The following is a 115,343-nucleotide window of genomic DNA, read 5'->3' on the forward strand; positions in this document are numbered from 1 at the left end:
CTATGCGTTTATTTATACGAGCGGGACCACCGGCAGACCAAAAGGCGTGATGCATAGTCATCGAAATATGGTGGACCAAAGTGTTCTCTGTATTGCCTCCCAAAAGCTAGAAGCAGAAGATGTAGGTCTTGTGACCGCACCAATGTTTCATTGTGCGGAACTGCATTGCGCCTTTTTGCCGAGGATTCATGTGGGGGCCAGAAACGTCATTCTCCACCAGTTCAATCCAAAACTTATTCTTCAGTTAATAGGGCAAGAGAAGATTACGAAATTCTTTGCAGCGCCAACCATGTGGAACATGCTGCTGCAAGAAGATTTAAGTCAGTATAATACTGAAAGTCTTAAACTTGGATTGTACGGCGCCGCACCTATGGCACCTTCGCTCGTTCATGCGCTCCATGATCGTTTTGGAATTGGGTTGGTTCAAGCTTATGGAATGACCGAAATGGGACCAGCGATTACCTTCCTTTCGGAGAAAGATCAGCTAAGAAAAGCAGGATCAGCAGGGCAGGCTGCGATTAACCACGATATTCGTGTCGTTCGTACGAGAGAGGATGGCTCGTCTGATCCGGATGATATCGTTCCTGTAGGAGAAACAGGGGAAATTATTGTCAAAGGTCCTTGCATGATGATTGGTTACTTTAATCGAGAAGAAGCAACAGAAAAGTCGATGTATAAAGGCTGGTATCATTCAGGCGACATCGGTTATCTAGACGAAGAGGGCTTCCTCTATGTCAATGACCGGGTTGATGACATGATCATCAGCGGCGGGGAAAATATTTATCCACGTGAGGTAGAGGATATTTTACATGCACATGAGGGTGTATTAGATGTCGCAATTGTCGGCCAGCCGGATGACCGCTGGGGTGAAACAGTTACTGCTTTTGTAGTAAAAAAGGACCCTCAGCTAACTGAGCAGGCTCTAGAAGACTATTGTAAAAACAGTGATAGTCTCGCGAACTACAAACGCCCGCGTAAATATGTATTTTGTGAAGCGCTGCCGCGAAACGCGAGTGGGAAGATCCAAAAATTTGTATTGCGGAAGCAGTTAGAAGAGCTGTTTACACAGGGGTGATGAAGGGAAGGTCGTTGAGCATGGCTCAGCGGCCAGTTTCTTAATGTTTTACTGGCGGATGGCGAAAAACACTGGCGCATAGCAAGAAAATACTGGCGGATAGCCGAAATACCTCTCGGACACACATAAAAAGAGGTATAATAATAGAAGACTAAATAGTAGAAGGGGGAGACGTTTTGTTATTTGAAAAAGCTCAACGATTATTAGAATCTCATTTTGGATATTCATCCTTTCGAAATGGGCAGGAGCGTGCGATCCAATCCGTTTTAGCCGGTGAAAATACGATTTGTGTTATGCCAACTGGCGGTGGAAAATCGATTTGTTATCAAATCCCTGCACTTGTTTTACCAGGTACCACGATTGTAATATCCCCGTTAATCTCACTTATGAAGGATCAAGTCGATGCCCTCGTACAGGTAGGAATTCCTGCAGCTTTTATCAATAGTTCACTAAGTTACAACGAAGCAAATGAACGAATATGGGAAGCCAAACAAGGAATGTACAAGCTCCTTTATATAGCCCCCGAGAGATTAGAATCACGTGAATTTATTGAAGATCTTAAACAAATGGATATTCCATTGGTAGCAGTCGATGAAGCCCATTGTATCTCCCAATGGGGACATGATTTTCGCCCCAGCTACCGCCATATCCAGCAAATGGTCGATAGTCTTCCACAAAAGCCAAATGTATTGGCGCTGACTGCAACCGCAACACCAAGGGTCCGAGAAGATATCTGTGAAACACTCGATATTGATGAAGAAAATTCTATCATTACTGGATTCGAACGAGAGAATCTTACGTTTGCTGTGATTAAAGGTCAAGACAGGCTTCGCTATATAAAAGATTACTTAAAAAAGAATGAAAAAGAAGCCGGCATCATTTATGCGGCCACCCGGAAAAACGTTGACCAGCTTTATGAAAGACTCAAAAAAGAAAATATCAATGTCGCCCGGTATCATGCAGGAATGGGGGACGCCGAGCGCATACGTGAGCAGGACAGATTTTTGAAAGATGAAGCCTCTGTTATGGTTGCAACATCAGCTTTTGGGATGGGAATTGATAAGTCCAATATTCGCTATGTCCTCCATTTCCAACTTCCGAAAAATATGGAGAGCTACTATCAGGAAGCGGGCCGTGCGGGAAGAGATGGACTAGATAGTGAATGTATACTTTTATACTCCTCCCAGGATGTGCAGGTTCAGCGTTTCTTAATTGATCAATCCAGCGACCGCTCTCGCATTCATGCGGAACTAGAAAAGCTGCAGCAGATGGTTGATTATTGTCATACAGAAAACTGTTTACAAGAGTTTATTTTAAAATATTTTGGTGAAACAGAAACAGAGTCATGCGGGCGATGCGGCAATTGCCTTGATTCCCGCTCAAGTATTGACGTAACGAAGGAAGCACAAATGGTCATGTCTTGTCTCATCCGGATGGGGCAGCGATTTGGCAAAACACTTATAGCTCAAGTATTAACCGGTTCAAAAAATAAAAAAGTTACCGAAATGGGCTTTGATAAGCTAACCACTTATGGAATCATGAAGGAAAAAAATTCGAAAGAAGTCAGTGATTTTATTGAGTTCTTAATCTCACAAGAATTAATTGCGATTGAACAAGGACAATTCCCAACCTTATATGTGTCTCCTAAAGGGAAAGAAGTCTTGCTTGGAAATGTACAAGTTCAACGTAGAGAAACAGTTAAAGTTAGAGAAATTTCAAAAGATGACCCATTATTCGAGGCGTTACGCGAGGTAAGGAGAGCAATAGCTGAAGCTGAAAATGTGCCGCCTTTTGTGATATTTTCAGATGCTGCGCTTAAAGACATGTGTGCCAAACTGCCAACAACAAACGAAGAATTTCTAACTGTAAGCGGTGTTGGGGAACACAAGTTAAAAAAATATGGACTTGATTTTATCCAAGCCATTCGCGTATTTTGCGAAGCAAACCCTGATCGAAAGCCAGAGAGAAATGTAGCAGCTGCTCCCAAAAAGCCGTCAAAAAAGGCAGTTGGTGATTCTCACTTAGAGACGTTTCAGTTGCACCAGCAAAACTTATCCTTAGAGGAGATTGCGGCAAAACGTGAACTCGCACTGAGCACAGTTGAAAACCATTTAATTCAGTGCGCCCAACAAGGAATGGAAGTAGATTTCAACCTGCTCATTCCCGCGAAATACATTCATCTATTAGAAAATGCGGTAGAAGAAGCAGGCAGAGATCGCTTAAAGCCAATTAAAGAACAGTTGCCGGAAGAGGTAAGTTATTTTATGATTAAAAGCTATCTTTATTTTTTAAGTAAAAGAAAATAGATAGATATATTTTTAGAATATTCACATTTTATTTGTCGTCTGCCGTGTTAATTTGTTGATATTTCCCGGGAATTTGTCGATACAGAAACGGCCGTATGCAAAGCATACGGCTGTTATTATTCTTGGTAATCGTCCAAAAATGGCTTATTCACAAAATGATACATCCAAGCCATCAAAATACCGCCGCCAATCAGGTTGCCAATGGTTACTGGTATTAGATTATGGATAACCCCATCCCATGAGATCGTTCCAGGATGGTTGAGAACTAGAGCAATGGCAAATGTACACATATTGGCAATGCTGTGCTCATAGCCGGAAATAAAAAAGCAGAACACAAAAAGGATCATTGAAAACATTTTTGGTCCGTCGCCTTTTAGACCCATTGGTATAAAGAAGGCAAGACAAACGAGCCAGTTACAAAGAATAGCTCGAAAGAACAATTCCATCGTTGGTACGTGCATTTTCTTTTCCACAACACTCAATAAAAAGCCATTAACCGATGATTCTTCATAAAGGCCCGTTGTAAAAATTAATAGTGCGAAAACTGCAGCTCCTAAAATATTTCCAATATAGCTGCTAACCCAGAGTTGAGTTACTTCTAACCAAGCCATTTTCTTTCTTAGTGCTGCATAGGTGTAATAAAAAGTATTACCAGTAAACAAATCTCCTCCGCCATAGGCAATTAAAATAATCGCTGAACCGAAAGTTAGAGCGGCCATTGGGTAGGCAAAAGGGGAATGTTCTAAATAAAAGTAGTTACCAGTCTTAAAAGCAACAATTACACCAAAACCGATAAACATACTTGCAAGCATAGCTCTTAAAATATACCGTAACAGGCTTTGTCTAAAGATTTTTACCTTCTTTAAAGCCAGTTTTTCGACTTCGCTTAAGAGTGGCATTTCCATTTTGTAATCACCATCCATAGATAACAAATTCTATCTTTTTAGTCTCAATCATAGTACATTGATTTATGCATGTATAGAATAATAGAACATTTAAAAACATAAATTTTAAAAAAAGCCATAAATTAGCCATAAACACCATATATCAGCTATAATGAAGTGGTTTTTCTAATATTGATTTTAAGGAGTTTGCTATGTCCTATTTGAAAAAGATAACCCCTGAATATGATCCGTGGGAAGCCTATAATGATATAAAGCGATACGGTAAACCGCAGCTGACCAATATTGAATTCACAACGACAAACTTATGCAATATGCGCTGTGAGCATTGTGCAGTAGGGTACACCCTTCAAACAAAAGATCCTGAAGCAATTCCACTGGAATTGCTTTTGAATAGGTTAAATGAAATTCCAACTCTTCAATCATTAAGTATTACAGGCGGCGAGCCGATGCTTTCGCTGTCTTCTATAAAAAATTACGTGGTGCCAATTTTAAAATATGCTCATGAACACGGTGTACGGACTCAGATTAATTCCAATTTAACACTCGATTTAGCGCGTTACGAATTAATTATTCCTTATTTGGATGTACTACATATCTCGCATAATTGGGGTACAGTGGATGATTTTGTTGAGGGTGGATTTGCTAGGATGGCAAACAAGCCTGATTACAAACAACGTGAAAAGTACTTTACTAGAATGATAGAAAATAGCAGGGAATTAGTGAAGGCAGGTGTAATGGTATCAGCAGAAACAATGCTAAATAAACGAACATTGCCGCATTTGGAAAAAATACATCGCCAAATAGTTGATGAAATGCTCTGCCAGCGTCATGAAGTTCACCCTATGTATCCAAGTGATTTTGCTAGTAATCTAGAGACATTATCGCTCAATGAAATTAGGGAAGCTATTCATCATCTTTTAGATATTCGTGATGAAAACGTATGGATGCTTTTCGGGACACTGCCTTTTTATGCTTGCAGTCATAAAAAAGAGGATTTAGAGCTTTTAACTAGACTCTATAAAAGCCGAAATGTAACGGTCAGAAATGATCCAGATGGCCGTTCCCGTCTCAATGTTAACATCTTTAATGGAGATATTATTGTTACGGATTTTGGTGATACACCTCCATTAGGGAATGTGCTAAATACCAAGCTGACCGACGCGTATGAAAACTGGCAATCCTCTGCAATTTCTAAGGAATTGAGTTGTCATTGTCCCGTTGTATCCTGTCTTGGTCCAAACATTTTAGTTAAAAATAGTTATTATCAGGATTTGGATTTTTCTAAGCTCCAAAGTAATATTAGCAAATAAAAAGCAGGAATTCCTGATTTCTTATTTGCAGTTTTAGTATGACCTGCCGATAAATACAGCAGAAAATCTAATTTTTTACTCTATTAAAAATTTTTAGATAATACTATTGACAAATTGTTAATAGAAGATTAAATTTAGTTTAATACTTTAATCAAGTAAATAATACGTTCTCTTATCAAGAGTGGCAGAGGGACTGGCCCGATGACGCCCAGCAACCGTTCCGTTCGGAATTGGTGCTAAATCCTGCAAAACAAGTAATTGTTTTGAGAGATAAGAGAGGAGTAGTCCTTATTTTGTGATGAAACCTCTCTTTTCTGGAGAGGTTTTTTGTTTTTGTCAAGCTATAGGTAGGCGCCTTTCGCTTTTCTGACAAAACTCTCCAAGGAGCAACGTTGGTAGGAATGCACGTAAAACAAAAAAGGGGAGCTTTTATCATGAAAAAATATTTTTTAAAGAGCACATTTGTATCTGCGATTGCAGCGACATTATTGCTTACGGGCTGTGCTTCTGGAGGAGAAACAAAGCAGGCGACTGGAAATACAAAAATTGAGGGAGTTCCAGAAGTTTTCGCAAAAGGAGATCAGCCAAAAATAAAGGTAATTCGAAAAATTGGCGGTGACGACCATACTGCTCAATTCCTAGCTGGTTCCAAGCAAGAGGGTGAAGCGCTGGGATTTAAGGTAGATGTGTTTACTGCCAATGGAGATACAGCAAAATTTCATGACGCCATTAATCAAGCTTTGAATCAAGATTATGATGGATTTATAATTTCCCATGGTGACGATGACGCCACTATTAATGATGTTAAAAAAATCGTAGATGCAGGAAAAAGTGTTGTTGCATTTGACTCGAATGCCAATCTAACAACAGTGGATGGGGTTACGCTTACATCACAGGATGATGAAGCGCTGGCGACGCTGGCACTGGACCAATTAGTAAAAGAAGCAAATGGTGAAGCGAATATAGCTTATTTATGGGTGGATGGATTCCCGCCAATGGTTCGTAGAAATAAAGTTTACCAGGATGTCTTAGAAAAGAACCCAGGAATCAAGGAAGTGGAGCGTTTTGGTGTAGCTTCTGCCGATACAAGTGTACAAACACAGAATGCAGTTGCGGCGATGTTGAACAAATATCCAAAAGGTGAATTGGATGCGATTTTTGCAACATGGGACGCTTTTGCCATTGGTGCTGCACGTGCACTTAAGGAAGCGGGAAGAGAAGAAGTTAAGCTTTATGGAATCGATGTTTCAAATGCAGATTTACAAGAAATCCAAAGAAAAGGCAGTGCTTGGAAGTATACTGCTGCAGTGGATCCAAAACTAATTGGTGCAGTGAATATGAGACTATTAGCGAAGAAATTAGCAGGTGAAGAAACTCCTCAAACGTTTGATCTTGAAGCGTCATTAATCTCGCAAGAAGACCTTCAAAAATCAACCGAACCGGTTAACATGGTGAACCTTGCTGATATTATTCCTGGCTGGGGTCAATCTACTGCTTTTGAAGAAGAATGGATGAAGAAGTTAAAAGAGCATTATAAGAAATAAATTACTAGGACGCCTTCCAATGTGAAGGCGTTTATCTGTTGATAAAGAGAGTAGTTTTGATTAAACTTAGGAAATCATAGGAAGAAAGAATAGTTGTGGTGAAATTGAGATGGAAAACCAAAAATCACGGACATATGAAATAATGGAGGTCTGTCTGCTTGCGGGAAAAATCATGCTGCAAAGCGGCGGAGAAACCTATCGTGTGGAGGATACGATGATGCGGATTGCTGCAGCCTTTGGCATTAAAAATACTCATAGTTATGTAACGCCAACAGGAATCTTTTTTTCTGCAGAGGGAGAAGAACCTTCTAAAACCAAATTAATTCGAATTATGACCCGCTCTACAGATTTGAAAAAGGTGGCTTTGGTCAATAGTATTTCGCGAAAAATAACCAGCGGTGATGTCAGTCTTAAAGAGGCATATTCCTTATTAAAAGAGCTCGAAGAACTTAATGTAACTTTTCCATTCATGGTTCAGGTTGCAGCAGCCTCCATTGCCAGTGGTTGTTTTATGCTTATGTTTATGGGTGAATGGATAGATTTTATCCCTTCAATGATAACGGGAGGATTAGGTTATTTCGGGTTTTTATATTTTCATCGCTTTATACCTATTAAGTTTTTCTCAGAATTTTTAGCTTCATTTATTATAGGGCTGCTTTCGGTAATCTTTGTAAGTACAGGAATAGGTCAGCAATTAGATAAAATTATCATTGGTTCGGTTATGACATTAGTTCCAGGGCTTTTACTTACAAATGCAGTAAGAGACCTAATGGCAGGGCATTTGGTGTCAGGTTTATCAAAAGGTGCTGAAGCCCTCTTAACAGCCTTTGCTATAGGATCAGGGATTGCCGTTGTTTTATCATTTTTGTAATTGGAGGCATAACGTGGATATTATCGGGCAATTAATTACCAGCTTCGTTGCCACTGCCGCTTTTGGGGTCATTTTTAATGCACCAAAGGAAACATTAGTTAAATGCGGACTTGTTGGGATGGGTGGATGGATTATTTATTATCTTTCAGAAAAATATACGGATGATGCGGTTTTAGCAACACTTGGAGCTACTCTTTTTGTAGGAATCGTCAGTCAAGAGTTAGCTAAATTTTATAAAACACCGGTCATTATTTTTAGTGTTGCAGGTATCATACCATTAGTTCCTGGCGGTTTAGCATATGATACGATGAGGAATTTTGTTGAGGATGATTACTTTGAAGCGCTGACCTTAGGTGCAAAAGTGACGATGCTATCAGGTTCTATTGCCTTCGGTCTTGTTTTTTCTGAAGTTATCAATCAAGTCGTACGGAAAATTAGAGGAAGTAAAATGTTGAAGTTCAAATAACATTAAACTGGAAAAAGGCAGAGGATGGTCTCCTCTGCCTTCTTTTGCTTTGAACCTAGCTGAACCTCTATGTAACTTAGTTGAATATCCTGCCAAGTTAAGATACAAACTAACCTATCATATTCCATAAATAGGTGGGATTATTCTATGGTTTTTTTTCGAAAATATCGTAATAAAAAGGCTCAGCAAAGTTCATTCAAAATACAGCACAATAATCCCGCAAAAGAACGTATAAGTCCACTATTATTAGAGAATGTTGCAGAAATACAGAAGATTTTTAGCGATACTCCAGATTTGGTTGTAAAGAAAATTGTCATAAAACAAACAAAGTGCCCAGCGGTTCTTGTTTATTTAAGCGGTCTTACAGATACAAAGACCATTCATAATCATGTTTTGAGTCCGCTTATATTTGAAGCTAATCAGGAGGATCAAGACTTTGAAGTACAAGTATCACTTGGTCAGGTAAAAGAAAAAGATACTTGGCAGGATATTGAAAATGCAATTTTACAAGGAAATAGTGTTTTGTTTATTGATAAGCGGAATAAGGCATTCATCTATGATACACAGGGATGGCCACAAAGAGGAATCGAAGATACAAACATTGAGTCTTCCTTAAGAGGTGAACATGTAGGGTTCACAGAAACTGGAAGTAGCAATATTGCTATGATCCGCCGGCATATCCAGAACCGAGAATTAAAGATGAAGGAAATGACTGTTGGGGCTAGAGGGAATTTGAAGCTTACGATTATGTATTTAGCCGATGTTGTAAATCCTGAAGTATTGAAGGAACTTTTGGACCGAATAAATAAACTTGAAGTCGAAAGTATTTTAAATGCCGCTTCTTTAGCAGAGTATATTGAGGACAACCCCTATTCTCCGTTTCCACAATTATTTTTAACGGAACGTCCTGATTTCGCTTCTGGAGAAATTTTACAGGGGAGAATTGTAATAGTAGTAGATCGCTCTCCAAATGTCTTAATTGGACCAGCAACATTTGAAATTTTCTTCAAGAGCATGGATGATTATGGAGCAAGGTGGTTGGTTGCCTCCTTTATTAGGCTAATGAGATATTTTGGATTTTTTGTGGCAATATTTTTACCGGCAACCTATATTGCTGTTATTGCCTTTCATTTTGAGATAATCCCGTTAAAGCTGCTTTTATCCATTGGTGCGTCTCGAGAACGGGTTCCATTTCCGCCTTTTATTGAAGCTATTGTTATGGAAATCACTTTAGAAATGTTGCGGGAAGCGGGTATACGTCTACCAGCCAAAATTGGTCAAACCGTTGGGATAGTCGGTGGTATTGTCATTGGTCAAGCCGCTGTAGAGGCAGGGATTGTAAGTAATATCATGGTAATTGTCGTAGCATTGACTGCTATCGCTTCTTTTATTATTCCGAATTATGATATGGGTGCAGCTATTCGTATGCTTCGATTTCCAATGATGGTCGCAGCATCATTATTCGGGTTTGTGGGAATCACAGTTGGATTAATGACATTAATTATTCATTTTATTTCACTCGAGTCTTTAGGTACACCATATGGCAGTCCGATAGCTCCTTTACGCTTCCCGGATTGGAAGGATTTATTTATACGTTTTCCAGCGTGGTCTATTGTAAAGCGTCCTGAAAGTACAAGAGCTATTCAATGGAAAAAAGCAAATTCAAATCGTCCAAAGGGTGACGAACATTGATGAAATATACACAAAATCAAGTTACATTCATGCAATATATCTTTTTAATTCACGGTGTGCAGGTTGGAGTCGGTCTTTTAACATTGCCGCGTGAATTAGCTGAAAAAGCAGGAACAGATGGATGGATCTCCCTCATTATTGGCTGGTTATTTTCAACAATAGCGAGTTTAATCATTATACAGGTGATGAAGCATTACCCTAATGGAACCATTATTGATCTAATAACCCATTATCTTGGAAAATGGTGCGGGAAAATCGCAGCTTTTATCTTTATTTTGTATTTCGCTTTTATAGGCTCTATTGTTTTTGTTAGAGAAGGGTTATTTATCCAATTTTGGGTCTTATCACAAACAAATCTGCTTATCATACTATTGCTCTTATCCATTCCCAGCTACCTAATTATCCGAAATAATATAACGATATTAGGCAGGTATGCTGAATTGGTATTTTTTTTGACGATATGGGTGCTCTTCTTTTATTTAAATCCATTAAAAGAAGCTCACTGGCTGCACCTGTTTCCTATTATGAAAGAGGGATGGCTTCCGATACTAACAGCAGTAAAAACAACGATTTTCTCCTTTATGGGATTTGAGATTGCGTTCTTTCTCTATCCTTTTTTGCAGCAAAAACATAAAGCCTCTATTGGAATATTCATTGCCAATACACTTACACTGGTTGTATTTTTAGTTGTAACGATCGTTGCTTTTACATTTTATAGTCCAGATGAGATTACCCAGTATAATGAACCGACGATTAATTTGTTAAAAATAGTTGAATTCAAATTTTTGGAACGGTTGGAAATTGTCTTTTTATCTTTGTATATATTCGTAATATCTACGACAGTCCTTCCAATGTTTTTTGTGACTGTATTTTCTGCTAGTCGATTATTTGGTAAACAAGATCACAGTAAATATGTAATATGGTTATTACTTTTTAACCTTGTTTATGTTTTTTTTCTACCCCAGTCCTTTGAGAGAAACAGACAGCTTCAAAATCTAGGAGAACCCATTAGTGTATTACTAGAATATGCTTTTCCACTTTGTTTATGGGTATATCTCTTGATATATTCTCGCCTTAAAAGGAGGACGATAAAATGAAACGGTGGTTTTATGCGACTCTTTTGATTTTCGTTATCGTTCTACTTTCTAGCTGCGGCAAGAAAGCGCCTTTAGAGGATTTGACACTTGCCCTAATTCTTGGCATTGATCTTGATGATGAAAATAACCTTGTCTTTTATGAAATAAATCCAGTTTTTAGTGAAGGAGCAAAGAAAGGAACTGAATCGTATGAAGTAAAGGCGAAAACAATACGAGAGTCAAGAAGACTTTTTGACTCTTTGACAACAGGAGAGGTAACGGCTGGGAAGATTCAAGTATTACTAGTAGGAAAACGTGTCCTGCAGCATGGTGATTGGTTTCCAATATTAGATACCGTGTATCGAAATCCTGCATTTTCCATGAGTACAAGAGTAGTGACGGTTGATGGTCCTGTTAAAGAAGTTGTTTTTCATAATCCAGAAGAGAAACCACAATTATCTTTACATTTAAAAGCATTGATTGATAAGAACTATGACCGAACGAGAGCGGTAAAAGGTACACTTCAAGAACTGCATAGGGAGATATACGAGAAGGGTACAACCCCTTTTATTTCGGAAGTGAAAAAAGAAAAAAATATCGAGCTGACAGGAATATCTCTTCTTGATGATAAAGGGAAATATGCTCAATTTCTTAATGTCCCTGAATCTTCTTTATTATTGATGTTACAGAATAAAAAGAGGCATGAAATCACCTTGACAATTCCCGTTCTTCCAAATGAAAAAGAGAAAAACATCTTCCATAAAAATGTGATAAGTTTTGCGGTTAATAAAGTAAAAACGGAGATCAAATCGGGATATAAGCAGAATAAATTTCGTTTTGATATTAAGATTAAAATGACCATTAATATTGTAGAACGTTTATTTCCAGAAGATAAGCTAAATAATGGACAGTTAACTAAGAAGATTGAAAAAGTGGTAAAAAAACAAACCGAGGACCTCATAAAAAAAATCCAAAAAAAGAATATTGACCCTATCGGACTTGGCCTTTACGCCCGTGCGTACCAATATACCCATTATAAAAAGGTAGAAAATAATTGGGGACAAGCATTGGCTGATTCTGATGTTAATGTATCTGTAAAAATAGATATTAATACTAAAGGGGCTGTTGAACAATAAAAAAATGGGGGCTCTTGAAATTGGACGAAGGCAGAGGAATATCCTCTGCCTTCTTTTGCTTAGATCCATATGGGATCACTATAGTAACTTGTGAATGGTTGTTTCAATGTTCAGCCATCGCAAGGTAAAAATTTATATATAATAAATGGTATTAAAAGACCAATTTGCCGCGGTTACTCTTCCACCTGATGGTTTTATACCTAAACGACGTAAGCCCTGCCTCTCTTACATCCTTACGGCTCCGAAGCCGATCCAGTGTGAATAGTTTTACTTTTAAAACATAAGCAGAATGCCAGAATAAAATTCTTACATTGCGTTATCTATTACAAGTTACATAATTTATGAAGCACAATTAATAATATTACACCATGCTGTTGAATAAGTCAATATGAAATGTAAAAAAGGAAATAAGGAATATTTAGTAGAAGTATTGAGTATAAAAAGCAAAGAGTAGAAAGGAGGGAGAAAAATGCTTTTTTTTCGAAAACTATTTCTTACTGCCTCGAGATATCGGTATCGAACAATCATCCTAATTACCTTGCTATTTATTTTATTAAATGCAGAAATTATGAGGGTTATAGAACCGAATACGTTTGAAAACACTTTGCACGCAGTGTGGTGGATACTTACTACGATGACAACAGTAGGCTATGGAGATGTATATCCTGCTACAGAATTAGGAAGAACCTGGGCTATGATGGTCGTCTATACATTAGGCATCGGGCTGTTTGGTACCGTTATTGGGATTATAGTAGAAGGGGTCACACAATATAAAAAGCGGAAGGAGGAGGGGAAATTGTTTTATAAAGGTGAGAATCATTTTGTCATTATTGGCTGGACTGCCAAAAGCAAGAGTACGATTAAGGAATTATTATTAGGTGATGAAAAAACAGATATCATATTAATAGAGGAATTTGAAAAGACTCCGTTCGAGCATGAACGTTTTCACTATATTCAGGGAAGTCCGACGGATGTAGATACATTAAGAAAGGCGAGAATTGAACATTCCAAAGCTGTTTTGCTCTTTGCGGCCGAGGGTATTGCCAATCCGGACTTAGTGGATGGAAAGACTCTTTTGGTGGCATCTTCCATTGAACGTTATGATGAAGGAACAGAAAAAAATATTTATACGATTGCAGAAATCGTAAATGAAAAGCATGTAGATAATTTTAAGCATGTTAAAATCGATGAGTTTATTTTATCAAATGGCTCTGTGTCTAACCTAATGGCGAAGTCTGCCCAAATGAAAGGAGCCAGCCATCTATTTACACAATTGCTTAGCAGACAGGATGGAGATGGGGGAAGTGATCTTTGGGAAGTCAGCCTGCGACCTGAGTGGAGAACCTATGGTGCAGCATATGAAGAACTTAAAGAAAAAGGAGCTCAGCTCATAGCAGACCGGAATGATTTGAATATACTCAACAAATGGAATGAACCTATTCCTAAAGAGGCTAGATTATTTGTCATATGTGATAAGTATACGTACCAAAGGCTATAAAAAAACGCATCTAGGGAGATGCGTTTTTTCAATATGTCAAACAACCAGCAATAACAATCCCGATAGATACAGATAATAGCAGGAGAAACAGACCGACTGCGGTGTTATTTTCTTCAATACTCTGTGATACATTAAAATGTCGAGGTGTGAGCCATTCGGTGAGATAGAACACAATAATCTGTGCTGCAATTCCTACCGCTCCCCAAATCACCATATCTACTAACGAGATGGAGTTTGCAAGAGCCGAATATAAAACAATCGCCAGTCCAAGAAGTCTTCCTCCCAGTACATAGCTTGCAGCTTTATTTCCTTGCGCCATTAAAGAAAATTCTTTAACCTTTGTAGTAATTTCCATTAAAAATAATCCAACAATTAATAATCCTAATGAAACAGCCAAATAAATTAAGAAATTTAACAATTAAATCCCTCCTTTTTAATTCCTACTGGTAAGAAATAAGATTCGTTACCGGTGATTTTTCCGCCAGCACGGATTCCGATACTGCTTGGTTTCCCAGCGATAAGGAAAGAACCAAAAACCATTGATAGTTCTTCGATACCTTTTTCTGTTTCAAGTGAAACAACAGGAAGCTGTACATACGATTGATAGACAGGAAGTTCGTTACGGTAGGTTTGGAAGGAATTGTGCGCGTCTACCTCGCAATGTGCATCCCAAATGGTAATGGTATCTCCTTCCCGCCCAAATGAAGGTTTTTGAACATAAGCAGTGGTACCGGCAAATCCATCTGCTTCAAGATAAGTAGGCAGCATATAAGCTTTTATCCAATTCTGTTCTTCCTTCGTATAAAATCCATCATTTTCTGCCAAGCCCCATATCAGACATTGAATGGACTTAGGCTGCAGCAGAAACGCTGAGACAGGATTCACAATCGACAATTTTTGGTCCTTAACAAGCTGTAATAATTCAATTCCTACAAAATCCCCTGTATTAGGGTCCTGGTCCTCGAGTAAATGTTCTAGAGGGTAGGTCTGACGATATAAAACATCGATTGGTACACCGTTAGCATCTAAAAGTGCGTCCTCTGTAATCCGCAGGTCGGAAATGGGAAGGACTTGATTAGAAACTGCGCATAACTCACTTAAATACACCGTAGTATTCCAATCCTCCATATGGTCTCGATGGGCAGTGAAAACGATATTAGGGGACTCGCATCCCTTTGCGGATTCAAGGACTGCCTTTGTGATACCGGAAGCAAGAAGTCGTTCTTGGTTTACGTTCGGATTATGAAGCCCAAATTCTGAACAAGCTCTCCCATTAATTTGGAAACATTCGACGATAAAGGTAGGAGTATCAGCATTAAACTCAAGCATTTTTACTCCGTTGCTGGTTAAAGCAAAATCAAATCGCGAGATGATGGATTCAGGAAAAAGATTTTTTAACCGAAGAAAGGGAAGACTTGCGGCTGGGAATCCAAGTTCAAGAAGCTGTTCGTCTTCAAGATTGCGCAGGAGACGTGCAGTTTTAAAAAAGACACTGCCCAATCGTTCCGTTGCTTCTTTCAAAAGGATATGTGTCTGTTCTGTGATGCTATAAACATGATAAAGACTGTATTCACTCCCGTATAAGTCCGACCAAAAGTCAGGGAATTTGGAGTAAAACTTTTTTCGTTCCGTCGTGTACGAGGACATGATTAACCTCCAAACCCACCTTTTGAGCTGCTCCCAAATCCGCCCTTGAATGTAGAGGAAGACTTATAAGATTTGTAGGCCGAGGAATTTAATAATGCGGATCTATTATGGAAAAACATCCCCCCGTAAAAGAAGTGGCCATAGTGACTTGAACGAGTGTCATCGCATTGCCAAACTCCTTCATCATCATCCCATTCCCAATCAGAACAGTCTGTGTCTTCCGGTACTGGGGGTAAGTCCTGGGCCTGGGAACAACCGGCCAGGGTGGTTCCAGCCATAAGAGAAGTAAGGACGCCAGTGATTAACCATTGGGTCTTCTTCACCTTCTCACGCTCCTTTGTAAATGTTTAGCGCAAGCGGCAAAGGCGCTTGTGCTTTTCTTCGTTATAATTACATTATAAAAGTAAATTTTAGGAAAACAATGGTAAGATAAAAAGAAAAAGAAAAGAGGGATGGAAAATGAGGTTAGAATATCGACTTGATGATGCGATAAAAAAATATCCCGCCTTGTGGAATTATCAAAACATTACTCCCGTTGAAGCAGTGGCAAGAATGACTTGCGAATTTTTCGTGAAAGAAGGAGAGACATTTGCGGTAAACGCCACTGCGATGGACCCGGATGGAACGGCAGTTTTGTATGTAACAAAAGAAAGCTACACCAATGATTCCTCGGATACAATCTATTCTCACATTGGTTTTGAAGTAAGGGAATTGAAGGACGCATCATCTATACTAGTGGAAGAAAAAAATGTCTGGAACCATGAAGAGATACTGGCAACGCTTCATTCGGACTTTATCTACATTAAAAAGGAAGGTAAGTTTTTAGAGTTTGGACTCGATTCACGAGAGATAGATGAGGATCGAAGATGTTACGTTTTTTATGGCACCTTTACAGGCAAAAGTCTATAAGGTTTTAATTGCAATATATTTTTATTGGTAAGTAAACTAACCTCTTTATAGGATGGTTAGTTTTTTTATTTTTTAGAAAGGCTGGAAATTATTTTACTAATATAATTAGCATTCGATGTCGGGAATAATATATAGAAGTAAATAGCTCGCTGATAATGGTATAATTAGGAAAGTAATTTAATTTTTCAAAATATATTGCTTTATTAATAAATTAATTATATTATACCGATATATATTTTTGAGAGAAACTTTTTCAGAAGATTTCGACTTTAGGTCGTGGAGGTAATAGACATGGATTTATTTAGGAAAAAATCAATTACTGATTTAATTAAGGAGGCTGGACAAAAAGATATAACCTTGAAGAAAGAATTAGGTGCATTCGATTTAACGATGCTGGGGATAGGTGCAATTATTGGGACAGGAATATTTGTCCTAACAGGAGTTGCAGCAGCCGAGCATGCAGGCCCAGCACTTATTATTTCTTTCATTTTGTCAGGACTTGCGTGCGTATTTGCAGCGCTGTGCTATGCGGAATTTGCTTCAGCCGTTCCGGTATCAGGCAGTGCTTATACCTATAGTTACGCAACGTTCGGGGAATTAATTGCTTGGATATTAGGATGGGTTTTAATCCTTGAATATGGGCTGGCTTCCTCAGCAGTTGCCAGCGGCTGGTCAGGTTATTTTCAAGGGCTTCTATCAGGCTTTGGAATACACCTTCCTAAAGCAATATCGAGTGCTTATGACCCGGCAAATGGAACTTTTGTTGACGTACCGGCCATTGCAATTATTTTCTTTATTACATTGCTTTTGACACAAGGAGTTAAAAAGTCGGCACGTCTTAACACGATCATGGTTGTAATTAAAATTGCTGTAGTGCTTCTATTTATTGCTGTTGGTGTTTGGTATGTAGAACCTGCAAATTGGACTCCGTTTATGCCGTTTGGTGTCTCAGGGGTTGTAACAGGTGCAGCAACTGTATTCTTTGCGTATATTGGCTTCGATGCCGTTGCCACAGCTGCAGAAGAAGTAAAAAACCCTCAAAAGAACATGCCAATAGGGATTATTGCGTCATTGGTTGTTTGTACAACTTTGTATATTACTGTCTCTGCTATCTTAACAGGAATTGTTCCTTATACAGAGTTAGCTGTTAAGAATCCAGTGGCATTTGCGCTGAATTATATTAATCAGGATTGGGTGGCAGGTTTTATTTCATTGGGGGCAATCACAGGGATTACTACCGTTTTACTTGTCATGATTTATGGACAATCAAGACTGTTTTATGCGATTGCACGCGATGGTTTGCTGCCGAAGGTATTTTCAAAAGTAGACAAAAAGAAGCAAACACCCATTGTAAATTCATGGATTACCTGTGTATTAGTAGCTTTTTTTGCAGGTGTTTTGCCGTTAAGTAAACTTGCGGAACTTGTTAACATTGGAACACTATTTGCTTTCATGACAGTTTCTATTGGAATTCTATATCTTCGTAAAAATAAGCAAGCGCCGACTACAGGCTTCAGGGTACCATTTGTTCCGTGGATTCCTATATTAGCATTCGTATTCTGTGGATATTTAGCGCTCCAGCTTCCGGCTGCTACATGGAAAAGCTTTGGTGTTTGGCTTGTGATTGGGATACTGGTGTATTTTGGATACGGACGTAAACACTCCAGGTTAAATGAAAAAGGAGAAAGAATGGATAAAGTAAGCTAATTCAATAGGTTTAAATGTATAAAAAGGACTTGGATTCATTCAAGTCCTTTTTTATATTTGAAAAGGATTTTGTCGAATAGCATCGAATTTCCAAAAAAAACTTCAAGATTTTTTTTGGATTGATGATAGAATAGTAGGAGATAATTTGAATCGAATTTTAATGAATACCTAAGGGAGTTCCAGAATGAAAGAAGGCAACCTAGTTCATAAATTACTCTACGAAGAAACTAAAGCAACTAAGCTATTTTTGTGGTTATTTTATATTTTTTTCATAGCTTTTGAATTAATTTATTATTATATTTTTCCGAATTTGTATAGAGATGGGGAGATTAGTAAACATAGAGAGGGATTGGGATTATGGTACTACTTCTTTATTTTTGTTATATTCCCCTTTGTGATTTATTTTAAGAAAAAAGGGAATCCCTATATTATTAAGTATCTCTATTTCTGTACCTATATTGTTATTGATACCGTCCATAACTTAATTATTTATATGGCAACGGACAAACAATTTGCCGCAGGGAGTATTGTCGAGGTAGTTTTTATTCTTTTTTCTCCTATTTTTGTAAACAAAAAATATTTTTGGACAGTTTCTATTGGAATGGTGTTAAAATATGGTCTAATTGGAATTACTATCCATGATGTTCAGGTTGTGGCTCCTATGGTCATATATGTAATCCTTTCAGCAATTGCCTTGATTATTTTAATTCGTTTTGAATCATATTTACATTCCTTAACGAATGCTTATGAGGAACTTCGAAGGAAAGAAAAACTCGCTGTAATAGGTCAAATGGCAGCAGCTATTGGTCATGAAATACGAAATCCGCTTTCTTCCTTAAAAGGGTTTACACAGCTGCAGCAAGAAAGGTATCCAAATACAAATGATTTCTATCCGATTATGATACAAGAAATAGATCGGATTAATTCAATCGTGGAGGATCTTATGACACTTGGAAAACCCAAGGAAATTAAATTTTCAAAAGTTAGTATTGAAGAAATTATTGCCTACACCCTATCAATTACACAACAACAGGCCGAAAAACATGTGGTTTCAGTTGAAACAACGATAGCTGGACCACTTCCTCCAATCGATTGTGACAGCAAACAGTTGAAACAGGTTTTTATTAATTTAATAAAAAATGCAATTGAATCTATGCCTATGGGTGGAAAAATAAAAGTAAATGTAAAGGTTTTAGATGGTACTAAGATGGATATTTCAATTCAAGATGAAGGATGTGGTATAGATGAGGAGAGCATTCCAAATCTTGGTGAACCATTCTTTACCACTAAAACCGATGGTACAGGTCTTGGATTAATGGTCTCAAACCAAATTGTTCAAGACCATCACGGGAATATTTCGATTAAAAGCAGTCCTGGAAAAGGTACAATGGTCAATGTGACACTACCAATTTCACAGATTAATAGAAAAAATTAATTCTATAATAATTCTATAATTATACAAAAACTATCAATTTAATATAGTACAAAGGTATCACTAATGAGATATAATGTAGAGGTAAACAGAATTATATAGTTTTTTGTTAGAAAATGGAAGTAAATATAGGTATAAAAATACTTATATCTTTTCTAATCATAACGAATCATATAATAAACATGTGTGAGAAATACGGAGGAATATATGATACCGCATGAAGAAAAACAAACCGTAAAAGGATATTTATTAATATCTTATATTTTAATAATTGGCTGGGATGTATTTTACTACTACTTTAATCCTAAGTATGTTGGAAAAAATGAAGCCATTGGGCTTCCTAATAATATATGGTACCTTAATTATATCGTGTTATTTGTAGTACTGGCCATTGCATATTATTTAAATAAGGTAAATCTACAAAATCGCATTAAATATATATTTATTATCAGTTATTTAAGCGTATCTTTTCTTGTTGATATAGTTTCCTTTCACGGAAATAATGACGGATATACAAGTGGGAATGTGGTAGAAATATTTCTAATCCTATCATTGCCAATATTCTTAAATACCAGATACTTTTGGTTAGTTACAATTGGATTTACCTTAAAATACATCGCAACGGGAGTTTTATTAAAAACATCCCTAGTAGTCGTACCAATAGTATTAATTGCAATTTTATCTGGACTATCATTCTTTTTATTAGTCCGCTTTCAAGGGTATGTCCGTGCGCTTAGCAGTTCCTATGATAACCAATTGGAGGGAATTGTAAAAGGTGTAATTGCTACTCTCGAATTAAAAGACCCGTATACTAGAGGACATAGTGAGCGTGTTGCGAAATATGCGTTAATGTTTGCGAATGAAATCGGAAAGTTCTCAAAAGAAGAACAAAAATCTTTCTACTATGCTTGTTTACTCCATGATATTGGTAAAGTGAATATTCCTGATCAAATTCTAATGAAACCTGGAAAACTTACAAATGAAGAATTTGAGATCATCAAGTCTCATCCAGTAGTCGGTGCTGAAGCGGTTAAGGATGTGGAAGGAATAAAGAATAGTATTTATGTGATCCGTTCTCATCATGAACGTTGGGATGGTAAAGGGTATCCCGATCAATTAAAGGGGGAAGAAATACCTTTACTAGCTAGAGTTTCTGCAATTGCTGATGCATTTGATGCGATGACTTCATCTAGGTCATATCGGGATGCATTGCCATATGAAGAAGCGTATAACCGAATAATCAAAGGACAGGGTTCACAATTTGATCCTATGCTTGTGGAAAAGTTTAAAAAGATTTTCCCAGCATGGATTAAATTTCATCAAAATTATCCTTGGTCAGAAAAATGGGAATTACATAGGGAGGTGGAGAAATGAAAATCCGGAAACTTAAAAAGGTAAAAACAACTTGCTGGTGGTGTATTTACGTAGGAAAGTAATAAAGCAGGATGCAAGCGAAAGCCTTGCATCCTTTATTTTTCATAATTTAGTGGAGGAGCGGCCTTTTAGATGAACATAACACTCCATTCGCGTATTTCTATTGTTCCTATTGATATTCACAAAGATAAAAAGCATTATATCGTCGAGGACAAACTTACTGGTGAGTTTTATGAAATGCCAGAAATATGTATTGAAGCAATTAATAGGATAAATCAAGGTTTTCGCCTAGGTGAAATTGAAACAACACTTATGGGGAAATTCCCAAAAGAAGAGGTAAATCTAATCGATTTTGCCAATCAGCTTTTTGAGATGGAATTGATTGATCAGATTGATGGTGTAAGGATTGAAAAAAAACAAATTTCAAATGAGCAATCCGAGATGTTATGGGTTTCCCCTAAATTAGGTAAATTCTTTTTTAATAAGTTTACTGTTCAAATATATAGTGTAATATTCGTATTAAATATAGCAATTTTCATTGTTAATCCTTCTTTATTTCCCCGCCGTGATGATATTTTCGTTTTTGATATTATGTTCGTGAATGTAATTGTTTGGATGTCGTTCAGCTTTCTTTTTGTGTTAATTCACGAATTTGGTCATGTACTGGCTATTAGAGCACACAATCTTCCAACTAAAATGGAAATTGGCCACCGAATGTTTTTTGTAGTGTTATTAACAGATATGTCTGCAATCTGGAAATTGCCGCCTAAGGACCGAAACATTCTTTTCTTAGGAGGACTGTATTTTGATTCAGTTCTGCTTTTTATAGCACTAATTGTCCAGTTGTTTTTTTCAAATGGGCCCTTTCTTATCGTTGGCTTAATGCAACTTGCCACTTTTGATATTGTATTGAGAATGATATTTCAATGTTGTATTTATATGAAAACAGATTTGTATTTTTTATTTGAGAACGTTTCTGGCTGTTACAACTTGATGGAAAATGCAAAGCATGCCATTAGAAAACAGCTTTCATTCTTAAAATTAAAGCCAATGGATGAAGAGGATGAGGTTGTTTTTGCTGGTGAAAAAATGGCGGTTAATACTTATACAATTTTCTACTTTTTAGGGTTTATGGTAACGATTGTCTTATATTTTATGTATTTTATTCCACAAATGATTCAAGTAGGAATAAAGCTGCTTCCTGGATTTGTACAACCCCCTACGAGCTTGCTATTCTGGGATGCTCTTGTTTTTTCATTACAAGTGGGCATTTTTATTTCTTTTCTTCTATATTCTTGGCGAAAAAAATATCTTCTTAATAAGATGTGACAGAGATTTGTCTAAAATTGATTTAATAAGGGTTTTTTCCCCGACAGATGGGGGAGTTCCCCTATATAGATAACACTAACGAATTTCTTACAATAAGAGTAAGAAAACTCGTTAGTGTTATTTTTTTAGGAGGAGCTCAAATGCAGACTAATACTTCAAGCAATAAAAAAACAGGACGCTCGTTCGATAATGCGTTTGCGTCCAAATTTGCGAAATCAATGTTTTTATCGGTATCTGCTATTGTTATTCTATCTTTTATTGCGACTAGAATGTTTACACACGTTGATTTAAATCTATATGGATATATGGTGGGAACGATTGTGTTTATCGGAGGATTTTTCTACCGCTTTATCGCGTGGGGCGAAAGACCGCCAACTAAAATCTTCATCAAAAAAGGTTTAAAGCTTCTAAAAAGAAAAAGTACGCCTAAAACAGCTGTTAATCATTTAGCCATCTATGATTTTATTAAAAATCGCGGGCTATATCGCTGGATACAGCATATTTTAATCGGCTGGGGATGTGTCCTTGCATGTTTGGTTACCTTCCCGCTCGTGTTTGGCTGGATGTATTTTACGATGGATGATAATGGCTACTACACGATCGTTTTAATGGGAATGAACTTAATAGAGGTAAAAGCGGATGGAATCATCGCTTGGTTCTCCTATAATGCATTAAATATTGCCGCTATTATGGTAACAGCAGGTGTATGTATGGCATTACGCCGCCGCTTAAAAAACATGCAGGCAAGAGCAGAACAAAAGTTTATCTATGATTTCCTGCCGCTTTATCTATTGTTATTTATTTCGATCACAGGTCTTTTATTAACCGTTCAAAATGTATTCTTACATGGCTGGATGCAGCCGCAAATGTCATTGATTCACCAGTTTTCAGTTATCGTAACGCTAATCTATCTGCCATTTGGAAAGCTCGCACATATTCCATTCCGTCCAGTAAGTGTTTTTGCAAGAAATTATCGCGAACATTACGGCGAACAGGCAATGAAAGAATGTAAAGTGTGCGGCGATCATTTCGTATCAGTGGAACAATCCAATGATGTAATAAATGTACTTGGCGTAAATGCTATGGAATTTAATATGCAGGATGGCTTTAACCTAGCTGAATTGTGCCTTCCATGCCGAAGAAAATACAGAATTTCTAGATTCTCTGGAATCGCAACGCACCAAGTGAAGGTCAAGGAGGCTAACCAGAATGCAAGAGGTTAATTTTAAGAACGAAAGAGATAAATATTTTAAAGAAATAGATAACTTAAACCATCCAAATGAAACTTTAGTTAAAACACACTGCAGCTATTGTGCGATGCAATGTGGAATGAACTTAAGGGTAAATACCAAAACAAACAAAATTATCGGAGTGGAGCCGCGTTATGATTGGCCAGTTACTCTTGGTAAGATGTGTCCTAAAGGTGTTACTGCTTACCAGCAGGTTAATCATAAAGATCGTTTATTAAAACCGTTAATCCGCGATGATAAATCATTAAAGGGAACGAACAAAGGTTTTCGTGAAGCAAGCTGGGATGAGGCATATGACCTGATTGTTAAAAAGTTCAAGGAAATTCAAGCTGCATATGGAAAAGATTCACTCTCAGTATATAGCGGTGTTTCCATGACGAATGAAAAATGTTATTTAACAGGTAAATTTGCTCGTGTAGGACTGCAAACACGCTACATTGATTATAATGGACGTTTCTGTATGGCAAGTGCAGCCGGTGGATTAAATCGTTCTCTAGGTATTGATAGAGGTTCAACAGTTCCTTGGACGGATGTACATGAGACAGATTGTATCTTTCTTGCAGGAAGCAATACCGCTGAATGTCATCCAACATCCATGTTTCGTATCTGGGCAGTTCAAGAAAGAGGCGGCTATGTAATTGTTGCTGATCCTCGGGAAACACCTATCGCTAGAAGAGCCGATCTGCATTTAGATTTAAGGCCGGGAACAGACCTTGCGTTAGCAAACGGGATTGTAAATTTACTGATACAGAATGGCCATGTTGATGAAGAATTTGTCAATAATCACACCAATGGTTTTGAAGAAACAAAGCAGCTTGTTAAAGAATTTACACCAGAATATACAAGCGAACTGACTGGTGTGGCACCAGAAAAAATTATCCGTGCAGCAGAACTTTATGGAAAAGCACCGAATGCCATTGTTATGTTTGCAAGAGGCATTGAGCAGCAAGTTAAAGGGGTAGACAACGTTTCTGCCTATACAAATATGGCTCTAATTACAGGAAAAATTGGCCGTCCTAAATCAGGTGTTGCAACGATCACAGGACAAGGAAACGGTCAAGGCGGCCGTGAGCACGGACAAAAGGCAGATGCACTGCCTGGCTATCGAAAAATTGCTTATCCGGAACATGTGGAGTACATTTCTAAGGTTTGGGGAATTGAACCGGAAGAAATGCCAAAAGAAGGTGTTTCGGCTTATGAAATGTTTGGATTAATGGAACAAAAGACGATTCGTGCCCTTTACCTATTATGTTCCAATCCTGCCGTTTCTGCACCGAATTTAAATTATGTGCGCGAACAGATGAAAAACTTGGACTTTATGGTTTGTGTTGACTTTTACCTTTCTGAATCTGCCGAATTCGCTGACGTCGTACTTCCTACAACAACTTGGGCGGAAGATGAAGGGACCACAACGAATGTAGAAGGCCGAATTATCAAGATTAATAGAGCACAAATGCCGCTGGGAGAAACGAAGCCAGACTGGCAGATTCAAGTAGAAATCGCAGAGCGTATGGGACGCGGTAAATATTTTTCGCACTTGAAAACGTCAAAAGATATCTTCAATGAACTTCGTGTTGCTTCAAAAGGCGGCACAGCTGATTATTATGGAGTAACTTGGGAAAAGATTGACAAACAAGATGGCGTGTTCTGGCCATGTAAAGACGAAAGTGATCCAGGAACACCACATTTGTTCCTAGATAAAAAATTCTATCATCCAGATGGCAAAGCAAAAATCTTTGCCTTGCCTTACAGACCAGCAGCAGAAGAACCGGATCAAGAGTATCCGCTTCGGTTAACTACTGGTAGAGTAGTGTATCACTATCTGTCAGGCAATCAAACTAGAAGAATACAATTCTTGCGTGATATGAGCCCTGAACCTTTTGTAGAAGTACATCCAGAAACAGCAGAAAAATATGGAATTAATCATGAAGAAAGAGTCCGCCTTTTTACAAGAAGGGGAGAGGCTATTTATCAGGTAAAAGTAACCGAGGCCATTCGTAAGGATACCGTGTTTGTTCCTTACCACTGGGGCCATGAAAAATCTATCAATCTTTTGACCATTGGCGCACTTGATCCTATTTCAAGAATGCCAGAATTTAAAGCTTGTGCAGCACAGATAGAAAAACTAGAACTAAAGAAGGTGCAGTAAATGAAGAAGAGGTTATATCTTGAACTTGAAAACTGTATAGGCTGCCGCTCTTGTTTGGCTGCCTGCACACAGTGCGGCGGGCATGAGGAGCGTAACCGTAACTATGTATACGATGTTAACCCGCTGGTTAACCGACAAACTATGCCTCTAATGTGCCTTCACTGTGTGAATCCAGCATGTGCTAGAAGCTGTCCGGCACAGGCAATCCAAATCCATGAAACAGGGGCCGTTCTTTCGGCTCTTGTTGAAAAGTGCATTGGCTGTCAAAACTGTACAATTGCCTGTCCATACGGTATTCCTAAATTTGATACAGAGCAAAATCTCATGTATAAATGTGATCTTTGTATTGACCGCACAAAGGACGGAATCCCTCCAATGTGTGCAAGTGTATGTCCGTCAAATACCTTGCAGTGGTTAACGGATGAGGAAATTGAAGCAAAGCAAAAGCAATTTAATTTAGATAATGGTAAATGGGTAACAAGCATGCCTTATTTAGAAGGCGAAACAAATGTTAGAGTGAATCTCCCTGGTATCTTGCAGGGTGTCACAAAATTGTTTTAGGAGGGATTAACCATGACAGATAAAAATACTAAAATCCCGTTCAATGAAGATAACTATACACATAATATAAACCGCAACAATGAAAGAAAACTGGACCGCCGTGGTTTTATGAAGACCTTGGTTGGTGCTGCCGGAGTGTTCGCTGTTTCCTCCCTTCCATGGGGAGCAGTAGCCGCAAAAGAACTCATTGGTTTAGGAGATAAGAAATATCCGAAGCAAAAGATTGCTGACGTAAGTGCGATTCCTGTCGGGGATGCCGTTGATTTTCATTTCCCTGGTGAGCATGATAGTGCGATTTTAATTAGGCTGTCCGAAAATAAATATGTGGCCTATCAAAATGCCTGTACACATCTACGCTGCCCAGTGTTTTGGCAAAAGGATGAAGGCGATTTGCTCTGCCCTTGCCATCACGGGAAATTTGATGTTGAAACAGGAGCACCGACTGCAGGGCCGCCAAGACGCCCGCTGCCAGAGATCCATGTAAAGGTTGAGAACGGCGCTGTTTATGCCGTGGGGGTGAAACGATATGAAGCGTAGTTACCTTCCTGTTGCCCTTCTTCTTGCTGTATTAATGCTGAATATTATTGTTACACAATATATGGTTCATCAATATTTTTATGAGAATTATGTTAATACCATTGTGGCAGGAGTCATGAATGTCGTATTATTTCCACTCGCGTTTCTCATCTATAAAAAAGGTGTGAATGTAAATGACTAGTGAAACGTATCTTGATTTTTGTTTTGTGCGCAAACAATCAGGCAGCTTTTCTAATGAGATTGAAGAAATATTAAAAGAGACATTTGGAAAGAAACGTTTGAATTGGTTTTTAGAGGAAAAGACCATTGAGGGTGCTGAAATGGTGATTGCCGAGGTAAAAGGGATGAGTGATTGGAATTCAGAAGAAGAAACAATAAATTTCCTTGAACAAAATGCAGGCGATAAGTTTTGGGAGTATCTTCAAGGTTATAAAATGTTCATCTATCCTGTAAAGAGAGGGTGTAATAGCTGTGGAACTCATTAATTTACAGGAACTGCGGCGATTTGCCGGCGCCTCTGTTGAGATCACAGTGCATAATCAACAAGGCGGGGATCAAGCACCAGCTATAAAAAAGAAAATAGAAAAAATAGAGTACTGTCCGGACCGTACGCATGTCCGCTTCTATTTTGATAAATTTAATTTTATAGCGGTTCCCCTTGCCAGTGATATCGCTCAATCCGAAACATTATTCTCCGCATCCGACGCTAATAGCGGGTTAACCTATACAGTTAGCATCATTTAGTTTTAAAAAAAGGGGAAAGGAGGGAAGGTAATGGAATACTCTGCACCAAAAAATCATATTAGTTCCTATATCATTCAAGCACAGGAGGAGGAAATTAAAAGAATTTCCCTAGAGCTTCATGAAGGTGTAGGACAAAATTTATTCAGTATTTTAACTGGTTTAAAATTGGTTGAATCTGGAATAAATGAGGCTTATTATAAAAATTATCTACATGAAATGACTCAGCTGATTGAGAAAACCATGCAGGAAATTCGATTACTTTCCGTCGAACTGTACCCTCCTGCTCTTACTACTCTTGGATTACTTCCGGCCATTAAGAGTTATATTAAGGTTTACACGTCAACTTTCGGAATTTTAGTTGACGTGACCTCCACAGGAGAAGAAAAGCATATTCAAGAACAAAATAGTGTAGCGGTGTTTCGTGTTTGTCAGGAGGCTCTTGCAAACATTGCCAAATATGCTGATACATCAAATGTAAAGATGGATCTAACTTGGGGTAACAGTGAATTAATAATAACTATCTTTGATTTTGGTAAAGGCTTTCAAAAAGAGGACGTAGAAAAGAACCCTTATACACTTGGAATGGCTGCAATGAAGGAGAGAATGCTTCTGACTGGCGGACAGTGTGATATTTCCTCTAAAATAGGAGAAGGTACATCTATTGAAATATCTCTTCCTATTTAGAGAGTAAAGGGGAGTCTCCATTTGATTAAGATCTTATTAGTTGATGACCATGCAGTGGTAAGAAGCGGGTTAAAAATGCTGTTAAATACAAATCCTGAAATTGAAGTAGTCGGAGAAGCTTCTGAAGGAAATGAAGGAATTAAAAAAGCGTTAAAACTTAAACCGGATGTTGTAGTAATGGATTTAAGCATGCCGCATGGTAAAGATGGATTATCGGCGACGGGAGAATTAAAAAAACAGATGCCTGAAGTTAATATCCTGATTTTAACAATGCATGATGATGAGGAATATTTATTCCGGGCTGTTCAGGCTGGTGCATCTGGCTGTATTTTAAAGAGTGCTCCTCATGATGAGTTAATGTCTGCAATTGAATCCGTTGCCAATGGAAACGCCTACCTCCATCCTGCTGCAACAAAGCGATTAATGGAAGAATATCTTGGAAGCCTTAAACATGGCAACAATGATACCTATAGTTTATTATCAGATCGAGAAAAAGAAGTCCTTACCCTGATTGCAAAAGGATATTCCAATAAAGAAATTGCTGAACAGTTAGTGATTAGTGTAAAAACGGTAGAAACACATAAAGGGAATCTAATGGAAAAACTTCAGATGAAAACCAGACCGGAATTGGTGGAATTCGCCGTTAAGAAGGGATTATTAGGTTATGGTATTTAAGGAGTATTTTCTAGGATGACCAAGTTCAAGGGAATGTTACGAATAAACGACGTGTGTGAAGAATTAAAGAAAAGAATTAATTGTGAATTTGTTGCGTTAGCCCTGCAAAATGAGGTAGGTCCTGATGTAAGGTGGCATTACGCTTTAGGTAATTTAAATGAGAAATATAAAAGAATTACCGTCCGGTTTGGAAAAGGAATTGCTGGGAAAATTATTTCGAGCGGCAGTCCAATGATGGTAATTGACTTCCCAAATGATATTTATGGTAAGGTGACAGATCATCCTATTATGCTTGCTGAGAAACTAGTTTCCTGCTATGCAGTGCCTTTATTTTTTAACTCTTTACCAAAGGGTGTTCTGCTAGTTGGAAAAAGGGAAAAATACACATTCTCCGAAGACGACCAAGAAATGGTTCAGGATGCTGCCTTAGAATTAGAGCAGATATTACAAAACCAGATAATAGGCTAGAGGAGGATATGTATGGAGAAGGACCAGCAGCAGCGTGAATTTGCAAACCTTGAATTAGAATTAAAAAAATCAGTCCAGGAATTATTAGATATAAAGTTTGCCCTTGATGAATCTTCAATTGTGGCGATAACGGATTCAAGGGGGACCATTACATATATTAATGATCAATTCAGCCAGATATCCAAATATCCAAGGGAAGAGCTTCTTGGACAGGATCATCGAATATTGAATTCTGGATACCACCCTGACAATTTTTTTAAGGAAATGTGGAGAACAATTGGCTCTGGGAAGGTTTGGAAGGGCGAAATTTGCAACAGGGCAAAAGATGGTACCTTTTACTGGGTGGATACAACCATTGTTCCGTTCATGAATGAAAAGGGAAAACCCTATCAATATTTAGCAATCCGCTATGAAATTACAGAACGGAAGCGGGTTGAGCAAGAATTACAGAAAATGATGACCACAATCATCGATGTTCAGGAAGAAGAACGAAAACGTCTATCACGTAATTTACATGACGGAATCGGGCAGAACTTATATAGCCACCTCATTACCATCAATCGTCTGCTTTCCGAAATGGACCATCCTCTGCTTTTGCAAATGCAGAAAGAAGCCACCCAGCTAATAGAGGAAATTCGAGATATTTCATGGGAATTGCGCCCCTCTGTATTAGATGATCTTGGACTAGTTCCTGCGATACGTTCTTTTCTATCACGTTTTTCGGAAAACTACCATATTGATGTTTTTTTTGAGTGTGTACTAAATCGCCGCTTAGACATCAGCATTGAACTAACGATATACCGTATCATTCAAGAGGCATTAACGAATATTCGCAAGTATGCAGAAGTCTCCGAGGCAGCTGTCACCATTAGAGAAATGGATCAAATGATTAGAGTGATGATTGAGGATAAAGGGTTAGGATTTGATGTGGATTCTCAATCCCGTGGTGTTGGTCTTTTCAGTATGGATGAAAGAGCACGAGCTGTAGGCGGGGAACTTACCATTAACTCTTCACCAGGCAAAGGAACAAGGGTCATTCTAGAAGTTCCATGTACCACGAAAATATAAAAAGAAGAACCAGGCAATTGAGCCTGGTTCTTTTTCATTATGTCTAGCTCCAGCGCCTAGGGGCTCGGGTCATAAGCCAATCCGTCAAGAAGGTAAAAAACAACCTTCTCGCCGGCTCGTCTTATGCCTGTCGCCCCTGTGCAGGCGCTTCCGCATTTCATTCTATATTTTAAATGAACTTTTTAAGGAAACGATTCTGTTGAAGACCAGCTTATCAACGGTAGTATGCTTTGGATCAACATTGAAATATCCGTGTCTAAAGAATTGAAATTTATCGTGCGGCATACTTTCTCTCATATTAGGTTCCACAAATCCCTGTAATACCACAAGTGATTCAGGATTTACATGATCAAGAAAGGTTTTTTCTTCCTCATCACTTTCCTCTTCAGTTTTATCAAGGATCAGCGGTTCGTATAAACGAAACTCTGCTGGAACTGAGTTGGTTGCTTCCACCCAATGAATGGTGCCCTTTACCTTACGGCCGGTAAAGCCAGTGCCGCTTTTGGTTAGAGGGTCATAGGTACAGCGGAGTTCAATGACTTCACCGTTAATATCCTTGATTACTTCTTCACATTTAATGAAATAGGCATGTTTAAGGCGAACTTCATTACCAGGGAAGAGACGGAAATATTTAGCCGGAGGATTTTCCATGAAATCGTCTTTTTCAATGTAAATCTCGCGAGAAAATGGAATTTTCCGCATACCCATTTCTGGAACCTCAGGGTTAATCTCTGCATCCAGTAACTCAATTTGACCTTCTGGGTAGTTGGTGATAACTACTTTTAAAGGATTTAGAATTCCCATAGTTCGTGGTGCCTTTAACTTTAAATCTTCTCTAACAAAATGTTCGAGCATTTGTGAATCAACAGCTCCCGAACCTTTCGATACACCTGTTTCGCGGACAAAATTACGGATGGATTCAGGGGTAAACCCTTTGCGTCTCATTCCAGAAATAGTCGGCATCCGCGGGTCATCCCAGCCATCAACAAACCCTTCATCAACAAGCTGCTTAAGTTTCCTCTTGCTCATTACCGTGTTGGTTACGTTTAAGCGGCCAAATTCAATTTGCTGCGGCGTACTATCCATTTCGCATTGTTCTACTACCCAGTTATAAAGTGGCCGTTGATCTTCAAATTCCACAGTACAAATGGAATGGGTTACGTCTTCAATTGCATCCTCTAAAGGATGAGCGAAAGCGTACATCGGATAAATACACCACTTATCACCAGTGTTATGGTGTGTAGCGTGAGAAATTCGATAAATGACAGGATCACGTAAATTGATATTAGGAGATTTCATATCAATTTTTGCACGAAGAACCTTTTGTCCATTTTCAAATTCTCCGTTGCGCATACGTTCAAATAAATCTAGATTTTCCTCCACCGAACGGTCACGATATGGGCTCTCTTTACCTGGAGATGTTAATGTGCCGCGGTATTCACGGATTTCATCAGCGGACAGGTCATCTACGTATGCCAGTCCTTTTTTAATTAATAGCACAGCACGTTTGTACATTTCTTCAAAATAATCAGAAGCAAAGAATAAGTTATCCCACTCGAATCCAAGCCATTTCACATCTTCTTTAATCGAGTTTACATATTCGACATCTTCCTTTAACGGATTGGTGTCATCAAATCGTAAATTGGTTTTTCCGTTAAATTCATCTGCTAATCCAAAGTTAATAATAATGGATTTAGCATGGCCGATATGTAAATATCCGTTTGGCTCTGGAGGGAAACGAGTGATAATTTTATCGTGCTTACCGGATTCCAAATCCTTAATCATAACATCTTTTATAAAATTAGAACTTAGATTTTCCACTCTATTCGACCTCTTTTCTCAACTATACTACTTATAAATAACATAAATATTGATATTTTTCCATTGTACCCAACAATTCGAAAGAAAAATAGTGAAATTGGTAAAAAGTAAGGAAAAAGGCTACAATAGATGCTTGTAGAAGGAAAGAAAGGGGATTTTATATGATTAAGTTAGGTACAGTAGGAACAGGGTGGATTACAGAAGCCTTTATAGAGGCAGCAAAACTGAGTGGAAAACTAAACTTAACGGCTGTCTATTCCCGGACAGATGAAAAAGCCAAAGAACTTGCCCATAAATATCATGCAGCACACTATTTTTCAAATCTAGAGGAAATGGCAAAAAGCACTGAGATTGAGGCTGTTTATATTGCTTCCCCCAATTCAGTTCATTTCGAACAGACAATTACTTTTCTAAAACATAAAAAGCATGTTATTTGTGAAAAACCAATCTTTTCAAATCCAGCTGAATTGGAAATAGCATATCGAACAGCCGAGGAAAATGGGGTTTATTTATTTGAGGCTATTCGCAATATCCATACCCCTAATTTTCATATCCTAAAGGAAAAAATCGGTCTGGCTGGAAATTTAAGAAGTGCCATGCTCCCATATATTCAATATTCTTCTAGATATGACGCGTTTTTAAGAGGAGAAAACCCAAATATCTTCACTAGTACTTTTTCTGGCGGTGCACTAGTGGATTTAGGTGTATATCCGCTGTATTTAGCCATTGGGCTTTTTGGGGAGCCAAAAAGTATCGCCTACACACCTGTAATCCTATCAAGTGGAGTAGATGGCAGCGGTACACTTCTGTTAGAGTATCAAGACTTTGTCTGTACGATTCTTTGCTCTAAAATATCACATTCAGTTATGCCATGTGAAATCCATGGTGAAAAGGGAACCTTCGTCCTTGAGGATGCCGCGCCGATATCCGAAATAAAATTCATCGACAGCCATACGAAAGAGAGCGAAATTTTAAGCGTTCCCCAAGAGGAACAAAACATGGTCTATGAATGCATAAATATCGCCGAAATCATTGAAACAAGAGACGATAGCCAATATGAAAAGTTAAAGGAAATGAGTAAGATTGTGCTAAGAGTGACCGAAGAAGCGAGGAAACAAAACAACATTGTCTTTGGGGTAGAACGGTAGACTAATTTGTAGCGCAATCTATTGAAAATTACTTGAATGGAGCTTGTATTCCGACAGAATAGAGCAAATTCACTTCGAACTGTCAGAATGAAGTCGCCCCGCGATTTAAGAGGTTTAAAATCCTCCCAAGTTTGTCCATTTTAAGTATACGCTTGTGAATTCTTTATGAAAACGGCATACTAGATGACTTTTATCACATCCCCGCTTTTACTTCCTTCCTTATAGTAAGGGTGTAGAAGAATGGAGGAATCATAATGAAGTCAATGAACTGGTACAAGAAACAGTTGAAAAGAAAGCCGGTTCAAATAACAAGGTACGTCGTTCAAGCAATTTTCCTGTTATTTTTACTATATGTCGGAGTCCGTTTTTATCAATTTTATATGCATTTTGAAACTCTTGGGGAAACACCTTTAGTTGAGCGACCGGCTGCGGTTGAAGGGTTCCTGCCGATTAGTGCCCTAATGGCATTAAAGGTTTGGCTCGCCACTGGAGACTTTGATCTTATACATCCCGCAGGACTAGTATTGTTAAGTTTTTTTGTTGGTGGTGCGATACTTTTCCGGAGATCCTTTTGCAGCTGGATCTGTCCGGTTGGAACAGTGAGTGAATGGATTGCACGATTTGGTAAATTGCTTTTTAAAAGGAATTTTGAAGTGCCAACATGGCTTGTGTGGCTCTTAACCCCCATTAAATACTTATTATTGCTGTTCTTCTTGGGGATGGTTATTGTCATGCCTACTTATGGTGCAATTGCGTTTTTAAATGAACCATATAACAAAATCTCCGATGTTAAAATGCTGACATTTTTCCTAGATATCAGCGGGTTTGGTTTAGGTTTTCTAATAGTAATGTGTATCCTTTCTTTATTCTATAGAAACTTCTGGTGCCGATTCCTTTGTCCATATGGGGCATTCATCGGGCTTGGTTCGATTTTTAGAATTTCAAAGGTTAGTAGAAATGAAGAGACATGTACAAACTGTGAAATGTGTACCATGGTGTGCCCTTCGAGAGTAAATGTGCATAAAGTAGAAAAAGTAAATAACTTGAATTGTACCGCTTGTATGGCCTGTGTAGAAGCTTGCCCAATAAAGGACACACTGAATATGACAGTTGCAAATAAAAAGGTAAGCAAGTGGTTTATTCCGGTATCCTTTTTTGTTGCCTTCTTTCTAATTATCGGGTTCGCGAAACTAACAGGGCACTGGGAAACCATTATTAGTTATGAAGAATGGAAGATTCTCATCCCAGAAGCAAAATATATAGATTAGTAGACAAGAATAACCTGTTCAAACGGACAGGTTATTTTTTTACTCATTTTTCTGATTATTTTAGGAAATGTGGTTGAAAAACCCAAAAATGTCCAATATAATAGGAATATAGATTTCCAAATAAACAATAACATTTCCTATTTGGAAATAAAGGAGGTAAACATCATGAAAAAGGCTAATATTCTCTTAAAACTTGAAAACAGCGGTGTAATTGCAGTACTAAGATCAGACACAAAAGAAGAATCATTAAAAACGATTGATGCACTAGTAAATGGCGGGATTACCGGCTTAGAGGTAACCTTCACTACGCCGCAAGCAGATGAGGTTATTCGTGAAACAGCAGCAATATATAAAGATAACGCTGCTATCGTCGTTGGTGCAGGAACTGTTCTAGATGCAATGACAGCTAGAATTGCAATTATGGCGGGGGCTGAATTTGTTGTAAGCCCTATGTTTGATTCAGAAATCGCCGAGATTTGCAACCTTTACCATGTACCATATCTGCCTGGATGTATGACCATAACTGAAATGAAAACAGCACTTCGTGCAGGTGTAGATATTGTGAAACTTTTCCCTGCGAGTACATATGAACCAAGTTTTGTGGATGCTGTAAAAGCACCGCTTCCACAAGTTAATATCATGCCAACAGGCGGTGTGAGTTTAGAAAATATGGACCAATGGCTTAACAAAGGCTGTGTAGCGGTTGGTGTTGGCGGGAATTTATTAGCCCCTGCTAAAACGGGAAATTACGATCAAATTACGAAGCTGGCGAAACAATATATTGATAGGTACCATGAAATTAAGATGGTGAGCGTATGAGCAGCATTTTAACTTTTGGAGAAATTATGTTAAGGCTTTCAACATCAACTGGTACCCATTTCAGCAATGCTGGAAGCTTTCAGGCTCATTATGGAGGTGCAGAAGCAAATGTTGCTGTGAATCTGGCTAATTTTGATCATGACGTTGCTTTTGCAAGTAAGGTACCGGACAATGCGCTAGGTCTTGCCGCGAAAAGACATCTTCAAAAATATGGGGTTAAGACGAGAGAATTGCTGTTTGGAGGAAATCGTCTAGGAACCTATTATCTTGATAGTGGTGTAGGCGAGCGGCCGTCAGCAGTTATTTATGACAGAGCTAATTCCAGCTTTGCATCGGTGCAGGAAATGGAATGGAATTTTGACCAGCTTTTTGAAAACGTCACCATTCTTCATGTTTCAGGAATTACACCAGCGCTTTCAGAAAAATTAGCAGAAATTACGTTGGCCATGATAAAAGAAGCCAAAAAGCGGGATATAAAAGTAAGCTTCGATATTAATTTCCGTTCAAAGCTATGGAATCATGACCAAGCCTCAAAGGTCATCTCAAAAATCCTGCCATATGTGGATTATTGTTCCGCAGGAAAAATGGATGGTATTTACTTGTTAGGTATTCCAGAAAATCAGTCAGTTCAAGATGAAGCTGACTATTATTATAAAAAAATGCATGAGAAGTATAGTAATATTGAAGTTTTCTATTCTACCAAGCGTGTGGTGCATTCCGCTACATCTAATTCCTTACAAGGTACACTTTGGAAAGATGGAAAAACTTATGTATCAAAAGTGCATAAGCTAGAACCAATCGTCGATCGGGTTGGCGGTGGAGATGCATTTTCAGCTGGTATTCTCCATGGCTTACTAACCGGTGCAGATTTAAACTATACGGTATCGTTTGCAACCGCATACTCAAGCTTAAAACATACCATTTATGGTGATTGTAATCCATTTACAATAAAAGAAGTAGAAAATCAAATGGAAAACGGCAGCGCAAAAATAAATCGATAACAGGAGTGAATAAAATGGAAACTCGTTATACACATAGCCCAGAAGATATTCGTAACTACTCAACAGAACAATTGCGCAAAGAATTTTTAGTAGAAAGTATTTTTGTACCTGGGGAAGTTAGATTAACTTATACACATAATGATCGAATGATCTTTGGCGGTGTTACACCAACGGATCAACCATTAACCATTGAGCTATCTACAGAATTAGGGGTTTCCTATTTCTTAGAGCGCCGTGAACTAGGTGTTATTAATATTGGCGGACCAGGATCAATCGTTATTGAAGGTTCAGAAGAACCAATGAAAAAGCAAGATGGCTATTACATTGGAAAAGAAACAAAAGATATCCAGTTCAAATCAGAAGATCCGTCTAATCCAGCTAAATTCTATACCGTTTCTGTACCTGCACATCATAAATATCCAAATGTAAAAATCAGCATTGATAAAATCGAACCAATGGTGACAGGTGATTCAGCCACTTTAAATCACCGTTCTATCTATCAATATATTCATCCAAACGTATGTGAAAGCTGTCAGCTTCAATTAGGATATACAATCCTAACTCCTGGAAGTGCTTGGAACACAATGCCATGTCATACACACGAACGCCGAATGGAAACATATCTTTATTTCGATATGAAAGAAGATACTCGTGTATTCCATTTCATGGGTAAACCGGATGAAACAAAACACTTAGTGATTGCGAATGAACAAGCTGCCATTTCTCCAAGCTGGTCAATCCATACTGGAGTGGGAACGAGTGACTACACGTTCATTTGGGCAATGTGTGGCGAAAACATCACATATAACGATATGGACATGGTCCCAATGAAGGACTTAAAATAAACCAACTGAGACGGAGGTGTTAAAAATGACGAATGATTTACAGCAATTTTCACTAGATTATTTTAAGTTAGATGGTAAAGTAGCGATTGTGACAGGCGGCAACACGGGTCTTGGACAAGGGTTTGCGGTGGCTTTAGCAAAAGCAGGTGCCGATCTATTTGTTGTCACGCACGGGAATAACTGGGGAGAAACAAAAGAACTTATTGAAAAAGAAGGTCGCCGCGCAGAATTTTTTCAAGGCGATTTAACAAATAAACAAGTAACGAAAGATATTGTTTCTAAATGTTTAGAGACATATGGAAGAGTCGATATCCTAGTAAATAATGCAGGTACCATTCGCCGCTCGCCTTTACTTGAGTATAAGGAAGAAGATTGGGACGCTGTCATGGATATTAATTTAAATGCGGTTTACTCCTTGAGCCAGGAAGCTGCAAAAGTAATGGTCGAACAAGGCAGTGGAAAAATCATCAATGTGGCCTCCATGCTTTCTTTCCAAGGTGGTAAATTTGTACCTTCCTATACAGCCAGCAAACATGGTGTAGCCGGGTTAACAAAGGCTTTTGCTAATGAATTAGCGATTAATAACGTACAAATCAATGCGATTGCCCCTGGCTATGTTGAAACTAAAAATACAGCACCAATTCGTGAGGATGAGGTGCGTCACGCAGAAATCACCTCACGCATTCCGGCCGGACGCTGGGCAACTCCAGCTGACCTGCAAAGTGTTGTTGTCTTCCTTGCCAGCAAGGCCTCTGATTATATGAATGGAGCCATCATTCCAGTAGATGGCGGCTGGCTCGTTCGCTAGTTCTTATATTATAATAAGTTAAAAAGATGAAGGGAGGTAACATAATGGAGAACGGAAAGCAGCCATATGGTACTGTTCTAATAAAGGCTTCTAGTATCCTTGATTTTCTGTCAGCAAAGAAAGAACCACAAGCATTAAATGTAATTGCGCAAGAAACTGGATTAACTAGTTCAACGGCCTTAAAGATATTGGATACCCTTCTTCTGATTGGTTATGTTAAAAAACATCCAGAGACCAAAAAATTTGGGCTTGGGAGTGCATTAATTAAATATGCTAATAAGTATCTTGCGGATCTAGACATTTCTAAAATTTCGTATCCTTATTTAAAAGAGCTGCAAAATAGTTTAGATGAAACGATACACCTAGGTATTTTAGAAGGCGATGAGATTTTAACTGTAAACAAGTTGGAAACGAAAAAACCGATTGTATGTTTAAATTCAAGAATTGGTTTATCCAAGCCTCTTTATTGTTCTGCTATGGGTAAAGCCGTACTTGCTGAAATGCCGGATAGTGAAAAACTAGCATACTTGAGCCGAGTTGAATTAAAAACGATAACCGAAACGACCATTACAGATCCGGAGAAGTTATTAAAACAGTTAGAAGATGTAAAGAGAAATGGTTATGCAATAGACGATAGTGAAGGTGAAAACGACGTCTATTGTCTAGGTGTATCACTAGTAATGAATAACCAAACCTACGGTGCATTCAGTGTCAGTGTACCAGCCTATCGAATTTCACCTGAAGTAAAAGACCAAATCGTTCAAGCTATATTGAAGACAAAAGAAAATATCCTTAGAGAGCTACAGCAAAATTATGTCTTTATATAAATAATCAAGGAAGAATCTATTTTAAAGCCTTAGTGCCAAAATAGATTCTTTTTTGTTTGTGATTGAAGATAAGCTGCATTCCGCCCAAATTTTCATATATATAATAAAAAATAAAATGGGGTAGTACGGATGTCTAGAAGAAATGCCGAACAGGAAAACTGGATTACCTACCTGCTTTCCTTATCCAGAATGGTTTATCTCTATCCGGCAGGAGTGAAAGGTATTGGCGGAAGAAAGTGGGGGTACATCAATGATAAGGGGAAATTTGTTCTTCCACCCAAATATGAAATGGCACATGATTTTCAGGAAAATGGTTTAGCTATCATTCAATTAAATAATCTTACAGGTATTATCAACAACGAAGGATATTTAATTGTAAAACCAAAATATGAAACAATCAGCCCTTTTTCAGAAGGTCGTGCCACTGCTATCGATGACAAAGGTTTTAAAGTATTAGATGAAAGTGGGAAGGAAATTACCTCAAAGGCATATTCCTTTATCGGAGATTATAAGGAAGGCAGAGCGGTAGTTGCAAGCACGAACGAAAATGGTGAGTATTTATATGGATATTTAAATAAAAGAGGCAATGAAGTCATTCCGCTGTCTTTTGAGTCGGCTAGTGACTTTCAGGACGGAAAAGCCCTTGTTAAAATGAAAGAGGGCAGCTATGCACTTATTGACCTAACAGGAAAAGTATTGAGTTCATACTCACATCCATTTGTTGACGATTATGGAGAGGGCTTGCTGGCATTTCGTAAAAATAATCATGGAAAATGGGGGTACATGGACGAGACAGGTAAAGTACTGATTGAACCGCAGTTTACGGGAACTCAGCCATTTGTCGAAGAGAAGGCAATTGTTGAAGTAGAACATAATCATTATGGCCTGATCGATAGGCAGGGGAAATTTATCATAAAACCAAACTATAATCGTTTATTAAACCTAGAAGAAAATCGATATGCACTGGGGAAAGCACAAGATCCTGGAAGGCCTTATATTTTTCAAAAATATGCTATAGCCGATTCTAACGGTCACACTTATACTGGATTTATCTACAATGGTGTGTCTAATTTCAAGGATGGAATAGCTTCTGCCTATAATGATGAAAGGACTTTCTTTATTGATAAACGTGGTCAGAGATTGGATCACCTTCCAAAGGTGCAAGGAAGCGGTTCATTAGCATTTGATAAATCTCTAATAAAAGGAGATATCGATCTCCGTATTCTTTATTTTGATAGAAAAGGGAAGTTGATTTGGAAACAAAATACAATCATTCCTTTAAACAATGATTATTCTGTTAGTGAAAACAAATTCAAGCCCAATAAGGATTATTTAGTCTACTATCCACAGGTAAAGGGTATTGAAAATCAGGAGAACGTTAATCAGACATTGAAGGACCTCTCTGGAGTTAAGCCAATCCCTCAACATACACAATTGGAATCAAGCTATGCAGGTGATTTTGATGTAAGCTTTTATAAGAATAACCTAGTTGTCATTGAAATAAATGGATATGATTATCCTTTTGGTGCGGCTCATGGGATGCCTGTAAAAAAATATGCCCATATTAAACTAAATTCGGGAAGGTTTTTTCAACTAAAAGATTTGTTTAAGCTGGAAGTAGATTATGTAAAAGAAATCAGTGAAATCATTAGAGAGCAAATCAAAAATGATGAACAATATTCCTATGTTTTCCCAGAAAATTATAAAGGAATAAAAGCAGACCAGCCTTACTTTATTAGCGAAGGGGCGTTGAATGTTTATTTTGAACCATACGAAATTGCCCCGTATGCTGCCGGTTTTCCAACCTTTACGATTCCGTTTCATGATATAAGACGCATCATCAATTACGATGGAGACTTCTGGCGTTCCTTTCATTAATTGACAACTTTAGGGCAGCGATATATTTTTAACATAGACTAATAAAATGCTGTCAGGGGAGTGAGATGAATGAAAATAATTGATATTTCCAGAAAGCTTGAAAATGGAATGCCAATTTGGCCTGGAGATACACCCTTTCAATATGAGGTGTCATGGTCCAAAGCTGATAGCGGATCAGTAAACGTAGGTAGCCTTTCAATGAGCACTCATACAGGGACACATGTGGATGCACCTTTTCATTTTGATGATGATGGGAAAAGAATAATTGAGTTGGATCTCGAGTTATACATTGGACCTGCAAGGGTTGTCGACATGACTGGTAAGGATAGCATAGGAGCTAAAGATTTAGCACATGTAGATTTAGAAGGTGTGAAAAGAGTATTGTTTCGAACTCGATCATGGAAAAACGCTTCTGAATTTCCAGAAAAAATACCCCATTTGGAAGCTGACCTTGGTCCATGTCTGGCGGAGAGGGGAATACGACTGATTGGGGTTGATGTACCATCTGTTGATCCTATTGACAGCAAAGACCTACATGCCCACCATAGTTTAAATCAAAACGGAATCCATATCCTTGAATCCATTCTGTTAGATGAAGTTGAGCCAGGTGATTATGAATTAATTGCCTTGCCGTTGCCATTAGTTGAAGGGGATGGAAGTCCGGTAAGAGCAGTATTAAGAACACGCTAAAAAGCAGCGGAAATCAATTTCCGCTGCTTCTTTTATGAGATACTTAACATAAAACTTATATAACCCGTAAAGATAAATAATAAACTCATTACTAATGCCAAGACCTTTGGTGCCTTTTTTATAAAAGTTACGATGACTAATGCTAGAAAAATGATAGCAGATAGCAAAAAAATCATTGATCCAATCCCAGGTGAAAGATGAATAGGGAAATTTATTTGACCTGGGTGAAAAAAGGAAAACAGCTTGGAAGCACCTTCTCCTCTAATCATCGCATTAAGTTCATGAGGCGGTGAAACTTGTCCTAGTGCACCAGTAATAGAAAAAACGAGCAAAACAATAATACTTTCCATCTTCGCCCATGGAAGTGGATTATAAGAAGGATCATTTTTGAGTCTCTTCCGGATTAAAAAGCTATTGATAAAGGCGAAAGCTAGTAACGGTAAAATGGCGATATGTTTGATTAACAATGTCTGACCATAGGAAATAGCCGTTACACTAACATAATTGGACAATTCCATATGAAAAGTCATTAATGAAATCCCCGTTAGGGTGGTAGTAATAAAACATAAAATTGCTACAGGTGAAAACCATTTTAAGAATTTCAGCCAATGATCATGGTTTTGTGAAAACCAGCTCACTATCAATAGAATTCCAACCCAAGTTGTTATCGCCAAAAAGTGCGTGGTATGTGTAAGGAACCCCGCCAATTTGGATAATGAAGCTGCATGACTGGACCAGCCAAGGGAGGCAATTAAGATCAGCGTAAATGCTAGGCCTGTCAACGAGAATAATGGTTTTTTTTCAAGTTTAATGGGAAGTAGATAAACGAATAAAATCAACGAAATAATCCCCGTAGTAATCCATGTCTTACCGACTTCAAAATTCGTTAAAACTGACTTAACAGTATAGCCTAAGCCTAGGTCTTCGTATAAATAAAGTACAATTTTTAATACCGGTAAAAATGAGAATATCGCAATTCCTAATGCTGCACCTAATAGGACTATTTTTGGGATTTTAATTTCCGGCCGTAACGAGCTGGGTATTAGATAAAGAATAAAGCTTCCTAGCAACAACGAAAAACAACTATAAAGTAACGCCTCACTTACAATACCTGCTATAAACATTTAGACTTGTTTCCTCCTAAAAATTAACCAATAGCTTCCGAAGCCAAAAACGATGATTAAACCAATAATAGCTGGGAGTACATAATTCATAACTTTTGGTTCATCTAAAGCAGCCTCTTTTACATCTGTTGCTTGGTCTTTTAGTACTGTAGTGTCGACAACAGGGGTATTTTCAGCAGTCGTCACCTCAGCTGCCGATGGTTGTGTTTCGTTTGGTATTGGAGAGGCAGCATTCTCAGGCATTTGGATCGTAAAAGGGATATCGCCTTCAAGAGGATGACCATCTTCTCCAATTATTTTCCAATGAATGGTATAGGATCCATTCATCAAGTTGGCTTCTACATTGGCAATTAATTGATTACCATTAATGGAAATCGTAGAAAGTGGTATAGAATCATTTTTTTCATTTAGTAAAACAAAAGAGCTAGTAGGTTCTATTTTTGTTTCAAATGTTAGTGTGATCGCTTTAAGTGTTTCCGTTACGATCTCTCCATTTTTGGGAGTAGAATATTCCAAATGGGAGTGTGCAAATACATTTGCTCCAAAAATTAAGAAAAACAATGTGGACAATAGAGCAATTTTATTTAACATTATTTTCAACTCCGATATATTGTTATCTTGCTTTTTTTCATTCTACCACTAATTCAATGGGGGTATATCAAATTCAAGATAATGTTCACAATACGTTCAAAAATGGCATATTCCTACGGTTAGTGTATTTATTAATCTAACCACATTAAAAACATAGTTGTGCGTGATTTAAATCAATTCTTAATGGTGAGAAGGATGTTACACTTGTTAAAACCGTATCATGAGGAGTGAAATGATGAGTAGTATTCAAATAGAAGGACAAAGAGCCGTAATAGATATTCGTGAGAGAGTTTTAAAGGGAGAACATCCACGGAGGGAAATCTTAAATTTTGTAAAAACTGCACCGATTGGGACGATATTTGAAATTCATTTACCACACCCCGGAGAGCCATTAGTAGCTACTTTTCAATCTTTCGGCATGAATGCAATCGTCAATGAAATTGAACCTTCGCACTTCAGATTGATGGCGATAAAAATGAATGAAATTCAATAAATATACTGTTAGAATTACCATGATTGAAAGGGGATATTCAACGTGAGCATGATTCAGTTATCTCTAAATGATGTTGCCTGTTCAGGATGTATTGGAAAAATTAAAAGAAAAATAAAAAGATATAATGGGATAGAAAAGGTAAAAATCTTAGCTGGCAGTGGAAAAATCGAAATTAATTATAATGAAGCCATTATAGAATCTGAAGAAATAAATAACACCATTCATAAATTGGCCATTCGAACATTCGATTAATATACGAATTGTGAAAACCCATTCTGTGCTAAGGAATGGGTTTTTTATGGACACAATTTAGTAAATAGGATAGTATCAAATTCATGTGTGGATATAATATGAAGAAATGAGATAAAAAAAGGAGTCAAATATGTTAAATACCTTAAGCCCTTTTTTACAGGCAAACTGGGAAAAGTCGGGATTTCAAAAACCTACTTCCATTCAGGATACAGCCATTCCTTTAATTCTTGAAGGAAAAGATGTAATTGCAGAATCTCCAACTGGTACAGGCAAAACACTTGCTTATTTATTACCATTATTAAATAAAGTTGAACCTAATTCACAATCATTACAAGCTATAGTCTTAGCATCATCTCAGGAATTGGTTATGCAGGTTTATTCAGAATTTCAAAAGTGGTCAGAAGGCAGCGGCATAAGAGGTACTTCTATCATTGGCGGTGCCAACGTAAAACGTCAGCTTGAGAAATTGAAAAAGCGCCCTCATGTCATTTTTGCTACACCAGGCCGGTTATTTGAGCTGATTAAACAGAAAAAAGTAAAAATGCACGAGGTTAAGCTGATTGTTTTAGATGAAGGAGACCAGCTGCTTATTCCAGAGCATCTCAACACAGTCCAAAATATTGTTAAATCGACGATGGCTGACCGCCAAGTAGTTTTATTCTCGGCGACGATGAAAGCCGGCACAGAAAAATTGGCCAAGGAGATAACGAAGGAGCCAGAAATACTACGAATTGAAAAGGATGAGCTCGCTTCCTCTGGAGAGGTTGAGCATCTATATTTTATTGCCGAACCTAGAGATAAGTTTAAGCTTCTGGAGAAAATTGCTCGTATAGAAAACATTAAAGCCTTGGCATTTATTAATGACATTGGGGAAATTCAAGTTTTTAAAGAAAAGTTCAATTTCAAAGAGCTATCAACAGGCATTCTACATAGTGATATGAAAAAATTAGAACGGCAGGCAGAGCTTAAGGCTTTTCGTGATGGAAAAACAAAAATGCTGATTGCTACTGACGTGGCAGCAAGAGGATTGGATATACAAGGAGTCACTCATGTTGTCCATGTCGATTTCCCTAGGGATATTGCCCAATATGTTCACAGAGCTGGCAGAACAGGCAGAATGGGAGCAAATGGCATCGTTATTTCCTTGGTAACGGAACGAGAAGAGAGAGAATTGAAAAGATATTGCCAAGAACTAAATGTCACACCTAATAAAAGAATCTTCTATAAAGGACTAATTGCTGAGCCTGAACAAAAGGTACGGCGTTAAATAAAGACAGTGGGACTTTCCTACTGTCTTTAATATTGCAGGAATACCCTTTTTCGTTATAAAATTTATCAAGGGAGGGGAAAATGTGGAAAATCCAAAATTAACTAAATACCTTGATCATTGGATTGAGGAAGCGACCATAACTCAAATGCAGGAAAAAATGTCAAGCGGAGAGCTAACATCAAAAGAACTTGTATTGATGTACCTACATAGAATTTCTGTTTATGATAAAAGTATCCACTCCATTCTTGAGATCAACCCAGATGCACTTCATATCGCATCGGCGCTTGACGCTGAACGGAAGGAATCGGGGCCACGCAGTGCTTTGCACGGCATTCCTATTTTAATAAAAGACAACATTGACACCGCTGATAAAATGCATACTAGTGCTGGTTCTCTAGCTTTAAAGAATTCCGTTGCGTTAAGGGATTCTTATGTGGCAGAACAGCTTCGTGCAGCAGGAGCGGTCATTTTGGGTAAGACGAATATGACGGAATGGGCAAACTTCATGGCTTATGGGATGAAAAGCGGGTATAGCTCACGCGGTGGTCAGGTATTAAATCCTTATGGTCCCGGACAATTTAATGTAGGCGGTTCCAGTTCAGGTTCTGGTGCAGCTATTGCTGCAAATTTAGCAGCTGCGGCGATTGGAACGGAAACGTCTGGATCCATTTTGAATCCATCCTGCCAAAACTCACTAGTCGGAATAAAACCGACAGTGGGGCTAATCAGCAGAAGAGGTATTATACCGATTGCACACACTCAGGATACAGCCGGACCAATGGCTAGGACTGTCAGAGACGCAGCTATTCTTTTGAATGCATTAACAGGAAGAGATGAAGAAGATCCAATAACAAAAACCAATCCATTAGCTGAGAAGGATTTTACTGAACATCTGCTTAGAGATGGACTTAAGGGCAAACGAATTGGCATTGCTTTAGATGGATTCACTGAACAGTTAAGTGAAGATATGCTGAAGATTTTTCACGATGCAGTTGCTGTGTTAGAGGCGGCGGGTGCTGAAATTATTGAACATATAGAGATCCCCTCTGCAAATGCAAAATGGTGCTATGACGTTTTAACGTACGAGTTTAAACCTAACTTAAATGCTTATTTGAACAATCTTCATCCATCTATACCAATTAGAACCTTGACTGATTTAATCCAATTTAATAAGGACAATGAAGATACAATGCTTAAGTATGGACAGGAAGTCCTGATTCAATCCGAAGCAACTAGTGGTTCTTTAACAGAATCGAATTATGTAAATACATTGGAATTTGATTATTATCATTCCACCGAACAGGGAATTGATTATGCAATTGAGCAGTATCAATTGGATGTTATTCTATTCCCGAGTGAAGCGGCCTCGCATATTAGTGCGAAAGCCGGCTATCCAACCATTGCAGTACCTGCTGGGTATACTTCCGTTGGAGAGCCAGTTGGAATTACTTTTGCCGGAACGGCTTATAGTGAACCAACGTTAATTGAAGCAGCCTTTGCGTTTGAACAACTAACAAAGTTCCGTAAAGCACCAGTTCTTGGGGGAGAATAACTTCATTTATTTTCACTCATACTATGTATGTATTCTCTAAAAAGGAGATGATAGTATGGGTAGACAGAAACTCGGAAATGCCAATGCCCAGCGAAATAACAATCGTAAAGAGGCAATGAGAACGCCTGAAGAACTCGTTGAATTCGAAACGGGAGAAAAATTAAAACGTAACCGCCCGCATGGGAAATAAAGAAAACGCCTCCAACTCTGGAGGCGTGTCATTTTTGGTATTGTGAAATATCTGGTTACTATTGTAAATCTCCAACATTTTTTAGTGCCTTTTTTGCAGGCCCCTCGATTACGGAACCATCATAAGCGAATCGTGAACCATGACATGGGCAATCCCACGATTTTTCTGCATGGTTCCATTCACATTCACAGCCTAAATGAGTACAAGTAGTATCTACAATATAGAGCTTTCCGTTTTCATCTTTATAGGCTCCTGCACGTTGTCCTTTGTGCATGACAACAGAACCTTCTCCATTCACTAAATCCCCAGGATCCTTTGGTACAAATTCAAGTTTTCCTTTAATTAAATGCTTTGCCACGTCAGCATTGGTTGAAATAAAGGACTTAATATCTGGGTCAGCGTCAAAACGTGATGGAGTATATAATTCCTTATACGGATTGTCTCGGTTTAATACATAATCAGTTAGGAGATGAGCAGCCAGAATACCTGAGGTCATTCCCCATTTTTTATAGCCGGTTGCCACTAAAATATGTTCTTTATCACTTGTTAGTGGACCAATGTAAGGAACCTTGTCCAACGTTACTAAATCTTGTGCGGACCAACGGTAATGATAGTCAGAAAGGTCAAATACATCTTTTGCAAATGACTCAAGTGCAACATAGTGGCTTAGCGTATCGATGCCCTGACCTGTCTTATGATTTTCACCGCCAAGAATCAGGAGATTACCCCCTTCAATTGGTGTAAAGCGGATGGAGCGAGATGGACTGTCAGCGCTGATATACATTCCGCCGGGATATTCCTTATTGGTTTTTATCCCAATGGCGTAAGATCTTTCCGCATACATCCTGGCAAAATAGAGGCCGGGTTTATCATAAAAAGGGAAATGGGAGGCAATAATCACCTGTTTACATGCAACTTTATGTCCACCCTTGATCTTAACCTTTGGCTGAGATGATTCGACATCCTCAATTCCTGCTGCAACTGAATTTTCATAAACCTTACACCCAGCTTTGACTGCCTCTTCTAAAAGCCCTCTTAAAAATTTCAGGGGATGGTATTGTGCCTGTTTACGCATTAATAGTGCAGATTTTATTTGAATATCAAACGGAATGTTTCCTACTAAGTCACCATTAATCCCCAGCTTTTGATATGCGGACATTTCCGTTTCAAGTTTCCTATCATACTGGTCGGTTGTTGCATAAACAAAAGCATCCTGGTTGCTAAAATCACAATCTATTCCTTTTTCATTGGATGTTTTCTCAACGAATTGAATCGCATTTGAAGCGGATTCGTAATATAACCTGGCCTTTTCCTCGCCAAAATGGCTGATTAACTCATCGTATATCAATCCATGCTGCGCAGTCAGCTTTGCGGTTGTATGTCCCGTTGTGCCGTTTAACACTCCGCCTGCTTCAATAATCGCGACTTTTACACCCTCTTTTGTAAGCAAATAAGCTGCAGTAATACCTGTTATACCTGCCCCTACAATGGCTACGTCAACTGTAGTATCCTCATTTAATGTTTCAAAGGTTGGCAGCTCTATTTCACGCCAATAGGTTCTAGGAAATTGATGCGTGCTATCAGATGTACTCATATGTGCTCCTCCAGTACTATTATCATATGATTAATTTTTCCAAATTTGTCGATATCATGTAATCGAAATTCAGAAAAATATTATTTGAAAATAGATTTCAATTGACGAGAGAACCTGCTATTGTTATTTTTTATAATATAGAAACTATTTTGTTAATTAAAAAGAGGTGCTGATATGGGGAATAGATTTGAGACAGAAATTTTACATAGCGGGAAGAAAAATAATAGTAAAATTGTAAGTAAGGTTACACCAATTTATCAGACCTCTGCATTTGCCTTTAAAGATCTTGAAGAGCTTGAAGGCTATTATCATGGGAATGGTCAGTATCTATATTCTCGTGTAGGAAACCCCAATACAGATGAGCTTGCTGAAGCCGTTGCCAGACTTGAGGGTGCTCCGGCAGGTGTTGCTTCTTCTTCGGGATTGTCTGCGATATTGGCCGGTGTTTTAGCTGTTGTAAAAAACGGAGACCATATTATAGCAGCCGATGATTTATATGGGGGCAGCTACCATATGTTGAAAGAAGAATTAAATCAATTTGGGATTGAAACGACTTTCGTCTCCTTTAAAAATTTAAGGGGAGTAGAAGAAGAGATTAAAGATAATACAAAACTTCTTTATACAGAATCAATCACCAATCCATTATTACGGGTAGAGGATATAACAGGGGTTGTTGAACTCGCTCGTAAGCACCAGCTTAATACATTGGTTGATAATACATTTGCCACTCCATACCATTGTCAGCCATATCCAATGGGCATTGATTTAGTGGTTCATAGTGGAACCAAATACATTGGAGGACATAGTGATGTAACCATAGGTGTACTTACAGGCAGAGAGGATTTAGTCGCTAGTGCACGCGCTAAGATTATTAACTTGGGGACGAATGTCAGCCCATTTGAAGCCTGGCTGACATGCCGCGGTTTAAAAACATTAGCACTGAGAATGCGAGCACAATCCGGTAACGCAAAGAAGTTAGCTGAAGCATTATCACAAAACCCTTTTGTTGAAAAGGTATATTACCCATTTGAACAAGAAGAAGAAGGGTTTGGCGCGATGGTAACGATTCAGCTTTCGAAGACGGTCGATACCAATCACTTTCTTAGCTCGTTAGAATGGATCAAGATTGCTCCAACACTTGCCGGAGTTGAAACCACTGTTTCCCATCCATTAACAACTTCTCATCGTTCTCTCCCGCAGGAAGCGTGTGAAGCTTTAGGTATTACCAAAGAGGTTGTCCGCATTTCAGTGGGAATTGAACATGTCGAGGATATTATTGCACAATTTGAAAAAGCAATTGAAAAATCAATCTAAATAAGAACCCTGGAGTCCAGGGTTCTTCGCTTTATTGTTATAAGCTTAGTCACTTTCTTTTTTAACCGGGTCAATACGGGTGGAGTCTTCAGAGTTAAGTGTTTCTCTTAAAAAATAAACCATCGTACCCCCTACAAAACCAAGACAAATGATAAACCCAATGGCAGTGACCCACCATCCAGCCATTCAAATCCCCCCTTTGCTAATGTTTATGCGAAAGGGGGAGCTTTCTATTATTTATTTTTTCTTTTCTAATTCTGCATAATAATCTACTTTTTTAATATTTACTCCTACAAACGTTTCAATAATGGATTGACCGCCTGCAATGGAAAAAATCAAAATGATCACAAACGTTACCCGGGGAAAAAGTAAATATCCGCCTCCAAGAAATATCGCACTCCAGACACCAGCACACCAATAACATTTAAGTAAATACCCAAACATGCCTTTCGGTACTTCCTTTGTTTCGATTCCATGATTCGTTTCTACTTTAACTTTCTTCATAAATGGCTTACGGATAAATTCAGTAATTTTATCAAAAACAATTAAATGGGTTAAGCGGTAGCTAGCTAAAATTAGCATCACATAGGTTATCCATGAAATATCTCTCACTATTTCTCCTCCGAACAAATTCAGTTAATAAATTTAGTATTACCATCTGTATATTTTGAGCCTTAAAACAAAAATATATATCGGAGGAGGCGTAAAAATGAAAAAATCATTTTGGTTAAGTTTACTGTTTTTACTACCACTTTTAAGTATTCCAAATGTGTCGTTTGCCCAGCAAATCCACACCGTTCAACCAGGGGACACTCTTTGGAAAATCGCCGTTCGTTACCAAGTTGGGATAACTGAAATCATCTCAGCCAACCCCCAATTTAGGAACCCAAACCTGATTTACCCAGGAGATAAAGTTACAATTCCTAGTTTTGATGCAACGAAAAGCATTGAGAGCCAAGTCGTTCAATTAACAAATCAAGAACGGGCAAAAAATGGATTAAAACCTCTAATTCAAGATTGGGAACTTTCAAGGGTTGCGCGTTATAAGTCCCTGGACATGAGGGATAAAAACTATTTCAGTCACACTAGTCCGACATACGGCAGTCCATTTACCATGATGAAGAATTTTGGTATCTCCTATCGCGCCGCAGCCGAAAATATTGCAGCAGGGCAAACAACGGCACAGGGAGTTGTCAACGCATGGATGAACAGTTCGGGGCACCGTGCCAATATATTAAGCACAAGATATACACATATTGGCGTTGGCTACGCACAAGGCGGATCGCAAAGACATTATTGGACACAGATGTTCATCGCTAAATAACCACCAAAAGGGTCAGTACCTCACAAGGGACTGACCTTTTCTACGTCTCAAGACCGATATGAAAATAAAGCGCTGGTTCGTTATGAGAAAATTGGAATAGAGGTAAGATGAAATCAAGATAAAGAAAGGAGGAAATAAAATGAAAAAGTTCGGATTAATACTTGCCGGTGGAATTGCAGCGATCATTTTACTTTCATCAATAGGTCCGATGATAGGACTATTAGTTGGTCTTGCAATTTTGTACTTCATTTTCAAACAGTTCTTAAAGGCTGAATCGACCGGAGGAAAGATTGCTCTAGGGATTCTTGGTTTCTTTGTCCTAATGGCCTCTATTCATAACGCACCTGCTATCATTGGGGGTGTTGCTGCATATGTACTTTATCTTGTATATAAAAACTGGAATAGGGGCAAAAGGACGGTTGTAAAAGAGGATAATGACCCATTTACAAATTTTGAAAAGCAATGGAATGAAATAAACAAATTCTAAATTTAAGGAGAGATAGTGATGACTAATTTATTTACACGTATCAAAGATACCATTATGGCTGATTTACATGCTGCGGTTGATCAGAAAGAAAAGCAAAATCCAATAGCGCTTCTTAATCAATATCTTCGTCAATGTGAGCAAGAAACTGAAAAAGTAAGAAAACTTGTGGAACGTCAATATGCACTGAAAGATGAACTTACGAGAGAATATTCGCAAGCAGCGGAATTAGCAGAAAAGAGGAAGTATCAGGCAGAAGTTGCCTCTAAAGCAGGTGAAACTGAGCTGTATGAATTTGCAGCGGCAGAACATCAGCAATATTCAAACCGTGTTGAACGTCTTGGGACTACACTAGAGCAAATGAAAGGTCAGCTCGGGGAACTAGAGAGAAAATATGAGGACATGAAACATAAGTTAAAAGATATGCAAATCCGCCGTCTGGAATTAATGGGCCGTGAAAATGTTACCCGTGCCAATCATCGAATGAATCAAGTATTGAATTCAAATCTTACATCTAACAATGCAAACGCACGTTTTCAAGAAATTGATTCTTACTTAGATCGTTTAGATTATCAAGTAAAAAGTGCATATTACCGTGATACCATTGATGCAAGGATTGCACAATTGGAAAAAGAAATGGAATTAGAAGAAAGCAAGTCCATTTAATAACCAAAAATATGGTATTCTAAAAAGGTGCAGTCTTATGCACCTTTTTGGCCTAACGATCAAACAGGATTAAAGTGAAGGGGAGGGTGGCCAGATGTTTAAAAATACAAAGAATAATTATACAGAATGGCTTGTTATCATTGGAGTTGTCGTTCTATTGCTAGAGGTTTTATTTTTTAACAGCGGTCTTGTTTTCTCCCTTTTATTTTCTTGTGGAATGATCTATTTAGGTCGAAAAAGAACAGGAAAAAAATTTGGTAAGTTTCTTTTCTTCGCAGGTATAATTTCATTAATCATCCATGTGTTTAGCATGATGACCTTTAGATTTTTGCTGCTTGCTATACTCATACATTTTATCATTCAATATACTAACTCCAAAAAGAATCCAAATAAGATTGCACTTGATATCAAAGAATCAGAGCAGGCTCAGCAAGAAGAGACACTGATTAAGACGAAGCCGCTCTTTGAAAATATTTTTTTCGGACAACAAAAAACACCAAGCAGTGTTTATGAATGGAATGACATTAACATCCAATCCGGAATTGGAGATACAATCATCGATTTAAGTTATACTGTATTGCCAAAGGGTGAAACCATTATCTTTATCCGAAATATCATTGGTAATATACAAATTCAAATACCTTATGAAATAGAAGTAAGTGTTCATCATTCGTCTGTTATTGGTGACACAACCGTTTTTGAAAATCACCAGCCCCAGGTTTTTAACCAAGCCTTCCACCTAAAGACAGCAGGCTATGATCAGGCAGAGCAAAAGGTGAAAATCTTTACCTCCTTATTGGTGGGCAATCTCGAGGTGGGCCGGATATGAGTACGATAAAAAGGCAGGTTGTTTGGAATATCACTTCTTCTGTCATAATTGCTCTCGTTGTTGCGGCAACCTTTATCATTGTTTTTCCGATTTCAGATTGGTCTGAACTATGGAATCGATATTTTATGGATATCCCATTTGTAATATTTATTCCAGCGTTCAGTATTGCCCTAGGTATCCTTTTGGGCATAATTTCCGGTATGTTCTGGAGAAGACAGTTTCAGGCTGTTGAGCATTCATTGCACTATTTAGAGCAGGGGAAACCATTAGGTACTGAGGAGAAGCAAACTATTTCAGAAATGCAAAGTATATTGGAACAAATTGATAGGATTGGCAGGCAAATGTCGGAACAAGCCAAGCTTTCACAACGATTGGCTACAGAAAAGGTTGAAGATCAGGAAGCAAGGATTCAAGAAATAATTGAACAAGAACGAAATCGTCTCGCCCGTGAATTACATGATTCTGTCAGTCAGCAATTATTTGCTGCTTCAATGATGATGTCGGCCATTAATACAACCAGACAAGATGCCAACGAAGAGGATAGGGAAGCAAAGCAGTTGAAAATGGTGGAGGAAATGATTCATCAGTCTCAACTTGAAATGCGTGCCCTGCTTCTTCATTTGCGTCCAGTTGCGTTAAAAAATAAGACACTACAAGAAGGAATTGAAGAGTTATTAATCGAATTATCACAGAAAGTAACAATGGAAATTAAGTGGAAGGTGGAAGCCTTTCCACTTGATAAAGGAATTGAAGATCATCTTTTCCGTATTCTCCAAGAGTCTGTCTCGAACACGCTTCGGCATTCAAAGGCGAACAAACTAGAAGTTTTATTGATTAAAAGGGATGACCTAGTCATTTTAAGAATTGTCGATGACGGGATTGGTTTTGAAGTCGAAAACATGAAAGCTGGATCATATGGGATGCAGAATATGCATGAGAGGGCACTTGAAGTTGGAGGTACGTTAAAGGTAATCAGCGTGAAGAGTAAAGGTACAAGGCTGGAAGTGAAGGTACCGGTTATATCAAATGGAGATGATATAAATGATTAGAGTTGTATTTGTTGATGATCATGAGATGGTGAGAATTGGAGTTTCTGCTTATTTATCGGCACAGCCAGACATTGAAGTCGTAGGTGAAGCAGCTGACGGTAAAAGGGGCGTGGAACTGGCACTAGACCTGAAACCTGATATTATATTAATGGATTTGGTCATGAAGGAAATGGACGGAATTGAAGCGACCAGACAAATTATTGAAAAATGGCCCGAGGCAAAAGTTATCATTGTCACTAGCTTTTTGGACGATGAAAAGGTGTATCCCGCACTAGAAGCTGGTGCTACAAGTTATATGTTAAAAACGTCAAAAGCAGATGAAATTGCCAATGCCGTTCGAGCTACATACCATGGACAGTCCGTTCTTGAGCCAGAAGTAACTGGAAAAATGATGGTTAAAATGCGCCAAAAACAGCGACAACTCCCACACGAAGAACTCACCAGCCGCGAAATGGAAATATTAATGTTAATGGCAGAAGGGAAAACCAACCAGGACATAGCTGATGAATTATATATAGCACTAAAAACAGTAAAAACCCACGTCAGTAACATCCTAAGCAAACTAAATGTCCAAGACCGAACACAAGCCGTCATCTACGCATTCAAACACGCATTAATTAAATAACGTTATAAAAAGGACCGAAAGAAGGTCCTTTTTCTATTGCAATGGCTGTGTTAAGGGAAATTTTGATTTTAGCACTCTGTTGATTTGCCCGGAGCGCAAATCAACAGAGACTAATATAACACAGCCTGTTGAAAAATTTCCCTACTAATCTTAGAACTTGTCTCATAGCTTATTAAAAGCGAGATTGTTTTAAAGGGGAGTTCGGAATGGCGATATTTTACAAAGGAATTTTATTTTTAGCCCTATCCGCTTTTCTAGGAGAAGGTGTAGAGTTCTTAGTTAATTTAATTCTAGCAAAAGAATTGGGCAAGCATGGATTAGGTTTATATATGTCCATACTTCCATCTATTTATCTGTTAGTCCTGTTATCCAGTTTTGAACTGCCGGTGTCAATATCAAAGTTTGTTGCTGAAAAAGAGGAGAAGTTTCATCGAAATATTCTGTATCATGCAATTACAATTACAATTATCTTCACCTGTATCCTGTTGGTGTTTGCTATGGCCCTCATTCCATTCATTTCAGTTTTTAATGGATACCACCCATATACACGATGGCTGATTATTTTGCTAGTTCCTGTCATTTCTTTTACTTCTGTGGCCCGGGGCTACTTTATGGGCAGACATCACATGGGGAAGATCGCCATTGCCAATTTCATAAGAAAGTCTATCCAGCTAGTGTTGTTATTTGCATTATTTCGTTTTTTTCAATTTGACTCTGAAGCCTCGGTACTTATCGCCATTGCCTCATTTATCGGCAGTGAAATTGCGGTATTTCTTTACTTATGTTACATGTTAATCATTCAATTTCAGCAGCTGAAACGGATGCCCTTTTCTAACTTAAATAGGAAGGCAGTCCGGAAAAATCTAATGGCTGTCTCGGTTCCAACAACAGGGTTACGTCTATTCTCAGCATTAACAGGGGCGATACAACCCTTTTTGATCAAGGCAGCATTGGTCAAATCCGGACTTTCTGAAACCATTGCTACCGAGCATTTTGGCATGCTAATGGGGGTTGCTGTTTCAATTGGATTTTTCCCGGCATTTATTGCTCATTCTTTAATGACAGTGTTAATTCCAGCTGTTTCGAAAACTTACTCCATGAGAGATTACTCGACACTGCAAAAAATGCTTACACAAGTAATGACGCTTACCTTCCTTTATGGGGTTCCAGCGGTAGTCATTTTCTATCTTTTTGCCCAGCCGCTTACATCGATTTTCTTTACTTCATCAACTGCAGCTGTTTACTTACAGATGCTGTGGCCATTCTTTTTATTTCACTTTTTTGTCATGCCAATGCAGGCATTTTTAATCGGTTTAGGACTTATCAAGGAAACGTTTATACATGCAATTTGGTCGACGATTGTCTCTTTTGCTATTATTATTCTTCTTGCCTCACGTCCCGAATGGAGGATGGATGGCGTGATTATTGCGATGAATACAGGATCAGTCTTATTGGCGCTCATGCACTACTTAAGTATTTGCAAAAAAATTGGCGTCTCCATTTTTATGAAGGGGCTTATTGAAAAAAATAATTAAGAAATCTAATGAAGGTGTAGGGGGTTAGTCCGTTTATTCCGTCTATTAATATAAGATGTGCTAATAGGAAAGAGGGTTTTATAAATGCGGGATAGATTGACTGATTCCTTTGAATCGATGGTAAAAGAACATGGGAAAGCCATTTTTAACTATATTTTTTCGCTAGTGAGACAAAAGGAACTTACAGAGGACTTATACCAAGAGGTTTTGATTTCCGCCTACATGGCGTTTCATACAGTTAAAGAACCGTCCAGACTAAGGGGCTGGCTGTTTACGATTGCGAGAAATAAGTGCCGGGATTATTGGAGGAAGGAAAATAAAACAAAGCAGTTTTGGAAGGAAGAGGTGTATTCTTATTCTGCTGCAGCAGAAGCCCCGCCGCTTCCAGAAGAAGAGGTTTTACATAAAGATTCAGCTGCAAAAATGACTGAAAGTGTCAAGGCGCTTCCAGAGATTTATCAGTCTGCTATTTTTCTATATTATTACAAAGACCTTACATTAAATGAGATATCAAAAAGAACAAACATCCCAATATCAACCGTTAAAACTAGAATGAAAAGGGGGAAAGAGCACCTTAAACCAAAGCTCAAATCCTTCGCATAAGAAAAAGCCGGGAGAGAACTCCCGGCTTCTATTTTCAGTCCTTAGATGAAAGAATTCCAAAGATTCGCAAGATACTTACGAAAAGATTAATAAAGTCCAGGTATAAGTTTAAGGCCATTAAAGGAACTTCTTCAGCACTTACACCATAATGCTTCATACGGTTAAAATCAAACAATACATATCCACTAAAAACCAATACACCTATGAAAGAGAATGCAAGCATACCAGTTGAACTTAGCGGCATGAAAATATTAAAAATAGAAATGGCTACTAAAGCTAGTAATGCTGCTAATAGGAATCCGCCTAAAAAGGAGAAGTTCCGTTTAGATACTGTTGCATAAATGGCTATACCCGTAAAAACGATTGTAGTGCTTCCAAAAGCCATCAAAACCACATTTGCTCCAGCCGTCATGGCATAATACGAAACAATCGGGTATAACGTAATCCCGGATATAAATGTGAAGACATAAAGGAAGGTATATGATATGGCCTTTTTACGTCTAAAGAAAAAGGCAATCATCAACAAAACGAATTCAAGAATCGCTAATGGTAAAAATAATGCCGGCGGCACAAAGGTTCCTGCCATTGTTCCAACAAAGGCGATGGCTAACGAAAGTGCAAAAGTCCTAATGACGGATGGCAAAAATTCAGTAGATGTTTGTGTATACAATTTTCTTCACCTCGAAAATAGTTTATATCTTGAATATACGAAGAAAAGGTCAAGATGTTTCATTATCTAGAAAAATCTTTTTCTGCTTTTAATAAATCTCGTATTTCTGCTAGAAGTTCTTCTTTCTTATCAATTTCAACCACTACCTTAACTTCCTCTTCCTTCTTTTTAAAACGAGAAAGGAATTTTATAAACATAAAGATAGAAAAAGCTATGATTAAGAAATCAATAATTGATTGTAGAAATACCCCATATCTTACTTCTCCAAACGCTAGATCCGCGACACTAACCCTGCCAACGAGCATGGCCACAATTGGCATAATAATATCTGCAACAAGTGAGGAAACGATCTTCCCGAATGCTCCGCCAATCACTACCCCGACAGCGAGATCAATCACATTCCCTCTCATGGCAAACTTTTTAAACTCATTTAACATAATTAAAACCTCCAAAGTTCTCATCTAATCAACAAAGAGCAGCTTCATATTCAGAAGCTGCTCCTATTATTATATCATTAAAATGCCCAATTGCCTTTTCTAAATACCGGTTCTCTTGTTCCATCAGCTTTAATGCCATCAATGTCCATGTCTTCCGAGCCAATCATGAAATCAACATGTGTAATACTGTCATTAAGACCATTTTCTTTTAGTTCTTCAGAAGACATTTTCTTACCGCCTTCAATACAGAAAGCATAAGCGCTTCCGATTGCTAAGTGGTTTGAAGCATTTTCATCAAACAAAGTATTGTAAAAAAGAACATTCGATTGTGAAATTGGTGAATTGAAAGGAACTAGTGCGACTTCACCAAGATAATGTGAGCCTTCATCTGTTTCAACTAAGCGCTTTAGGAATTCTTCGCCTTCTTCAGCTTTATAATCAACAATTCTTCCGTTTTCAAAGGTAACGGAGAAACGGTCGATAATATTGCCACCATAACTTAATGGTTTTGTGCTTGCAACGGTACCATTTACACCATCACGATGAGGAACGGTGAAGACTTCTTCCGTTGGCATATTCGCCATAAATTCAAAACCCTTTTCATTTATACTGCCAGCCCCAACCCAAAGATGGTTATGAGGAAGTTCGATGGTTAAATCTGTTCCTGGTGCAGTATAGTGAAGTTTTTGGTAGCGTTTTTCATTTAAATAGTTAACTTTTTCATGTAAAGTTTCATCGTGCTTCTTCCAAGCTTCTACAGGATTTTCAGTATCGACTCGAACAGCTTTGAAGATGGCGTCCCAAAGTAATGAAACTTGTTGATCACGTGGTGCATCTGGGAATACCTTTGCTGCCCAATCAGGGGATGGAGCTGCAATGACTGTCCAGCTTACTTTATCTGATTGTGCTGCTTGACGGTATTTTGCCAGTGCCGTTCCAGCCGCCTTTTGGAAGTTAGAAATACGTTCTGGATTAACTCCTTTTAATAAATCAGGGCTAGACGAGACAATAGCCATAAAAGCTGCACCTTGGTCAACAAAGTCTTCCATTTCCTTTGCGCGCCAAACTGGATATGTAGTAAAAGCATCATCTGGTGCTAATTCATATTTAGTTCTAGAAATCACATCGTCAGTCCAGTTAACTACCACGTTAACTGCACCTGCTGTATAGGCGTTTTTCACAACAAGACGGACAAATTCAGCTGCGTCTATGGTCGTATTTATCACCAAAGTTTGACCTTTTTGAATATTAACACCAACCTTCACGGCTAGCTCTGCATATTTCTCAAGGTTTCTTTGAAATTCACTCATAATTTAGCTCCTTTTTTTCAGAATCTTCCTTTTTCATTTTAGACCTTTTAATGTCAAAAAGAAACTGATAACAGTTTAAGTTCTACACTATAAAATTGGGAAAAAAAATCAGCAGGGACGTGAATCTCTACTGTAATTTGCTTCCATATACTTTTATATTAAAATAAACACCTGCAGAAAAAAGTACAACGAAAGTAATAATTCCAGATAATGATGTAGGGGACATAAATTGGGACAATTCCATCAATACCACCCTCCTTATAGTAGAAAACGTTTACAGACTAATTATAATTGTAAACCACTAAAATGTGAACATTTTAGCACAATTTATTGAAGGTTTATTACATTAAAAAAGGATCCTAATTAGGACCCAGTGCCGTTTTCTTTTCAAAAGAATGAAACATAAGCCAATATAATCCTGCGCTTGCAAGTGCAAGAAGGCATAATACGAAAAATGTCCACTCATACCCAATCAAAACCGTCAATGGAATGGATAACGGAGCGATGGTACGGCTGATGGTGAATCGTAAGCTGGCCGCAGCAAAATATTGGCCTCTCATATGCTCAGGTGCGAGCTTCGAAACAAAGCTTTGTTGAATTCCCGCTCCCATTAACTCTGCAAAGGTAAAGACCGCCATCGCGATAATAAATCCCCATATCCAGTGAGTTTGACTAAATAGCACAATCGAAATCGCATAAATAACGGAAGAAAACACAAATACATTTCTCTCTTTGTATCTACTCATCCATTTTGTAACTACAACCGTTAATAAAGCAACAAGAAAACCATTCTCAGCGAGCACTATCCCAAAGGCCTGCTCACCCTTAACGGAAAATGACCAGTCTCCTAGTGAAAAAAGAGTTTGAAGATCAATTACATCTTTCATATAAACAGGAAATAATAAATCCAATTGCATAAAAGTTTGCCCAGCTAAGACACCCGCAATAATAAAAATCAGGAAGGTTTTATCATTTATGATTAAGGTGTAATCTTTCAGTTGATTTTGTAAGAAATCGTACCATTTACCTTTTGCTACCATGGCGGCGAATTTTTGTATTGGTGCCGTTTCCCTTGTCCATTTTGCTAAGATTAAGCCTAGTAACATACAAATAAGACCAGCAAATAGTAACGTTTCAAAACGATAATTCACATAAAAAATTGCCCCTAAAATAGGACCAATTACTACTGCAATATTAATGGAAGTGTAGAAAATTGCAAATACATTGCTTCTATCTTTCTCATCAACGACATCTGCCACCATTGCTTGACTGGCCGGCCAATAAAATGAACCAAATACCCCGGCAATTGCGAAGGAAGTGAATCCCAGCCAAGGAGATTCAAGCCACGGAGAACTTGCTGCAGCAAAAACTATAAACGAGAGTCCTTGTCCAATGGCAGAGAGAACCATCATTCGTTTTCGCCCAAAACGGTCAGCACAATATCCGCCCATTAGGTTCGCTATGACAGAGAAAATTTGTGAAAAAACCAATAATAAACCAGCCTTGCTTTTACCGAATTCCTCTGCGAAATAAATCGTCAGGAAAGGAAAGAACATCCAAAATGTAATGTTCATCATCGCTTCACTAAATAAGCGAACCTTCAAATTCGGATCCCAATCTCTAATCCTCATGTTGTACCCCCGAAGCAAATATGTATGATAGCGCTTTTTTATCATACTATCCTAAATCAGATAAAAACAAGAAAAAAAGATTGGTATAAATGAATGTACCTACATGTTTTTAGTCCTAATCTTTAAAAGCTTGATGTAAGCAATGCTATTCTGTAATTCAAGTAATAATATGCTATATTATTATCTAATGGTTTACCGAAAGGATGTTTAAAAATGAAAAAAATTGTGGTTATAGCTGAAAAACCCTCTGTCGCTCGAGATATAGCACGAGTACTGAACTGCAATAAAAAAGGAAATGGTTTTTTAGAAGGAGACAAATATATTGTTACATGGGCACTAGGACATTTAGTTACTCTGGCAGATCCGGAAGTATATGACGATAAATATAAAACCTGGAAAATGGAAGATTTACCGATGCTTCCAAATGAGTTAAAACTTGTTGTCATTAAGCAAAGCAGTAAGCAGTTTCATGCTGTAAAAAGCCAACTGCAACGATCTGATGTCGGGGAAATTGTAATTGCAACAGATAGCGGCCGTGAAGGGGAACTAGTTGCAAGATGGATCCTTGCTAAGGCAAAGGTTAATAAACCTACAAAACGTCTATGGATATCTTCTGTTACAGATAAAGCAATTAGAGATGGCTTTGCCAACTTAAAGCCGGGCAAAGCCTATGAAAATTTATATGAATCTGCTGTTGCGCGGTCAGAAGCGGATTGGTATATCGGTCTTAATGCAACACGTGCATTAACAACCCGCTTTAATGCACAGTTAAACTGTGGCCGTGTACAAACCCCAACGGTTGCAATCATTGCAGCACGGGAGGAAGAAATTAAAAACTTTAAAGCCCAAACTTATTACGGGATCGAAGCGCAAACATCAGATAATTTAAAATTGACTTGGCAGGATGCAAAAGGAAATAGCCGAAGCTTTGATAAAGAGAAAGTCGATTCAATTGTAAAAAGACTGGGCAAACAAAACGCCATAATAAAAGAAATTGAGAGAAAACAGAAAAAAACCTTTTCTCCTGGGCTTTATGATTTAACTGAATTGCAGCGCGATGCGAACAAGATCTTTGGTTATTCTGCCAAGGAAACGTTAAACATTATGCAAAAGCTTTACGAGCAGCATAAAGTCTTAACCTATCCTCGTACAGACTCTCGTTACCTTTCTTCTGATATTGTAGGAACGCTTCCAGAACGCTTGAGAGCATGTGGAGTAGGAGAGTACCGTCCGTTAACCAATAAGATCTTAAGTAAGTCAATAAAAGCATCGAAGGCATTTGTAGATGACAGCAAGGTTTCTGATCACCATGCGATTATTCCAACAGAAAGTTATGTAAACTTCTCAGCTTTCACAGATAAAGAGCGGAAAATTTATGATCTAGTGGTGAAACGATTCTTAGCCGTGTTATTCCCGGCATTTGAATATGAGCAATTAACGCTTCGTGCAAAAATCGGTGAAGAAAACTTTGTTGCCAGGGGAAAAACTATTCTTTCGAGTGGATGGAAAGAGGTATACGAGAACCGCTTTGAAGACGAGGATGCAGCAGACGACTTAAAGGAACAGATTTTACCACGACTTGAAAAAAATAATACCCTTAATGTGAAGTTAATCGCACAAACATCAGGTCAAACTAGTCCGCCTGCCCGTTTTAATGAGGCAACATTACTTTCGGCAATGGAAAACCCAACGAAGTATATGGAAACCAATAATAAACAACTGGCAGAAACGTTAAAATCAACTGGTGGATTAGGAACTGTAGCAACGCGTGCAGATATTATTGAAAAGCTATTCAATTCCTTTTTAATCGAAAAACGTGGTAAAGACATTCACCTTACGTCAAAGGGACGTCAATTGCTGGATTTGGTACCTGAAGAACTTAAGTCACCTGCCTTAACAGCTGAGTGGGAACAAAAGCTTGACCAAATTGCCCAAGGTAAGTTGAAAAAAGATGTTTTTATCAGCGAAATGAAAAAATACACAAAAGAAATTGTCGCGGAAATAAAAGCCAGTAACAAAAAATATAAGCACGACAATATCTCTACAAAAAGCTGCCCTGATTGTGGAAAACCGATGCTTGAAGTAAATGGGAAAAAAGGCAAAATGCTTGTATGCCAAGACCGCGAATGCGGACATCGAAAAAATGTTTCTAGAGTTACAAATGCGCGCTGCCCGCAATGTCATAAAAAACTGGAGCTTCGCGGTGAAGGGGAAGGTCAAATTTTCGTTTGTAAATGTGGGCATCGTGAGAAACTAACTGCGTTTGAAGCACGACGAAAAAAAGAATCTTCAGGTAAAGTAGATAAACGTACGGTGCAAAAGTATCTGAAAAACCAAAACAAGGAAGAAGAGCCTATTAATACAGCTTTAGCTGATGCTTTAAAAAAGTTGAATCTAAAGTAAAGAATACGAAATAAGCTAGTTGTTAAGACACATAAAAGGTCCTGCTTTTCGCAGGACTTTTTTTTAGAATGAAACACCTAATACGTTTATTTACTATTGTGCTAAAGTGTTATTGTGCTAAAATTCTGTCAATTATGTTGACAATCAAGCTTTTTATCACATACAATAATTATTAGAATAAAAATAGTTGAATGGAATGATAACCTATGAGGCAAACAAAAACAAAATATCATTCAATAATGTTAATAAAAGAGGCTGGACTCCAAATCTAATCGGATATGGAATCCAGCCTCTTTCTTTATTCTAATAAAGTGGTAGAGGGGCGAGAAATATGATTATGCTGACAGGTCAAAGTTTAACATTGGAACAAATGAAAGAGATTTTATTTCGAAAAGAGAAGGTTTTTGCTTCTGATAAAAGTATGGAGCTTGTAAAGAAGAGCCGTGAAGCTGTGGAAAGAATTGTTTCCGACCATAAAGTGGTGTACGGAATAAATACAGGATTTGGAAAGTTTAGTGATGTTTTGATCGACAGAGAGAACGTCAGGGAATTACAGCTAAACTTAATCCGTTCCCATGCTTGTGGAGTCGGCGAACCTTTTCCAGAAATTGTTTCAAAAGCGATGGTTCTATTACGGGCCAATGCACTTTTAAAAGGTTTTTCAGGTGTTAGACCAATCATTATTGAGAAACTTTTAGAGCTAGTCAATACTGATATCATACCGGTTATTCCTCAGCAGGGTTCATTGGGTGCCAGCGGTGATTTGGCGCCGCTTTCCCACTTAGCTTTAGTACTTATTGGGGAAGGGGAAGTCTTTTACAAAGGCAATAGGATGGACTCGATTCATGCTCTTCAAATGGAAGGAATTCTGCCCATTACATTAGAGGCAAAAGAAGGTCTTGCATTAATTAATGGAACGCAGGCGATGACAGCGATGGGAGTCGTCGGCTATCTTGAAGCAGAGCAGCTTGCATTTGAAAGTGAACTCATCGCTGCCATGACGATGGAAGGTCTGAACGGAATACTAGATGCGTTTGCTGAGGAGGTTCATGCAGCAAGGGGGTACCAGCAGCAGATTGATACAGCAGCGAGAATCCGCAATTATCTAAGTGATAGTTTATTAACCAGTGTTCAAGGAGAATACCGGGTGCAAGATGCTTATTCCATTAGGTGTATACCACAAGTCCATGGTGCTTCATGGCAGGCATTGGATTATGTAAAAGAAAAATTAGAAATCGAAATGAATGCAGCCACAGACAATCCTTTAATATTTGATGAAGGGGCAAAGGTTATTTCAGGCGGAAATTTTCATGGTCAGCCGATTGCTTTCGCAATGGACTTTATGAAAATTGCAGTTGCAGAGCTTGCGAATATTTCTGAAAGACGTATTGAGAGATTAGTAAATCCACAGTTGAACGATCTGCCTGCTTTTTTAAGTCCTGAGCCTGGTCTGCAGTCAGGGGCGATGATTATGCAATATGCCGCCGCATCGTTAGTATCAGAAAATAAAACTCTTGCCCATCCAGCGAGTGTGGATTCCATTCCTTCTTCCGCAAATCAGGAAGACCATGTCAGTATGGGAACGATCGCCTCTAGGCATGCTTATCAAATTATCCAGAATGCGCGCAGGGTACTGGCAATTGAATTCATCTGCGCTATGCAGGCCGTTGAAATTCGCGGGGTAGAAAAAATGGCGAGCCAGACTAGGAAGATGTATGAGAAGGGTAGAGAGCTAGTTCCTTCCATCATGAAGGATCGAATCTTTTCTAAAGATATTGAAAGGGCTGCAACAGGTCTAAAAGACATGGATTTAAGAAAGCTCATTAAAATAGTTGATAATGTTAAATAAGCAAAAAAAGGCGTGAATTTCACGCCTTTTATTCTACGTCCTTCGTTTCAACTCTATTCTTAAATGCTTCTTGTACTACAATAAACTCTTCGTCCCCAATGGCTTCCTTTGAATGTTTTTCAACTACGTTATCCTTAGGTAAATTTCCAGGATGGCCTTTCTTTTTATGGTTAAAATGTTCTCCACGTGCCAAATTAAACACTCCTTTCGTCTACGAATGTATCATTCCCAAACGAAAGAAATTTATTAATGAAGCAGGTAGAAAGATTTTTATTTACCTTCTATATTTTCATCAGATTTTGCTGGTTTGCACATGCGGTCAAGCAGGTAACCGAAAAACACCATAAAACCAATTGGAATAGCAAAATTTAACACATGAATGGTTGTCATTATAAAGGATCACCACCATATTTATAATATTTTTAATATTTAGTATATTTTAATGTTGTTAATAAATAAGTCAATTATCACAAAATAGACAAATTTCACAGTATTTTCTAGTCTTTTTGTATCAATTTTACAAATTACTTCCTCAGGTAAAATTACCAAATTCGACCAAATTTTTTATTTTTTCCATTAAACTTCTATCGAAATCGTTTATTTTAGACTATTTGTAAAGTATCTAAAGGTCTTTTTGTTGAAAAATGGAATATTTTGTGTAAAAAAAAGCTTCGAAAAAATAAATTATTTGACAAAATGCAACACGATACTGAAAAAGTACTATATATAATAAACATAGGAATGATGGAACTGGAAGACTAGTCTGCCGAATATACTGAATAATCAATGATTTATGAGCAATTAGCAACAGAAAAGGGCAAACCTATTGAAAAATGGGGACGCAAAGCCGAGGATCTAAGGTATGAATTTTACTATGATGGCCGGGCTGCCTGGAATACGACAATGTATTTTGGGAGTGATTCAGAGTGGCAATAGCTGATAGTATGAAAAATGGGATGGACCCAGAATGGTTAGCTCTTATTTTAGAGGCAAAGGAGTTAGGAATTTCAAAGGAAACAATCTTAAATTTCCTCCACAAGAACGAAGTCAGAGAGGTAGTATTAAAACATCGATAAAATTTATAAAAGAACAAAGCATACTACAAAAACCGCGTAGTATGCCTTGTTTTTTTATTATTCGTTATTGTTTTGACCAATTCGCCACTTATTGAATTCAATAAAGTCGCGAAATTGTTCTTTGGATACACCTGACTCCATTGCTTCTTTTACAATACTCATCCAATCACTATCTAATTCTTCTTTATTAATGTGCTCATTTATTAGATGATCAACCGGTACGTTTAATACAGAAGAAATCTTTTCAAGGAACTGGATAGAAGGATTTCTTTGCAGGTTTCTTTCCAGAGAGCTTAAGTAAGATTTAGCGACACCTGCTTGCTCGGCAAGTTCTGATAATGACATCTTTTTTTCTAACCGTAGTTTTTTAACACGATCACCTATCATTGGGCTCACACACCTAATTTTTATTATAGCTATAATAATTTTATCAGAAAAGCTGTAAAAGTTCCATATTAAGAACAGTTTATTATAAGAAAAATATTTTTCAACATCGAATATTTTTTGAAAAAATGTAAGCTAAGCGATAATATTAAAGAGCATTTCTATTTACAAGAATACTTAAAAATAATATATAAAAAGGTTGGGAAAATCATGATTGTTCTTAAATCACAGCGAGAAATTGATGCGATGCAAAAAGCAGGAGAAATTCTTGCTTCATGCCATAAAGAAATTGCAAAAATGATAAAACCAGGTATAACGACGTGGGAAATTGAGGAATTTGTTGATGATTACCTATTAAAATACAATGCTGCTCCGCAACAAAAGGGCTATAAGGGCTATAAATATGCAACATGTGCGAGCATTAACGATGAAGTTTGCCATGGTTTTCCAAGAAAGGAGCCTTTAAAGGAAGGCGATATTGTAACCATCGATATGGTCGTTAATTATAATGGAGGTTTAGCTGATTCGGCATGGTCCTATGCGGTTGGGAATGTCTCTAAGGAAACAGAGCACTTATTAATGGTTACAAAAGAGGCACTTTATAAAGGAATAGAACAGGCAATCCCTGGCAATAGGATTGGAGATATTGGTCATGCTATTCAAACGTATGTAGAAGGGGAAGGGTTGTCAGTTGTTCGTGATTTTATTGGCCATGGAATTGGTGCAGTCATTCATGAAAAACCCGATGTACCACATTACGGGCTGCCTGGAAAAGGCCCAAGAATAAAAGAAGGTATGGTATTTACCATAGAGCCAATGGTTAATATGGGTATGTACCAAACAAAGATGGATAGTAATGGCTGGACAGCTAGGACTATTGATGGAAAATATTCTGCCCAATATGAACATACAATTGCCATTACCAAGAAAGGTCCGATTATTTTAACTGAACAGAAAAAATAAAACAGATCCGGTGAGATCTGTTTTATTTATGTTTGCGAAGGTTTCCCAATTCCTCCACTAAAGCCTGCATTTCGTTAGGGCTAAAAGAAGGTTTTTTCATAACCATCTCATAAATTTCTTTTAATTCCTCATACATTTCTTCATCAAAGTGTGAAGGTTTAATGGCTCCGAGATTTAGTACTTTTAACTTTTCTTTAATTTGTTCAATCATATACTCTACATTTTCAATTGTTTTCTCTGATAAATTCATCCCGTCACCCTTTCAGTATTCGTAACTTTATCTTTCCATTTTCAATCACAGATGTCAATCTAAACATGTTTTGTGGAGTCTATTGATGGGTAATAAAAATAATAGGATAAAAATATCGCGAACTCTTGCATTTGTCTATAAGCTTAAAGCAAAATATAAAGTGGAGTTTTTTGGTATTTTTTTATAGTGTTGAAACGGTTGATAAAAACTTTTTGAAAGGAGAGGTTAAAAAAATGAGTAAAAATTTATTTTTAAAAGGCATGTTCTACGGTGCCTTAGTAGGTGGAGCACTTAGCTTATTAGATAAAAAAACACGCCAGGACATGAAGGTAAATGTGAAAAAAGCGTACGAGCAAGTTTCTTATGCGGTTCGCCATCCTGAAGAAATAACGGAAAATGTGAAAGAGGCTGCAGAAAAAATTAGAAATGCAATTGAACAGGTTAGCGAGGATATTTCTTACATAACCGATAAAGTGGATGAAATCCGTGAATTAACTCCCCAAGTAAAAGAAGCGTTGAAGGAAACGAAGAGTACTTTCACAGAACTTGGAGATTCACTCTCAGAAGATCTATTAAAAGAGGGGAATGTGGCAGAAGATTCAGCAGCGAAGTAAAAATTAAGAATCGACTACATATTAAGGAGAGGTGAAAAAAATGGAAAAGGCAGTGAATGTCCGTAAATCCCTGTTAAGACTTTTATGGCACAGGATTGAAGAAGATGATATACCAGGTTTATCTGCTCAGCTCGCCTATTTTTTTCTTCTTTCACTGTTTCCGCTTCTTATATTCATTTTTACGTTACTGCCATATTTGCCTATTCCATATCCTGATATTTTAGGCAGTATTAGAGAGTTTGCACCTCCACAAACAATGGATTTGATTGAAAAAAATGTTAACCATGTAATGAATAATCGCAATGGGGGTTTGTTGTCTTTTGGGGTTATTGGTACGATTTGGTCTGCTTCTAATGGTATTCACGCCTTAGTGAGGGCTTTTAATAAGGCATATAATGTGGAAGAAAGCCGTTCTTTTATCGTTGCTAGAGGCACGGCCATTCTGTTAACGATGGGAATGATTGTCGTTTTTATCGTTGCTCTATTACTTCCGATATTCGGAAGGGAAATTGGAGTATTTCTTTTCTCTTATTTAGGGTTTAAGTTGGAATTCCTCCGTATTTGGGAAACGCTAAGATTGGTTGTCAGTGCTCTAATATTATTTTTAATTTTCACCGGATTGTATTGGATTGCTCCCAATGTCAAATTACGCTGTAGAAGTGCATTCCCAGGAGCTGGTTTTGCAACAGTGGGCTGGATTCTTTCCTCCTATGCTTTATCTTTCTATGTAAGTAACTTTAACAACTTTTCACTAACCTATGGAAGTATTGGAGCGATTATTGTTTTACTTATTTGGCTGTATATATCAGGGTTTATTATGATTCTCGGCGGGGAAATAAATGCTTTCTATAGCGAGAAGCATAAAACTAATTGTTAAAATTTTTCTTTATGAAAAGTTCTTAACTGCAGACAATATAAGTGTGGGGAACAGATATCAACTAGGGGGGATCATCATGACTAAACATACAAAAAAAGATGGCGGAACAAAGCAAAAGGGTAAAGGCAGTAAAGGAAATAAGACTTCAGGATCTGCAAACGGAAGCAATGGATATCACTAAATAGAACCGGGCATAAGCCCGGTTCTTTAATTTTTTAGAAGCCTTAAACTGTTAAGAATCACAAGAATAGTGCTGCCTTCATGCCCAATGACCCCAAATGGCAAATCCAGTAATTGAAAAAAGTTAGATGAAATTAATACCATGATGACCGTGATAGAGAAGATAACATTTTGTTTAATAATTCGATTCATACGTTGAGATAGATGAATAGCCTCGGCTATTCTTGGTAAATCATTTTTCATTAGAACTACATCCGCTGTTTCAAGGGCTACATCCGATCCCTCCCCCATGGCGATTCCAACATTTGCAATTGCTAAAGCCGGAGCGTCATTGATTCCATCGCCAACCATCGCAATGGTTCCGTATTTCTCTTTTAATACTTTAAGCTGCTCCACTTTTTCTTCAGGAAGACATTCCGCAAAGTACTGATCCACATGACTTTCTGCTGCAATCGCGTTGGCTGTTTTCTCACTATCACCAGTGAGCATAACCGTGTAAATACCTTGTTTCTTTAAATGATCGATGGCAAGTTTGGTTTCTTGTCTAACCACATCTTTTAAAGCAATCATCGCAGCTAAACAATCGTTTACTTGTACAAAAACAAGTGTATTTCCTTGACTTGCAAGGTTAACTGCTTTGCCGTCAGCGAATGACAGTGCAGCCTCTTTCCCAACAAAATCTGCTTTTCCTATTTTCCACTGCTCTCCACCTATTTCCGCTTTAATACCCCATCCAGAGACATCCTCAAGGTTTTCGGGGTGAAGGAGATTCCGGTCAAGATTAGCTTTCACATATTTTACAATCGATTGTGCTAGAGGGTGATTGGATTGATTTTCTATTGAAGCGACTTTCCATAAAAGGTCAACTTCCACAAAATTTTCATTGATGATAATTTCCGTAACCTCAGGTTTTCCTTTCGTGAGCGTACCGGTTTTGTCGAACGCAATAGCTTTTAAGTGGCTCAAATTCTCTAAGTGTACGCCGCCTTTGACTAATATACCGCGTTTTGCACCATTTGAGATGGCCGACAGTGTTGCAGGCATAATGGAAGCAACAAGGGCACATGGTGAAGCAACAACTAATAAAATCATGGCACGATAAAACGACTCATTCCAGGTCCAGTCAAGCAAGAAATAGGGCAGAAACATCATCAATAAAACCACTGCTAAAACCGTTTTTACATAGGTACCTTCAAAACGTTCAATAAACAGTTGTGAAGGAGACTTTTCACTTTGGGCAGATTGTACAAGCTCAATAATTTTATGAAAAAGTGTTTCATTACTAGCCTTTGTTGTTTGGACAGTAATAGCCCCAGTTAAATTCACCGTACCTGCATAGACTTCCATTTCTAGCGCTTTTGAAACAGGCATCGATTCTCCTGTAATCGCAGCTTCATCAATGTTTGTTTGTCCCTTCTTGATGACACCATCAGAAGGTATTCTTTCCCCAGGCTTTACAAGAATATGGTCTCCGACATTCAGTTCGGAAACAGGAACACGCCTTTCCACCCCATTATTAATTAGAAGAGCTTCTTCTGGCTGAAGCTTCATTAGTGAGGAAATCTCTTTATGGCTCTTGTTCATGGTATAAGTTTCTAGTGCACCACTGACAGCAAAAATAAAAATGAGAATGGCCCCTTCTGTCCAGTAGCCAATAATCGCGGATCCAATCGCAGCAAAAATCATCAGCATTTCAACGTTTAATTCTTTATTTTCATACGTAGCTTCAATTCCTTCTTTTGCTTTAGCAAAGCCGCCAATCACAAAAGCCAATAAATAAAAGATAATGGAAGCTACATGGTCATTCATTTTGTCCGAAATCCATCCAGCTGCAATGAAAACACCGCTTAAACCAGCCGCAATCAATTCTGCATGAGGTTTAATTTTTTCTATAATCCCTACCTTGGGTATTACCTTTGATAATCTCTTAGCATCTGTACTCATTTTCAGTTCCCTCCCCCTAATTGAGAAAAATAATCAAAATCATTACCCCTAAAAAACACGAAAGCTGTCATCAATTAAGATGACAGCAGTCTTCCAAAAACAATTATTAGATTAATTTAATTCTATTTTATCATATAGTCTATGTTTATTATATATAAATGCTCCAAAATATTTAGTTAAGAATGATACTGCTCTGCCATAGAAAATGTCTTTTTCCCAAATACATAAATAACGATTGATAAAATTAACAGCATGGTACTGATAATATAAAAAAAGCTTATACTTTCGAAATATTGAATGAAAAGACCGCCGATGATTGGACCGCTTAAGCTTCCTAAGCTAAAAAAGATTCCACATAATAAATTTCCTGTCGCCAATAAATTTTTAGGCACTAAATCTGTCATGTAGCTGATTCCAAGAGAAAATGTCGATCCAACTGCCATTCCTGATAAAAGCACAGAGATGAAGAGCCCTGCAAAGTACTGTTCAAATATACTTGCAGCAGAAAAGCTTAAGAAACCAAGAAGTAATACAATCATCAGGATATTTCTTCTCCCATACTTGTCGCTTAGGACACCTAATGGCAGCTGTGTGATAATACTTCCAATGGCAAAGGCGGTTAACACTAGGGAGACACTCGCTACGTTAATATCACTTCTTAAAGCATAAACCGGAAAGCTGCCGTTTAAAGAGGACTCTAAGAAACCGTAGCAGAAAGGCGGAAGAAAGGCGACCCAGCCATATTTCATTGTTTTTCTAAAGCGCTTGATTGTATTGAAAAATGAATTTATCTCAACATCCTGTTCTGGAAACTCATTCTTTAATGCAAATACAAATACCCAGCCGATCAAACATAAAATAGAGGATACGATAAACGGTAATGCCTGATTAATATTTACTAGCGGGGTCATTAAAGGTCCGCTTGCAAAGCCGATCCCGAAAAATAATCCATACAATGAAATATTACGTCCTCTTTTTTCGCTTGGAGACGAGGAGGTAATCCAGGTTTGAGTGGCGAAATGCAAGGCGTGGTCACCAACACCGATTAAAGCACGTAAACAAAACCAAAACCAAAAGGATTTCCATAATGGAAACAATGCGAGTGCCACAACCACAATCCCTCCGCCGATAATAATGGTTGGTTTATACCCATATTTTCGCAGCGGTGCTTCCATAAAAGGAGAAACAAGAAGGATTCCGATATAGAGTGCCGTGGCGTTCAATCCATTTAGAGAGGAAGAAACCCCGCTTTGTTCAAAAATCACGGCGATTAGTGGAAGCAGCATTCCTTGGGAAAAGCCCGAAATCGCAACTATTGTCACTAAAACCCATAACCGATTGTTATTTTTATTCATACATTAACCTCGTTAGTTTGATTAATCCACCCATTCGATGGTATCGGGAAAATAGAGCATTTGCAAGAAGAATGTTCTTCAAACATGTTAGATAACAGAAAAATAGGGAACTCTCATTATGTGAGGAATTTTTATACACCTTTTACATATTTATTTTCTATGTTAGCGTTTAGGAGGAAAAACAGTGGAAAAAATTTTTATGCTGCTTACTTTTATTGGAGTTCCGCTTTCAGTGATTGGGACACTCATGCATTGGCCAACCATGATCCTTTTTATTGTTTACTGTGTTTCCATTATCGCCCTTGCAAGTTATATGGGGAGGGCAACTGAAAGTTTAGCAATTGTTGCCGGACCGCGTGTAGGAGGTCTCTTGAATGCTACATTTGGAAATGCAGTTGAATTAATTATATCCATTTTTGCTTTAAAAGAAGGATTGGTTGGGGTTGTGCTTGCTTCCTTGACAGGGTCGGTCTTAGGTAATCTTCTCCTTGTAGCTGGATTATCTTTTTTTGTCGGAGGGTTAAAATTTAAAAGGCAGACTTTTAATGTACATGATGCAAGGCATAATTCCGGTCTGCTAATGTTTGCTGTAATTGTAGCTTTTGTTGTTCCAGAAGTTTTTTCGATGGAAATGAATGAATCAAAAACGCTTACACTCAGTATTGGAATATCCATTATTCTCATCTTACTTTATCTCGCTGCTCTTTTCTTTAAACTGGTAACACATCGCGGGGTTTATCAAAGTGAAAATGCTGAAAAACATCATGAGGAAGTACCGGAGTGGGGGAAAGGGAAGGCAATTGGAGTTCTTTTAGCCGCTACTTTAGCTGTTGCCTACATTTCTGAGAATCTGGTTCATACCTTTGAATTTGTAGCAGAATCATTTGGCTGGACGGAGTTATTTATTGGGGTAATTATCGTTGCCATTGTCGGTAATGCGGCGGAACATGCCTCTGCCATTGTCATGGCATTTAAAAATAAAATGGATATTGCAGTGGAAATTGCCATTGGATCCACCTTGCAGATTGCTATGTTTGTTGCGCCGGTGCTAGTCTTAATTTCTCTTTTCTTTACGGAAACTATGCCGCTTGTTTTCACCATGCCGGAATTAATTGCAATGGTAACCTCTGTACTATTGATGGTTGTGATTTCCAACGACGGAGAATCCAACTGGTTTGAGGGACTGACCCTTCTTGCTGCCTATTTCATTATGGGAATTGGATTCTTCCTGCTATAAAAAGTCAAACGTAAAAAGACTCTGAGCCGTAAGGCACCAGAGTCTTTTATTTATTATTCATTTCGATGTAAGAGTAAATTTTTTACCTGTGCTATAATAGTTAAGCATTATGTGGTTGCGGGTAAAACCAATCGCGTTTCTTGGGATCATCAATCACCAACCTTCATGTTCAATTTATAATAGAAAAACACGAGTGTTGAATTTCATATATGAGTGGAATCCCAACCTCCTTAATGTAAATGGTTCGTCGATTGATTACTGCCCTCCTTTTTTTAAGGTTAAGTATATTATAATTGTTTAATTGAATTTTGTAAATGTTCTGATTATTATTTTTTTAAGGAGATAAAAATGGCATTATTATATCGTATTCTTTTCTTTATAAAAGGGTTAACCATTATGACTTTTGGTGTCTGTTTAACCATAAAAGCAGAGCTCGGGGTTGGGGCTTGGGATGCATTAAATGTTGCCCTGACCGAATGGATTGGTCTGACGATAGGAACATGGATCATCATTGATGGAGCAGTGTTAATAGTAGTAAATTCATTATTAGTGAAGAGAAAACCTGAAATATTATCGATTCTAACCATTATTTTGATTGGATCTTTAGTTGACTTATGGATGTATATTGTATTTGAGTCAATAGAATTCAATGGGATTTTCGCTAAAGTTGTTACGTTAGTGCTGGGAATTTTCATCATTGGGCTGGGTGCTGCGATTTATTTGCAGGCAAAGTTTCCGTCAAGTCCGATTGATTCATTTATGATGGCCATTAGAGAACGATTTCGCGTTAATTTAATGATGGCGAAGACGATTGGAGAATTAGTCGCTTTGATTCCGGCGCTGATTCTTCAAGGACCCATTGGTGTCGGTACCATCATTATTACATTTACAATCGGCCCCTTTGTACAACTGTGTTTCCCTTATTTTGAAAAATTAATGAATCGACTGTTAGATGGGAAATTACAGGAGAAATATTGAAATGTTTTGTGGGAATGGATAAAACTTTTCAACTCCGAAAACACTATGAGCAGACTTATTACTGCTATATTGTGAAAGGAGTTTTTCTTTGTGAAAAAATTATTTCCTGTCGTAGTAGCGCTGTTACTACTGCTGGCTTTCCTGCCGACAGCATCTGCTGAAAACAAAATTGCTAAAAAAGCACCTGTAAACTATCAGATACCGCCTTCAGTTCGTAATATTACGAAGGAAAATACGTATCCTAATTCGACTCAGGACCTGCCAACTTTGCAGCCCAGCGAATTAACGAAGAAGCTGATAGACTCTTCTAATGTCAAAATTGAAAATCCGGATTTAATCCGTATGTTAAATGAGTCCAGCATTAATAGTACACCTTTTGCCCTTGGTTATCGAGCAATCGTTTACCTCGGTCAGTGGCCATTGAATTATGAATCCACAGAAACAGCACCGAACTGGGAATATCAAAAGATTAATACAAACTATTATGATAATCGCGGCGGAAAGGTACCTTACCAGATTCATTATGTACAGGAGGCACAAAAAATTATCCGCGGCGGGTTAACAGCAAAGATTGAAAATGCAGAACATGTTAAAAAAATGATGCTTCTAAAGGCTATGGAAAAAACACGTTTACCGCTTGCATTCGACACCATTATTGGTGCGGGAACGAAAAACGACCATGTCTACAATATTCCTGTCAACCGCTTAGGATACTTATATGCTTACGCACCGGCAGTGAACGAAAAAGGGAAAGTCACTTATGGAGAAGTATATTTAATGCTTAAGGGAAGTAAAAAAGTCATCGTTATTAAAAATGTAACCTCACAAGGAATCGGCGCATGGATTCCTGTTCAAGACCATGTTTCATTTGGTTTTGCTGCCTCAGAAAGACCAAGATGATTTTGGGGAAGAACTCCTTATTGGGGTTCTTTTTTGAAATGAAAAGCAGAAAATGCTAAGATGTTGAAATGGAAGGGAGAGAAATCATTTGGGTAGTCCGACTCACGATAAAAATGCACAAGTTAGTTTTTTAAAACAGCGATTAAACATGTTTCTAGATGTATTGGACGCAATTGATCCAGAGGATACGGATCTTGATGATATTGACAACTTAATCAAAATGATTGATGAGTTAGAATCAAAGTGTAAGGAATTCAATCATCGTGAAGCACCAGAGTCTGTATAGTTACAGGCTCTTTTTTTTGAAAACCTTTACCTTTAAAAGATTTGTTTATAGGAGTATAATAATAATTGTCGAATAGTTGTAATTTTTAAATAGGTTGCGAATCGGACATGGGGAAAGGGGTATATTAGGTGAATATCGAGAAATTTCAGGAGAGCATGTACAAGTTAGTAGTTGAAACTTCTACAAAGCTGCCAAAGGATGTACGCCGTGCGGTGAAGGCGGCAAAGGAAAAGGAAAACGCAGGTACGAGTGCAGCAATGAGCCTTGCTACCATCACCAATAACATTAAAATGGCAGATGACCAAGTTTCACCTATTTGTCAGGATACCGGATTACCAACTTTTAAAATTAAAACACCTGTAGGGGTAAATCAATTAGAAATAAAAGAGGCGATTAAAAATGCAATCGTAATCGCCACAAAAGAAGGAAAGCTGCGACCAAACTCTGTTGATTCATTGACTGGTGAAAACAGCGGCGACAACCTTGGTGCAGGTTTGCCGGTTATGAAATTTGACCAATGGGAAAAAGATTATATCGACGTCCGTCTAATTTTAAAAGGCGGCGGCTGTGAAAATAAAAACATCCAGTATAGTCTTCCATGTGAATTAGAGGGACTTGGAAGAGCCGGACGTGACCTTGATGGTATTCGAAAATGTATCATGCATTCTGTTTACCAAGCACAAGGACAAGGCTGCAGCGCTGGTTTTATCGGAGTAGGCATCGGCGGCGACCGTTCATCAGGCTATGACTTAGCAAAAGAACAGCTATTCCGCTCTTTAGACGATGTTAATCCAAATGAAGATTTACGTGCTCTAGAAGAGTATGTGTTAGAAAATGCGAATAAATTGGGTATCGGCACAATGGGCTTTGGCGGAGAAGCAACTTTATTGGGATGTAAAGTAGGAGTGATGAATCGAATTCCTGCAAGCTTCTATGTTTCTGTTGCTTACAATTGCTGGGCATTCCGTCGTTTGGGTGTAAGTGTGGATCCTGTTTCAGGAGAAATAAATGAGTGGATGTACCAGGAAGGCGATTTGATTGATTTCACTGAATCAGATGCGGAAAAAGAAACTGCTGCCGCGCGTGCTAATGACGTTATTACACTACAAGCACCAATTAGTGAAGAACAAATTCGTCAGTTAAAGGTAGGGGACGTTGTCCAAATTAACGGTATGATGTACACCGGCCGTGACGCCATTCATAAATACTTATCTGATCACGATTCTCCAGTTGATTTAAATGGACAAGTCATTTATCACTGTGGTCCGGTAATGCTGAAAGATAAAGATGGAGTTTGGCATGTTAAGGCAGCAGGTCCAACTACAAGTATTCGTGAGGAGCCATACCAAGGCGATATCATGAAGAAGTTTGGTATCCGTGCCGTAATCGGAAAAGGCGGAATGGGTCCTCGTACACTGGCTGCACTTAAAGAGCATGGTGGCGTTTATCTAAACGCTATCGGAGGTGCGGCACAGTATTATGCAGATTGTATCAAGGGTGTTGAAGGTGTCGACCTCATGCAATTCGGTATCCCTGAAGCTATGTGGCACCTGCGAGTAGAAGGCTTCACCGCTGTCGTAACCATGGATTCACATGGAAACAGCTTGCATGCAGATGTCGATAAGTCTTCACTGGAGAAATTGGCACAGTTTAAGGATAAGGTGTTTAATTAAGGTTAGTGAGCAGGCTCCTATTTGGGGGTCTGCTCTTTTTTGTGGGTTGGGGGCTTGTTTTGTAAAAGCTGTACGGTTTATTGTAAAAGCTGTACGGTTTATTGTAAAAGCTGTACGGTTTATTGTAAAAGCTGTACGGTTTATTGTAAAAGCTGTACGGTTTATTGTAAAAACTGTATGGTTTTTCGTAAAGCTGTATGGTTTATTGTAAAAGCTGTACGGTTTATTGTAAAAACTGTATGGTTTTTCGTAAAGCTGTATGGTTTATTGTAAAAGCTGTACGGTTTAATGTAAAAACTGTACAGTTAATTTTTAAACTGTAGGGTTTTTTTAGGTTAACTCCCGATTCGGACTCCCAAATAGTCTAATTAAAGATTGGTCACCAAATGTTCACAAAGTTCCGGCATTTTAAGAAGGTAAATGCTTTTTATTATAGAAAAACTAACATCAAACATTTAGAGGAGGAACTTATTTGTTTGATAAAAATTTGTCTAAACCGATCCCATTATTACAGGCGGAGGCTCTTGAGGGAAGACTAAGAATAGACCATGAAAAAATGACAGAAATAAAAAATAACATAAAAATATTAAAGTCAGGTTATAATGGCGAAAAAGAATTAAATTACCAATTAGGGCAAATTCCTCTGCATAAATCCCACATTTTCCACGATCTCCGGCTCCCTCTAGGTGAATCATTTTTTCAAATTGACGCACTACTCGCTTCACCAACCATTCTCATTAATTTAGATGGAAAGAATCATTCGGGAAAGATAACGATTGAAAAAACTCAAATGATTCAAGAAACGACTGATACAAGGGAGATTTATGAGAACCCTGTTTCTCAGACTAATCGACATAAAATATTATTGAGAAATTGGATGGAAGAATATAAATTACCTCCAATTTTTATGGATAATTTAGTTGTCTTCACTAGGGTTTCAAGTGAAATAATTATAGCTCCAGGTTACAAAGAAGCAGAAAATAAGGTTTGTAAATCACATGATTTACTAAAAAGGATTGAGGAGTTAGAAAGATACAATAAAAAAGTCTGGATGAATGAACAAGATATACTTAACTTTAGCGACCTTTTATTAAAAAAACATACACCCAAGAGGACAGACATTTTAAGTTCATTCAAGATACCAAAATCTGATATTATTACGGGTGTTCAATGCCCAGCATGTCTTTTTGCACCCATGACCTATAACAGACATAAATGGATCTGTCCTACCTGTAAAATTATCTCAACTGATGCGCATATTAGAGCCATTGACGACTATTGCTTAATTTATAAACCGTGGTTCACTAGTTCAGAAATACGAAATTTCCTCCACCTTCCTTCCCCCAGAACAGTTACCTATTTTTTATCCTTTTTAAATTTTACTCGCGTAGGAAACACTAGTGATAGTGTCTACCACCAGCCAACTTTTTTTCCTTAAAATACTAATCATGTTTCCCATCATCCAACAAACACTATAAAAAACAAAATAGGGGGAACATGGATGAAAAAGTTATTATGCATCCTTAGTTTGCTGCTGTTAATGGTGCCTCAGGTTACATATGGGTATGTTCCAAATAAGCCGATCCATTGGGGCTTTAAGAAAGCAGTTGATGAACAGCCGCCCGACGCTGGGGCAGAGTATGAAAAGATTCTTGAAAAGTATGGTGCTTTTTATAAAGGAGATCCCAATTCAAAAGTCCTTTATCTAACGTTTGATAATGGTTATGAAGCAGGATACACCGGTCAAATCCTTGATGTATTAAAAAAGCAAAAGGTGCCGGCAACTTTTTTTGTAACAGGGCATTATTTATTATCGCAGCCTGAATTGACCAAGCGGATGGTGGATGAGGGTCATATCATTGGTAATCATTCTTGGCACCATCCCAATATGACGCAGATTAGTGATGAGCGAATTCGAGAAGAACTACAAAAAGTAAAGGACAAGACTGAAGAGATTACGGGTCAAAAGAAAATGAAGTATTTACGTCCACCAAGAGGTGTTTTCAGCGAGAGAACGATGCAGATTGCGAAGGAAGAAGGCTATACACATGTTTTCTGGTCATTGGCTTTTGTCGACTGGAATACGAATGCTCAGAGAGGGTGGGAATATTCTTACCTGAACATTATGAGACAAATCCATCCTGGAAGTGTTTTACTACTGCACACTGTTTCGAAGGATAATGCCGACGCCCTTGAAAAAGTAATTAAGGATTTGAAAAAGAAAGGCTATAAATTCAAAAGTCTGGATGAATTTAAGCCGGAAAAGAAAGGTTTATCAAAGATCATCCCGAGTTTCTGGAGAAAATAATTTGTAAAAAAGCTGGATTCGCGAAGAATTCGGCTTTTCTCTGTTAATAATGCTATAATACGGTGATATCAAACAGGAACCGGAATTTGGAGTGAACAAGATGAAAACAGATCAATCAATTAAAATACAGCTAAATCAGACCTTTCCTTTAACCATCAAACGGCTCGGCATTAATGGGGAAGGTGTCGGATATTTTAAAAGGCAGGTAGTTTTTGTACCAGGAGCACTTCCGGGCGAGGAGGTAGTGGTTGAGGCAACAAAGATTAATCCAAAATTTGCTGAGGCAAAAATAAAAAAAATTCGCAAAAAATCACCACACCGTGTTCAGCCGCCTTGCCCAGTCTATGAGGAATGCGGCGGCTGTCAGCTGCAGCATTTAAAATACAGCCAGCAATTAAAAGAAAAGCGGGATATTGTCATTCAATCGCTTGAACGTCATACCCGGCTGGCGGTGGATAAACTTGATATCCGGGAAACGATTGGAATGGAAGATCCATGGGGCTATCGTAATAAAAGTAGTTTTCAACTCGCAGGCAGGGATGGAAAGATTTTAGCAGGACTGTATGGCTTAAACTCTCATGAATTAATAAATATTGAACATTGTGCGGTACAGCATTCACAAACGAATGAAGCCGTTAATGCTGTTAAAAAGATTCTCGAAGAGTTAAAAATCACGATTTACAATGAGAAAACGCGTAAAGGGATTGTTCGGACGATTGTTACCCGTGTAGGAGTGCAAAGTGGTGAGCTCCAAATTGTTCTCATCACAAATCAAAGGGAATTACCAAAGAAAGAACAGATTATTGAGGAAATCAAAAAAAAACTTCCTAATGTAAAATCCATCGTTCAGAATATAAATGAACAAAAAACGTCGCTGATTTTTGGAGAAGAAACTTTGCCATTAGCAGGAGAAGAGTTTATCCAAGAAACATTGGGAGACCTCCAGTTTGAGTTATCGGCAAGGACTTTCTTTCAGTTAAACCCTGTTCAGACCATTAAGCTTTATAATGAAGTAAAAAGGGCAGCGGCGTTGACTGGTCAAGAAAAAATAGTCGATGCTTATTGTGGAGTGGGAACTATTGGCTTGTGGTTAGCAGACCAGGCAGCTGAGGTCCGTGGGATGGATGTTATTCCTGAATCGATAGAGGATGCCAAGAAAAATGCTAAACGTCACGGATTTACCAATACCAAATATGTACCTGGTAAAGCAGAAGAGGTACTTCCTAAATGGGTGAAAAAGGGATGGAAGCCTGATGTGATTGTGGTGGATCCGCCAAGAACCGGTCTTGACGGACAATTAATTCAGACGATTCTACAAACAGCACCAGAAAAGCTTATTTACATCTCATGCAACCCGTCTACTTTGGCAAAAGACATCAATCTGTTAAGTGCTAAATACGAAGTAAAATATATCCAGCCTGTAGATATGTTCCCGCAGACGGCGCACGTGGAGTGTATCTCGCAACTCATTTTAAAGAAAGGCAACTAATCCAACTGGGTGTTGCCTGTTATGTGTCTTGCAGTGGATTAACAAAGCTGTATTGAATGTGGACGGTGCCATCATTCTACAAATGACCTTTTCAACCAGAGAATGAAGGACCTGCGGCATTAATTCTTTTAAGTTGGGGACATCTTTCAATTTTGTACCGATATTAATGGCGAAGTCCTGGTTGTCGCTTTCCTTTAGCTTTTCATTAAGTTCGGTCTTTTTGGTTTTAAGGTCCTTAATCTTGCAGTCCGATAAAGAAAAGTGCAGTGTCGATAAGTAATAGCTCATTCCTCATGGAATGGGCTTCTTTAGTTTCTTTTTTTAAAAATTTTTTTGGGAAATGTTCTATGAAAACAAGATCTTATGAGTGTCCTATATATGTATTCAAAAGGTCCTTGTAAATACTTGTGAATTTTTCCTAAAACTTCGGAACATAAATAATACATTTTAATATAGACAAAACGGACGATTTTCTGTATCTTTATGAAGGCATATTACTAAGGAGGAAGTAGACATCATTGAATAATCAAAATCATACTTCAGTAAAAATAGTTACAGCTGATCCATCAGCACTTGGGCTGTTTGGTTTAGCAATTGTTACGCTTGTAGCATCATCACAAAAATTAGGACTAACAGAAGGCACTGCTTTAATTCTGCCATGGGCTTTCTTTTTAGGTGGTCTTGCACAATTAATTGCAAGTTTCCTAGATTCGAAAAAGAATAATGTATTTGGAACAACGGCATTTGGAGCATTTGGATTATTTTGGTTTGGTGTCGGCACAACATGGTTGATTCAAATAGGTGCACTAGGTGAAAAAGTCCTTGCTAATGCGGATTCAAAACAGCTAGGTGTTGCCTTCGTCGGTTATCTAATTTTCAGCTTATTTATGACGGTAGGTGCAATGGAAACCCATAAAGTACTGTTTTTTATTTTTGTGCTAATTGATTTCTTATTTGTCGGGTTGTCGCTAAGCTCATTTGATATTATATATGAATTTTCACATATGCTTGCAGCAATCTCTGAATTGTTCATTGCTTTACTATCATTTTATGGTTCTGCAGCAGCAGTTTTAAATACACATTTTGGGCAAGTTGTTTTACCAGTTGGTAAACCCTTTGGCATATTTACAAACCAAAATGAAAAAGAAAAGAGAACTGAAAAACATCTTAAAATCGGGTAAACACAATTAGAATCTTAATCAGCAGATTTATTCTGTGATTAACATTTTGTAGAGCATCTCTTTTGGGATGCTCTTTTATTTATAGCTCCGGAAGGTTTATACCAAAAATTATAAAAAACCTTACCACCGCACAGGTTGTTGCCACATAGACTCACACATGTGGAGTGCTGTTTACTACTTATAAGAAAAATTAATTAATAATGTGATAGTGAAGGATATTCTAATTATGTGTAAAAACCTTCCATTTAGGGCCCCACAATGCGGTGTCTTTTCGCCAATATTGAGTAACGTCTACTAAAAATCAATTAGATAAACGCCTCCGTAATTGTTTCACAAATATACATTTTTGGGCACTAGTGTCTAATGAATTTCCAACCCCTCAGTAATTACTCATTGATATAGAAACATTGTTTAATAAAGATGTGTAAATTTAACAACTATTCAAAACTATTAAACCAATGTTAAAATACAAGAAATCATTTTTATTGTACCTTCAAAGATTGGAGAATATATAAATGAGGCTAAAAAGTTATAAAGAATTGTTGGAGATAATTAACATTAGAACTGACATAGAAGAACATATAATACAGACTCTTGAAAATATCCCCAAAGATAAAAAACTAAAACTTCCAATCCCTGCCAATAAGTTAGGGAATAACGGTAGGAAAATAATTATGGGAAAAGACGAGAATGGAATTGTTACCTCTTATCCCAATAATGAGGTTAAATTAAATAAGTTTGCAATAAGGAGAAAAACAAGATATACACCTATGCCAAAACATAAACATGAATACATTGAAATTGTATATGTTTTACAAGGTAGTTTTATTCAGGAAATAAAGGGAAGACAAATCCAAATGAATAAAGGGGACTTATGTATATTGGACAGAAATGTCGTACATAGTTCCTTACCATTAGGTGAATCAGATGTGGTAGTCAATATTATCTTGACATCGGAATTTTTTGATGGGATTTTTATGTACTTATTGTCCGATGATAACTATATTTCCAATTTTGTCATCAATAGTCTTTACTCTAAGAGTAAGTCACAAAATTTCTTAAAACACCATGTAAAAGAAGATTCTATAATACAGAAAATTTTAGAAAATCTTCTGCTCGAATACTATTCAAGAGAACTTAGATCTTCAGCGGCTATTAACGGCTATTTCCTCATTTTATTTACAGAATTATCAAGAGAAATAACTAATAGCACTGGAGAACTTATTAATGATGAACAACATAAGGTAAGGGAACAAATTTTAAAGTACATTAGAGATCAATATAAAGATATTAATCTTAATGAAATGGCAGATTACTTTCATTTTCATCCCAGTTACCTAAGCACTCTTATTAAAAAAGAATTTGGTAAAAATTTAAAAGATTTATTGCTTGAGGTTCGAATGACAGAAGCAAGTAAATTACTTAAAAATACTGATATGACAGTAGAAAATATCGTTTTTGAAATCGGTTATACAAATTATAGTCACTTTTATAAAGTGTTTAAGAAAACCTACGGTATGACTCCAAACCAATATAAAACAAAAGTAATAAAAAAGGAGATTTAAATACTAAGTGTGACCGAAAACCTGCCAGATTGGCGGGTTTTTTTGCTGTTCACCATTAAAATAATGATGGGGAAAATCTAAAATGTAAAAAATAAACCTAAAAAAAACATATACATTCCTAAATAAACAACATTAATTAATGATTATTAAACTTGTAAAATCATTATATGTAAGCGTTCTTAATCATAGGAGTGAGGAGGTAAAAAAACATCGTCATCTGTAGATGTCATAATAATTGAAATAAAAGGGGAGCGAAAGATGTCAATATTATCAACTAACTTTAAAAAGTCGGCATTAGTTATTGTTGTTTCAATGTTGCTATTTTCACTTGTTATACCAAGTGTAAGTGCTGAGCAAGGGGGAAAGAACAATAAGAAAGATGGAGTGGTCAATACAGGTAGAACTGTAGAAAATATTGATGAAGATTGGACATTCTACAAAGGTGCTCAAAGTGCAGAGGAAAATTTTAGTGCCACAAATTTCAACGATGGCAGCTGGGAACAGATAAGCCTTCCTCATACGTGGAACGCAGAGGACGGCATTGACCTTGGGGGATATTACCAAGGAGATGGTTGGTACAGAAAAGAAATAACTATTCCTAATAGTTATGAGGGTAAAAAATTATTCTTACAGTTTGGAGCTGCAAACAAAGAGGCGGAAGTTTTTGTTAATGGCGAGTCGCTCCATACCAATATAGGTGGCTATACTGCATTTACAGTTGATATTTCAGACCATGTAAATTATGGACAAAAAAATATTGTAGCCATAAGGGTAAACAATGAAGTAAAAGATTCAGCTCCACTATCAGCAGACTTTACCTTTTTTGGCGGCATTTACAGAAGTGTCAATCTAATAGTTACGGATCAAACCCATATTGATGTAGAAGATGATGGTTCAAATGGTGTATATGTTACCATTCCAAACGATGAATCGATTGAGAAAAATGCCGAGGTAACCCTTACAGTGCCAGTTTAAGTAAGCAGTAATGATGTTAAAAGTAAATCTAACTCTGTAGAGGTTAGAGCTGAAATAAAAGATGCAGAGGGCGCAGTCAAATCGAGAACAGAATTAAAAATTGATGGGAAAAAGTTAAAATCTGCAGAGGTATCAGGAGATCGTGCTGAATTTACAGGTACATTTAAAGTAAATAATCCACACCTTTGGAATGGGACAAAGGATCCTTACCAATATACTGTTGAAGTAACGGTAATAAGAAAAGGCGAAGTAATTGACAAGGTAAATGAAAAAGTAGGGTTCCGTTATTTCTCTGTGGATCCTGATAAAGGTTTCATCCTAAATGGAGAAAGTTACCCGCTCCGTGGCGTTAACATCCACCAGGAAAGAAAAGGGTATGGCAATGCAGTGCCAAATGAAGTCAGGGCAGAGGATTTTGAGCTCATTAAGGAAATTGGTGCGAACACACTGAGGGTCGCTCATTACCCGCACTCACAGTATGTTTACAATATGGCTGATGAAATGGGATTGGTCGTGTGGGCTGAAATTCCATTGGTAAATTCCATGTCACTAACAGAAGAATTTTCAAACAATGCCGTAAAACAATTAACGGAGATGATTAAACAAAACTATAATCACCCATCCATCGTAACATGGGGTCTTCAGAACGAATTTGGAGGAAGGGGCAATAGCTATACTCATGTTAGCAGTGGTGTAAGTCTTGAAGAGCAGTATGCCAAGGCAACGGAATTGATGGAGCGTTTGGTAACAAAAGCAGAAGAATTAGATCCTAACAGACCAACTACTCACGCTATTCAGGGGAATTCATCCTTTAATCTTACGGGTTATAAGGAAGTTGTGGATAGACATTTGGCTTGGAATGAAAATGCAGGTGTCGACACTGCTTCATTAAACACCTATTTTGGTTGGTATTATAGTAAAGCTGGAGATTTAGCTGACTACCTTGACACATTACATGAAAAATATCCAAATGTTCCATTGGGTATTTCCGAGTATGGTGGGGGTGCTAACCCTTATCAGCATGACGTGATCGATGAAGACTTTATCAATAACTGGAATACCGCAGCTTCTCGTGGTCCATGGCAGCCAGAAGAATTTCAAAATTATCTTCATGAAAGTGCATGGAGTATCATTAGTGAGCGTCCTTGGTTATGGGCAACTCATATTTGGAATATGTTTGATTTTGGCGTTGCCGGTAAAAATGAGGCGTCAACCCCAGGTATTAATACTAAGGGTCTTGTGTCACATGATCGCCAGGTTAAGAAGGATGCATTCTATTTCTATAAAGCGCAATGGAATAAAGAAGACCAATTTGTATATATCACAAGCAGAAGATATTCTGAAAGAGAAGAAAGTATCACACAAGTAAAGGTTTATTCAAACCTAGAAGAAGTGAGCTTAACTGTAAACGGCAAAGATTATGGTAAGGGTACAATGCAGCAACCAGGTGTATTTGTTTGGGATAGTGTAGAACTTAAAGAAAGTGGCAATGAAGTAATTGCATCAGCTAAGAAGGCAGATGGAACGCATGTCACAGATACTGTTACTCCTTGGAAGGTTACTGAATAACCATCTAATACCTTTGTTTGTTTAGCAAACTAAATAATTTCACATTAAGGGGAAGATTATATGAAATTAAAAAAAATATTATCAATGGCTGCTACGGGATTACTTTCTTTGTCGCTTTTAGCTGCTTGCGCCGGGAATGAAACCACCAGTAAAACTGGAGGTGAATCAGCTAAGCAGGTTTCCTTTCGTTTAGCCTCCAACCATCCTGAGGAGCACCCTGTTACTCCTTCTTTAAGAGAGTTTGCCAAATTGGCTGGTCAGCAATCAAAAGACAGTGTAAAAATTGAGGTTTCTCCGAATGGGGTTTTAGGCCAGGAGCGTGATGTGATTGAACTAGTAAAATCCGGTACGCTTGAAATGGCAAAAGTAAGTGCGAGCGCATTGGAAGGCTTTGAAAAAAGCTATTCAATTTTTTCCCTACCATATGTCTTCCAAAGCACAGACCATTATTATGAAGTAATGGATAATAGTGAAGCGGTTCAGGAAATTTTTACGAAAACAAAGGATAAAGGCTGGTTTGCGATCGGCTGGTATAGTGCAGGCCAAAGAAGCATTTATACGTTTGATAAAGAAGTAGCATCTCCTACTGATTTAAAAGGTATGAAGATTCGTGTTCAAGAAAGCCCGACTTCTATCGCCATGATTAAAGCAATGGGCGGTTCACCAACACCGATGTCTTTCGGGGAAGTGTATACAGCTCTTCAGCAAGGAATCATTGATGGGGCAGAGAATAATGAAATGGGTCTTACGGCTAATAAACACGGGGAAGTGGCAAAAGCTTACTCCTACACAGAGCATCAATATGTACCGGATGTATTAATTATCAGCACAAAAGCATGGGAAAAGCTGTCGGAAGAACAACAGCAGGCACTTATAGATAGTGCGAAAGAGTCGGCTGAAAGCCATAAAGCCGCCTGGGAAAAAGCGGTCACAGAAGCAAAGAAACAAGCAGAGCAAATGGGCGTTAAGTTCTACACGATCGACAAGCAATCATTTATTGATGCGGCAAAACCGCTTCATGATGAATATAAAGATGCAGATGAATTAAATGCCAAATACTTTGATGATTTCCAAAGCTACGTAAAATAAAAAAACCACATAGAGGTCACGGGTTAGTATAAAGCTTACTGATTACGTGACCTCTTACCTTATGAAATTTTTTGATGAGAGGGGAAGTTTCTATGAAGAAGCTCCTTGATAGGTTTATAGAAATACTCACTTGCACCTTATTGGTTCTTATGGTTTTAGTTGCTTCCTGGCAAGTGTTCACTAGATTTGTATTAAGCTCCCCGAGTACAGTATCTGAGGAATTTCTGCGGTACGGCCTGATTTGGCTGTCTATGGTAGGCGGGGCCTATGTATATGGAAAGAAAAAACATCTTGCAATCGTTTTTCTGGTACGTAAAATCCCCGGAAAATTCCAAGGAATCATAAATTTACTGGTAGAAATTTGCGTTATGACTTTTGCAATCTTCATTCTAATCTTTGGAGGTTCAAATGCGTTCCAAAATGCAGTCGGCCAAGTTTCACCCGCTTTGCAGATGCCGATGGAGTATTTATATTTGTGTCTTCCAGTAGGTGGAGTCATGTTTTTATTGTATTCCATTTTTGGGGTAGTAGATTCTTTTAAAAAAAATAAGTTGATAACCAATGAAGAAAATTAACTGTACTTATCTAGAGTTTACAGAAAAAGAGGAGTGTCTTCTATGGCGGTAGAAGCTGGTCTTGTTTTATTATTTGTTTTTACTTTATTACTAGTTTTAAGCGTTCCTATTTCTGTCAGTATTGCAATTGCCTCTATTGCAACTATCCTGACGCAGCTTCCATACGATATGGCCATCTTTACAGCGGGCCAAAAGCTTGTTACGGGGATTGACAATTTTTCATTGCTGGCTGTTCCCTTTTTTATCCTTGCAGGGATCTTGATGACCAATGGTGGTATTGCCGAACGGCTTGTTAATTTTGCAAAAGTACTGGTAGGAAGAATGCCAGGTTCGCTCGCCCATACGAATGTTGTGGGCAATATGCTGTTCGGATCCATTTCTGGTTCTTCGGTTGCTTCTGCCGTAGCTATAGGCGGGGTTATGGGGCCTATGCAGAACAAAGAAGGATATGATCCGAGATTTTCAGCCGCTGCCAATATTGCTTCGGCACCGACTGGATTAATCATTCCCCCAAGTCAAACCTTAATTATATACTCACTTGCAAGCGGAGGAACCTCGATTGCGGCTCTGTTTATTGCAGGTTATCTACCGGGAATTTTATGGGGGTTACTTTGTATGGTTGTTGCGTTTATCATCGCTAAAAAAAGCAAATATCCAGTGCCTGAAAGGGTTACGTTCAGAATTGCGATGAAAACATTCTTCGATGCCATTCCTAGCTTAATGCTCATTGTGATTGTCATAGGCGGCATTCTCGCCGGCATTTTTACGGCTACAGAAGCAGCAGCTGTGGCAGTGCTTTATACACTTATTTTATCGTTAGTCTACCGGACGGTTACGGTAAAAGATCTTCCAAGAATTCTGATTGAATCAGTAGAACTGACTTGTATGATTATGCTGCTTGTTGCAGCGTCTGGAGTAATGTCATGGGTTATGTCATTTACTGGAATTCCACAAATGATAAGTGACTTAATGATGGGGATTTCTTCAAGTCCAATTATTATTTTATTAATTATGAACATTTTCCTCCTTATCATTGGAACATTTATGGATATTACCCCTGCCGTTCTCATCTTTACACCGATTTTTCTTCCGATTGTAACAGGCTTCGGCATGGACCCTGTCCATTTCGGAATTATGCTGGTGTTGAATTTATGTGTTGGTAATATCACACCGCCAGTCGGCAGTGCCTTATTCGCAGGCGTAAGTGTTGCTAAATTAGAGTTAGAGGATGTTATTAAACCACTTTTACCATTTTATGGGGCCATTATTGTGGCACTCTTGCTGGTTACCTATATTCCTCAAATAAGTATGTTTCTTCCGAAATTACTTGGACTTTAATCCATTGGCTTTCGTGTCGATTCAAGAGTGCTGTATCTACTGGGTTTTCTTTTAAAACTTCTTAATGGACTGCTTATGTCACTAAATTGATAAAATCAGATGCCTTTTAAAGGCATCTGGATTTTATTCATAAATAACTTTAAAGGGTTGCTTATAAAAGAGTATTTCGAATATTTCCAAGAGGTTGATAATTTATTGAATATCGTTATTTTACTAGTTTGCTAAATTAATAAAAATCCTAGAAATATTTTCAAAAAATGTAAGGGGTTACATAAAAGGGGGGGTATACCGTATCGATTGCTGATCTGTTTTGTAAATTTTAAAACTCAATAGGAGGACGGAACAAATGGCTTCAATCTCTTCAAAAATCAGAAAGAAATCATCTAAGTTACGAAAGAAGGTTTTGGCAAGTACGCTTGCGCTATCACTGCTGGCCCCGGCAATGGTTCCGGTGGTAAATGCAAATGGGAATGAGGACTTAGGTTATGTAGACCCAACCAACAATATGAATCCTGGAGGATCAGGGGCGAACACGGCTACTTACCGTGTACCGGCTGATCCAAGTACAGGCCAGCCGGAAATCGAAGCGGCTAAGAAAGGGGTCCTTGCCGTTAACGGGAAGCAGTTCAGGGATTTAAATGGCAACAAGAGCCTTGATCCTTACGAAGATTGGAGAAACCCTGTTGAAATACGAGTAGCTGATCTAGTTTCAAGGATGACGCTTGCTGAAAAAGCAGGGTTGATGCTGATAAACACTCATACTCCGATTGCAAATCCTACAGATGGAAGATATGTAAAGGAGGATGACAACCTGATTGTTAAGAATAATATGCGCTATGTCATCTTTCGTCAAACCCCTAGTGTAGATGTGATTGCAAAATATACCAATCAGCTTCAAGAGCTAGGGGAATCATCAAGACTGGGAATTCCGGTTGTCGTTACTTCTAATCCACGGAATCATGCTTCTACAGATTACACCAATAATAGTGAGGGTTCGGGCCTACATACGTTTTGGCCTGGTCCATTAGGGTTTGCGGCAGCACGAGATGCTGAAGCTGTAAAGGAATTTGGCGAAATTGCGGCCAAAGAATGGAGATCGGCCGGGATTCGTAAGGTATACGGATATACAGCCGATAACGCCACAGACCCACTTTGGGCTAGAATAGAAGATACCTTTGGTGAAGATTCTGAACTGGCTTCAGACATGATTTATAATGTCATTAATGGTTTTCAAGGTGAAAAATTAAGTCAAGACAGTGTTTCGATAACAGTAAAACACTTCCCTGGCGGGGGAGCACGTGATAATGGCCTTGATCCTCATTTTGTGAATGGTAAATTTAATCCTTATCCTACCGAAGGAAGTTTATTAAAGTACCATATCCCTCCTTTCAAGGCGGCTATTGCGGCGAATGTAACGTCTGTCATGCCTTATTATGCCTACCCAAGCAATGACAGTGCCGAGCAAGGTTTGCCATGGTATAGTGAAAATCAACAATTTGAAGAAGTGGGCTTTGCTTTAAACAAAGGAATATTAGATTTTCTGAGAAATGACCTTGGTTTTAAAGGGTATGTAAACTCCGATACAGGTGCAGTCGGAAACAATGCCTGGGGTGCCGAAAGTCTGACAGCCGAAGAAAAAGTGGCGAAGGCGATTAAAGCGGGCACAGATATTATCTCCGGTTCTTCTAATCCGCAGCTCATTATAAACGCAGTAAATTCAGGCTTGCTTTCTGAAGCGGAGGTTGATGAATCAATTACTTTATTACTTACAGAAAGGATGAACCTTGGGTTGTTTGAAGACCCATATGTAGATCCGCAAAACGCTCTGGATGTTGTCTCCAATCCTGAAGCTCAGAAATTGGCTGATGAGGCTCACCTCAAATCAATCGTTCTGTTGCGAAACGATAAAAATCTTTTGCCTTTAAAAGATGCGAAGCTTCAAAAAGTAAAACTTTATGTAGAATTATTCGGCAACGGCGTAAACAAAGCAACGAATGAAAATCTGAAACAAGCTATTAAAAATCATGATGATTCTATCGTGATCGTAGATAATCTTGAAGAAGCCACACATGCTTTCGTTTGGGTTAAACCAGCTCAATCAAACTGGGATAACAATCCAAGAATTACAGTAGGACCTGAAACTGGAGTTGCCGATGTAGAAAGAATTGTTGAAATTCAAAAAACAGTTCCGACTATCACAGCTATCAACTTTATCAGCCCATGGCTAATAAATCAAATTGAACCAAATGCTGCCGCTGTGATTGCCACCTACGGAACAAAGCCTGAAGCGATTATCGATGTCATTCGCGGAGAGTTTAACCCTTCTGGAAAACTTCCTTTTGCGATTCCTGCCAATGTAGACGCAGTAGAGAAAGAAGTGGGCGATGTTCCTAGTTTTGCTGAGGAAGAATATGCTGATTATTCCTATGTGAGTAAATCCGGTGACAAATACGAATATGGATTTGGAATATCCTACAATCAGGGGAAAGCAATCGGCAAACCTGACCATGCAGGGGAAATAGGGAAGCAGACTACAAACAAAGTGGAGTATAATTAGAATGCTCATTTTTGCATCTCCAAATGGGAGTAGATTTAAATTGTGATGTGCAGTTTATGTCAGAGTTTCAACTGGAGTGTACGTCACAGCTTGTTTAAAAAAATAAGAATTACTACTCGGCTCTGTTACAAAACAGGGCCTTTTTTGTGTTGAGCTTTATAGTTCCATGAGTGTTTTATTAGTTAGAAAAAAGATTCTAAAGGGTAATGGCAAAGCAATTGGTCGTAAAATTTGTTTCAATCAACCTTGAAGGGGGTATTAAAACAGTAAACCTATTAGAGGGGGTGGCACAATCATGATATTGGATGTGAAATGTAATGTTAAAAACTGTAAGTATTGGGCAGATGGTGACCAATGTGTAGCTGAATCCATTTATGTCATAGGTCCACATGGCAGCAGAAAGGCTGATACTGTGGAAGAAACAGCTTGTAGAACTTTTGAGCATCGTGATTGAAAACATAGGGACTGCTCTTCTGCTTCTGAAGCAGAAAAGCAGTCCTTTTTAAAATTACCTGGAAAGTAAAAGCTTGAAAGAGAGAGGGGAAAAATCAAGCATGGAAAAACGATACATAATGATTCTATCGTGCTTGTTTCTGATGGGGATGCTGACTGGCTGTATCCAAAAGGACCAGTTGGCCGATGGAACAAAGCTGATAGATAAGGAGAAATTTATTTTTGCAGCTTCAGGAGAATTTAAGCCCTTTAGCTATGTAAACAATGAAGATTTATCGATGACGGGTTTCGATATAGAGGTGGGAAACGCAGTCGGGAAAGAACTTGGAATTGAACCAGTCCAGAAGAGGATGAAATTCAAAGGACTTATTGAGGGCATTAAAACGGGACGGGCAGACGCAGCCGTTGCCAGCCACACCATTAACCCAGAGCGTGCCAAACAAGTTGATTTTTCCACACCCTACTATTATTCAGGTCCACAAATCTTCACAAGACCTGACAGCGAGATTAAAACAGTAGATGACTTAAAAGGAAAAGAAGTTGCCGTAGCAAAGGGCTCCACCTATGCGGATACAGCCAAAAAGTACACTAGCAATATTAAAATGTATGACAGTGATATTACGGCATTAAAAGCGCTAAGTATTGGCAGGCATGACGCCGTTATTACCGATTTTGTCACTGGGAAAAGTGCAAAAAAGGAAGGATTTAAAATTCAGGGGCAGCAGTTAATCGAGCGGAGTGAGCAGGCTATTGTTATTCCGAAGGATAATCCACTTCTGCTCAAGCGGGTTAATGAAGCGCTTGAAAAACTCCATAACGATGGAACACTATCCCGAATCAGTCAAAAGTATTTCGGGGAGGATATTACGAAAAAACCTGAATAATAGATTAATTGTTAGATAGAAAGGATGTCGTTATTTTGCCTAGTTTTTCGCACTTTTTACATACGTTTATCAATAGTAAAGACCTTTTCATAGATGCAGCGTTGTTGACGTTAAAGCTTACGGTCGTCTCCATATTAATTGGGATTTTATTCGGATTGTTTTTTGCTCTTTTGAAAATTTCAAGGATTAAAGTTTTGGAGTATATTTCAAATGCGTATGTATTCCTTGTAAGGGGAACTCCACTCATTGTCCAGATTTTCATTCTATATTTTGGCTTCAGCGGAATTTTTCTCATTCCTGATTTTTGGGCAGCGGCTCTTGCACTCGCCTTCCATAATGGTGCCTATATTGCAGAAATTTTCCGGGGAACCATTCAGTCTATTGATAAAGGACAAATGGAAGCTGCACGCTCACTCGGCATGACCAGGATACTAGCAATGCGCCGTATCATTCTTCCGCAGTCCTTCAAGCGGGCACTGCCTCCTCTTGGAAACCAATTTATTATTGGACTTAAAGATTCATCCCTGGCAGCTTTTATATCCATGAATGAGCTGTTCAATGTTTCGACGACACTGGGTTCCAATAATTTCGATGAAATGACCTACTTGTTAATAGTAGCCGTTTATTATCTAGTACTAGTTGCAGTATTAACAATGCTGGTGAGCCTGTTCGAAAAGAGATTGGCAGTTAGTGATCGATAGGAGGAGTATAAAGTGAATGAACGAGAAATGATTAAAATGGAAAACTTACAAAAATCTTACGGAAATTTACATGTATTAAAAGATATAAACATGTCTGTGTATGAAAGTGAAGTTGTCTGCTTGGTCGGATCCTCTGGATCTGGTAAAAGTACGCTGCTGCGATGCCTTAACTTTTTAGAAAAAAGAGATGGTGGGAGCATTTCAATCCTCGGGGAAGAGATTAGCCCGGAAACCCACGATATTAACAATGTCCGCCAAACAGTGGGGATGGTTTTCCAGCACTTTAATCTATTCCCGCATAAAACCGTCCTAGAAAATATTATTGAGGCACCCATCATGGTAAAGAAACTCCCAAAAGACCAGGCCGTTGCAGAGGCAAAGGATTTACTCCAAAAGGTAGGTCTTCTTGATAAGACGGATGTTTATCCAAGCAAATTGTCAGGCGGCCAAAAGCAGCGGGTGGCAATTGCCAGGTCGCTGGCCATGAGGCCGGATATCATGCTTTTTGATGAACCGACATCTGCCCTTGATCCGCAGCTTGTTGGTGAGGTATTGGCAACTATGAAAGAGTTAGCTGATGAAGGAATGACCATGGTAGTAGTTACACATGAAATGGGTTTCGCTCGTGAGGTTGCCGATTGGATTGTCCTCATGGACGATGGTAGGATTATTGAAAGAAACCGCCCACATGCATTTTTTGATCATCCACAAGAGCAGCGGACAAAAGAGTTCCTCCAAGCAACCATGTTAAAATAAAAAAAGCTAATACATAGTTCTCAATTTTAAAGAAAAAAGCTATAGTTACTTTTCTAGAAGTTGGAGAGAGTGGAATACGAAATTAAATATGAAAAACAAACCAGCTGATTTATATTTTTCATCATTGCTGGTTTGTTTTTTATACCTAATTTAATTAATGTTCGACATCATCAGCTAAGACACTTCACAATAATTTTTGCACATTCCGCAGCACCCTGTTCAGTAGCTATGTTCTTTCCGAGGGTTCTAGCATTTGCAACGATTTTGTCAGTTAATGCAAATTCGATTGCATCAGCAAGTTTAGCTGAAGATAATTTCCTTTTAGGAATAGGTTTTGCACCAACACCTAAGTCATATGCTCTGTGTGCCCATGCAAACTGGTCATTGGAGAAAGGTACAATGATGCTTGGAACTCCTGCTTTAAACCCTGCAGCTGTCGTACCAGCCCCTCCATGATGGCATACGGCTGAAACCCTTTCGAACAGCCATGAATGAGGAATACTGTCAATTGCTATTATGTTTTTAGGTAGATTTGATAGTTTTCCCATGCCGGAAATAATACCACGCTTACCAGTTTTGACAATCGCTTCAACTATCATTTCTGCCAGACCTTCATGTTTTTCTAAAGAAGTCATACTCCCAAATCCTATATATACAGGCTTATCACCAGAATCTAAGAAATCTGCTAGTTCATCGTTTGGGGTGTACTCAACAGGTTCTTCAACAAACCAATATCCACTTTGGTGAATGTATTCGTTCCAATCGTCAGGCCTTTTAAAAACGAAGTTGCTACATGAGACAATTGCAGGGTGCTTTTTATCTGTATGTCTTTCAAAAGGACAACCAAAATTATCAGGTGTTTTTCCAAAATTCTTTTTCCAGAAACCTTTTACTGAATCCTTTGAAGCCATCCAAAGCATTCCCTGAATCATAGCATAGCTCACTTTTTTCGTGAGTGCATTGGAATTTGTTTTTCCGTACATTACCACGGATAAATATTCTTTCGTCTTGTGCATTGGGAAAGGAGAAGCTAAAACAGAAGGAATACCAAATTTTTGTGCTGCAAAATAACCAATGGTGCAGCCGGGATGATAGATGATTAATTCACTGCCTTCACAGGCAGAGTAGTAATCATTTACCATGTAAATTCCATATTCCTTCATTTTATTAAAAGTTAAAAGCATTTTTAAAGGATTATCAGATGACCCTGCTGCCTTCAAAAGCTTAGGGTCAACCTTCATGGTTTCAATATCTGCCTCTATAGGATATACATCAATTCCGTAACTTCGAATAAAGCTTTCAAAACTTTTGCTTGCGGTAATTCGAACATCCTTACCTAGTTTTTTTAGTTCTTGTGCAAGTGCAATATAGGGTTGAAAATCACCGCGTGAACCAGAACAAAGAATTGTTATCATATAGTAAGCCTCCTATGGAATAATCCGACAACCTGTTGTATGATTACAGTGTACGGGGGATTATACTAATCATCAACCGACAATTTAATAGTGAGTGTCGGATTTTAAGGAGATTAAAATGAAAAAACAACCAGAGGTAACAGCACAGACTAAGCAAAATCTAATTGATGCATTTTGGACCTTGTACTGTGAAAAAAGAATAGAAAAAATCACTGTAAAAGAAATCACTCAAAAAGCTGGGTATAATAGAGGAACCTTTTACGAGTATTTTACAGATGTTTATGCTGTCCTTGAGCAAATAGAAGAATCTTTAATACCTACATTGGATGAATTACCACCAATCACTATGGATGATGAAAATATGGGTATGCCAATAGATATGTTTATAAAACTATACGAGCAGAATAGTAAATATTACTCTGTCTTACTTGGTGATAACGGTGATCCTGCCTTTGCAAGCAAACTTAAAAACTCAACAAAGCCAATACTGAAACAAGCATTTTCTGAAGAATATGATTTGAACCCTGTAGAAGTTGATTTCATTTTGGAGTATATTCTATCTGCAATGATTGGGATTATGAGTTATTGGTTTAGGCAGAATAGAATAATGCCAGCAGAGGATTTGATCGCTTTAATGCATGATCTAATGCAAAATGGTGTTATTAAGCGACTATCAAAGTAACTGATAGTTACAATCACATATGTATCAAAACACAGATATTACCGCTAGAACCGTACCTGTTGCTGCTCTTGGCAAAATATACACTTGGAATCTGTTTGATAAAAAGTGCCTAAACATGGTATAAGTGTAAAAGAAGCAGATAGATATTATCTGCTTTTGATTTTGGGATAAGGGGTGGCCTGATCCCATGATGAGAGGATTTGAATTAAAGATGAACGATAATTTCTGGCGTGATTTACCACGACCTTTTTTTATACTGGCACCAATGGAAGATGTAACAGATGTTGTTTTCCGCCATGTAGTAAGTAAAGCAGGCAGACCGGATGTGTATTTCACAGAATTTACAAACTCGGATAGTTATTGTCACCCAGAGGGTATGCAGAGTGTGCGTGGTCGTTTGACTTTTACAGAAGATGAACAGCCTATTGTAGCCCATATATGGGGGGATAAGCCTGAATACTTTCGGCAAATGAGTATTGGTATGGCGGAGCTAGGCTTTCGAGGTATAGATATTAATATGGGCTGTCCTGTACCGAATGTGACACAGAATGGAAAGGGAAGCGGTCTTATCCGCCGTCCGGAAGTTGCAGCAGAGCTCATACAAGCAGCAAAAGCAGGGGGGTTGCCTGTAAGTGTAAAAACAAGGCTTGGTTTTTCGGAGGTAGATGAATGGCGGGACTGGTTGACACACATATTGAAACAAGACATTGTTAACCTTTCCATACATCTGCGTACAAGGGAGGAAATGAGCAAAGTGGCTGCTCATTGGGAACTCATTCCGGAGATAAAGAAACTTCGTGATGAGGTTGCACCCGATACACTGTTAACGATTAATGGAGACATTCCTGACCGTCAAACTGGTCTGAAGTTGGTTGAAGAATACGGTATCGATGGAGTGATGATTGGGCGCGGTATTTTTAAAAATCCGTTTGCTTTTGAAAAAGAGCCAAGAGAGCATAGCACGAAGGAACACCTTGATCTTCTAAGATTGCAGCTTGATCTTCAAGATAAATACGCAGAAGAAGTGCCGCGTTCCATCACAGGACTGCATCGCTTCTTCAAAATATATGTTAAAGGTTTCCCTGGGGCAAGTGAATTAAGAAATCAATTAATGAACACAAAATCAACAGATGAAGTACGTGCGCTGCTCGATAATTTTGAAACAAAGATCTAAATGAAAAGAGGGCCCAAATTCATAAAGAATTTGGGCCCTTTTAGGCCTCGATACTGCATTCATCAACCTCATCGTCCAATTCGCCAACTACTTGGGCAAGTGTGATATCTTCATCTAAAAAGAGTGTAAACTTAGAAAGGCAAAGGATTCATTTTTCCTTTGCCTTCCTTCCTATATAAAATGTATTGGTAATCGTTATTATGATAGGTTCAATTTCATGTCAGCAACCCTGCAATTCTAGGTTTTTCTTTATATTTTCAACACCTTAGCAGTTAATTGTTGGTTAATCACATCCGACAAGTAGTCCTCTACTGTTAGGTACAGCAATCCGTTGCCTTCAAGTTTTGCTGAGTTCCCTAGAGGAACTGTTCTCTTTATTAATTGTGCATAAAGCTCAGGCTCTGTGAGGTTTCGCTCGAAGTTTTTGTTAGCTATATCTTTTATAAGGGCAAGTGCACCAGAAACATGCGGTGTTGCCATCGAAGTTCCAGAGAGTGTTGCATATGATCCGTTTAAATAAGTCGAAAGGATTTCCTCTCCTGGAGCAACTAAGTCGACTTCATTATTCGAATTTGAAAATTCAGAAGAACTCCGGTAGAGATTAATGGCTCCGACGCTGATCACTTCATTGTAGGAGGCAGGATAAGAGAATTCATCTGAAAAATCTTTTCCATCTCCCTCATTACCAGCAGCACAAACTACTAGAATTTGATTAGCAATTGCATTTTTAATCGCTTCATGCAATTCAGGGACATCCTGCGAACCGCCGAGACTCATAGAGATGATATCCACTTTTTGTTCAACTGCGTAGTTAATTCCGTTTATAATCCAGTCGTATTGCCCTGAACCATTTTTATCAAGCACCTTTAATATTAGTAAATTTGCTTCTGGTGCAACGCCAATAACTCCTTTGCCGTTTTGGACGGCAGCAATAGTCCCAGCCACATGAGTTCCATGACCATTATAGTCATTGTATTCATCAGGATTTCCATTATCATCAGTCGTGAAATTCCGGCCACTGATAATCCGCCCACTCAAATCAGGATGGGTGACATCGCAGCCTGTGTCCAATATGGCAACCGTGATCCCTTTACCTTTCGACCTCTCCCAAATTTTTGGTGCCTCAATTAGCTCAATACCTTTTGGCACCTCAGACACGACTTCAACTACTGCATTCACTTGGTACGGAATTAAATGTAATCTTTGTTCCATTTGTATCCCTCCTGACAGAATAGTTTTCTGTATAATCTAGGAAGTTATTAATAGTTTAACAATTCAAAATCTATTTAAACAGTTACTAAAGTTGTGTTTTTACCGAACTAATGTTCCTAATTTAAATTGTTTCTCATAATAGAAAAATGAAGGTATCTTTCAACCGCACTTCATGCAAACCGACTTACTTCCTCTTGAAAAATTTTACTGTTAGTTAATAAAGGAATCTGCCGTATAGATAGAGAAATACATACATCATAGAAACATCATTTGGGAATACATAGATGGTAATTGGAAATAATGGGAAGTTATTACTTGGAAAATAGGAGGAAATGATGGGTAGATTAGTTCATTTCGAAATTCATGTGAGTGACATGGAACGAGCAAAGAAGTTTTATGGAGAGGTGTTTGGATGGTCATTTCAAGATTGGAGTGAATATGCAGGAATGCCTTATTTTGGTGCCGTGACAGGGGATGAGAATGAACCAGGGATTAATGGTGCTTTAATGCAGCGACATAGCCCCCCGCCAGAAGCTGGCCAAGCATTAAATGGTTTTGCTTGTACAATGGGAGTGGAAAATTACGAGGTAACGGAAGCAAAAATACTTGAGAATGGCGGCAAAGTTGCAATGCCTAAATATGCTTTGCCTGGAATGGCCTGGCAAGGGTACTATATTGATACCGAAGGGAACGTAATCGGAATTCACCAACCCGATGCGAATGCAAAATAGAATTCATGATAGTGAATATAAATAAAGAAAGGCGGAATACACCGCCTTTCTTTATTTATATTCTTATACGGCTGACAGATATTAGCCGAAATAGCTAACGACCTCATCTATAATCACATAATTATGACTTGCCACATTCTCAATCGAATAAAATTAAGAAATGAGCACAAGCCTTTTTTAATTACTAAGCATATAGTGTTTAACGAAGTGGACTAGCAAAAGGAATAGGAGGACTATCTCTAATTAGTGTTTAGCATTCTGAAAGTCTTACCTTCGATTACAATATTATTGATAAGCTGATTTTCAGAGTTAGAAGGTGGATTATATTGAAATTGTCGAATGAGAAGGGTATCCCTTGGGGAGGTAAGAAACAAAATAACAACGACAAAGACATAATACCTTTAGATTTTACTGAAATCCAAGAAAGGTCTTTGTTTATTGGTGTTAACATCGGTTCTAGTTATCACAATGAAACAGATTGTGCTGTACTCCTTTATAGAGACAGAACAAAATGGAAATTGAAAACGAATGAAAACGAAGATGCCTTTGACTTTTTGTATAATACAATTAAATTTTTTTCAAAAAATAGATATAAAAATGCAGATAGTACTTTTTTAAAGGAGTATCTCATTTTTACAATGGGCGCTTGTTTAAGTTCACCAATAAAACCAGAGTATTCTATTCGAGATGTCGATGTTGAAAGGAATAATGGTAATAAAATTAATCAAAGATGGAATTCCGAAAGTTATCATAAAATGAGTGATTGGCTAAATCATTTTCCGATATCGGGAGCATCAAAGAGAGTTTATTTAGAGACATGTCCTGAAAGCAATTTTCCTTTTGATATACAGAAAGTAAGAACAGCAGAAAAGGAAAAGTCATTCTTAGTTGAGTCATTAAAAAAAATCAATGAAATTCCAGTTCCTATCCCAAATATACAAGGGTGGAATGAGGACCATTTTAAGGATGAACATTTTCGAAAGGCCTTTGTTTCAATGTTAGTGTCCATAGCTTATGCAAGATGGAAGTCGATAGATAAATCAGGAAAGCATGACTTCCTAAAAATAATTGCGGACCATGATGGCCTATACTGGCTTCTTGATTATGAATTACTAAATCAATGAGACTCTCAATTTGTAAAGCCTCTTTCAGATGAAAGAGGCTAATGTTGTTCATATAATTTGTACGTTTACTCTCATTATCGTTTGAAATCAGGATCTTCATAAGGGTGAGCAACCCAGCCTGAAGAATCGATAAACAAGCGAACGGCCACAACTTGGCGATTTTCCATTAAGGTAAAGAAATGCGGTGTGTTAACCGGAACAGAAATCACATCTCCTGGGGACAATTCTACATCAAAATACCCATCTCCACCCTTGATCGTAAAAATCCCGTTTCCAGCCGTAATGGCACGTACTTCATCTTCGGTATGAACATGTACGTTTTCAAACTTTTTTAATAGCTCGTCCAAGTTTGGAGTAGCATCTGACAATGCAACAACATCCCATTCCTTATAGCTGCGTCGGTTTGCGAGGGATCTAATTTCATCATCAAAAGTACTTAAAATTTCTTCTTTATCCTCATTTGAAAGTAAAAAATGATTACGCAGCTTATTGGAAAGCTTATTCATGTCCCAATGTTCATAAAGGACACCATGTTTAGTTAAAAAACTTGAAACCTCTTGTTCTGTTGTTAAACGTTCATTCGTATTACGAATGCGTATATTAGCCATACTAAACTCTCCTTATTAATGATTTATTTAAACTTTTTTAGGAAATACATATTCACTAGATATTCAAAAAGAAATTCAAATGCTTCTAAATGTCGTTTAGCTGCAAAATCACTATCTCCCCAAACATATATACCATGGTTACGGATTAACACCCCTGGTACCTCCGGTTTGATAACTTTGCTAATTTCTTCTGCTAATTGTGGAATAGAAAAATAATTTTCAACGATTGGAATGGTTATTGAAGCATCTTCTTTCCAAATATCAAATGCTTTAATAATTTCATGGTTCATGAAGGTAACTTTTCCTTGATCAGCATAAAGCTCCGAAATAAGGTTATTAGGAATCGTATGAACATGAAAAACTGCATGACAATTAGGGATTTGTTGATAAATGGTGGTGTGAATTAGAGTTTCAGCTGAAGGTTTTAAACTGCTTGGAAGTACAAGGCTTCCATCCAAATTAACCAATAAATAATCCTCTGGAGTATGAATTGATTTATCTTTTCCACTCGAGGTTATGGCAATAATCGACTGATTTTTATCTAATGGGGGACCTTTGACTCGAACGGATAAGTTTCCGCTCGTTGCAGGAAACCAGCCTTTTTTCGAGAATGTGTCTTTTACATTTTGTAGCGTATTAAAGGCTTTTTGAAGGGCTTCAAGATTTACTATTTCCATTTTTACTAGGTTTCACCTCCTTTAATTAGTAAACTCCTTTAAAATCTCAATTACATCGTAAAATGTGACAAATTCTTTATAAGGAAGAGAATGTTCTTGGCATTTCTGTAAAAGAAAATCTCTTGCAATTACAAGATCAGCCATTTTGGCTGCGGCCAAATCTGTAATACTATCTCCAATGACAATTTTAATAGTATCTATATTCGAATGCGAACGGAGAATACTAGGTTTACACATTCCACAATCCATACTGCATTGTGCATCACAAGAATAAGGCCAGTGAATTTGAATATGTTCACTGCTAAAATCACTCGAATTACAATATATATCTTGTCTTGGAACAGAAAAGCTCGACAAAATTGGATAAACGAAAAAGTCTATTCCACCGCTAGTAATCAAAAGGCGAATATTATGCTCCTGACAATATTGAATAAACTTATCAAAACCAGGTCGAATAGTTGCTTGTTTAATAGCGTAATGGGTGATTTCTTCCCGCCAGGAGGCAGGCAATAGCCCAAACATACGCCCTACACCATTACGAATACTAATTCTCCCAGCTAAAATATCATCCTTGATGGTTTCCCACCCAGGTGGATGATAATACCTCATAATATTGATAATGTTGTCACTATCGGTGATTGTTCCATCAAAATCACAAAATATAATTATTTTTTGAAGGTGCGACACAAACATTTCACCTCCTCGTAACTATTGTAGAGAAAAATTGTCTAAGCAGCTCCATTTTGTTTGCTGTTTTGATCAAAAAATTGTTATTTTTCAATAATTAATCACCCCCCTTTAGAAAATAACATATGATGAAATAAAATTTTTAGTGAGTAAACTCAAAAAAACAAATGTTTGTCTACTATTTAAACCCTCAATGTTATTGCCATGCACAAGATTAACATTTACGGCTTCAATATCCAGATTATGTACTATTTTCAGTGGGGGAAATTGGACAACCTTTGAAAAAGAAAATGTAAATTAGGGAGATGAGAAAATATGAACAAAAAACAAAGTCACCTTTTTACATCAGAATCGGTTACGGAAGGACATCCAGATAAAATATGTGATCAAATTTCTGATGCTATTTTAGATGCCATTTTTGAAAAAGACCCAAATGCTCGTGTAGCATGTGAAACTTCAGTTAGTTCGGATTTACTTGTTTTATCTGGAGAGATTACCACGAACGCCTCTGTCGATTTTTTAAGTATAGTTAGAGACACAATTCGTAGTATTGGGTATACAAACTCCGAGTTTGGCCTCGATGCTGATACTTGTAAGATTTTAATAGCGCTGAACAAGCAATCCTCAGATATTGCGATGGGAGTTAACCAAGCATTAGAAGCACGTGAAGGTTTAATGTCCGAGGATGAGATAGACCAAATTGGTGCAGGTGATCAAGGGCTTATGTTTGGTTTTGCTTGCAATGAAACGGAAGAATTAATGCCATTGCCCATTTACCTGTCCCATAAGCTTGCAAGACGTTTAGCAGAAGTTCGGAAGTATGGACTAGTAGAGTATTTACGCCCGGATGGAAAAGTGCAGGTTACAGTCGAATACGAAAATGCAAAGCCTATTCGAATTGACACCATTATTATTTCAGCGCAGCATCAACCTGAAGTAGGGTTAGAACAGTTAAAAAATGATTTGCATAGATATGTCATTTCTTACGTCGTACCACCAGAATTGATTGATGAAAGCACAAAATATTATATAAATCCAACAGGTCGATTTGTAATCGGTGGTCCAAAGGGGGACGCGGGTTTAACAGGGCGTAAAATTATTGTCGATACGTATGGCGGATTTTCTCGTCACGGTGGAGGTGCTTTTTCGGGAAAAGATCCTACTAAGGTTGACCGTTCAGCAGCCTATGCCGCACGTTATGTAGCAAAAAATATCGTTGCGGCAGGAATTGCAGATAAGTGTGAAATTCAACTGGCTTACTCTATTGGAGTAGCTGCCCCTGTTTCAATCTCTGTTGACACGTTTGGTACTGGGAAAATAGAAGAAACTAAAATCGTCCAACTTATTAGAAAATATTTTGACCTTCGCCCTGCAGGAATCATTCGAATGTTAAATCTTAGGAAGCCAATTTATTTGCAGACTGCTTGCTACGGACACTTTGGAAGAACGGATATCCAATTGCCTTGGGAAAATACAGATAAAGCAGAGATATTAAAAAGTGAGGCAGAAAAAATAATCACTGAGGGATCGTGAGAATTAACAATTATCTATGATAGAAGAAACTGTTAAACAGGTTTTCCATAGAGAGGTAGATTTAAATGTTTTAATTGGAATGGGATGATGTCCCATTTCTTTTTTTTCTTTTTAAAAACAGCATAAGTTGACTTATTAATAGATTATTCTACAATAAATTACAATTTAATTACAAAATCGACTAGTTCATTGTTTTTAGTCCATTTGGAATATAAACTAGGAATATATTAGAAATTTACATAAATGATAGATTACGTTACAAGAGGAGATTTTGTGATGCTAAAAAAATTATTAAAATATACGGCAGCTGCTGTTATCCTTGCTGCTACAGTTCAAGCAACACCTACTTTTGCAAATCCAGTAACAAACGGACAAATTGATGCGACTAAAGAACAAATTAATGACTTTGAAACAAAGATTCAACAATTGGACAACCGAATTAGCTTATCGATGGAAAAGAGTCGAGAACTAAACGAGAAAATTATAAATCAACAAGGTAAAATTGAAGAAACTGAGGCTGAAATTATTAAAGCCGAAACCGCTTTAGAGAATCATAAAGAGGTCTATTCAGAGCGCCTAAAAAGCATTCAGTTAAAAGGGAATCAGTCTGTCGTTACATATGCTGAACTTTTGCTTTCTTCTGGCAGTGTTTCTGAGTTTTTTAATCGTTTTACTGCTATTTCTAAAATTATTGAAAGTGATACAGAATTACTAAATGGTTTAAATGAGAAAGAACAATCGTTAACCGATGCAAAGGCACAATTACTTAACCAGATCAACCAATTAAAACAAAGTCAAGTTGAATTAGCGGCTGAACAACAACAAATAGAAGAAAATAAAAAACAAATTGAAAAAGATTTAGCTGCAGCAAAAGGTACCTTACAGTCTCAACTGGCTCAACAAGCGGCTGAACAACAGGCTTTATTAGCCCAGCAGGCTGCAGCACAAGCTTCACAACAGTCGGAGCAGCAATCTGACATATCAACCACATCAACCACATCCAAAACACACACACCGCCAACACCTGCAGCTATTGCACCGCCTGCAGCTAGTTCAGCATCGGCGAGTGCGGTAATTGCCAATGCTAAACAATATTTGGGTGTTCCTTATGTATGGGGTGGCAGCACACCAAGCGGATTTGATTGTTCGGGATTTGTTTCCTATGTATATCGTTCTGTTGGCATAAGTCTGCCAAGGACCTCACGTGATCAGCAAAATGTCGGAACCAGAATTGCACTAAATCAAGTACAGCCAGGGGATTTAGTATTTAGAGGTTTACCTGCCTATCATGTCGGCATTTATATAGGAGGAGGACAGTATATACATGCCCCTCAAACGGGTGATGTTGTGAAAATTGCTTCATTTGATCCTTCTAAATTTTCAACTGCTTCTAGAGTTTTACGATAGGCTTAAAATAAAGGCAATTTCCTGATCGTCAGGGAACTGCCTTTTTTGCTTTTATAGTTTCCCTAAAATTCATAATGCTACTTTATAAAAATCTCTCATATATATAGAAGTAAAACCAACAGGAGATTAACCATTGGATAAACAAAATAGCAAATTTAGATGGATAGTATTTGTGTCCGTATTGTTTACTTACTTTTTAATGGCAAGTCAACGAACAGCTCCGGGACTGATTACAGACCAAATCATGCGCGATTTTCAAGTTACCGCCTCAACAATTGGATTACTGACAAGTATTCAGTTTTTTGTATATACGGGCTTACAAGTTCCGATGGGGATATTGGCAGACCGTTATGGACCTAATTTTTTTCTCATCATTGGGGCCGCTCTTACGGGCTTAGGTACAATTATATATAGTCTGGGAACACATGAATTTGTTCTTTTTTTTGCTAGAATACTCACAGGAACAGGTGACGCAACCATTTGGGTCAATATGGTATTAATTTTGGGGCAATGGTTTAAAGTAAAGGAATTTGTAAGATTGATTGGGATTGCTGGAATGACAGGGAGTTTAGGATTCCTGCTGGCAACTGTCCCATTCTCTCTATTGATTGACTTTTTAGGATGGAGAGGTGCATTCCTTTTAGCTGGGATCCTATTATGTCTATGTGGAGTACTTCTTTATTTTGTTCTAATAAAAAAACCGAATAAACTCTCTGTTAACGAAACAGTCCCCCCGAAAAAAGAGGTTCAACGTGAAAAGACATTATTTTTAATAAAAAGGATCTTTTCAAATTGGCAGGCATGGTCTTTATTTCTGTGCCATTTTGGTATTGTTGGTGCATATGTAGGCTTTATCGGTTCATGGGCAGTGCCTTATGGGATGAATATTTATGACATGACACGTTCCGACGCAAGTCAACTTATCATGATTGGATTAATTGGAGCGCTGATCGGTGCTCCTCTATCTAGTTGGATTTCAAGTAGGTTAGGACCCATCAAAACCCCTTATGTTGTTATTCATATTATTGTTTTATTGTGCTGGGCTACATTCCTTTTATTTAATGGAAAGCCTCCACTTTTATTGCTAATCATGCTTTTCTTTATTATTGGGTTTGGATATGGAGCAAGCGCCTTAACCTTTGCCGTCGTTCGTCAATCCTTTCCTATAAAAGAATCTGGTATCGTATCTGGGTTTGCGAACACAGGTGGATTTTTGAGTGCTGTCCTGCTCCCGAGTATTTTTGGAGTAGTATTGGATCAATTTCAGACTGCTTCAGGCAGCGGGGTGAATGGTTACTTTTTTGGATTCATGACACCAGTTATCTTTTCATTACTAGGTTTGGTGGGTGTAATTTCTATTAAGGAAAAGCTTAGTGAAACGTCAGAATAAATCGAAAACTTATATTTACAAATAAATGAAATAATGAGATAATAAGGGAAATTTTGAAGGAGGAAAGTAAGTTTATGGAACCAACTAATTGCTAATATTAATTGATTTTAAAATTAATATGAATTTTGTATCGAGTGTCAATTTGCCTATAGAAAATAGGTTTATTTGTTATGCTCTTTATGGAATTATGGCAATTTAGAAGGTAACTTACTTTACTAAAATCAAGATTTTAATTTATTTGAAGAACTGCGCGTTGGTTATTGCGAGTGTTTAGGCATAGATATGCACTTTTTAAGCGTGCGCATTTTTTGTCTTAACTTTTAAATAAATTACCTCCATTGATTACGTAGACTGTAAGAAGTACGATCTTCTTATGGTCTTTTTTATTTTACAAATAAATAGTAAATGCAGGTTATTCTTTGCCTTGTCCATAAATAGTGTAACTGGATTATGGATGAAAGAAGGAGATTTTATGTTAGAGATGAAATTGCATGGCGTTAAAAAATTTATGGAAGCCACTCTTGTGGTAAATAATATAACATTTGAAGCGTATGAAGGTGATAAGATAGGGATTGTCGGTGCCAATGGAAGCGGAAAAAGTACGATTCTTAAGCTGATAGCAGGAATCGAGAAGATGCATTACTATCCAGGTTACCCGCAAACGTCAAGTCCTGGATATGATGAAGGTTTGATCAACCTGCCTAGAGGAGCCACTAAGGCATATCTTGAACAATCCCCTGTGTTTCCTAAAGGTTTAAAAGTAATCGATGTACTTAACCTGGCCTTTGAGGAGATTTTCACCCTTGAGAATCAAATGCGAGAATTAGAAGAACAATTAAAAACACTGGAAGATAAAGCACTTGAAAGAGCCTTATATAAATATAGTGATTTGGTTCAGCTTTTTGAAGTGAAGGGCGGATACGAATGTGAAGAGAAATTAAGTAAGGTTTGTACAGGACTTAATTTTACCGAAAATTTTTTAAACAAAGACTTTGATTTACTAAGCGGTGGTGAAAAAACCACCGTCGTACTTGGAAAGCTGTTGATTCATAATCCCAATATATTATTGTTAGATGAGCCGACCAATCATTTAGATATGGATGCAATTGAATGGCTGGAGAGCTACCTCAAAAGTTATAAGGGCATCGTGATTATCGTATCCCACGACCGATACTTTTTAGATCATGTAGTTAATAAAATTGTGGAAATCGAAGATATGGAATCCATAACTTATAAGGGTAATTACTCATCGTTTGTTAGTCAAAAAGAAGAGAATATGCGGATTCAATATGAGCATTTTCGAGAACAGCAGAAAAAAATTACTAACATGGAAAAGCAAGTTACAAGTCTTAGAGACTGGGCGATGCGTGCTGATAATAATAAGTTTTTTAGAAGAGCAGCCAGTATTCAAAAGAAGCTTGATAAAATCAATCGAATTGATAAACCAGTTTTTGAAAGAAGAAATATGAGACTTGACTTTAAAGAAGGACAACGGTCTGGAAATGAAACGATAAAAGCAATACGACTCTCTAAAAGGTATCAGGATAAGATTATTTTAAAGGACGCAGAGTTAATCATTCATTATGGTGAAAGAGCCGGGATGGTTGGTCCGAATGGAAGCGGGAAAACCAGCTTCTTAAAGATGCTTTTGGGAGAAGAACAGCCAGATCAAGGTGTGGTGGAATTAGGTGCTAATGTAATGGCAGCCTATCTGCCTCAAAAGATTATATTCAAAAATGAAGAGCAAACAGTGCTGGAAGCTTTTAGAGAAGATATATCAATCCTCGAGGGAAAAGCTAGAGAATATTTAGCGAAATTCATGTTTTATAAAAAAAGCCCCTTTAAAAAAGTAAAGCATTTGTCAGGCGGCGAGCGAATCAGGCTCAAGCTTGCCATGCTCCTATATCAAGACATCAATTTATTAATCCTTGATGAGCCAACAAATCATCTTGATATTGACTCCATTGAAACGCTTGAGGAAGCATTAGATGATTTTAAAGGGACCATATTCTTTATCTCGCATGATAGATATTTTATTAATAAAATTGCTGAAAGAGTTATTTCTTTAGAGGACTATGGCTTTAAAAGTTATCAGGGAAATTACGATTATTATAAAAGTCAGCAGCCAAAGGAAAAGCATTAGTAATTAATACGAGTATTTATTTGGGTATATAATAAATATGCAAAAGATAGATAGTAAGAGATTTTATGAAATGGGGGGTACAATGACAAAGGATATAAATGAAACAGGATGGAATTTTGATAATAGTTACGCTCGTTTGCCACAAACTTTTTTTACAAGCCAGAACCCAACCCCGGTACGTGCACCAAAGATAACTGTCTTTAATAAAACGCTGGCAGCAACGCTGGGTTTGAACATAACAGCGTTGGATAGTCAAGATGGGGCAGCTATATTTGCAGGCAGCAAAATACCTGACGGCGCTTCACCACTTGCCCAAGCATATGCGGGACATCAATTTGGCCATTTCACGATGTTAGGTGACGGCAGAGCTGTACTACTTGGAGAACAGATTACACCACAGGGTGAACGATTTGATATTCAGCTTAAAGGCTCAGGCCGGACACCATACTCACGCGGGGGCGATGGCCGGGCCGCACTCGGGCCCATGCTGCGTGAATATATTATTAGCGAAGCGATGCATGGTTTAGGTATTCCTACTACCCGCAGTTTAGCAGTGGTCACAACTGGTGAAGAAATTGCTCGTGAATCCTATTTACCTGGCGCAATTCTAACCCGTGTAGCTGCAAGTCACCTTCGTGTGGGAACCTTCCAATATGCTGCAAGATGGGGCACGAAGGAGGAACTAAGGGAGCTGGCAGACTATGCAATAAAACGCCATTACCCTGAAATTCAGGAAGATGAAAACAGATACCTTGCCTTCCTTGAGGAAGTGATTAAACGTCAAGCGATGCTGATTACGAAATGGCAGCTGGTTGGTTTTATTCACGGGGTGATGAATACGGACAACATGACCATTAGTGGTGAAACCATTGATTATGGTCCTTGTGCCTTCATGGATACATTTGACCCAGCTACTGTATTCAGTTCTATTGACAGAGAAGGAAGGTATGCATACGGTAATCAGCCAAATATTGGTGTTTGGAATTTAGCAAGGTTAGCCGAAGCTCTCCTGCCGCTGTTGCACGATGACCAGGAGGAGGCAGTTACGCTTGCACAAGATAAGCTCTCTGACTTTGCTCAGTTATTTGAGACCAATTGGCTCGAGGGAATGAGAGCGAAACTAGGATTATTTAATGAGGAGGAACAAGACAAACCCCTTATTAAAGACCTCCTAGATTTGATGAAAATGCACGGTGCTGACTATACAAACACCTTCAGAGCGTTAACTATTAATAAACCAGAAGAAACAATTCTGCAAGAAACAACAGAATTCACTGAGTGGCTAGAACGGTGGAACGCAAGACGAGGCAGGCAGGAGGAATCGAAGGAAGCATCCATTGAATTAATGAGAAACAGTAATCCTTCCGTTATCCCGCGCAACCACCGGGTGGAGGAAGCATTGGAAGCAGCGAATAATGGAGACTATAGTGTATTGGAGAAGCTTCTTGAGATATTATCTAATCCATATGCGTACTCTCCAGAACAGATACATTATACTTCTCTTCCTGAACCATCACCTCGTCCATATAGAACCTTTTGTGGAACTTGAAGTAGTAAAATGAAAAAGAAGCTTTTTTGATACCAATAACAGTAATATATGTTCCCTCAGATGAAACCTCTGAGGGACTTTTTAATTTAATTTTCAGTTTAATAGTTATAAAGCTAATGCTTCCGTGTATTATTAATATACATACTAACTGAACGTGAAGTTGAGGTAATGTTTAAATGATAAAGACAGTTGTAATAAATGAAGATGCATGCTATGCAATGGCTGAAAAAAAGGCAAGTGATTACTTTCAATCACTGTATCAGCAGGTAATCCAAAAAAGCTATGTTTCTACTCTCACTAGGGATATACAATCCTGGAAGCACAACCATATACCCCATCATTCAATCGTAAATTTCCTTTCTCGCAGAAAGAAAAAGCCGACTTCCTTTGAGTATCATAGTTATATCCAATGGCTGAATTATACAGGGAAGTTAGACAACTACCTGGATAGAAGCATCTCTTATATTTTTATGCGTGATTTAGGAAAAGAACTGGATTCCAAAGAAACACAAACAAGGATTGAAAGTGTTGTTACCAGTTTAAGTAACAATCTTACGCAGCCAAGGGAAAAACGTGAAAATAAGAATGAACTTTTCTCAATGGCTTGGTTGTACAGATGGGCCCAGCAGGAATCGATTGAATTGACAATAATTTGGCTAATCAACAAACTAAAAATCGTAGCTGAGCATATTCCTCAGGGAATGGATGCGGATCATGCTCAGCGTAAGTTAATAAAAATTATAGCTGGAGTTCTTTTGCACGAGATGGAAGAAATGGTTGATAGAACCCCACCTGAAGAACGTGCCAATAGACTAGATAAAGCCATTCGGATAGGTTATGCCTATGGTTTAACCTATCCATTCATCGATGACCTTCTAGACTCAAATGTTTTATCAGATAAAGAGAAAAAACAATATTCGAACTTAATACGTAATACCCTTATTACGGGTGCCGTACCGCCATTGGGCGGTGATTGGGCAAAAAAGAACAAATCCTTAATTACATTCATTCATTCGGAGCTTCGAGAGGGATTTGAGTATATTAAAACGCAGCAGCGGCCAGAGAACTTAAAGTCATTTTTTGAACAATCGTATGTATTTTTTCATTCACAGGAAGTGGACCGTGAAAAAGATTTATCCAATGAAAATTACACGAATGATGAACTTTATATTCCGGTTATTCTAAAATCTTCTTCCTCACGATTGATTGTCCGTTCTGTCATTAGTGCCGATCTTGATGAGGGTTATGATAATCGAACCTTCTTTTATGGTATATATAACCAATTGGCAGATGACTTTGCAGATATGTTTGAGGATATGGACAACGGTGCGGTAACACCTTATACCTATTATCTCAAGTATCATAAAAAGCGTGTCGATTTAATAAATCCATTTGAATTATATTGGAGCGTCATTTCCAATCTAATTCATCATGTTTATCATTCAGACAAAAAGGCTTGCGAAGTAATTTTAAATCGTGCGATAAATGGATTAAAAAGATTTAAACAACGTGTAGGTACCAAAAAATATGATGAAGTAATGGAGTTATTTGCTTCAAAGATTTCCGAATTTAATACAGTGATTCAAAAAATGGTTAATACGGCCGATGATGTCGATTTCTATGATAAACTTCTCCGAGACCATATGATCACCAATCTTAAAAACGATCGAAAAGAACAAGAAGAATTCCGAAAGAACATTGAAAGTGTACGGGAACAAATCAACCAGCTATTACCTATCATTAAAGATGAAACGGCTCCTTTGTTGAGAGATCCGATTACCGAAGCTGCAAACTATAGTCTTGAAGGTGATGGGAAACGGTTGAGGCCCATTATTACCTGGATTATGGGTATAAACGAATATCGATTAAATCAATCGTCCATTGTACCGCTGCTAAGATCATTGGAATTCATGCATACTGCTTCTCTAATCTTTGACGACTTGCCATCCCAAGATAATGCGTCCATCCGCAGAGGGCGTTCTACTCTTCACATGGTCTACAATAATGCCATTGCCGAATTAACGGGACTCTTTCTTACTCAGAAGGCAATTGAAGAACAAACGTCCCTTAATGATTTTGATGCGAAGACGGTGCTTAGCTTGGTTCAATATTCTGCACAAGTGACAGCAGAAATGTGTAAAGGACAGGCGATGGACTTAGGTTCAAGAGGCAAAGTATTAACATTGGAACAATTGAACATGTTATGTTTTTATAAAACTGGGATCGCCTTTGAAGCTTCCCTCATAATGCCTGCTATTCTTGCAAATGCAACAGAAGCGGAAATGCAAGCGTTGAAAAAATATGCCTATCATATCGGGATTGCTTTTCAAATTAAAGATGACCTGTTGGATGTTGAAGGAGATTTTAATACGCTTGGTAAATCCACTGGAAAAGATGCAGAAAATAACAATTCCACCTTTGTATCAATACTAGGGGTCGATGCTGCTAAAAAAGCAATGTGGGAGCATTACTGTCTGGCAATCGAAACGCTGCAGCTGGTTCCGAGAAATACCTCATTTTTAAAGCATTTATTGAATTATATCGTCAATCGGGATCATTAAAATAATTATTCAAAAGAAGGTAACCATCCAATGTGGTTACTTTCTTTTTTATATGAAAAACAGAATTGTAAAAAAATGAAAAATTTATTTAAAATAGTAATGAATTTTTCTATTATTTGTAATAAAATAATATCTCGCGAGGGGGAAAATTATGAATTTATTGAAAACGACACTGGCTCATTTTAAACCATATTGGAAAAAATTGCTTCTAGCTCTAACCTTTTCATTAATAGGCGGAGCTTTTACTATCTTACCTCCTATATTGGCAGGAAGATTAGTAGACGAGGTAATCGGGGCGCGAAATACAACCTTTTTGCTATGGATTGTCGGCGGGGTACTTGTTGCTTTCTTAGGCAAGTCACTGTTTGAAACCTTGCAGGAATATGTACAGGTTAAAATTGGTCTAGACGTAATAACAGACATGCAGATTCGGGCCTTTAAAAAGCTTCACCGAACACCAATGTCCTTTTTCACTACAACACCAAGAGGTGATATGTTATATCGATTAACGCATGATGTAGAGTCTGTACAAAACTTGAATAATACGGTTGTACCGCGTATTTTACAACAAGTTATTGGAGCGGCTGCTGCGTTTACAGCCGTTTTTGCCTTGTACTGGCCCGCAGCAATTGTCATGTTTGCGGTATTTGCTATTTACATATTCCCATCATTTAAACTGGGTATAACAATGCGGAAAATGAGCGCTGTACAAAGAGATATGAGCGCAGACATGTATCAGCATTTACAGGAAAGCATTGAAAGCACTAGACTTGTCAGGACATTTCAGACGCAAAAAAAGGAAATTGAAACACAGCAGAAAAAACAGATAGAATGGAAAAACTATTCGATTCGTGCAGCATTAATTGGAAAGGTCAATTGGCGGTTAGGGAATTTGTTTAATATCGCGACTCCCGGTGTTGTTATGTTAATTGGGGGCTTTTCCATCTGGAAAGGTAATCTTACCATAGGAACCTTGATTG

At 38.0% G+C, this 115,343-nt stretch carries 110 protein-coding genes, 1 pseudogene and 2 riboswitches (2 of these 113 cut by a window edge); of the genes and pseudogenes, 87 read left to right on the top strand and 24 right to left on the bottom strand.

Annotation, left to right across the window (positions count from 1 at the left end; all coding sequences use genetic code 11):
• Both QNH29_RS05035 and recQ read left to right on the top strand, forming a co-directional pair.
• Positions 1–1,075 carry the 3' portion of a fatty acid--CoA ligase gene (locus QNH29_RS05035; protein WP_283863750.1) on the top strand. 488 nt of this gene lie to the left of the window's left edge, so the window shows 1,075 of its 1,563 coding nt (coding positions 489–1,563); the start codon falls outside the window, past its left edge; its stop codon occupies positions 1,073–1,075.
• Positions 1,076–1,251: 176 nt separating this feature from the next.
• The gene (gene recQ / locus QNH29_RS05040; protein WP_283863751.1) at positions 1,252–3,381 is read left to right on the top strand and encodes a DNA helicase RecQ; all 2,130 of its coding nucleotides are present in this window, start codon (positions 1,252–1,254) and stop codon (positions 3,379–3,381) included.
• Positions 3,382–3,497: 116 nt separating this feature from the next.
• Here the strand turns inward: recQ and QNH29_RS05045 are convergent, their stop codons facing one another.
• Positions 3,498–4,286: a formate/nitrite transporter family protein gene (locus QNH29_RS05045; RefSeq protein ID WP_283863752.1), complete on the bottom strand. Its 789-nt coding sequence runs from the start codon at positions 4,284–4,286 to the stop codon at positions 3,498–3,500.
• 191 nt (positions 4,287–4,477) lie between these two features.
• Between QNH29_RS05045 and yfkAB the strand changes: the two genes are divergently transcribed.
• The 8 genes from yfkAB to QNH29_RS05085 all read left to right on the top strand — a co-directional run bounded on the left by yfkAB (position 4,478) and on the right by QNH29_RS05085 (position 13,879).
• Entirely contained in the window at positions 4,478–5,596 is a 1,119-nt protein-coding gene (gene yfkAB, locus QNH29_RS05050; protein WP_283863753.1) for a radical SAM/CxCxxxxC motif protein YfkAB, read from the top strand.
• A 169-nt stretch (positions 5,597–5,765) separates the two neighbouring features.
• Positions 5,766–5,873, top strand: a riboswitch (SAM riboswitch).
• 157 nt (positions 5,874–6,030) lie between these two features.
• The gene (locus QNH29_RS05055) at positions 6,031–7,140 is read left to right on the top strand and encodes a sugar ABC transporter substrate-binding protein (protein WP_283863754.1); all 1,110 of its coding nucleotides are present in this window, start codon (positions 6,031–6,033) and stop codon (positions 7,138–7,140) included.
• Positions 7,141–7,249: 109 nt separating this feature from the next.
• Complete coding sequence (locus QNH29_RS05060) at positions 7,250–8,011, top strand: threonine/serine exporter family protein (protein WP_283863755.1); 762 nt, start codon at positions 7,250–7,252, stop codon at positions 8,009–8,011.
• A 13-nt stretch (positions 8,012–8,024) separates the two neighbouring features.
• Positions 8,025–8,477 (top strand): threonine/serine exporter family protein, encoded by a 453-nt coding sequence (locus QNH29_RS05065; RefSeq protein WP_283863756.1) that lies wholly within the window; start codon positions 8,025–8,027, stop codon positions 8,475–8,477.
• 147 nt (positions 8,478–8,624) lie between these two features.
• Entirely contained in the window at positions 8,625–10,169 is a 1,545-nt protein-coding gene (locus tag QNH29_RS05070; protein WP_283863757.1) for a spore germination protein, read from the top strand.
• Positions 10,169–11,266: a GerAB/ArcD/ProY family transporter gene (locus QNH29_RS05075; RefSeq protein ID WP_283865537.1), complete on the top strand. Its 1,098-nt coding sequence runs from the start codon at positions 10,169–10,171 to the stop codon at positions 11,264–11,266. The genes QNH29_RS05070 and QNH29_RS05075 overlap by 1 nt, the downstream gene beginning before the upstream one ends.
• The gene (locus tag QNH29_RS05080; protein ID WP_283863758.1) at positions 11,263–12,381 is read left to right on the top strand and encodes a Ger(x)C family spore germination protein; all 1,119 of its coding nucleotides are present in this window, start codon (positions 11,263–11,265) and stop codon (positions 12,379–12,381) included. Before QNH29_RS05075 ends, QNH29_RS05080 begins: the two co-directional genes overlap by 4 nt.
• A 469-nt stretch (positions 12,382–12,850) precedes the next feature.
• Positions 12,851–13,879 (top strand): ion channel, encoded by a 1,029-nt coding sequence (locus QNH29_RS05085; protein ID WP_283863759.1) that lies wholly within the window; start codon positions 12,851–12,853, stop codon positions 13,877–13,879.
• A gap of 28 nt (positions 13,880–13,907) precedes the next feature.
• On the opposite strand, the gene QNH29_RS05090 is transcribed toward QNH29_RS05085, so the two are convergent.
• On the bottom strand, positions 13,908–14,297 hold the full coding sequence (locus QNH29_RS05090; RefSeq protein ID WP_283863760.1) for a DUF350 domain-containing protein: 390 nt from the start codon (positions 14,295–14,297) through the stop codon (positions 13,908–13,910).
• Positions 14,291–15,526 (bottom strand): glutathionylspermidine synthase family protein, encoded by a 1,236-nt coding sequence (locus QNH29_RS05095; protein WP_283863761.1) that lies wholly within the window; start codon positions 15,524–15,526, stop codon positions 14,291–14,293. Before QNH29_RS05095 ends, QNH29_RS05090 begins: the two co-directional genes overlap by 7 nt.
• A 459-nt stretch (positions 15,527–15,985) precedes the next feature.
• On the opposite strand from QNH29_RS05095, the gene QNH29_RS05105 reads away from it, so the two are divergent.
• The 16 genes from QNH29_RS05105 to QNH29_RS05180 all read left to right on the top strand — a co-directional run bounded on the left by QNH29_RS05105 (position 15,986) and on the right by QNH29_RS05180 (position 30,413).
• Complete coding sequence (locus QNH29_RS05105) at positions 15,986–16,435, top strand: hypothetical protein (protein ID WP_283863763.1); 450 nt, start codon at positions 15,986–15,988, stop codon at positions 16,433–16,435.
• 291 nt (positions 16,436–16,726) lie between these two features.
• Positions 16,727–18,142 carry a branched-chain amino acid transporter BcaP gene (gene bcaP, locus QNH29_RS05110; RefSeq protein WP_283863764.1) on the top strand — a complete coding sequence of 472 codons (1,416 nt, stop codon included), beginning with the start codon at positions 16,727–16,729 and terminating at the stop codon, positions 18,140–18,142.
• Positions 18,143–18,326: 184 nt separating this feature from the next.
• Complete coding sequence (locus QNH29_RS05115) at positions 18,327–19,577, top strand: ATP-binding protein (RefSeq protein WP_283863765.1); 1,251 nt, start codon at positions 18,327–18,329, stop codon at positions 19,575–19,577.
• Positions 19,578–19,781: 204 nt separating this feature from the next.
• Complete coding sequence (locus tag QNH29_RS05120; protein ID WP_283863766.1) at positions 19,782–20,948, top strand: HD-GYP domain-containing protein; 1,167 nt, start codon at positions 19,782–19,784, stop codon at positions 20,946–20,948.
• A 132-nt stretch (positions 20,949–21,080) separates the two neighbouring features.
• A complete protein-coding gene (locus QNH29_RS05125) occupies positions 21,081–22,277 on the top strand; it encodes a hypothetical protein (protein WP_283863767.1) in 1,197 nt (398 codons plus the stop codon).
• Between the two features lie 140 nt (positions 22,278–22,417).
• Entirely contained in the window at positions 22,418–23,500 is a 1,083-nt protein-coding gene (locus QNH29_RS05130) for a hypothetical protein (RefSeq protein ID WP_283863768.1), read from the top strand.
• Entirely contained in the window at positions 23,487–25,676 is a 2,190-nt protein-coding gene (locus tag QNH29_RS05135) for a molybdopterin oxidoreductase family protein (protein ID WP_283863769.1), read from the top strand. Before QNH29_RS05130 ends, QNH29_RS05135 begins: the two co-directional genes overlap by 14 nt.
• A complete protein-coding gene (locus tag QNH29_RS05140; protein WP_063253156.1) occupies positions 25,677–26,237 on the top strand; it encodes a 4Fe-4S dicluster domain-containing protein in 561 nt (186 codons plus the stop codon).
• Between the two features lie 12 nt (positions 26,238–26,249).
• A complete protein-coding gene (locus tag QNH29_RS05145; protein ID WP_283863770.1) occupies positions 26,250–26,774 on the top strand; it encodes a QcrA and Rieske domain-containing protein in 525 nt (174 codons plus the stop codon).
• Positions 26,764–26,955 carry a hypothetical protein gene (locus tag QNH29_RS05150; RefSeq protein WP_283863771.1) on the top strand — a complete coding sequence of 64 codons (192 nt, stop codon included), beginning with the start codon at positions 26,764–26,766 and terminating at the stop codon, positions 26,953–26,955. Before QNH29_RS05145 ends, QNH29_RS05150 begins: the two co-directional genes overlap by 11 nt.
• Positions 26,948–27,259, top strand: coding sequence for a hypothetical protein (locus tag QNH29_RS05155; RefSeq protein ID WP_283863772.1), 312 nt, complete (start codon positions 26,948–26,950; stop codon positions 27,257–27,259). Before QNH29_RS05150 ends, QNH29_RS05155 begins: the two co-directional genes overlap by 8 nt.
• Positions 27,246–27,518 (top strand): hypothetical protein, encoded by a 273-nt coding sequence (locus QNH29_RS05160; protein WP_283863773.1) that lies wholly within the window; start codon positions 27,246–27,248, stop codon positions 27,516–27,518. Before QNH29_RS05155 ends, QNH29_RS05160 begins: the two co-directional genes overlap by 14 nt.
• A gap of 30 nt (positions 27,519–27,548) precedes the next feature.
• A complete protein-coding gene (locus QNH29_RS05165) occupies positions 27,549–28,202 on the top strand; it encodes a sensor histidine kinase (protein ID WP_283863774.1) in 654 nt (217 codons plus the stop codon).
• A 21-nt stretch (positions 28,203–28,223) separates the two neighbouring features.
• Positions 28,224–28,877: a response regulator gene (locus QNH29_RS05170; protein ID WP_283863775.1), complete on the top strand. Its 654-nt coding sequence runs from the start codon at positions 28,224–28,226 to the stop codon at positions 28,875–28,877.
• Between the two features lie 15 nt (positions 28,878–28,892).
• On the top strand, positions 28,893–29,345 hold the full coding sequence (locus QNH29_RS05175; protein ID WP_283863776.1) for a GAF domain-containing protein: 453 nt from the start codon (positions 28,893–28,895) through the stop codon (positions 29,343–29,345).
• 12 nt (positions 29,346–29,357) lie between these two features.
• Positions 29,358–30,413, top strand: coding sequence for a PAS domain-containing sensor histidine kinase (locus tag QNH29_RS05180; protein WP_283863777.1), 1,056 nt, complete (start codon positions 29,358–29,360; stop codon positions 30,411–30,413).
• Positions 30,414–30,575: 162 nt separating this feature from the next.
• On the opposite strand, the gene QNH29_RS05185 is transcribed toward QNH29_RS05180, so the two are convergent.
• A complete protein-coding gene (locus QNH29_RS05185) occupies positions 30,576–32,234 on the bottom strand; it encodes a glutamine--tRNA ligase/YqeY domain fusion protein (protein WP_283863778.1) in 1,659 nt (552 codons plus the stop codon).
• 164 nt (positions 32,235–32,398) lie between these two features.
• Here QNH29_RS05185 and QNH29_RS05190 point away from each other — a divergent pair, with 164 nt between their 5' ends.
• The 9 genes from QNH29_RS05190 (at position 32,399) to kynB (ending at position 41,518) form a co-directional block, all read left to right on the top strand.
• Complete coding sequence (locus QNH29_RS05190) at positions 32,399–33,382, top strand: Gfo/Idh/MocA family protein (protein ID WP_283865538.1); 984 nt, start codon at positions 32,399–32,401, stop codon at positions 33,380–33,382.
• A 254-nt stretch (positions 33,383–33,636) separates the two neighbouring features.
• Positions 33,637–34,650: a 4Fe-4S binding protein gene (locus tag QNH29_RS05195; RefSeq protein WP_283863779.1), complete on the top strand. Its 1,014-nt coding sequence runs from the start codon at positions 33,637–33,639 to the stop codon at positions 34,648–34,650.
• A 165-nt stretch (positions 34,651–34,815) separates the two neighbouring features.
• Positions 34,816–35,469: a bifunctional 4-hydroxy-2-oxoglutarate aldolase/2-dehydro-3-deoxy-phosphogluconate aldolase gene (locus tag QNH29_RS05200; protein ID WP_283863780.1), complete on the top strand. Its 654-nt coding sequence runs from the start codon at positions 34,816–34,818 to the stop codon at positions 35,467–35,469.
• The gene (locus QNH29_RS05205) at positions 35,466–36,470 is read left to right on the top strand and encodes a sugar kinase (RefSeq protein ID WP_283863781.1); all 1,005 of its coding nucleotides are present in this window, start codon (positions 35,466–35,468) and stop codon (positions 36,468–36,470) included. The genes QNH29_RS05200 and QNH29_RS05205 overlap by 4 nt, the downstream gene beginning before the upstream one ends.
• Positions 36,471–36,484: 14 nt before the next feature.
• Positions 36,485–37,315 (top strand): 5-dehydro-4-deoxy-D-glucuronate isomerase, encoded by an 831-nt coding sequence (gene kduI, locus QNH29_RS05210; protein WP_283863782.1) that lies wholly within the window; start codon positions 36,485–36,487, stop codon positions 37,313–37,315.
• A gap of 25 nt (positions 37,316–37,340) precedes the next feature.
• Positions 37,341–38,123 (top strand): 2-dehydro-3-deoxy-D-gluconate 5-dehydrogenase KduD, encoded by a 783-nt coding sequence (gene kduD, locus QNH29_RS05215; RefSeq protein ID WP_283863783.1) that lies wholly within the window; start codon positions 37,341–37,343, stop codon positions 38,121–38,123.
• A gap of 44 nt (positions 38,124–38,167) precedes the next feature.
• Entirely contained in the window at positions 38,168–38,950 is a 783-nt protein-coding gene (locus QNH29_RS05220; protein WP_283863784.1) for an IclR family transcriptional regulator, read from the top strand.
• Positions 38,951–39,079: 129 nt separating this feature from the next.
• Positions 39,080–40,828, top strand: a complete 1,749-nt coding sequence (locus QNH29_RS05225; RefSeq protein WP_283863785.1) for a WG repeat-containing protein — start codon at positions 39,080–39,082, stop codon at positions 40,826–40,828.
• A gap of 69 nt (positions 40,829–40,897) precedes the next feature.
• Positions 40,898–41,518, top strand: coding sequence for an arylformamidase (kynB, locus tag QNH29_RS05230; RefSeq protein ID WP_283863786.1), 621 nt, complete (start codon positions 40,898–40,900; stop codon positions 41,516–41,518).
• 32 nt (positions 41,519–41,550) lie between these two features.
• Here kynB and QNH29_RS05235 read toward each other — a convergent pair whose 3' ends face one another.
• Positions 41,551–42,642, bottom strand: a complete 1,092-nt coding sequence (locus tag QNH29_RS05235) for a copper resistance D family protein (protein ID WP_283863787.1) — start codon at positions 42,640–42,642, stop codon at positions 41,551–41,553.
• Entirely contained in the window at positions 42,643–43,233 is a 591-nt protein-coding gene (locus QNH29_RS05240; protein WP_283863788.1) for a copper resistance CopC family protein, read from the bottom strand.
• Between the two features lie 232 nt (positions 43,234–43,465).
• Here QNH29_RS05240 and QNH29_RS05245 point away from each other — a divergent pair, with 232 nt between their 5' ends.
• The 5 genes from QNH29_RS05245 (at position 43,466) to QNH29_RS05265 (ending at position 46,990) form a co-directional block, all read left to right on the top strand.
• Positions 43,466–43,726 carry an amino acid decarboxylase gene (locus tag QNH29_RS05245; protein ID WP_283863789.1) on the top strand — a complete coding sequence of 87 codons (261 nt, stop codon included), beginning with the start codon at positions 43,466–43,468 and terminating at the stop codon, positions 43,724–43,726.
• A gap of 48 nt (positions 43,727–43,774) precedes the next feature.
• Entirely contained in the window at positions 43,775–43,978 is a 204-nt protein-coding gene (locus tag QNH29_RS05250) for a heavy-metal-associated domain-containing protein (protein ID WP_283865539.1), read from the top strand.
• 130 nt (positions 43,979–44,108) lie between these two features.
• Positions 44,109–45,245: a DEAD/DEAH box helicase gene (locus QNH29_RS05255; RefSeq protein WP_283863790.1), complete on the top strand. Its 1,137-nt coding sequence runs from the start codon at positions 44,109–44,111 to the stop codon at positions 45,243–45,245.
• An 85-nt stretch (positions 45,246–45,330) separates the two neighbouring features.
• Positions 45,331–46,800, top strand: coding sequence for an amidase family protein (locus tag QNH29_RS05260; RefSeq protein ID WP_283863791.1), 1,470 nt, complete (start codon positions 45,331–45,333; stop codon positions 46,798–46,800).
• Positions 46,801–46,855: 55 nt separating this feature from the next.
• Complete coding sequence (locus QNH29_RS05265) at positions 46,856–46,990, top strand: hypothetical protein (RefSeq protein WP_283863792.1); 135 nt, start codon at positions 46,856–46,858, stop codon at positions 46,988–46,990.
• 58 nt (positions 46,991–47,048) lie between these two features.
• On the opposite strand, the gene QNH29_RS05270 is transcribed toward QNH29_RS05265, so the two are convergent.
• Complete coding sequence (locus tag QNH29_RS05270) at positions 47,049–48,584, bottom strand: FAD-dependent oxidoreductase (protein WP_283863793.1); 1,536 nt, start codon at positions 48,582–48,584, stop codon at positions 47,049–47,051.
• A 174-nt stretch (positions 48,585–48,758) separates the two neighbouring features.
• Here QNH29_RS05270 and QNH29_RS05275 point away from each other — a divergent pair, with 174 nt between their 5' ends.
• The gene (locus tag QNH29_RS05275) at positions 48,759–49,898 is read left to right on the top strand and encodes a trans-sulfuration enzyme family protein (protein ID WP_283863794.1); all 1,140 of its coding nucleotides are present in this window, start codon (positions 48,759–48,761) and stop codon (positions 49,896–49,898) included.
• 45 nt (positions 49,899–49,943) lie between these two features.
• Here the strand turns inward: QNH29_RS05275 and QNH29_RS05280 are convergent, their stop codons facing one another.
• Positions 49,944–50,084: a hypothetical protein gene (locus tag QNH29_RS05280; RefSeq protein ID WP_283863795.1), complete on the bottom strand. Its 141-nt coding sequence runs from the start codon at positions 50,082–50,084 to the stop codon at positions 49,944–49,946.
• Between the two features lie 51 nt (positions 50,085–50,135).
• The gene (locus QNH29_RS05285; RefSeq protein ID WP_283863796.1) at positions 50,136–50,510 is read right to left on the bottom strand and encodes a DUF1360 domain-containing protein; all 375 of its coding nucleotides are present in this window, start codon (positions 50,508–50,510) and stop codon (positions 50,136–50,138) included.
• Positions 50,511–50,607: 97 nt separating this feature from the next.
• Here QNH29_RS05285 and safA point away from each other — a divergent pair, with 97 nt between their 5' ends.
• The 8 genes from safA to QNH29_RS05325 all read left to right on the top strand — a co-directional run bounded on the left by safA (position 50,608) and on the right by QNH29_RS05325 (position 57,013).
• Entirely contained in the window at positions 50,608–51,222 is a 615-nt protein-coding gene (gene safA, locus QNH29_RS05290) for a SafA/ExsA family spore coat assembly protein (RefSeq protein WP_283863797.1), read from the top strand.
• A gap of 139 nt (positions 51,223–51,361) precedes the next feature.
• Positions 51,362–51,709: a lmo0954 family membrane protein gene (locus QNH29_RS05295; protein WP_283863798.1), complete on the top strand. Its 348-nt coding sequence runs from the start codon at positions 51,362–51,364 to the stop codon at positions 51,707–51,709.
• 18 nt (positions 51,710–51,727) lie between these two features.
• On the top strand, positions 51,728–52,372 hold the full coding sequence (locus QNH29_RS05300) for a PspA/IM30 family protein (protein ID WP_283863799.1): 645 nt from the start codon (positions 51,728–51,730) through the stop codon (positions 52,370–52,372).
• 94 nt (positions 52,373–52,466) lie between these two features.
• On the top strand, positions 52,467–53,201 hold the full coding sequence (gene liaF / locus QNH29_RS05305; protein ID WP_283863800.1) for a cell wall-active antibiotics response protein LiaF: 735 nt from the start codon (positions 52,467–52,469) through the stop codon (positions 53,199–53,201).
• Positions 53,198–54,250 carry a sensor histidine kinase gene (locus QNH29_RS05310; RefSeq protein ID WP_283863801.1) on the top strand — a complete coding sequence of 351 codons (1,053 nt, stop codon included), beginning with the start codon at positions 53,198–53,200 and terminating at the stop codon, positions 54,248–54,250. Before liaF ends, QNH29_RS05310 begins: the two co-directional genes overlap by 4 nt.
• Positions 54,243–54,875, top strand: coding sequence for a response regulator (locus tag QNH29_RS05315; RefSeq protein ID WP_283863802.1), 633 nt, complete (start codon positions 54,243–54,245; stop codon positions 54,873–54,875). Before QNH29_RS05310 ends, QNH29_RS05315 begins: the two co-directional genes overlap by 8 nt.
• 206 nt (positions 54,876–55,081) lie before the next feature.
• Entirely contained in the window at positions 55,082–56,410 is a 1,329-nt protein-coding gene (locus QNH29_RS05320; RefSeq protein ID WP_283863803.1) for an oligosaccharide flippase family protein, read from the top strand.
• An 84-nt stretch (positions 56,411–56,494) separates the two neighbouring features.
• Positions 56,495–57,013 carry an RNA polymerase sigma factor gene (locus QNH29_RS05325; RefSeq protein WP_283863804.1) on the top strand — a complete coding sequence of 173 codons (519 nt, stop codon included), beginning with the start codon at positions 56,495–56,497 and terminating at the stop codon, positions 57,011–57,013.
• A gap of 34 nt (positions 57,014–57,047) precedes the next feature.
• Here QNH29_RS05325 and QNH29_RS05330 read toward each other — a convergent pair whose 3' ends face one another.
• From QNH29_RS05330 to QNH29_RS05345, 4 genes are all read right to left on the bottom strand, one after another.
• A complete protein-coding gene (locus QNH29_RS05330; RefSeq protein WP_283863805.1) occupies positions 57,048–57,683 on the bottom strand; it encodes a Bax inhibitor-1/YccA family protein in 636 nt (211 codons plus the stop codon).
• 62 nt (positions 57,684–57,745) lie between these two features.
• Positions 57,746–58,120 carry a large conductance mechanosensitive channel protein MscL gene (gene mscL / locus QNH29_RS05335; RefSeq protein WP_283863806.1) on the bottom strand — a complete coding sequence of 125 codons (375 nt, stop codon included), beginning with the start codon at positions 58,118–58,120 and terminating at the stop codon, positions 57,746–57,748.
• Between the two features lie 77 nt (positions 58,121–58,197).
• Entirely contained in the window at positions 58,198–59,430 is a 1,233-nt protein-coding gene (locus QNH29_RS05340) for an aminopeptidase (protein ID WP_283863807.1), read from the bottom strand.
• A 359-nt stretch (positions 59,431–59,789) separates the two neighbouring features.
• The gene (locus QNH29_RS05345; RefSeq protein ID WP_283863808.1) at positions 59,790–61,061 is read right to left on the bottom strand and encodes an MDR family MFS transporter; all 1,272 of its coding nucleotides are present in this window, start codon (positions 61,059–61,061) and stop codon (positions 59,790–59,792) included.
• Positions 61,062–61,274: 213 nt separating this feature from the next.
• Here QNH29_RS05345 and QNH29_RS05350 point away from each other — a divergent pair, with 213 nt between their 5' ends.
• Both QNH29_RS05350 and hutH read left to right on the top strand, forming a co-directional pair.
• Positions 61,275–63,464 (top strand): DNA topoisomerase III, encoded by a 2,190-nt coding sequence (locus tag QNH29_RS05350; RefSeq protein ID WP_283863809.1) that lies wholly within the window; start codon positions 61,275–61,277, stop codon positions 63,462–63,464.
• A gap of 331 nt (positions 63,465–63,795) precedes the next feature.
• Positions 63,796–65,313, top strand: coding sequence for a histidine ammonia-lyase (gene hutH / locus QNH29_RS05355; RefSeq protein WP_283863810.1), 1,518 nt, complete (start codon positions 63,796–63,798; stop codon positions 65,311–65,313).
• Between the two features lie 28 nt (positions 65,314–65,341).
• Here the strand turns inward: hutH and QNH29_RS05360 are convergent, their stop codons facing one another.
• The gene (locus tag QNH29_RS05360; protein WP_283863811.1) at positions 65,342–65,506 is read right to left on the bottom strand and encodes a hypothetical protein; all 165 of its coding nucleotides are present in this window, start codon (positions 65,504–65,506) and stop codon (positions 65,342–65,344) included.
• Between the two features lie 613 nt (positions 65,507–66,119).
• Positions 66,120–66,207, top strand: a riboswitch (cyclic di-GMP riboswitch).
• 32 nt (positions 66,208–66,239) lie between these two features.
• On the opposite strand from QNH29_RS05360, the gene QNH29_RS05365 reads away from it, so the two are divergent.
• The gene (locus QNH29_RS05365) at positions 66,240–66,389 is read left to right on the top strand and encodes an anti-repressor SinI family protein (RefSeq protein ID WP_283863812.1); all 150 of its coding nucleotides are present in this window, start codon (positions 66,240–66,242) and stop codon (positions 66,387–66,389) included.
• Positions 66,390–66,446: 57 nt separating this feature from the next.
• On the opposite strand, the gene QNH29_RS05370 is transcribed toward QNH29_RS05365, so the two are convergent.
• Entirely contained in the window at positions 66,447–66,776 is a 330-nt protein-coding gene (locus QNH29_RS05370) for a helix-turn-helix domain-containing protein (RefSeq protein ID WP_283863813.1), read from the bottom strand.
• A gap of 207 nt (positions 66,777–66,983) precedes the next feature.
• On the opposite strand from QNH29_RS05370, the gene map reads away from it, so the two are divergent.
• Complete coding sequence (map, locus tag QNH29_RS05375) at positions 66,984–67,736, top strand: type I methionyl aminopeptidase (RefSeq protein ID WP_283863814.1); 753 nt, start codon at positions 66,984–66,986, stop codon at positions 67,734–67,736.
• A gap of 22 nt (positions 67,737–67,758) precedes the next feature.
• Here the strand turns inward: map and QNH29_RS05380 are convergent, their stop codons facing one another.
• Positions 67,759–67,986: a DUF1128 domain-containing protein gene (locus QNH29_RS05380; RefSeq protein WP_283863815.1), complete on the bottom strand. Its 228-nt coding sequence runs from the start codon at positions 67,984–67,986 to the stop codon at positions 67,759–67,761.
• A 233-nt stretch (positions 67,987–68,219) separates the two neighbouring features.
• Here QNH29_RS05380 and QNH29_RS05385 point away from each other — a divergent pair, with 233 nt between their 5' ends.
• Positions 68,220–68,600, top strand: coding sequence for a YtxH domain-containing protein (locus tag QNH29_RS05385; protein ID WP_283863816.1), 381 nt, complete (start codon positions 68,220–68,222; stop codon positions 68,598–68,600).
• 40 nt (positions 68,601–68,640) lie between these two features.
• Positions 68,641–69,477 carry a YihY/virulence factor BrkB family protein gene (locus tag QNH29_RS05390; RefSeq protein WP_283863817.1) on the top strand — a complete coding sequence of 279 codons (837 nt, stop codon included), beginning with the start codon at positions 68,641–68,643 and terminating at the stop codon, positions 69,475–69,477.
• A gap of 207 nt (positions 69,478–69,684) precedes the next feature.
• On the opposite strand, the gene QNH29_RS05395 is transcribed toward QNH29_RS05390, so the two are convergent.
• Positions 69,685–71,601: a heavy metal translocating P-type ATPase gene (locus tag QNH29_RS05395; RefSeq protein WP_283863818.1), complete on the bottom strand. Its 1,917-nt coding sequence runs from the start codon at positions 71,599–71,601 to the stop codon at positions 69,685–69,687.
• Positions 71,602–71,777: 176 nt separating this feature from the next.
• The gene (locus QNH29_RS05400) at positions 71,778–72,956 is read right to left on the bottom strand and encodes an MFS transporter (RefSeq protein ID WP_283863819.1); all 1,179 of its coding nucleotides are present in this window, start codon (positions 72,954–72,956) and stop codon (positions 71,778–71,780) included.
• Positions 72,957–73,140: 184 nt separating this feature from the next.
• Here QNH29_RS05400 and cax point away from each other — a divergent pair, with 184 nt between their 5' ends.
• The 8 genes from cax (at position 73,141) to rlmD (ending at position 81,827) form a co-directional block, all read left to right on the top strand.
• Positions 73,141–74,193 (top strand): calcium/proton exchanger, encoded by a 1,053-nt coding sequence (cax, locus tag QNH29_RS05405; protein WP_283863820.1) that lies wholly within the window; start codon positions 73,141–73,143, stop codon positions 74,191–74,193.
• A gap of 348 nt (positions 74,194–74,541) precedes the next feature.
• Complete coding sequence (locus QNH29_RS05410; protein ID WP_283863821.1) at positions 74,542–75,171, top strand: YczE/YyaS/YitT family protein; 630 nt, start codon at positions 74,542–74,544, stop codon at positions 75,169–75,171.
• A gap of 90 nt (positions 75,172–75,261) precedes the next feature.
• Positions 75,262–76,071 carry a YfkD famly protein gene (locus tag QNH29_RS05415; RefSeq protein WP_283863822.1) on the top strand — a complete coding sequence of 270 codons (810 nt, stop codon included), beginning with the start codon at positions 75,262–75,264 and terminating at the stop codon, positions 76,069–76,071.
• Positions 76,072–76,159: 88 nt separating this feature from the next.
• Positions 76,160–76,357: an SE1561 family protein gene (locus tag QNH29_RS05420; protein ID WP_283863823.1), complete on the top strand. Its 198-nt coding sequence runs from the start codon at positions 76,160–76,162 to the stop codon at positions 76,355–76,357.
• A gap of 128 nt (positions 76,358–76,485) precedes the next feature.
• Positions 76,486–78,030, top strand: coding sequence for a fumarate hydratase (locus tag QNH29_RS05425; protein ID WP_283863824.1), 1,545 nt, complete (start codon positions 76,486–76,488; stop codon positions 78,028–78,030).
• 472 nt (positions 78,031–78,502) lie between these two features.
• Positions 78,503–79,468: a nuclease-related domain-containing protein gene (locus QNH29_RS05430; protein ID WP_283863825.1), complete on the top strand. Its 966-nt coding sequence runs from the start codon at positions 78,503–78,505 to the stop codon at positions 79,466–79,468.
• Positions 79,469–79,531: 63 nt separating this feature from the next.
• Positions 79,532–80,338 carry a delta-lactam-biosynthetic de-N-acetylase gene (gene pdaA / locus QNH29_RS05435; RefSeq protein WP_481858778.1) on the top strand — a complete coding sequence of 269 codons (807 nt, stop codon included), beginning with the start codon at positions 79,532–79,534 and terminating at the stop codon, positions 80,336–80,338.
• A gap of 100 nt (positions 80,339–80,438) precedes the next feature.
• Complete coding sequence (gene rlmD, locus QNH29_RS05440) at positions 80,439–81,827, top strand: 23S rRNA (uracil(1939)-C(5))-methyltransferase RlmD (protein ID WP_283863826.1); 1,389 nt, start codon at positions 80,439–80,441, stop codon at positions 81,825–81,827.
• On the opposite strand, the gene QNH29_RS05445 is transcribed toward rlmD, so the two are convergent.
• Positions 81,810–82,115, bottom strand: a complete 306-nt coding sequence (locus QNH29_RS05445) for a hypothetical protein (RefSeq protein ID WP_283863827.1) — start codon at positions 82,113–82,115, stop codon at positions 81,810–81,812. The two genes, rlmD and QNH29_RS05445, sit on opposite strands and share 18 nt — an antisense overlap.
• A gap of 230 nt (positions 82,116–82,345) precedes the next feature.
• On the opposite strand from QNH29_RS05445, the gene QNH29_RS05450 reads away from it, so the two are divergent.
• From QNH29_RS05450 to QNH29_RS05505, 13 genes and pseudogenes are all read left to right on the top strand, one after another.
• Complete coding sequence (locus tag QNH29_RS05450; protein ID WP_283863828.1) at positions 82,346–83,008, top strand: acetate uptake transporter; 663 nt, start codon at positions 82,346–82,348, stop codon at positions 83,006–83,008.
• 515 nt (positions 83,009–83,523) lie between these two features.
• Positions 83,524–84,573, top strand: a complete 1,050-nt coding sequence (locus tag QNH29_RS05455) for an AraC family transcriptional regulator (RefSeq protein WP_283863829.1) — start codon at positions 83,524–83,526, stop codon at positions 84,571–84,573.
• 258 nt (positions 84,574–84,831) lie between these two features.
• Positions 84,832–85,548 carry a sugar-binding domain-containing protein gene (locus QNH29_RS05460; protein ID WP_283863830.1) on the top strand — a complete coding sequence of 239 codons (717 nt, stop codon included), beginning with the start codon at positions 84,832–84,834 and terminating at the stop codon, positions 85,546–85,548.
• Between the two features lie 18 nt (positions 85,549–85,566).
• Positions 85,567–85,821 (top strand): annotated as a pseudogene (locus QNH29_RS30380) (hypothetical protein); the annotation flags it as partial.
• 21 nt (positions 85,822–85,842) lie between these two features.
• Positions 85,843–87,117 (top strand): glycoside hydrolase family 2 TIM barrel-domain containing protein, encoded by a 1,275-nt coding sequence (locus QNH29_RS05465; RefSeq protein WP_283863831.1) that lies wholly within the window; start codon positions 85,843–85,845, stop codon positions 87,115–87,117.
• Between the two features lie 60 nt (positions 87,118–87,177).
• Positions 87,178–88,206, top strand: a complete 1,029-nt coding sequence (locus tag QNH29_RS05470) for a TRAP transporter substrate-binding protein (protein WP_283863832.1) — start codon at positions 87,178–87,180, stop codon at positions 88,204–88,206.
• A 92-nt stretch (positions 88,207–88,298) separates the two neighbouring features.
• Entirely contained in the window at positions 88,299–88,781 is a 483-nt protein-coding gene (locus QNH29_RS05475) for a TRAP transporter small permease (protein WP_283863833.1), read from the top strand.
• Positions 88,782–88,823: 42 nt separating this feature from the next.
• Complete coding sequence (locus QNH29_RS05480; protein WP_283863834.1) at positions 88,824–90,119, top strand: TRAP transporter large permease; 1,296 nt, start codon at positions 88,824–88,826, stop codon at positions 90,117–90,119.
• A gap of 346 nt (positions 90,120–90,465) precedes the next feature.
• A complete protein-coding gene (locus QNH29_RS05485; RefSeq protein WP_283863835.1) occupies positions 90,466–92,676 on the top strand; it encodes a glycoside hydrolase family 3 protein in 2,211 nt (736 codons plus the stop codon).
• 295 nt (positions 92,677–92,971) lie between these two features.
• A complete protein-coding gene (locus QNH29_RS05490) occupies positions 92,972–93,130 on the top strand; it encodes a DUF1540 domain-containing protein (protein WP_283863836.1) in 159 nt (52 codons plus the stop codon).
• Between the two features lie 100 nt (positions 93,131–93,230).
• Positions 93,231–94,013, top strand: coding sequence for a transporter substrate-binding domain-containing protein (locus tag QNH29_RS05495; RefSeq protein ID WP_283863837.1), 783 nt, complete (start codon positions 93,231–93,233; stop codon positions 94,011–94,013).
• A 35-nt stretch (positions 94,014–94,048) separates the two neighbouring features.
• Positions 94,049–94,714 (top strand): amino acid ABC transporter permease, encoded by a 666-nt coding sequence (locus QNH29_RS05500; protein WP_283865541.1) that lies wholly within the window; start codon positions 94,049–94,051, stop codon positions 94,712–94,714.
• 12 nt (positions 94,715–94,726) lie between these two features.
• Positions 94,727–95,470: an amino acid ABC transporter ATP-binding protein gene (locus QNH29_RS05505; protein WP_283863838.1), complete on the top strand. Its 744-nt coding sequence runs from the start codon at positions 94,727–94,729 to the stop codon at positions 95,468–95,470.
• Positions 95,471–95,640: 170 nt separating this feature from the next.
• Here the strand turns inward: QNH29_RS05505 and QNH29_RS05510 are convergent, their stop codons facing one another.
• Positions 95,641–96,885, bottom strand: coding sequence for a glycosyltransferase (locus tag QNH29_RS05510; protein ID WP_283863839.1), 1,245 nt, complete (start codon positions 96,883–96,885; stop codon positions 95,641–95,643).
• Positions 96,886–97,003: 118 nt separating this feature from the next.
• Here QNH29_RS05510 and QNH29_RS05515 point away from each other — a divergent pair, with 118 nt between their 5' ends.
• Both QNH29_RS05515 and QNH29_RS05520 read left to right on the top strand, forming a co-directional pair.
• Positions 97,004–97,567 (top strand): TetR/AcrR family transcriptional regulator, encoded by a 564-nt coding sequence (locus tag QNH29_RS05515; protein WP_283863840.1) that lies wholly within the window; start codon positions 97,004–97,006, stop codon positions 97,565–97,567.
• 211 nt (positions 97,568–97,778) lie between these two features.
• On the top strand, positions 97,779–98,741 hold the full coding sequence (locus tag QNH29_RS05520; RefSeq protein ID WP_283865542.1) for a tRNA dihydrouridine synthase: 963 nt from the start codon (positions 97,779–97,781) through the stop codon (positions 98,739–98,741).
• Between the two features lie 249 nt (positions 98,742–98,990).
• On the opposite strand, the gene QNH29_RS05525 is transcribed toward QNH29_RS05520, so the two are convergent.
• Positions 98,991–99,953 (bottom strand): S8 family peptidase, encoded by a 963-nt coding sequence (locus tag QNH29_RS05525; protein WP_283863841.1) that lies wholly within the window; start codon positions 99,951–99,953, stop codon positions 98,991–98,993.
• Between the two features lie 335 nt (positions 99,954–100,288).
• Between QNH29_RS05525 and QNH29_RS05530 the strand changes: the two genes are divergently transcribed.
• Both QNH29_RS05530 and QNH29_RS05535 read left to right on the top strand, forming a co-directional pair.
• Positions 100,289–100,684 carry a VOC family protein gene (locus QNH29_RS05530; protein ID WP_283865543.1) on the top strand — a complete coding sequence of 132 codons (396 nt, stop codon included), beginning with the start codon at positions 100,289–100,291 and terminating at the stop codon, positions 100,682–100,684.
• Between the two features lie 326 nt (positions 100,685–101,010).
• Positions 101,011–101,808: a hypothetical protein gene (locus tag QNH29_RS05535; RefSeq protein WP_283863842.1), complete on the top strand. Its 798-nt coding sequence runs from the start codon at positions 101,011–101,013 to the stop codon at positions 101,806–101,808.
• Positions 101,809–101,882: 74 nt separating this feature from the next.
• On the opposite strand, the gene QNH29_RS05540 is transcribed toward QNH29_RS05535, so the two are convergent.
• The 3 genes from QNH29_RS05540 to QNH29_RS05550 are packed head-to-tail and all read right to left on the bottom strand — an operon-like array spanning position 101,883 to position 103,786.
• Positions 101,883–102,416 (bottom strand): 1,2-dihydroxy-3-keto-5-methylthiopentene dioxygenase, encoded by a 534-nt coding sequence (locus QNH29_RS05540; RefSeq protein WP_283863843.1) that lies wholly within the window; start codon positions 102,414–102,416, stop codon positions 101,883–101,885.
• Positions 102,417–102,439: 23 nt separating this feature from the next.
• Positions 102,440–103,093 (bottom strand): methylthioribulose 1-phosphate dehydratase, encoded by a 654-nt coding sequence (locus QNH29_RS05545; RefSeq protein ID WP_283863844.1) that lies wholly within the window; start codon positions 103,091–103,093, stop codon positions 102,440–102,442.
• Positions 103,094–103,114: 21 nt separating this feature from the next.
• The gene (locus QNH29_RS05550) at positions 103,115–103,786 is read right to left on the bottom strand and encodes a 2-hydroxy-3-keto-5-methylthiopentenyl-1-phosphate phosphatase (protein ID WP_283863845.1); all 672 of its coding nucleotides are present in this window, start codon (positions 103,784–103,786) and stop codon (positions 103,115–103,117) included.
• A gap of 309 nt (positions 103,787–104,095) precedes the next feature.
• On the opposite strand from QNH29_RS05550, the gene metK reads away from it, so the two are divergent.
• The 7 genes from metK to QNH29_RS05585 all read left to right on the top strand — a co-directional run.
• Positions 104,096–105,313, top strand: a complete 1,218-nt coding sequence (metK, locus tag QNH29_RS05555) for a methionine adenosyltransferase (protein WP_283863846.1) — start codon at positions 104,096–104,098, stop codon at positions 105,311–105,313.
• A 276-nt stretch (positions 105,314–105,589) separates the two neighbouring features.
• Positions 105,590–106,720, top strand: coding sequence for a C40 family peptidase (locus tag QNH29_RS05560; RefSeq protein ID WP_283863847.1), 1,131 nt, complete (start codon positions 105,590–105,592; stop codon positions 106,718–106,720).
• Between the two features lie 133 nt (positions 106,721–106,853).
• The gene (locus tag QNH29_RS05565; protein ID WP_283863848.1) at positions 106,854–108,110 is read left to right on the top strand and encodes an MFS transporter; all 1,257 of its coding nucleotides are present in this window, start codon (positions 106,854–106,856) and stop codon (positions 108,108–108,110) included.
• A gap of 472 nt (positions 108,111–108,582) precedes the next feature.
• Positions 108,583–110,253, top strand: a complete 1,671-nt coding sequence (abc-f, locus tag QNH29_RS05570) for a ribosomal protection-like ABC-F family protein (protein WP_283863849.1) — start codon at positions 108,583–108,585, stop codon at positions 110,251–110,253.
• An 82-nt stretch (positions 110,254–110,335) separates the two neighbouring features.
• Positions 110,336–111,802: a protein adenylyltransferase SelO gene (locus tag QNH29_RS05575; protein WP_283863850.1), complete on the top strand. Its 1,467-nt coding sequence runs from the start codon at positions 110,336–110,338 to the stop codon at positions 111,800–111,802.
• Between the two features lie 176 nt (positions 111,803–111,978).
• Entirely contained in the window at positions 111,979–114,363 is a 2,385-nt protein-coding gene (locus QNH29_RS05580) for a polyprenyl synthetase family protein (protein ID WP_283863851.1), read from the top strand.
• A gap of 151 nt (positions 114,364–114,514) precedes the next feature.
• Positions 114,515–115,343, top strand: the start of a protein-coding gene (locus QNH29_RS05585) for an ABC transporter ATP-binding protein (RefSeq protein ID WP_283863852.1). Its footprint extends 911 nt past the window's final position; only the first 829 of its 1,740 coding nucleotides appear in the window; its start codon is at positions 114,515–114,517; its stop codon lies off the right edge, out of view.

Origin of the sequence: Neobacillus sp. DY30 (genome assembly GCF_030123065.1) — a bacterium.
Lineage (GTDB): Bacteria > Bacillota > Bacilli > Bacillales > Cytobacillaceae > Neobacillus.

What these genes read in the sequence shown, in the direction of transcription:
- QNH29_RS05580 (WP_283863851.1), top strand. Translation starts at nt 111,979, where the DNA reads ATGATAAAGACAGTTGTAATAAATGAAGATGCATGCTATGCAATGGCT.
- QNH29_RS05495 (WP_283863837.1), top strand. Translation starts at nt 93,231, where the DNA reads ATGGAAAAACGATACATAATGATTCTATCGTGCTTGTTTCTGATGGGG.
- QNH29_RS05180 (WP_283863777.1), top strand. Translation starts at nt 29,358, where the DNA reads ATGGAGAAGGACCAGCAGCAGCGTGAATTTGCAAACCTTGAATTAGAA.
- QNH29_RS05195 (WP_283863779.1), top strand. Translation starts at nt 33,637, where the DNA reads ATGAAGTCAATGAACTGGTACAAGAAACAGTTGAAAAGAAAGCCGGTT.
- QNH29_RS05075 (WP_283865537.1), top strand. Translation starts at nt 10,169, where the DNA reads ATGAAATATACACAAAATCAAGTTACATTCATGCAATATATCTTTTTA.
- QNH29_RS05545 (WP_283863844.1), bottom strand. Translation starts at nt 103,093, where the DNA reads ATGGAAATAGTAAATCTTGAAGCCCTTCAAAAAGCCTTTAATACGCTA.
- QNH29_RS05315 (WP_283863802.1), top strand. Translation starts at nt 54,243, where the DNA reads ATGATTAGAGTTGTATTTGTTGATGATCATGAGATGGTGAGAATTGGA.
- bcaP (WP_283863764.1), top strand. Translation starts at nt 16,727, where the DNA reads ATGGATTTATTTAGGAAAAAATCAATTACTGATTTAATTAAGGAGGCT.
- kduD (WP_283863783.1), top strand. Translation starts at nt 37,341, where the DNA reads ATGACGAATGATTTACAGCAATTTTCACTAGATTATTTTAAGTTAGAT.
- QNH29_RS05220 (WP_283863784.1), top strand. Translation starts at nt 38,168, where the DNA reads ATGGAGAACGGAAAGCAGCCATATGGTACTGTTCTAATAAAGGCTTCT.
- QNH29_RS05310 (WP_283863801.1), top strand. Translation starts at nt 53,198, where the DNA reads ATGAGTACGATAAAAAGGCAGGTTGTTTGGAATATCACTTCTTCTGTC.
- QNH29_RS05200 (WP_283863780.1), top strand. Translation starts at nt 34,816, where the DNA reads ATGAAAAAGGCTAATATTCTCTTAAAACTTGAAAACAGCGGTGTAATT.
- QNH29_RS05370 (WP_283863813.1), bottom strand. Translation starts at nt 66,776, where the DNA reads ATGATAGGTGATCGTGTTAAAAAACTACGGTTAGAAAAAAAGATGTCA.
- QNH29_RS05300 (WP_283863799.1), top strand. Translation starts at nt 51,728, where the DNA reads ATGACTAATTTATTTACACGTATCAAAGATACCATTATGGCTGATTTA.
- QNH29_RS05250 (WP_283865539.1), top strand. Translation starts at nt 43,775, where the DNA reads ATGATTCAGTTATCTCTAAATGATGTTGCCTGTTCAGGATGTATTGGA.
- QNH29_RS05225 (WP_283863785.1), top strand. Translation starts at nt 39,080, where the DNA reads ATGTCTAGAAGAAATGCCGAACAGGAAAACTGGATTACCTACCTGCTT.
- QNH29_RS05385 (WP_283863816.1), top strand. Translation starts at nt 68,220, where the DNA reads ATGAGTAAAAATTTATTTTTAAAAGGCATGTTCTACGGTGCCTTAGTA.
- QNH29_RS05460 (WP_283863830.1), top strand. Translation starts at nt 84,832, where the DNA reads ATGTCAATATTATCAACTAACTTTAAAAAGTCGGCATTAGTTATTGTT.
- QNH29_RS05560 (WP_283863847.1), top strand. Translation starts at nt 105,590, where the DNA reads ATGCTAAAAAAATTATTAAAATATACGGCAGCTGCTGTTATCCTTGCT.
- QNH29_RS05070 (WP_283863757.1), top strand. Translation starts at nt 8,625, where the DNA reads ATGGTTTTTTTTCGAAAATATCGTAATAAAAAGGCTCAGCAAAGTTCA.
- QNH29_RS05340 (WP_283863807.1), bottom strand. Translation starts at nt 59,430, where the DNA reads ATGAGTGAATTTCAAAGAAACCTTGAGAAATATGCAGAGCTAGCCGTG.
- liaF (WP_283863800.1), top strand. Translation starts at nt 52,467, where the DNA reads ATGTTTAAAAATACAAAGAATAATTATACAGAATGGCTTGTTATCATT.
- QNH29_RS05235 (WP_283863787.1), bottom strand. Translation starts at nt 42,642, where the DNA reads ATGTTTATAGCAGGTATTGTAAGTGAGGCGTTACTTTATAGTTGTTTT.
- QNH29_RS05470 (WP_283863832.1), top strand. Translation starts at nt 87,178, where the DNA reads ATGAAATTAAAAAAAATATTATCAATGGCTGCTACGGGATTACTTTCT.
- QNH29_RS05145 (WP_283863770.1), top strand. Translation starts at nt 26,250, where the DNA reads ATGACAGATAAAAATACTAAAATCCCGTTCAATGAAGATAACTATACA.
- metK (WP_283863846.1), top strand. Translation starts at nt 104,096, where the DNA reads ATGAACAAAAAACAAAGTCACCTTTTTACATCAGAATCGGTTACGGAA.
- QNH29_RS05130 (WP_283863768.1), top strand. Translation starts at nt 22,418, where the DNA reads ATGCAGACTAATACTTCAAGCAATAAAAAAACAGGACGCTCGTTCGAT.
- QNH29_RS05125 (WP_283863767.1), top strand. Translation starts at nt 21,081, where the DNA reads ATGAACATAACACTCCATTCGCGTATTTCTATTGTTCCTATTGATATT.
- QNH29_RS05205 (WP_283863781.1), top strand. Translation starts at nt 35,466, where the DNA reads ATGAGCAGCATTTTAACTTTTGGAGAAATTATGTTAAGGCTTTCAACA.
- QNH29_RS05400 (WP_283863819.1), bottom strand. Translation starts at nt 72,956, where the DNA reads ATGAATAAAAATAACAATCGGTTATGGGTTTTAGTGACAATAGTTGCG.
- QNH29_RS05530 (WP_283865543.1), top strand. Translation starts at nt 100,289, where the DNA reads ATGGGTAGATTAGTTCATTTCGAAATTCATGTGAGTGACATGGAACGA.
- abc-f (WP_283863849.1), top strand. Translation starts at nt 108,583, where the DNA reads ATGTTAGAGATGAAATTGCATGGCGTTAAAAAATTTATGGAAGCCACT.
- QNH29_RS05575 (WP_283863850.1), top strand. Translation starts at nt 110,336, where the DNA reads ATGACAAAGGATATAAATGAAACAGGATGGAATTTTGATAATAGTTAC.
- QNH29_RS05055 (WP_283863754.1), top strand. Translation starts at nt 6,031, where the DNA reads ATGAAAAAATATTTTTTAAAGAGCACATTTGTATCTGCGATTGCAGCG.
- QNH29_RS05295 (WP_283863798.1), top strand. Translation starts at nt 51,362, where the DNA reads ATGAAAAAGTTCGGATTAATACTTGCCGGTGGAATTGCAGCGATCATT.
- map (WP_283863814.1), top strand. Translation starts at nt 66,984, where the DNA reads ATGATTGTTCTTAAATCACAGCGAGAAATTGATGCGATGCAAAAAGCA.
- kynB (WP_283863786.1), top strand. Translation starts at nt 40,898, where the DNA reads ATGAAAATAATTGATATTTCCAGAAAGCTTGAAAATGGAATGCCAATT.
- QNH29_RS05095 (WP_283863761.1), bottom strand. Translation starts at nt 15,526, where the DNA reads ATGTCCTCGTACACGACGGAACGAAAAAAGTTTTACTCCAAATTCCCT.
- QNH29_RS05350 (WP_283863809.1), top strand. Translation starts at nt 61,275, where the DNA reads ATGAAAAAAATTGTGGTTATAGCTGAAAAACCCTCTGTCGCTCGAGAT.
- QNH29_RS05270 (WP_283863793.1), bottom strand. Translation starts at nt 48,584, where the DNA reads ATGAGTACATCTGATAGCACGCATCAATTTCCTAGAACCTATTGGCGT.
- QNH29_RS05550 (WP_283863845.1), bottom strand. Translation starts at nt 103,786, where the DNA reads ATGTTTGTGTCGCACCTTCAAAAAATAATTATATTTTGTGATTTTGAT.
- QNH29_RS05380 (WP_283863815.1), bottom strand. Translation starts at nt 67,986, where the DNA reads ATGAATTTATCAGAGAAAACAATTGAAAATGTAGAGTATATGATTGAA.
- QNH29_RS05280 (WP_283863795.1), bottom strand. Translation starts at nt 50,084, where the DNA reads ATGGCTGGATGGTGGGTCACTGCCATTGGGTTTATCATTTGTCTTGGT.
- QNH29_RS05525 (WP_283863841.1), bottom strand. Translation starts at nt 99,953, where the DNA reads ATGGAACAAAGATTACATTTAATTCCGTACCAAGTGAATGCAGTAGTT.
- QNH29_RS05085 (WP_283863759.1), top strand. Translation starts at nt 12,851, where the DNA reads ATGCTTTTTTTTCGAAAACTATTTCTTACTGCCTCGAGATATCGGTAT.
- QNH29_RS05120 (WP_283863766.1), top strand. Translation starts at nt 19,782, where the DNA reads ATGATACCGCATGAAGAAAAACAAACCGTAAAAGGATATTTATTAATA.
- QNH29_RS05240 (WP_283863788.1), bottom strand. Translation starts at nt 43,233, where the DNA reads ATGTTAAATAAAATTGCTCTATTGTCCACATTGTTTTTCTTAATTTTT.
- QNH29_RS05515 (WP_283863840.1), top strand. Translation starts at nt 97,004, where the DNA reads ATGAAAAAACAACCAGAGGTAACAGCACAGACTAAGCAAAATCTAATT.
- QNH29_RS05395 (WP_283863818.1), bottom strand. Translation starts at nt 71,601, where the DNA reads ATGAGTACAGATGCTAAGAGATTATCAAAGGTAATACCCAAGGTAGGG.
- mscL (WP_283863806.1), bottom strand. Translation starts at nt 58,120, where the DNA reads ATGTTAAATGAGTTTAAAAAGTTTGCCATGAGAGGGAATGTGATTGAT.
- QNH29_RS05245 (WP_283863789.1), top strand. Translation starts at nt 43,466, where the DNA reads ATGATGAGTAGTATTCAAATAGAAGGACAAAGAGCCGTAATAGATATT.
- QNH29_RS05510 (WP_283863839.1), bottom strand. Translation starts at nt 96,885, where the DNA reads ATGATAACAATTCTTTGTTCTGGTTCACGCGGTGATTTTCAACCCTAT.
- QNH29_RS05265 (WP_283863792.1), top strand. Translation starts at nt 46,856, where the DNA reads ATGGGTAGACAGAAACTCGGAAATGCCAATGCCCAGCGAAATAACAAT.
- QNH29_RS05410 (WP_283863821.1), top strand. Translation starts at nt 74,542, where the DNA reads ATGGCATTATTATATCGTATTCTTTTCTTTATAAAAGGGTTAACCATT.
- pdaA (WP_481858778.1), top strand. Translation starts at nt 79,532, where the DNA reads ATGAAAAAGTTATTATGCATCCTTAGTTTGCTGCTGTTAATGGTGCCT.
- QNH29_RS05475 (WP_283863833.1), top strand. Translation starts at nt 88,299, where the DNA reads ATGAAGAAGCTCCTTGATAGGTTTATAGAAATACTCACTTGCACCTTA.
- QNH29_RS05080 (WP_283863758.1), top strand. Translation starts at nt 11,263, where the DNA reads ATGAAACGGTGGTTTTATGCGACTCTTTTGATTTTCGTTATCGTTCTA.
- QNH29_RS05275 (WP_283863794.1), top strand. Translation starts at nt 48,759, where the DNA reads ATGGGGAATAGATTTGAGACAGAAATTTTACATAGCGGGAAGAAAAAT.
- yfkAB (WP_283863753.1), top strand. Translation starts at nt 4,478, where the DNA reads ATGTCCTATTTGAAAAAGATAACCCCTGAATATGATCCGTGGGAAGCC.
- QNH29_RS05255 (WP_283863790.1), top strand. Translation starts at nt 44,109, where the DNA reads ATGTTAAATACCTTAAGCCCTTTTTTACAGGCAAACTGGGAAAAGTCG.
- QNH29_RS05115 (WP_283863765.1), top strand. Translation starts at nt 18,327, where the DNA reads ATGAAAGAAGGCAACCTAGTTCATAAATTACTCTACGAAGAAACTAAA.
- QNH29_RS05140 (WP_063253156.1), top strand. Translation starts at nt 25,677, where the DNA reads ATGAAGAAGAGGTTATATCTTGAACTTGAAAACTGTATAGGCTGCCGC.
- hutH (WP_283863810.1), top strand. Translation starts at nt 63,796, where the DNA reads ATGATTATGCTGACAGGTCAAAGTTTAACATTGGAACAAATGAAAGAG.
- QNH29_RS05445 (WP_283863827.1), bottom strand. Translation starts at nt 82,115, where the DNA reads ATGAGCTATTACTTATCGACACTGCACTTTTCTTTATCGGACTGCAAG.
- QNH29_RS05325 (WP_283863804.1), top strand. Translation starts at nt 56,495, where the DNA reads ATGCGGGATAGATTGACTGATTCCTTTGAATCGATGGTAAAAGAACAT.
- QNH29_RS05520 (WP_283865542.1), top strand. Translation starts at nt 97,779, where the DNA reads ATGAACGATAATTTCTGGCGTGATTTACCACGACCTTTTTTTATACTG.
- rlmD (WP_283863826.1), top strand. Translation starts at nt 80,439, where the DNA reads ATGAAAACAGATCAATCAATTAAAATACAGCTAAATCAGACCTTTCCT.
- QNH29_RS05045 (WP_283863752.1), bottom strand. Translation starts at nt 4,286, where the DNA reads ATGGAAATGCCACTCTTAAGCGAAGTCGAAAAACTGGCTTTAAAGAAG.
- QNH29_RS05480 (WP_283863834.1), top strand. Translation starts at nt 88,824, where the DNA reads ATGGCGGTAGAAGCTGGTCTTGTTTTATTATTTGTTTTTACTTTATTA.
- QNH29_RS05175 (WP_283863776.1), top strand. Translation starts at nt 28,893, where the DNA reads ATGACCAAGTTCAAGGGAATGTTACGAATAAACGACGTGTGTGAAGAA.
- QNH29_RS05135 (WP_283863769.1), top strand. Translation starts at nt 23,487, where the DNA reads ATGCAAGAGGTTAATTTTAAGAACGAAAGAGATAAATATTTTAAAGAA.
- safA (WP_283863797.1), top strand. Translation starts at nt 50,608, where the DNA reads ATGAAAAAATCATTTTGGTTAAGTTTACTGTTTTTACTACCACTTTTA.
- kduI (WP_283863782.1), top strand. Translation starts at nt 36,485, where the DNA reads ATGGAAACTCGTTATACACATAGCCCAGAAGATATTCGTAACTACTCA.
- QNH29_RS05155 (WP_283863772.1), top strand. Translation starts at nt 26,948, where the DNA reads ATGACTAGTGAAACGTATCTTGATTTTTGTTTTGTGCGCAAACAATCA.
- QNH29_RS05320 (WP_283863803.1), top strand. Translation starts at nt 55,082, where the DNA reads ATGGCGATATTTTACAAAGGAATTTTATTTTTAGCCCTATCCGCTTTT.
- QNH29_RS05390 (WP_283863817.1), top strand. Translation starts at nt 68,641, where the DNA reads ATGGAAAAGGCAGTGAATGTCCGTAAATCCCTGTTAAGACTTTTATGG.
- QNH29_RS05490 (WP_283863836.1), top strand. Translation starts at nt 92,972, where the DNA reads ATGATATTGGATGTGAAATGTAATGTTAAAAACTGTAAGTATTGGGCA.
- QNH29_RS05485 (WP_283863835.1), top strand. Translation starts at nt 90,466, where the DNA reads ATGGCTTCAATCTCTTCAAAAATCAGAAAGAAATCATCTAAGTTACGA.
- QNH29_RS05455 (WP_283863829.1), top strand. Translation starts at nt 83,524, where the DNA reads ATGAGGCTAAAAAGTTATAAAGAATTGTTGGAGATAATTAACATTAGA.
- QNH29_RS05105 (WP_283863763.1), top strand. Translation starts at nt 15,986, where the DNA reads ATGAGGTTAGAATATCGACTTGATGATGCGATAAAAAAATATCCCGCC.
- QNH29_RS05540 (WP_283863843.1), bottom strand. Translation starts at nt 102,416, where the DNA reads ATGGCTAATATACGCATTCGTAATACGAATGAACGTTTAACAACAGAA.
- QNH29_RS05345 (WP_283863808.1), bottom strand. Translation starts at nt 61,061, where the DNA reads ATGAGGATTAGAGATTGGGATCCGAATTTGAAGGTTCGCTTATTTAGT.
- QNH29_RS05165 (WP_283863774.1), top strand. Translation starts at nt 27,549, where the DNA reads ATGGAATACTCTGCACCAAAAAATCATATTAGTTCCTATATCATTCAA.
- QNH29_RS05150 (WP_283863771.1), top strand. Translation starts at nt 26,764, where the DNA reads ATGAAGCGTAGTTACCTTCCTGTTGCCCTTCTTCTTGCTGTATTAATG.
- QNH29_RS05060 (WP_283863755.1), top strand. Translation starts at nt 7,250, where the DNA reads ATGGAAAACCAAAAATCACGGACATATGAAATAATGGAGGTCTGTCTG.